Here is a 111,750-nt window from a genome sequence, read left to right as displayed (position 1 = left end):
CCAGCGGCGGGGCACCAGGCGCAAGCGCCGGCGATGGCGTGCTGTCCTCCCAGGCCAGCAGCTCCTGCAGCGGCTGCGGCGCATGCGCCACCACCTCGGGCACATCGCCCACCAGCGACGCAAAGGCCGGGTTGCTGCGCAGCAGCAGGCCGCGGTCGTCGAACAGCACCATGCCCACCGGGCTCAGGTCGAACCACTCGTCGAGTTCGCGCACCGAGCGGTCGGCCTGCTCGCGCGCCACCCGCTCGGCGGTGATGTCGTGCACCACCGACAGCCACAGCGGCTGGCCGGAGGAGCCGGTCAACGCACAGCGTGCCAGGCGGAACCAGCGTTCATGGCCGGCCGCGTCGATCAGCCGGCGCTCGATCATGGGCACCAACGCCGGCTCGGCGGTGTCCGGCTGCAGCTGCTGGCGAAAGTCGAAGCTGCGCTGGCGGTCCTGCTCGGGCTGCAGCAGCACGGGGTCGATGCCGAGCAGTTGCTCGCGCGAGAAGCCGGTGAAGTCCAGGTAGGCCTGGTTCACCGCCACCAGCTTGAACTGCGCGTCCTGCACCGTGGCCGGAAAGGGCGACTCCCAGAACAGGCGCAGCAGCTGACGCGATGCGACGGTGGGCACCCCCAGCGCCTGCAGCTCAGGCAGCGGCCCCAGCGTGCCGGTGTCGCGTGCGGGCTCCAGCCGCAAGGCCCACTGGCCCAGCTCCAGCACCTGCAGGCTCGCCTGCACCTGCCGGCCGTCAGCCAGGAACAGCGGCGCCACCGGCTGCTGCCCGGCGCCACTGCGTTCGAGCAGCAACCAGGCCATCAGCTGCGGCCCCAGCACCGGCTCCAGCTGGGCCAGGGTGAACCCGGGCTCGCAGGCCAGCAGCCGCATGGCGGCGCGGTTGCACAGCAGCACGGTGCTGCGCGCGTCGAACACCACCACGCCGTCGGAGGACGCGTCGATCAGCGCACGCAGGCTGATCGGCGGAACACTGGACGATGCAGGCGGCAGACGCGGTGGCGGCATCCCGCGAAGGTTAATCGAGCTGCGAGGCGTTCGCGAGCGCGCGCAGCTCGGCGCGGTTGATTTCCGTCACGCTCATCATCAGCGCGTCGGCGGCGGCGCGGATGTCGAACAGCGACTCCTGCTCCACCGCGAACACCACGTCGAAATACGGCTGGAAGGGGCCGGAGTTGTCCACCAGCGCCTGGTACACCCGCTCGGGCACGGGAATCGTCTTCAGCAGCTCGGCAAACGGCTGCTGCATCATCTTGTCGAGCAGGGAGAACACGCCGCAGATGAACATCTCGTTGCGCATCTCCTCGTCGGCCTGGGTGGAACGCGCCAGCTCTTCCATCAGCAGGCCGCGCCGCACCGCGGCATACATGACCGGCTTCATGTTCGCGTCCTTGCTGGCCGAAGCGAGCAGCAGCGCTAGCCAGCGCTTCAGGCGCTGGTAACCGAGCAGCATGAGCGCATGGCGGAAGGAGCTCACTTCCACGCGCAGGCCGAAGGCCGGCGAGTTGATGTAGCGCATCAGCTTGAAGGCCAGCGTCGGGTCCTGCTTGAGCGTGGCTTCCAGCCGGTCGCCAGGCTCTTCCTTGTCGACGCGGCGGATCAGCTCCACGATGGTCTGCATGTCCGGGCGCGACGCGTTGCGGGTCGACGAGGACTGGATCGCGTCGTCCACCGGCCAGCCCAGCACTGCCACGGCGCCGCGCTGGAAGGCCTGCTCCATCTGCTCCAGCGTGCGCACACCGGACTGCACATGCGAGATGGTGCGCGACACACCGGGCGCGGGCGGTGCGTCGCCGCGCCGCTCCTCGCTCAGGTCGATGATCGAATACTTGAAGCAGGGCAGCACCTCGCGCGGCAGTTCCTGCAGCGGGCGGCCCTTGATCAGCAGCGTGTTGCCTTGCGCATGCAGGCGGCGCAGCGCCTCGCTGTGGGTGGTGTCGCTGGCCATGAAGGCCGGCACCTCGATCCACAGGTTGGTGGAGAGCTTGGCCGCCAGCAGCTCATGCAGCAGGGTCTCGCTGACGATGTTCAAGGACACCTGCCCGCCGGCGCCGGGCCACACCTCGTTGAGCGTGGCCAGCAGGGACGCGGAGCTGAGCGCGAGGTCCGGCTTGGCCGGAAACAAGGTGAGCCGCGTGGCGATGACCGCGCGGTTGCGGTCGATCATCGGCGAGTAGCCGAGCACCACCTGGCCGAGGATGGGGTGTTCCGTCATTCGTTGTTCTCCCTGGCCGCCAAGGCGTTCACCCACTGATGTACTGGAACAGCGACATCCTCTGCACCATCGAGTAGGTTTTCAACGCCGCATCGTAGCCGCTTTGCTGGTTCTGGAACTCGGAAATGGCCTGCACCATGTCCAAGTCTTCCGCATTCGAGCGTTCTGTCTCACCGTACAGCTTCAGGTCGGTCAGCCGGCTCTGCGCGCCGTCGCTCAGGTTGAGGATTTCGCCCACCTGGCTGCGTAAAGCGCCCAGGCCGGACATCACCTGGTCCAGGTCGCGCAGGCTGCTGTTCACACCCTGCTGGATCTCGCCGCTCTTGCGCGAAGGTGTCTTCAGGTCGCCGACGGCGCGGTCGATCGCGTCGAACACGCTCAGGCTGGGCGTGGACGGCACGGTCTCGAACTGGTCGCCATCGGCCGGCTGGCCGGTGACGTTGAACGACATGCCGTCGATCTCGATCGCCTTGCCCGACTGGTAGGGCACGCCTGCCAGCGCGGTGGGGTTGCCGTCCTGCAGCACCGAATAGGTGGTGACACCGGCAGCCACGCTGAACTGCACCGTGTAGGTGGAGGCGGTGAGGTTGCCCGGCAGGGTGACACGGCCGCCGTCGATCCAGGCGTTGCCGGTGTTGCCGGCGACCGGCCGGGTTTCGAACACGCCGTTGCCGGTGCGTGCCTGCAGCCAGGCGCCTGCGCCATCGACCGTGAGCGGCAGCTGCTCGGGCAGCGCGACGTTGATGCGGCCGCTGATGCCGCGGTACTGCACCCCGCCGGGCGCGTCCACGAACGGCGGCTGGCTGGTGCCCTGGCCGCCAAAAAGGTAGCCGTTGGCGCCATCGCTGCGGTTGGCCACCCCCAGCAGCTGCGAGCGCAGGCCGGCGATCTTGTCGGCCAGGCTGGCTCGTTCGGTGTCGGTGAAGCTGGCATTGCCGGCCTGCACCAGGGTCTCGCGAATCTGCTGCAGCAGGTCGGACGCATCGCCGATCGCCGCCTCGCTCAGGGTCATGGCATTGCGGCTGGCATCCAGCGCACGCTGCGACGCCTCGCTGCGCGCCACGGTGGCCAGCGCACGCTCGGCCCGCGCGGCCGCCACCGGGTCGTCGCTGGCCGTCAGCACCCGCTTGCCGCTGGTCAGGCGCCGCTGGCTGTCGCTGAGCTCGGTCTGCCGCTTCTGCAGGCTGTCGACGGTGGCGTCGAAGGCGTTGTTGGTGGTAATGCGCATCAGGAACTCCCCGTTCAGCCACCCGCGGTCTGCAGGAGCGTGTCGAAAATCTGCTGGGCCACCTGCAGCACCTTGGCCGCGGCCTGGTAGCTCTGCTGGTACTGGATCAGGCGTGCGGCTTCTTCATCCAGGTTCACGCCGGCCTGGCCGGAACGGGCCTGTTCCGCCGTGGCCGCCACGCTGGCCGAGATGTCGGCGGCGTTGTTGCCGCTTTGCACCCGCACGCCCACGTCGGCCATGGCCGCGGCATAGGCCTCGGTCATGGTGTTGCCGCCGGTCAGCTGGCCCAGGCCGTCCAGCGACTGGCCAACGAAGCTCTGGTCGCGCAGGGCGGCCAGCGCCAGCGCGTTGCCGTTGTTCGTGGCCGGGTACAGGGTCTTGCCGATGCTGATCGCGTCGCCGTTCGCCGGCACGCCGTTGAGCTGCAGCTCGAAGCCGTTCAAGGCGATCGGCTGCCCCGCCGTCCAGGTGCCGGTGCCGCTGCTCACCAGCGCGTTGCTGGTGCGGTCGCGCAGCTCCCAAGCGTAGTCGCCGGTGGCGGAGGTGAAGCTCAGGTTGGCGGTGAGCTCCGGGTTCACGCTGCTGCCCACCACCGTGAGCGAGGCGACGCTGGCGGTGCCGGTGTTGGTGGCGGGCACGGTCGCCGTCACCGGAGAAGCGGCGGCCAGCGCGCGCGGGTCGTCCAGCACGCGGGCCATGCCGTTGGCCGCACGCGCCACCGGCTGCAGCAGGAAGCGCTCGTTGGGCCCCGGTGCGGGCGCGTTGACATCGATGCGCATGCCGTCCACCACGTCGCCGCTGGCGATGGTGCGGGTGAGGCCGTCGCTCAGGCGCGTGAGCACATAGGCACCGGCATTCGCCGGGTCGGCCTGCAGCTCGTAGTCGCTGGCCTGCAGCTGGGTGCCGTCGACGGTGGTGAGCGACACGCTGCTGATGAACTGGCCGCTCGCATCCTTGGCGTTGTTGGCGTTGGGCACCGATCGTGGCGCGCCCACGGCAAACACCGGTGCACCGCTGCCCGGCGGTGTGCGCAGGTCCAGGCCGAGCGATTGCTGTTCATTGAGCCGGGCGCTGAAGGCCGCGGCCATCTGGCCCAGCAGGTTGCGCGCGTCCACCAGGTCGCTGTTCTGGAAGCGCAGCAGGCCGCTGATGGCCCCCGCGCCCAGCAGGTCGAAGGGCAGGTCGCGCACCAGGCCGTTGTCGTTGATCGCGATCGCCGAACGGGCCGGGTCCGCCGGGTCGGGCGCCACTTGCAGGGAGGCGGCCTGGTTGCCCAGCACCAGGCGCTGGCCGCCCGCGATGAACACGCCCAGCGTGCCGTCCTCCGCACCGACGGTGCTCACCTGCACCAGCTCGGACAGCCTGGACACCAGGCGGTCGCGCTCGTCCAGCAGGTCGTTGGGTGCATGGCCGGAGCCACGTACCGCGGCGATCTTCTGGTTCACGTCCGCAATGCCGCGGGCCAGCTCATTGACCGTCTTGACCGAGTTCTTCAGGTCCTCGCCGACGCCGCGCTGGATGGCGTCCAGCTGGGTGGCCGACGCATTGAAGCGCGCCGCCAGTTCGCTGGCCCGCGACAGCACCACCTGGCGTGCGCCGATGTCCTGCGGATTGCTGGCCACGTCCACCATCGCATTGAGGAACTGGCCGGCCGAATAGCCGATGCCGGCCTCGCCCATCGGGAAGGCCCGCTCCAACTGGGCCAGCTGCTCTGCACGCGCCTTGTCCATCGAGGCAATGGACTTGGACACTGCCGCCTCGCGGCTGAGGAACTCGTCGTACGAACGCGTGACGGTGGAGACGTTGACGCCCTTGCCGAAGAAGCCGGCGCCGGTGTACTGGCCCTTGGCCGTCTCCAGCTCGACCTGCTGGCGCGAATACCCGGCGACGTTGGCGTTGGCAATGTTGTTGCCGGTGGCCTGCAAGGCGGCGTAGTTGGCCGCCATGGCCCGCACGCCGAGCGACATGACTGCGGAAACACCCATGGTTCAGGCCCTCTGGTTGGTGCCGATCAAGCGAGCGACCGCTGCAGCCGCAGCGTGGTGTTGATCACCCGCGTGAGCTTGTCGGCGTAGGCCGGATCGGTGGCATAGCCGGCGCGCTGCAAGCCCTGTGCAAAACCCCGGGCGCTGTCCGCATTGGCGATCACCCGCTCATAGCGCGGGTTGTTCTTCATCAGGCTGGCGTAGTCGGCAAACGAGGCCTCTGCGCTTTCATAGGCGCGGAACTTGGCCTTCACCTTGTGAGCCTGGCCGTTGATGTATTCGGTGGTGGTCACTTCGGCCACCGCGCCCTTCCAGCCCGGGCCGGCCTTGATGCCGAACAGGTTGTGCGACGGCGTGCCGTCCGCATGGCGGATGTCGCGCTTGCCCCAGCCGGTTTCGTGCGCGGCCTGTGCAATGAGGAAGCCGGCCGGAATGCCGGTCTGCGCTTCCACCGCGCGCGCGGCGTCCTGGTGCTGGGCCACGAAGCCCTGGGCCGCGCCCATGGCCTTGCGCACCTGCGGGGTGTCGGGGGTGCCAGCGCGCAAGGCCGTGGTGGCGGCCGCGCTGGCCGGCAGCTGCGGATTCGCGGGTACGCCCATCTGGCGCTCGAGCTGGCGCGCGATCACGTCGGCCAGCCCGCCGGGCAGGCCGCTGATCTGGTTGGACAGCTGGGTGTCCAGCAGCTCGCTGCCGAGCTTGGAGCCTTCGTTGTCCAGGAAGCCGGAAGGCATGGTGCTCTGGCGCATGCTCTTCATCAGCTCCTGCATGAACAGGCCTTCGAACTGCTTGGCCGCCTCGCGCACCGCGCTCCTGGGGTCGGCGCCGGCCTGGTTCTTCAGCTGGGCGACGGAGCGGCCGTCGGCACTCAGGGCCGGCTGCAGCGGGATGCGGTTGGGGATGACTGCCATGGCGTCGAGCCTCAGATCACTTCAAGCTCGGCATTGAGCGCGCCGGCACTCTTCATCGCCTGCAGGATGGCGAGCAGGTCCTGCGGCGTGGCACCCAGCGCGTTGAGCGCCTTCACCACGTCAGTCAGGCGCGTTCCGGCGGCCATCTGCACCAGCGAGCCACCCTGTTGCGCAATCGAGATGTCCGTTTTTTCGCTCACCACTGTCTGCCCGCCGGACAGGGCGCCCGGCTGGCTGACCACCGGGGTGGAGCTGATGGTGACCGACAGGTTGCCGTGCGCCACCGCGCAGGCGTTGAGCGTGACCGCCTGGTTCATCACCACCGAGCCGGTGCGGGCGTTGATCACCACCTTGGCGGCCGGTGCGGCCGCGTCGAACTGCAGGTTCTCGATGTCGGCCAGAAAGGCCACGCGCTGCGCCGGGTTGGCCGGCATGCGCAGCTGCACCACACGGCCGTCCACCGCCACCGCGGTGCCCTCGCCCTTGGCGCCGTTGATCACGCGCGCCACTTCGCGCGCGGTGTTGAAGTCCGAGGCATTGAGGTCGAGCTGGATCACGTCTCCCTGCTGCAGCGGCGTGGGCACGCTGCGCTCCACCGTGGCGCCCTGCGGGATGCGGCCGGCCGACAGCTGGTTGATCTGCACCTTGGAGCCGCCGGCCGACGCACCCGCGCCACCGATGACCACGTTGCCTTGCGCCAGGGCGTAGATCTGGCCATCGGCGCCCTTCAGCGGCGTGGCGATCAAGGTACCGCCGCGCAGGCTCTTGGCATTGCCGAGCGACGACACGGTGACGTCCAGCGGCTGGCCAGGTTGGGCGAAGGCGGGCAGCTGCGTGGTCACCATCACGGCGGCCACGTTGCGCAACTGCATGTTGGTGCCGGCCGGCACGGTGACGCCCATCTGCTGCAGCATCGCCTGGATGCTCTGCGTGGTGAAGGGTGTCTGCGTGGTCTGGTCGCCGGTGCCGTCCAGGCCCACGACCAGGCCATAGCCCACCAGCTGGTTGCTGCGCACGCCCTGCACCGCAGCCACTTCCTTGATGCGGGCGGCCGCCGCGCCCACCGGCCACCACAGGGCCGCGCTGGCTGCGATCACCGTGAGGATGACGAGCAGGCGGACGAAGCGGTCGATGGAGGATTTCATGGTGGCGGCATCAGGGTGTTCGGGCCTCGTGCATGCAGGAGGCTGTGGCCACCATTCTTGAATTCTTTAGATCGGCAGAACGCTCAAAAAGAAGCGGGCCAGCCAACCAATTCCCTGCGCCTCGGCCTGCTGGCCGCGGCCACGGTGCTCGATGCGCACATTGGCGATCTGGGCGCTGGCCACGCTGTTGCCGGGCTGGATGGCCCGCGGGTCCACCTGGCCGGAAAAACGCAGCACGTCCACGTTGTGGTTCACGCCGATCTGCTTTTCGCCGGCAATCAGCAGGTGGCCGTTGGGCAGCACGCCGGTGACCACTGCGGTGATGGTGCCGGAGAAGTCGTTGCTGTTCTCGGTGCTGCCCTTGCCGGAGAAGGCATTGCTGGAGGTGCCGTCGGCACTCGCGCGGGTGAGCGCCGATGGCTTCAGGAAGGGCAGCGCGGTGACGCCGGCGCTCACCGTGCCGCTCTTGTCCACCGTGCTGGTGGACTTCTGGCTGGCGCTCACCTTCTCCACGATCTGCACCGTGAGGGTGTCACCCACCAGGCGGGCGCGATGGTCCTCGAACAGCGGGCGGTACTGTGCGGCCTGGAAGATGGCGCCGTTGTTCACGGGGGCCGCGGCTTGAGCCTGCTGGGGCACGGCGGTGGTGGGCTCGGCCACGTCCACCTTGGGCGCGCCGATGTAGGCACAGCCGGCAAGATGCGGTAGGGCCGCGGCCAGAAGCCCAGCGAACACCACGGAACCGGCTTTGCCGGGCCGTCGGTGTTGCCCCCTTGAGGGGGTGGCGCCGAAGGCGCTGCGGGGGGGAGTCATCATCACAGTTGACCGAGGCGCTGCAGCATCTGGTCCGAGGTCTGGATTGCCTTGGAGTTCATCTCGTAGGCACGCTGCGTCTGGATCATGGACACCAGCTCCTCCACCACGTTGACGTTGGAGGTCTCGACGAAGCCTTGCTGCAATGAGCCCAGCCCATTCGCGCCTGGTGCCCCCGAGTTGGCGGTGCCGGAGGCGGTGGTCTCGGCAAACATGTTCTGGCCCTTGGGGTCCAGGCCGGCGGGATTGACGAAGCTGGCGATCTGGATCTGGCCGATGGACTGTGCAGTCGCCTGGCCCGGCAGGGTGACGCTCACCGTGCCGTCGTTGCCGATGGTGACGCTCTGCGCCTGTGCGGGGATCGTGATGCCCGGCTGCACGACATAGCCGTTGTTGGTCACCAGCTGGCCATTGCTGTCCACCTGGAACGAGCCGTCGCGGGTGTAGCCGGTGGTGCCATCGGGCAACTGGATCTGGAAGAAGCCGTTGCCCTTGATCGCGATGTCGAGGTTGTTGGTCGTCTGCTGCAGGTTGCCTTGCGAGTAGTTGCGCGAGGTAGCCACCGCGCGCGTGCCCAGGCCGAGCTGCAGGCCGGTGGGCAGCTGCGTCTGCTCGCTGGAATTGGCACCCGCCTGCCGCAGGTTCTGGTAGATCAGGTCCTCGAAGACCGCATGCGCCTTCTTGTAGCCGTTCGTCGAGACGTTGGCGAGGTTGTGCGAGATGGTGTCCAGCTGGGTCTGCTGGGCTTCCATCCCGGTCTTCGAAATCCACAACGAACGGATCATGGCGCTACTCCTTGTCGCTGTGACGGATGTTCGGCGGACTTGAGGGGGCGGGAGCGGGGGATAAAAGGGGTTTTGGGGGGGTTGTTCCTGTGCGAGTCCAATTCAGATCTGGCCAGACGACCGCAGATCGGGTGGGATGGACATGACCCGGTCCGTGCAGCGACACTGATCATCCTGGGCAGGTCAGGCCCGACAGCGCTCCCGCCTTTCGTCGAGTGCTGCGCCGTTGATCCAACAGCCCAAGCCCTCCAGCGAGCGGACATGCTCGGCAATCCGAACATGCCACTCATGTCGAACGTCAGAGCGCTCAAATGCAACGTGCCCTCCTGCTACTTTCGCTCCTGGCCAGCGTTGCGTTGGTCGTCAGCGGCTTGCTCGCCAATCCGAATGCCTCAACCTTGCGTGAGCTCGGATCAGGGCCATTCGCTCACCGTATCAAGATGGCGCTGCCTGTCGTCCTTCTATTTCTTGTTGCATGCTGGCCTTGGTTGCTCGCGCTTTTCAGGGCGTCTGCGAGGTCAGCCTTGCAGGGAGTAGTCTTTGCAATCGCTGCGCCTGTGTTCGCGCTCCTGTGTCGTGGCGCCATTGCAACCGCGCCTAGTGAGGGCGTAGGCTATGTGGTCATCATGTACTTTGTTGGTTGCTGGGTCGCGTACCCAATGCTTGGCTTGGCAAATCCCCGTGAATGAAAGCGCGCCCCAACCCTCCATCAAGCGGACATGCGCGGGCAGCCGAGTCGTGCCGTTTATGCCGACCGTTAGAGAACATGTGTGCGCTTCAGTGCATGTGTTGACAGTCGCGCTGGTCTCCCTCGGAGCCCTAACCTTCAGCGCTCTGGCGAGCGATGTGCTCGTCATGGAGCGAGTCACGGGACAGCAAGCGCTGGATCTTTCGCTGCGCGCGCCTGCTGCTGCTCTCACCGCTGCCGATACGGCGCCTCGCCCCAACGCCCTGGCCCGCTCCATCGCGGCGGCTGCCAGGAAGGACCTCATACGTTCAGGCGTCGAATCCTCCTTTGAAGCGGTACGCGAGTGCGTGCGCGACGATGAGCGAAGCGGCGGTTTGGGTCCGCTGAGCACAGAATTCGGTCGTCCGATTTCCAATACCAACCACTGCCGGCGCTACTGAAGCAAGCGCCTCCGCCGTTTCGGCCGGTACCGATATCCAACTCCATCGAGATCCCCATGTCGACCAGAACCGCTTCCTGCAGTTGCGGCCAGCTTCAGGCCCACGTCTCCACCGAGCCGCTGCGCGTGTCGGTGTGCCATTGCCTGGCCTGCCAGCGCCGGACAGGCAGTGTGTTCGGTGCACAAGCCCGGTTCGACAAGGCGGCCGTGTCCATCAGCGGCACGAGCAGCGAGTTCGTGCGCGTTGGAGACGAAGGTGGCAAGGCCACGTTCAGGTTCTGCCCGAACTGCGGCGCCACCGTCTACTACACGATGTCCGGCCGGGAGGATGCGGTGGCCATCCCGGTGGGCGCCTTCGCCGACCCCTCGTTCCCGGCACCCACTTTCTCGGTATACGAAGAGCGGATGCACAGCTGGGTCCGGATGCCCGACGGCATCGAGCACATGGGGTGAGCCGCACGGCCATGTGGAAGGAGCATGCACCATGGCGCTGTTGGTGATCAGCGCCCACGACAGCCACCCGCCCGAAGCCACGCTGGTCGACAGCGGGCTGGATGAGGCCAACAACGCGGCGGCACCTCTCCATGAGGTGCGCCCGCTCTCGTGTTTTGCGCGAGACGCCGTGGGCCAGGTCATGGGCGGGGCCGTGGGCCGCCGGTGGGGGCCTTGCTGCGAGCTGCAGCAGCTGTGGGTGGCGGCATCGCATCGCCGCCAAGGTGTCGGGCGCCAGCTCATCGAGGCGTTCGAAGCGCACGCCCTGTCCCATGGATGCTCGTCGTTCTACCTGGAGACGTTCAGCTTTCAGGCGCCGGCGCTGTACGAGTCCCTGGGCTACCGGGTCGCCTATGAGCACGCGGTCTACCCGCATGGCATCGTCAAGTACATCATGGTCAAGCGCTTGGGCACGGGTGGCGCCAATGCTGCACCCTCGTGAGAGGGAGGGCGCTTCTGTGCCCTGAGGCTTCACCGTGCATCGAGCGCTCTGCACGCCATCGTCCAAGTTGAGGATGCGCACCCGCCTCGCAACAAGCAGGCTGCGAACACACCAATTTCGGAGTGCGCGCGATGGACCTCAATCGACGTCGATTCATGTGCGTTTGCGGAGGCGCTCTGGCGCTTGGCGGGTGCGGCGGAGGGGAGGACGACACGCCATCACAGCAAACGGCAGAGGTCCACGGCTGCACGCTTTCGGCCGCTGCTGGCACCACCGCCCTGCCCGGATGCGGACAACCGCAGGCAAGCTCCGGCAATGCAGGGCTTGACCAGGCGTTCAGGCAGGAGTTCGACTACCAGCGTTCCTTCTGGAATCTTCCGTCCGTCTCCTTCGCGTTCCTGAGCGACTGTGACTCCCCGAACGCCTATGCCAACCCGAACAATATGGCCGTTCTTTTCGGGACGACGCTTGCAGCCCAGACCTATTCGAAGTACGGAACACCGTTGCCGCTCTGGCAGGTACTCGCCCACGAATTCGGGCACATGATGCAGTTCGTGTACGGAGCAAGTTGGCTCAACTCGGGCACGGCCGCACCTCGTGAGCTCGAGGCCGACATGTTCTCCGGCTTCTACCTGATCTATGCCAAGGCGTTCGTGAGCCCCGCCGAAATGCAGACCTCCTTGCAGCAGGCGTTCTCGATCGGGGACTATGCCTACAACAATCAGAACCACCACGGGACACCGCTGCAGCGCATGGCGGCGGTGGTGGCTGGCGGCAAGGTCGCGAACGAGTACTTCGCGGGTGCCATCCCGCAGACGGTCGACGCGATGCGCCAGCGGTTCTATCAGGAGCTGCGGCAGATAATCTCCTGGTGAACTCAGCCGGGCAAGCCGCCGCCCAAGCGCAACGTCAGCCCTATGAAGCTTCTCATCGCAGTTGCCCTCGTCGTTCTCACAGTCCATGCGCACGGCCGGGTCCATACCGCCTGAGCCGTTGGTCGTTCGACCGGCCGTGCCTGAGGACATCGCCTCCATGGTGCAGTGCGACGTGTTCGCACAGGCTCATGCGAGCCGCCGCAGCTTCATCGGCAACGCCACAGCGCAGGGCCAAGCCCTCGTCGCTGTCGCGGACGGCCGTGTGCTCGGCTTCCTCGTGCTCAACCATGCCTTCTTCGAGCAGGCATTTGTCGCGCTGATCGCGGTAACCGCAGGCCACCGACGCAAGGGGGTTGGCAGGGCGCTGCTGGCGGCGGCTGAAGCAGCCTGCCCGTCGCCCAAGTTGTTCAGCTCGACCAACACTTCCAACCTGGGTGCGCAGGCGCTGTTGTCCAAGGCGGGGTTCGTGCGCAGCGGCTTCATCGACAACCTTGACCCCGACGATCTTGAGCTTGTCTACTTCAAACGGGTTCGGTAGGTCAGAATCGGCACCCACCGGTCCATCGAGCCCATGCGCCGACGCAAGCCTCACGCCGCGGCCCGCGGTGATCGTCGAACCTGCCCGAGTTCCCACCGCCCGCACACATGTCAGCCGCACCGCATCAAGTCACGTCCGTCGCACTGCCGGCGCAGTCACGCATCGCCAATGCTTATGCATCGACGCACCTCGCCGACGCCTTCTCGATCGGGCTTCCAGCCGGCGCTGCGGCCAATCCCGAGCTGCTGGCCAGGTTCATCTTTTCCCAGCAGCCCCGGTGGGTGGGCGTCCTACTGTCGATCCGCGATGCCGTCGTCGGACGATTCGGCCTCAAGACCGCTCAGCAGCTCTCGTCACTCGGCGCGCACGACCAGGCCAACCGCGTCGGCATCTTCAGGATCTACGGCAGCACTCCGGCCGAGATCGTGCTTGGGGAAGACGACAAGCACCTGGACTTCAGGGTGTCCCTGCTGTGCTCCGGCGAGCCGTCGCCGCATTGCCCACGCCAGCTGACCCTGTCCACCGTGGTCCATTGCCACAACGGCTGGGGTCGCCTGTACATCCTGGCCATCGCGCCGTTCCATCGCCTGGTGGTTCGATCCAGCTTGCGTCGCGCAGCGCGGATCGGCTGGCCTTTGGCCGCCTGAACCTCGATCCAACTCCACCCGCTTTCGTTGCTTGTGCGAGCCACCACCGCGCCCATCGTGTCGAGCACATATCAGCAGCAACCCAGGGGCATCGCAATGAACACCGTAACCCGTCGCGGCTCCTGCCTTTGCGGTGCAGTTCGCTTTCGTGCCAGCTTGCCGTCCAAGTGGGTTGCGCACTGCCACTGCACCTATTGCCGTCGCGCTCATGGGGCGCCATTTGTCACGTGGGCCGGGTTCCCCAGCGAGCAGTTCGTTCTGGAACCGGATTCCGCGCCACCCACCTGGTATGAGTCGAGCCCCGGCGCCCAGCGCGCGTTCTGCGCGCGGTGCGGCAGCCCCATGTTCTTCCAGTCGACCCGGTGGCCGGGTGAGATGCACATTGCCCGTGCGCTGATCACAGACCCGCTTGACCGCGAGCCCAGCGCCCACGTGTTCTTCGAGGAGCATGTTCCCTGGCTCGACATCGCGGACAGCCTACCCAAGAAGACCAGCCAGCCCAGCCCACCGCAACCACCAACACCTGGCTCGGCGCGAGCGATCGATGTCTGACCCCTGCCAAGCGCGGAGCCACGTTGCCAGAGCATCGCTCCTGTCGTGCCTGAGCGCGTGTTTGACGGGCTGCGGTCCATCCTCCGCTTGTGAGGCCCAATGAAAACTGGAGGACAACCACATGAAAAATACTTTTGCAGGTAGGGCAGCGCTCGTGGCGGCGCTGCTTGCCGGCTGTGCCAGCCACGATGTGTCACTGGTCAGCCCGGGCGCGGCCCACAGCGGAGCGGCCGGTTCGGCCGAAGCGTCTGCGATTGCGCTGCAGCGCGCCGGTGCGCGGGAAGCGGCAGGCCGGCAGCAGGCGATCGCGGATCGAGAGCGGGCGGAGGCGGAGAGGGACCGCTCCCCGTTGGAGTGGATCATCGACAGCCTGTTTTATTCCTGGCTGGACTCGGCCAGCACCAGCAAGCGCTGACATGGCACGTCGGCCTGCGCCTTCTTCTGCCCCGGTGCTTCTCTCCGGCGGCAATCCGCAGATTCCCAAGGGCGAGGGCGATGCGCCCGTGCAGGCCTACATCGACGCGATGCCAGGATGGAAGCAAGAGGTCGGACGCCGTCTTGACGAAATGATCGTGGCCGCCGTGCCCCAGGTGCAAAAGGCGGTGAAGTGGAACTCGCCGTTCTATGGCGTCGAAGGCCAAGGCTGGTTCCTCAGCTTCCACTGCTTCACCAAGTACGTGAAGGTCACCTTCTTCAAGGGCGCTGCGCTGTCGCCGCTGCCGCCAGGCGCGTCGAAGCATGAGGACGTGCGCTACCTGGACATCCGGGAGAACGAGCCGTTCGACGAGGATCTGTTTGTACGCTGGTTGAAGCAAGCGAGCGAGCTACCGGGTTGGACCGGGTCCTGAGCGCCATGGCCCTCTCATTCAGTGGGCGCTTCAAAAGTGCGGCCGCCGCGTTTGGTGCGCTGCTGGGTGTGCTGGTCCTGCCCGCCTCTGCCCAGGAAAACGCACGTGCGATTGGCGCCGTTGTTGCGCCGCCCGAGCTGGTTGCCGCATACAGCTGTACCACCTACGCCGAAGCGGTGTGGCTCCCCAAGGTGCAGGCGCGTGCGATGACCATGGTGCGGGACGCCATCGACAAACGCGCCGCGCTGGCGCAGCTGCTCTCTCAATATGACGGTGTTGTGGAGCGGATGTGCCGAGACGCCACTGCCATCTTTCAATTGCACCGCAACGAGGTCCTCGATGCCTATGCACGCCAGCTGCCTGGCCACACCGCCGACGTCCGGCCCTTCATGGCATACCCTGGCGCCATGCGTTGGGCTGGCGAGAATGCCGCCTTCCTTGCCACGACCGTTCCGCTGGTGCAGTACCACGCGCTTGTGAAGGCGATCGCCCCCGCGCTCCTGGACCCTCCAGACACCGCACCGGACCCGGCGGCATTGGAAGAGGTCAACGAGACTTCACCGGGCATGCGAGCGAGCTGGTCCGCATGCACTTCAACGGCTTCGACGTGATGAGCGCGATCGGCCTGGCACCGATGTACCGCCAACACGACGCGGCCGTGAACGAGATGCTGCGTCAGCGCTAGGTTCGCGCGACACCCTGGTGGCGAAGTGCCGGCTTCGCCCGCCATTGCGGACACCGGCTGCCCGTCAGGTGCCACCATGTCGCCTCTGCTCAAGCTTGCCAAAGTGCTCTTCCTTGTCGCAGGTCGCGCGCTTCTGGTGCTTTGCATCGGCATACCCGTCCTGCTACTGGTGCTGCTGGCCGGCGTCTTTGGCTCGGGTGGCGGCAGCGGGGCGCTGCTTGTTTTCATCACTGCTGCGCTCGCGGGCCTGGGCTGGGCCTGTCTACCGCTGATTCACGCCAGCCGCGCGGGCGGCATGGCCTTCGCCTGCTGCTGGGTTGCACTGGCCGTGGCTCATATCGTCACCCAGCCCGACTCGTTGGCGGGCGAAGCCGTCGTCGCCTGGTCCGTCGCAAGCCTGTGGATGGCCATCAAGCTGAGATCCGATCCACCAAGCTACTTTCCCGAAAGCTGGAAACGCGGTTCCGCCTCGGGTGCGCCTGGCTAGGCTACCAAGCTGATGGCGTGGCGCAGGTTCAGCGTCGCGCCCCGGCCGCCTCTCAGCCCGACGACAGCAGCTTGGTGGAGGCCTGTTCGTTCTGCTCGGCCGTCTGCAGCATCTTCATCTGCGACTCGAACTGCCGGGCGGCGGCGATCATCGCGACCATGGTCTCCACCGGACTTACGTTGGAGCCTTCCAGCGCGCCGTCCTGCACGCGGGCGTTCGGGTCGGCCGGCAGCTCGCCGTCGGCCGCGCGGAACAGGCCGTCCTCGCCGCGCTGCAGCGGCGCTTCCGGCGTCACCAGCTTGAGCTTGCCCACCGGGGTGGACTTGCCCTGGGCGCTGCGGGCGCTGATGGTGCCGTCGCTGCCGATGCTCACCTCGCTGTTGGGTGGCACGGTGATCGGGCCGCCGTCGCCCAGCACCGGCAGGCCGCTGCGGGTGACCAGCGTGCCCTCGGCGCTGATGTCCAGCGAGCCGGCGCGGCTGTAGGCCTCGGTGCCGTCCAGGCCCTGCACGGCCAGCCAGGCACCGCCCTTCATGGCCACGTCCAGGCTGCGGCCGGTGGCCTGCACCGGGCCGGCGTCGGGGTTGTAGCCCACCGTCGATTCGAGGGCGTACACGCGGGTGCTGGCCCCGTCGCCACGCACGGGCACCGCGCGGAAGGCGGCCAACTCGGCGCGGAAGCCGGTGGTGGACACGTTGGCGAGGTTGTTCGCCAGCACGTCCTGCCGCTGCATGGTCGCCTTGGCGCCACTCATCGACAGATAGATCATGCGGTCCATATCGTCCTCTCGCTCGATGGCGCCGGGAGACCGGGCGCCGGGCCGCCCCAAGGCCGGTCGACAGCCCCCGCGGGGGGCACGTCGCCGCAGGCGGCGGGGCGCTCCATTACCTCAGGTTCACCAAGGTCTGCAGCACCTGGTCCTGCGTCTTGATGGTCTGCGCATTGGCCTGGTAGATGCGCTGGGCGGTGATCATGTTCACCAGCTCCGCGGTGAGGTCGATGTTGGCCTCCTCCAGCGCGCCGGACTGCAGCGAGCCCATGTTGCCTTCGCTCGGCACGCCGAGGATGGGGTCGCCCGACGCGAAGCTGCGCGCCCACGCGTTGCCACCCAGCGACTGCAGGCCCTGGGGGTTGCGGAAGTTGGCCAGCTCGATCTGCCCGGCCGGCTTGGACTGGCCGTTCGAATAGCGCGCCATCACGATGCCGTTGTCCTCGATCGCAATGCCCGACAGCTGGCCCGGCGCATAACCGTCCTGCCGCAGGTCGGTGACGCCGAAGGTGGCGCCGTATTGGGTGGCACCGGACAGGTCCAGCGTCACGCCGGTCAGCGCCAGGGTGTCGGCACCGGCGGCGTTCACGCCGGCGGGGATGTCGAAGCTCACCGGCGCGGCGGGCGAGAGCGGCGCACCGCCGGTGCTGGGGAAGGTGATGGTGGTCACCGGCAGCGCGTTGCCGCTGCCGTCGTCCAGCACCGAGCTGCCGTTGGCGGTGGCATACACGTTCCAGGTGTCGGTGGCCGACTTCTGGAAGTAGTAGGTCATCGCGATGTCCTGGCCCTTGGCGTCGAACACCGTGAGCGAGGTCGCGTTGTTGTAGGTGCGCGGGTCGGAGAAGTCGATCGTGCCGGCGGCCGGCGTGGTGGTGCCCACGCGTGAATCGAGGTTCATCTCGATCAGCATCTCGCTGGTGGGCGCCGGGTTGATGCCCGCGCTGGGCAGCTGCATGGCCGTGGCCTGGCCCGGCTGGATCACGCCGGTGCCGTCAGCCGGGTAGCCCATCAGCCGCTGCTTCTGGTTGTTGACGATGAAGCCGTCGCGGTCCACCTTGAACTGGCCATTGCGGGTGTAGACGGTCTGGTTGCCCTCGCGCACCTGGAAGAAGCCCGAGCCGTTGACCGCCAGGTCGAGCGCGTTCTCGGTGGTGGTGATGTTGCCTTGCGTGAACTGCTGCGACACCTTGGCCAGCTGCACGCCGATGCCCACCTGGCTGGCGCCGCCGCCATTGAGCGCGGCCGCGTACACGTCGGAAAACTCTGCGCGCGAGGCCTTGCTGCCGTAGGTGTTGGCGTTGGCAATGTTGTTGCCGATGATCTCGAGGCTCTTGCTGGTGGCGTTCAGACCCGACAGGCCTTGCTGGAAGCTCATGGTGATGTCCTTGTTGCTGCTTGGAGGGGCGCGGGGGTCGTGGGTCAGTGGACCGCGAGCACCTTGGAATACGGCACATCGCCGGTGCGCGCGAGTTCGAGGGTGAGGGTGTCGCCGTCGATGCCGGCGGATTCCACCGTGTCCAGCATCAGCGCGGTCGCGGGCACCTGCGCGGCACCCGAGGTGGCGCTCACGCGGAAGGTGAGGCCCGCGCTGTCGCTCACGCCGGCCTTGCTCCAGGTGAAGCTGTGGCGGCCGGCGGTCTCGGCGCCCAGCTCCATGGTGTCCACCACCTGGCCGGCCGGGCTGAGCACTTCGACCTTCACCCGGTCGGCGGCGCTGCTCAGGTTGAAGGCGCCTTCGCCGGTGCCGTTGCTCATCTGCAGGGCATTGCCTTCCAGCCACACTTCGCGGCCCACCAGGGACGCGGCCTGCAGCGCCTGCATCTGCACGAACTGGCCGTTCAGGCCCGAGACCGTGGTGTTGAGCTTCTCGATGCCGTTGACCGTGTTGATCTGCGCCATCTGGCTGGTGACCTGCGCGTTGTCCATCGGATTCAGCGGGTCCTGGTTCTGCATCTGCGCCACCAGCAGCTTGAGAAAGCGGTCGGCGCTGCCGGCGTCGTTCTGCGTCGCGGTGGTGGTGCCGCCGAGCAGCGTACTGGGGTTGGTGACGCTGGTGTTCAGCGTGGAGAGGTCGACTGCCATGCGGGCCTTTCGTTGGTCCTAGCGCCTTAGCCCTGGCCCATCTGCAGCGTCTTCTGCAGCAGGGTCTTGGCGGTGTTCATCACTTCGACGTTGTTCTGGTAGGAGCGTGAGGCCGAGATCATGTTGACCATTTCCTCCACCGGATTCACGTTGCTGTAGGTGACGTAGCCCTCGGCGTCCGCCTGGGGATGCTTGGGGTCGTGCACCCGGCGGCCGGGCGTGTTGTCTTCGCTGATCGTGCTCACGGTGACGCCGGCCGCGCCCACCTCGCCCATCAGCGTGGTCTGGAAGGTGACCTGGCGCGCCTTGTAGGCCTGGCCGTCGGGGCCGGCGACGGTGTCGGCGTTGGCGAGGTTGGAGGCCACCACGTTCAGGCGCTGGCTCTGCGCCGAAACGGCACTCCCAGAGACCTTGAAGATGTCGAACATGCTCATGTCAGCCTCTCTTATTGACCACGGATGGCGTCCAGCATCTGCCGCACGTCGTGGTTGATGAAGCGCAGCGCCGCTTCGTACTTCACCGAGTTGTCGGCGAACGCGGCGCGCTCGCGGTCCAGGTCCACGGTGTTGCGGTCAAGGCTGGTCTGGCTGGGAACGGCGTACACGAGGTTCGCTTCGGCGCGCGCGCCACCGGCCGGATGGATGTGCCCGGGCTGCGTGGCCATCGCGGTGCCGGCGCTGCCCAGGGCGGTGGTGGTCGTCGCCTCCTTCAGCGCCTGCGAAAAGCTCATGTCGCGCGCCACATAACCCGGCGTGTCGGCATTGGCGATGTTGCTGGCGATCAGGCGCTGGCGTTCCGAGCGCAGCACCAGCGCCTGCGTCTGGAAGTGCAGCGAGTCGGTCAAGCGGTTCGTCATGAAGCCAACCACGGTCCAAGCCCTTGACGGGCGATGTAAGGGATTGTGGAGAGCACCTCCTGAAACATAAGCGCGAATAACGCAGTCATTGGCCCGCAATTCGCGGCACTGTGGCCTGGGCCGGCCTTCTACAGTGGCACCGTGGATAAGAGTCTGCGCACCCTTCTCATCAGCGCCCTGTGGTGCTGGATCATCGGCGTCGTGCTGAGCACGGTGCTGGTGGTGGGTGCTGCCTCGGCGGCGGAGGGAGATGCATCCGCGCTGGCTGCCCCGCTCGCCCAGCAGGTCGAGCAGATGGCCCAGGCCGCCGGCCAGCGCGCCAGTGGCGGCCACGCGCGGGTGGAAGTCCTGATTGGCCAGCTCGACCCCCGGCTGCGCCTGGCGCCCTGCGAACGCATCGAGCCCTACCTGCCTGCCGGCAGCCCGGCCTGGGGCAAGACCCGCGTGGGCCTGCGCTGCCTGCAGGGGCCCAGCCGCTGGAATGTGTTCCTGCCCGTCACGGTGAAGGTGTTCGGCCGCGCCCTCGTGGTCGCCGGCCCCCTGCCCGCCGGCAGCACCCTGGCCGCAGCCGACCTGCGCGAGGCCGAGGTCGACCTGGCCGCCGCGCCCGGCACGGCGCTCACCCAGGCCGCGGGCGCGGTGGGCCGCACCCTCGCCCGCCCGCTGGCCGCCGGCGACACGCTGCGGCAGACGGATCTCAAGGCGCGCCAGTATTTCGCGGCCGGCGACACCGTGCAGGTGCTGGCCGTGGGCGCCGGCTACTCGGTCAGTGGTGCCGGCCAGGCGCTGTCGCCCGGCCTGGAAGGCCAGCCGGTGCGAGTGCGCACCGACTCCGGCCGCATCGTGAGCGGCATGGCGGTTGCGGAACATCGTGTGGAAATACCGCTCTGACCCGATATGCCCCGCCTGAAGCACCCCCAGCAGCCAGCCCCCCGAACGAGGGGAACATCGGTCGATCTCCGAAAAAAGCCTAAAGTCCGCCCCCAGCAGTCCGATACACCGACCATGTTGACCGGGCAAGGCCTTCTGGGCCGCGCCCTCTGGAGCACACCATGAAAATCGGCCATCTCGAAAACAAGCCCGCCGTGACCCCGGTCACCGCGGAGCGCAAGGGGGCTGCTGGCGCCACCACCACGGCAACCAGCACGGAGGGCCAGGCCACCGAAGCCAGCGCCCAGGTGGAGCTGTCCGCAGCCGCCGCGGCGCTGAATGTGGACGCCGGCTCTGCCGAGTTCGACAGCGACAAGGTGAACCGCATCACCCAGGCGATCCGTGAAGGCAAGTTCACCGTGAACCCGGAAGCGATCGCCGACAAGCTGATCGCCAACGCGCACGAACTGCTCAGCCGCACCTCGCATTGATCCACCTCGCGGGCGCCTTCCGGGCACCCGCGCCTGCTGTACCTGCCTTGCACAACGCGCCCATGCCGCCCCTGCCCTCATCGCCGGATGCTCCGTCACAGGGTGCGGAGCTTGAGAACTCGCTGGCCGCTGTCGAGCAGCGGCTGGCCGCGCTGGGCGAGGCGCTGCGCGAGCGCAATGCCGAGGCCATCGAGCTGCATGCCACCGAACTGCACCGCGCCCTGGCCGATGCGGTGAACCGGTTTGCGCAGGCGGCCCGCACGGGCGGCGTACCGCCGGTGCTGCGCCGCCGCCTGGCCAACGCGAGCGGGCAAGTCGCTGCCCAGCGCGAATCACTCGCGCGTGCCACCGCCGCGCTGGACCGGGCGATCGACGTGCTGATGCCGGCCCCGCCGGCCGGCGGTGTGTATTCGCCCCAAGGTGGCACCGAGCGCGCTTCGCTCGGCGGCGTGATCCAAGCCTAGGGCTGGAGCCCCCGGCCGCCGGGCGGCCGCCCCCCATGGGGATTCGATGCATGGCCGGGAAACCCGTCCACGCATCGCAGCCGCCTCCACGATTGCTCTCCCTGGCCTGCGGCCTGTCCCCGCGGGGAATGCGCCCTGCCAAGGCTACTTGGGGCGGGGGTAGGCCTTGAGCGCCTGCTTCATCTGCACGAGGGTCGCCGGTAGTCGGTGGCCTTCGCGCAGCCAGCGGGTGCGCTCTGCCTCCAGCTCGAAGTCGCCTTTGTCCTGCCTGTGGCGCAGCACCAGCGGGAGCTGGAAGGTGTCGTTCGACGGCGCGCGATACGGGTACAGCACCAGCAGGTCAGGCGCGCCGTCGCCGTCCACGTCGGCCAGGGTGAGCGCCGGCTCGCCGTCGCACGACCAGGGCTGCTGGGCATCGGTGGCCAACGCGTCCAGGGTCTGCAACCGGCCCTCGCGTTCGACCGCAAGCACACAGTGCGCCGGCTGACCTTCGGGCATCACCAGCAGCGACACGATCGCCGCCGAGCGTGCGCCCTCTCCCCGCCATCGAAAGCCCTGGTCACGGTGGAACTGCACCTGCAGCGGCTGGTTCATTTCATGCCGCACCTGGCTCTCAGCCCGCAGCGCCACGGCGTTGAACTCCCGTTCGGCCAGCGGGCTGAGGGAGGCGGCCTGCGCGGTGGTGCACAGCGAGGCCAGCAGCAAGAACATGCATCGGTTCATCGGCGCGATTTTCACGCGCCGGCGAACCGGGCGGGCGCGGGGTCAGTGCGCAAAGCGCTGGTAGGCCGCGGCGATCTTGGTGTCGTAGTGGTTCTGCGCATAGCCGGCGCCGTTGTAGGCCCGCGCAAAGGCGGCCCAGTCATGGTTCTTCAGCGCACGGTGCATCGAGGGGTTGGATTCGATGAAGCTCGCAAAGGCCTTGAGCTGCTCGCCCTCGCTGCGCTTCATCGCATTCACGAACGACTGCACGTCGTTGAATCCCGCCGCCTTGTGGTTGAAGCCCATGATCTGGAAGCGGCCCCACGAGGCCGACTGCATCGCCGCCTGCGGGTCGAGCTTGTAGGCCTGCTCGAACCGCTGCCACTGGTGCTCGCCGCCGGCGCCGTAGAGCGCGCGGTTCCAGTGCGGGCTGGAGATGTTGGGATGGGATGCGTTGTAGCGCCCGCCGGTCTTCTGCGCAAAGACGTGCGCCTCGAACAGGATCTTGGGTTTGCCCGAGGGCAGGAAGCCGCTGCCGGAGGCCTCCACCTCGGCCACCGCCTTGATGGCGGCGACGTCCACACCGAGCTGGCGCGCCACCGAGGCGTAGTCGCCCTCGGTGATGCCGCGCTGCGGCTGCGCACCGCCCGCAGCCGGGGCAGGCGCCGGCGCCGCAGCGTGCTCGCTGCCGGGCGGGCGGCGCACTGCCACCACCTCCCATTGCGCGGTGCTGTAGGTCGACTCCTTCACCTGGTTGCCCTGGTTGCCGCCCAGCAGGGTGACCTGGCCATTGCCGCCGCGCACAAAAAAGCCCACGTGGTTGCTGCTGGCTGGCGCGCCCTTCTGGTGAAGCACCACGACGTCGCCCTCGCGCGCCGCGCCCAGCCCGTTGACCTGGTTGCCCCAGTGGGCCCAGCTGATGGCCGCCGCGCTGTCGGTGCCCTCGTAGCCCGCCTTTTCCAGCGTCCAGTTCACGAAGGAAGAGCACCAGGGCGTTTCATCGTCCTTGGCGTGCAGCGTGGTGGTGTCGTGGTACTGCACGATGCGCGCGTTGTCGCGCGAGCCGGCGATCTCATGCTGGCCCATCTCGCCGCGCGCGATCGCCATCCAGCTGGCGTGGCCGGTGCCGCCACCACCGGGCTGGGGCGCCGGCGTGCCACCGCCCTGTCCGCCGCCATGCTGCACCGCGCTGCCACCGGGCAGGCGCAGGCGGTCGCCCACATGGATGAGGTTGGGGTTGGCGATGTGGTTCAGGCGCGCGAGCGTGGACACGTCGGTGTCGTAACGCGCGGCCAGCTCGGACAGCGTGTCCCCGCTGCGCACCACATGCACCTGCGGCGAAGCGCCGCCGGCGCCCGCGGCCGGCAGGTGGATCACGTCGCCCGCATAGATGCGGTCCGGGTCGTGGATCTGGGGGTTGGCGCGCAGCAGCGCCGCCACCGTGGTGCCATGGGCGGCGGCGATGCCGCTGAGGGTGTCGCCGTGGCGCACGTGGTAGACGCCGGCGTCGCTGTGCAGGCTGGTGGCCGCGGCAGCGCGGCTGGAGGAGACGGTGTTCAACATCGCACGTCACCCGGGCTGTGGAAGTGCCGTTACCGTAGCGCCGGCTGCCATGCCTGCCCAGCTGGGATGGTTCCCAGCTGGGAGGCTTACCAGCTGGGCTCCCTCACGCCGGTCGCCCACCCGGGGTGCCTCGCGTCGCCTCAGTGCGGCAGCAGGTGCCGGTGGCCCGCCGGCGGGGTGATGGCCGCAGCCGCATGCAACCGGCCGGATGCCTCCTCGCGCAGCTGCAGCTCCAGCGCCGCGGCCGGCAGCGGGCGCGACATGAAGTAGCCCTGGCCGTCGCGGCAGCCCAGGGCCCGCAACCGCTCGAACTGCCCTGCCGTCTCGATGCCCTCGGCCACCACCGACTTGCCCAGCGCGGTGGCCAGCGAGAGGATGGCCTTGACGATCGCCTGGTTGGAGGGGTTGTCCAGGTTGGCCACGAAGCTGCGGTCGATCTTCAGGCTGTGCAGCGGCAGGCGCGACAGGTGGGTGAGCGACGAGCACCCGGTGCCGAAGTCGTCCACGCTGAGCCGGAAGCCCAGCGCGTTCAGCTCGGTCAGCATGGGCAGCGCATCCTCCAGGCTGGCCATCAGGATGTTTTCGGTGAGCTCCAGCGTCAGGTGGCGCGGCTGCAGCTGCGCCGCGGCAATGGCACGGGTGACACGCTCGACGAAGCCCCTCTGCGCGATGTCGTTGCTGGACACATTCACATGCATCGTGAGCTCGTCGCCCGCCGGCAGCACCGCATGCAGGCGCTTGAGCTGGTGGCAGGCGGTGTGCAGCACCAGGTCGGTGACGCTGATGATGAGGCCGGACTCCTCCGCGATCGGGATGAAGGTGGCCGGGTCCACCCGCCCCAGGCGCGGATGGCGCCAGCGCGCCAGCGCTTCGAAGCCCAGCAGCGTGCCGGTGCCCAGGTGGTACACCGGCTGGTAGTCCACGGTCAGGTCCTGCTCCGCCAGCGCGGTGCGCAGCTCGGCCTCGATCAGCAGCCGTTGCGAGGCGCGCTCGCGCAGGCTGATGTCGAAGAGCGCATGGCGCGCCTTGCCGCCGGCCTTGGCCTGGTACATCGCGATGTCGGCATCGCGCAGCACCTCGTTCGGGTCGGTGTAGCCGAAGCTGCTGGTGGTGATGCCGATGCTGGCCGAGGTGCTGACCATCACGCCGTTGATCTGGATCGGCTGGGCCAGCAGGTGCTGCACCCGCACCGCCAGCGCCAGCGCCAGGTCCACCGAGCCACCGCCTTCGATCAGCACCGCGAACTCGTCGCCGCCCAGGCGCGCCACCGAATCGCCGGGCCGCACATGCACCAGCAGCAGGCGCGACACCTGCACCAGGAAGTCGTCGCCCGCGCTGTGGCCCAGGCTGTCATTGATGAGCTTGAAGCGGTCGAAGTCGAGGAACAGCAGCGCGAACTCCTGGCGCGGGTCGTCCGCGGCGCGGTGCAGCGCGGCGGCCAGCAGCTCCAGCAGGCGGCGCCGGTTGGGCAGGCCGGTGAGGCTGTCCTGGAAGGCGATGTCGCGCAGCTCCTGCACATGGCGGGTGGCCTGTTCCTGCTCGCGCGCCAGCGCCTCCATCTCGCTCTTGCGCATCGCCTCGGCCGCTTCCTGCTGGCGGAAGAACAGGTGCATGGTGGACAGCAGCAGCGCGATGATGGGCGCGCCCACCAGCAGCACCCCGCCGCCCGAATGCTGGAATGTCAGGTACACCAGCACCGCCACGCAGGCGCTCACGCCATAGGAGATGCCCACCCAGCCGAAGTTGCCGAACAGGTCCGACAGCATCAGGCCCTGGTTGCGCTTGAGCTTGGGCACCAGCGTCACCAGCAGGGTGTTGATGACGAAGTACACCAGCGCAAAGGCGGTGGTGTTGAGCAGGAGGCTCACCGCGCCGTTGGCGCCCACTTGCTCCAGGCCGCTGCGCGCCACGCCGAACAGGCTGCCCGCGCACAGCATGGCCACCGCTGCCATCGCGGGGCTGGCGATGCGGCTGCTCCAGCGCTTGGAGGTGCGCCAGGAGCCCACCAGCGCCTCGAAGGCCGAGGCCAGCGCAGCCGCGGCCGGCCCGTGCAGCAGCAGCAGGGTGAAGATGAAGATCTCCCCGGCCACGAAGGAGTTCTTGGAGCCCGGGATGCGCAGCGGGAAGAAGCCCGCCAGCATGGCCAGGCTCACGCCGGCGATCACCTGCGTGAGCTGGGTGCCATTGAGGCGGGCGGCCACGTCGTGCGCGGAAAAGGCGATGCCCAAACCGCCCAGCAGCACCATGGTGCACCAGAACACGGTGGCTTTCGTGTTGTAGTCGGGCAGCAGGGCCGCATGCAGGCGGCGCCAGGGCGACAGCGGTGGGCCGGCAGTCGCTTCGTCGATGGGCGCCATGTTCAAGGCTCCCCTTCCGGTGAGTCGAGTGCTTCGCCTTGCGTCACGCCCTCGCCCAGCACCAGGCCTTCGCTCAGCACCAGGCCCTCGCTGAGCACCAGCCCTTCACTGAGCACCAATCCTTCGCTCAGCACCAGGCCCTCGCTGAGCACCAGCCCTTCACTCAGCACCAGGCCTTCGCTGAGCACCAGCCCGGTGCCGGAGACGATGGAGGTGGACAGCGTGCCCATGGGAGCGAACAGGCCGGTGCCCGCCTTCAGCGAGCTGCTGCCCACCAGCCGGTCGCCGCGCACCACCCCGGCGGTCAGCAGCTGCTGGTTGGGCGGCGTGCCCTCGGTGAACCTGGCCACATAGGTCTCACCCGGCGTCGTCCACGAGGGCCCCCAGTACCACGGCTGCAGCCTCACCACCTTGTTGTTGGCCCAGGTCAGGCGCGGGTCGTACACCGGCTGGTACTGCGAGAACAGCACGTCGCCGCTCATCACATGGTTGCCGCCCAGGAACACGATGCGCGACCAGTTGAAGCTCTTGCCGCCCACGCTGGACACCGGCGCAGGCAGCGGCTGGCGCAGCATGCCGGCACCGGGCCAGAGCGCGCCATAGGCGATGGCGCTGGACACGTCCGGCCGGACCGCGCGGGCCAGCGACACGGCACCGGCCACGTTGACCATGCCGGCGCCCTGCTGCAGCAGGTTGGCCCCGGCCAGCGGCTGTGCGCTGTACTGCAGCATCGCCTTGACCAGCGGCGGGGTCAGGCCGGGGTTGGCCTGCAGCAGCAAGGCGGCCGCGCCGGACACCACCGGCGCAGCCACCGACGTGCCACTGAGCAGCATCAGCGTCTGGGCATACACCTGGCGGCTGGAGGCCTCCTTCAGCAGCGACGGGTTCTTGGTAGCGACGCGGTTCCAGGTGGGGTTGGACGGGCTGGCCTGCGTGGCGGCGGCGCCCACCAACCGGTTGCCCGGCGCCACCAGGTCGGGTTTGAGCAGGTTGTCCGGGCGGCGCACGCCCGCGCTGTCCACAGAGCCGCCGCGGGTGGGGCCGCGCGAGCTGAAGAAGTTGACGCTGTCGTCGCCTCGATCACTGGTGCCGTGGATGTTCGCGGAGCCCACCGTGATCACCGACGGGTCGTTGCCTGGCGCACCGATGGTGCCGTAGGCCTCGGTGCCCTTGACGTTCTTGCCGGCGTTGCCGGCCGAGACCACCACCACGATGCCGGCGGCCACTGCACTGCGCGCCGCCCGGCACAGCGGGTCGGTGCGCCAGGATTCGGTGGACGCGGCAGCCAGGCTGAGGTTGAGCACCCGGATGTTGTATTCACGGGCGTGGTAGATCACCCACTCGATGCCCTCGATCACATCGCTCAGCGTGCCCACGCCGTTGTCGTTGAGCACGCGCACGTCGTACAGGTCGGCATTGGGCGCCACGCCGGTGGAATCGGGCGCCTGGTAGAAGCCGCGCCCGGCCGCCACCGACGCCACATGGGTGCCGTGGCCATAAGGGTCCTGCAGCAGGTTGCTGTCGTTGGCGATGAGCGACTCGTAGGCGCGCTGCTCGGCGCTGCCCGGCGCGAGCGACACGCTGCCAGCGCTCACGCCGTCGCCCCACAGGCCGCCGCGGGCCTTGAGCATGTCCACGCTGCGCCGCACGCGCGACATGCCGTAGGCGTCGGCGAAGTTGCGGTGCGCCTTCATGATGCCGGAGTCCAGCACCGCAATGCCCACGCCGCTGCCGTCCAGGCCGCTGTACTGGGTGGGGAGCGGATAGCTGCGCACCTGCCCCGACGTGCTGCCGCTCACCGCCTCCAGCTGGCTGGAGGCCCGTGCCACGGTGCGGTTGGGTGAAATGCTGGCCACGTCGTCGCGCTCGGCCAGCGCGCGCAGGGCGCCAGCGCGCATCTGCACCGTCAGCCCGCCGATCACGCCGTGTTGCGACACCACCTTGCCGCCCAGGCGGCGCACCGCCTGCATCAGCTCGCGCAGGTCGGCATCCGGCTCGGCCACCACCACCGCCTCGACCTCGCGATGGCCCCCCACATTGCGGGACCAGCGCTGCAGCGGGATGCTGCGTGCGACCTCGTCGCGCAGGTCGCGCGCCATCTTGTGGCCGTGATCCGTGCCCTTGCCCGGCCCGGCCTGGGCCGGCACGGCGAGCACCAGCGCGAGCCCCAGCAGCACCATTCGGCCCAGTGGCCGCAGGACGCGTTCGATCAGCACGGTGAACCAGGCAGCACGGAACATCTGAACCCCCCGACACCGGCATCCGCGGGTCGAGGTGCGATTGAAACATCGCGGGGATGAAATGTGACTACACGTAACAGCTCTGGCCGGCTTCCGTGTGCAAAAAGTTACGACGCGGTTTCGGCCCGGCGCGTGTGTGAGTGGCCGCTACTTCGGTCAGCAGACCACCAGCGGGCAGGCATTGCGCCCGGCGTCCCTCACCTCGCCGTAGTAGCCCATGCCGATGCTGGTGCTGCCGGGCACGGGCTGGCCGTCCACCTCGAAGGGCGGCGCAGGGTCGTGACGATCTTGCGCGCGACGAACTGCGGTTCGTCGCCGGTGTTCAGGACTTCGAGGTCAGAACTTGAAGCCGATGCGCAGGCCGCCCCAATGGCGGCTGTTCACCACGATGGGGGCCGCCGCTTCCTTCAGGATCACGAAGGTGCCACCGCCCATGTCGCGCCGATAGGTCTGCAGCAGGAAGGGGCGCTGGTTGCGCGCCGAGGCCAGGCCGGTGCGGTCGTTGAAGATGCGGCGGTAGCGGCTGTTGGCGGTGTCCCACACCACGTCGCCGCGCTGGGGGTGCGAGTACTTCTTGTTGTGCATCGCCACATAGCCGTTGCGGTCCACCGCGATGCAGTAGGCCACCTTGTCCGACAGGCCGAGCACCCGCTCCTGCACCTGCGGGAACAGCCGGTCGGCCAGCTCGCAGTAGCGTGTGGTGTGCTGCGGCGGGTTGGTCTTGGGGATGGGTTTGTACTGTTCGTCGAACAGGTCGGCCAGCGTGATGGTGGAGGTGCGCAGCGCGTCCTCCAGCAGCCGGCTGATCTGTCCGGCGGCTTCCTGGGCAGCCGCGATGTAGGGCGAGTCCGCGGTTTCCACGCCGCAGCCGGCGATCTGCTCGATCAGCTCTTCCGACACCTTGAGGAAGCGGTCGCTGCAGGCCATGGCGGTGGTCAGGCCGCTCATCGCCTGCTGCACCTCGCGCTCCAGCTCGCGCGTGCGTTCGTTCAGGCGCCCGCAGGTGGCGCGGCTTTCTTCCGCCGCCTGGCTGATGCGGCGCACGTCTTCTTCCACGCTGGCAAAGGCCACGTGGATGGCGCCATGCGAGCCGGCGCCGTCGTGGCGCAGCTCGCGGCTGAAGGCATCCACGCGCGCGTCGAGCTCACCCACGGTGCGCATGATGGCCTTGGACGAGGTTTCCACCTTGCCGGCCAGGTCCTTCACCGCATCGGCCACCACGCCGAAACCGCGTCCGGCCTCGCCGGCGCGCTTGGCTTCCACCGAGGCGTTGAAGGCCACCAGGCGGGTCTGCAAGGCGATCTGGGTGATCTGCCCGGCGGCGTCGGACACCTGGTGCAAGGTGTCCACGATGCCCTGCACCTCGGCGCTCACGCCCTGCAGCGCGGCGCGCGCGCGGCCCACGGCCTCCAGGCTCTCGGTGGTGACGCCGGCGATCGCGCCCTGCGCGTTCTGCACATCCACCAGCTGCGCCGCCAGGGCCTTCATGGCCTCGGTCTGCGCCTGCACCACCTTCTGGGTGTCTTCCATCGCGCCGCGCACTTCGGCGGCGTCGTGGCCGATGTGCGATACCTGCGATGAGATGGCCCGCACGGCTTGCAGCGCCTCCTGGCCGCCCGATGGCTCGCGCAGGTCCGGCGAGGCAGGTGCAATGTCGCCACTCTGTTGGCGGCGGAACAGGCTCAGCATGGGTAGGTCTCCAGGATCACTAGCGCTTCGGTGCCTTATCGGCCTACCACTCGCGCAACTTGACCCGCAGGCGGGCGATCGACTGGCTGTGCAGCTGGCAAACCCGCGATTCGGTCACGCCCAGCACGGCCGCGATCTCCTTCAGGTTCATGTCGTGCTCGTAGTACATGCTCATCACGTACTGCTCGCGTTCGGGCAGGTGCTTGATCGCCTCCACCAGCGCCTCGCGCATGCGGCGGTCCTGCAGCACGCCCAGCGGGTTCACGTCCTCGTTGACGGTGACGTGGCGGTCCAGGTAGTCGTCGTCGCCGTCGTCGCCGGACATGTCTTCCAGGTACACGAGCTGGGTGCCGCGCACCTTGCCCAGCAGCTCCTGGTACTCGGTGAGGCTCAGGCCCATTTCCTTGGCGATCTCGCTTTCCTGCGGCGCGCGGCCGAGCTTCTGCTCCAGCTTGTGCACCGCGGCTTCGATGCTGCGCTGCTGGCGCCGGTTGCCCCGGCTCATCCAGTCGCTGCCGCGCAGCTCGTCGAGCATGGCGCCGCGGATGCGCTGGGTGGCGAAGGTCTCGAACTGCACGCCCTGGGCGGCATCGAAGCGCGAGAGCGCGTCGTTGAGGCCGATCATGCCGACCTGGATCAGGTCGTCCACTTCGACGTTGGCGGGCAGCTTGGCGATCATCTGGTGGGCCAGGCGCCGCACCAGGGGGCTGTACTGCTTGAGCAGCGAGTCGGAGTCGAGGCGGCCTTTGGCGGTGTACATGGAGGTCAGCTCCGGACTGTTCAGTTGCGGGTCATGGCCGCGGCGGGCCAGACGGGGGAATACGGATGGGCGGCGCGCAGCTCCGGCGCCTCGGCCGGGTCGTCCTCGCTGCCCAGCAGGGCATGCGCCAGGCGCAGCAGCTCGGCGGTGGGCACGTCGTCCACATCGGAAGCGGGGTCGATCACCGCGCTGTCGCGCAGCACCGCACCCAGGAAGCGGTCGGCGCAGCTGGACAGCTGCTCGGCGATGCGGTCACGGCGCGGCGACTGCGGGTCGGCCGACAGCAGCAGGTCATAGCTCATGAGGCCGTTGCGCACGGCGAGCAGCTTCATCGCACCGTAGGCGTGGGTCACGCTGGTGGGGTGGTCGGCGGCCATCAGCACCGGCCGCACCGCACGCCGGCTGAACAGGCGGCACAGGTCCGAGGCCGGTGCATGCATCACCACCACGTCGGCGCGCGGCAGGGCGTCAGCCACCGCCTGCAGGAAGGAGGCGCTGCTGCCGCGGGCATCCACATGGCGCAGCGGCAGGCCGCGTGCGGCGAGGTAGGCCACGTCCCTGGACAACGGCTCGATGCACACGGACAGGTCCACCACCGCCAGCTCGTTCGGCTCGGGGGCGTTTTCGCTCGCATCGACGACGATGCTCTTCAGGCCCAGGGTGGCGAAGGCGCTGGTCAGGCGCTCCAGCAGCACGCCGGAGAACGCAACGTGCGGGTTGCTGGCCACCGCCACGAAGCGCGGCCGCGAGGCAGCGAACATGCGGCGCAGGCCATCGGCCTGGTCTTGCGGCGGCGGGCGGCGGAAGGAAGCGTCGCGCATGGGTGTCGTGCGGTTCGTTTCGATGCGGGGTTCAGGCATTCAGCGCGCTGCTGGCGGCGGCGCGGCGCTGGCCGGCCACGGTGTGCAGGCCGGCGAACACCAGGTTCACGTCGCTGGAATCCATGCGGTAGGCGGTGGCGGCGTTGGCCCGCAGCGAGCGGTGCACCAGCGCATGCGATGACAGGCGGTGCCAGTCTTCCGGCACCCGCTGGCCGTTGGCCACGCCCAGCACCTTGAGCTTGTGGCGGATCAGCACGTCCAGGCAGGGGCCGAGCTTCACGGCCTCGTCCATCTTCGACACGATGACGCCGGCGGCCAGGCTGGCGCGCCAGGCGATCACCACGTCCTCGATCGTCTCGCCCTGCGCGGCGGCGTTCACCACCAGCAGCTTGTGGATGGAGCGGTGCGACAGCATCTCCAGCAGCTCGCGGGTGCGGGCATCGCGCTGGGCCATGCCGGCGGTGTCGATCAACACCATCTTCTTGGCCGACAGCAGGTCCAGCAGGTCTTCCAGCGAGGTGCGGTCGTGCGCGGTGTGCACCGGCACCCCGAGGATGCGGCCATAGGTGCGCAGCTGTTCGTGGGCAGCCACGCGGTAGGCGTCCAGCGTGATCAGGCCCAGGTGGTTGGCGCCATGTTTGGCGGCGAAGGCGGCGGCCAGCTTGGCGGTGCTGGTGGTCTTGCCCACGCCGGTGGAGCCGATCATCGCGAACACGCCGCCCTGGTCTTCCAGCGCCGCTTCGTGTTCGCCGGTGGTGAGGTTGCGCTCCAGCACGTTGGCGGCCCAGGCGCTTTCGTCGGCCACGTCCTGCGGCAGGCTTTCCACCAGCTTGCGGATCAGCGCGGGCGAGAAGCCGGTGTCCATCAGCTTCTGGGTCAGGCGGGCCTGCGCCGGGTGGCGCTGCAGCTTCTCCATGAAGGCCAGGGCGCCGAAACGCTCCTCGATCAGGCCCTTCATCGAACGCAGCTCGTTCATCATTTCCACCTGCTCGCGCCGGCTGCCGCTGTCCTGCGCATGCAGGGCGAGCGAGGGCACCGGTGCGTTGTGCTGCACGCGGATCTCGTCGCGCAGCACGGGCGGCGTGTGGCGCTCGGCGGCAGGGGCTGCGGCGGCCGCGGGTGCTTCGCGGCGCAGCGGGCGCACCGCGGCCAGGCGCACCGGCGGCTCGGCCGGCGCAGCCACCGGGGCCGCAGCCGCGGGTGCCGGTGCGGGCGCCGCAAAGGCCGCATCGGCCGGGAACATGCTTTCGGGCGCGAACTGCGACTCGGCCGCATCCGCGTTGTTGTTCAGCGTGGGCTCCTCGCGCAGCGAAGCCTGGCGGCGCTTGAGCATGCGCTCGCGCACATAGTCCTGGAACGACAGGGTGCTCATGGCCAGTTGCTCCACATCGCGTTCCACTGCGGTGTTGCCGGCAGCGGCCGCAGCGCGCGGCGCGGGTGCCTGGGCCGCGCGCTGCGGCGCGGCGGGCTTGGCCGGTGCCGGCAGGCTGGGGGCGGCGGTCCTGGCCGCGGCGGGCTTGGCGGCGCGGACCGTGGGGGCGCTGGCGGCCACACGCTCGATCTGCTGGATGCTGTCGGGTGCCATCGCGAGCACTTCCACGCCCTCGGGGCACGGTTTGGTCGACAGCACGACGGCGTCTTCGCCGAAAGCCTGCCGCACGAGGTTCAGCGCATCGCGCGAAGTGCGGCCGGTGAAGCGTTTGACGTTCATGCTGGGGACTCCGACAAATTCCTGGGAAGGCCACGCCATTGTTCCGAGCGGCCGTGTGGACTTAAGGCCGATAAGAGGGGCTTTCATGGCTGTGTTTCGAAACGCTTCTGCACGCCGGGCGAGCGGGATGATCCTCATGCGCCGGACCCCTGGCGTGTTGACACTGCGGCTGTGCGCGGCCGCCCGCGCTGAGGCGATTTGCCGATGACCCAGCCCTCGTTGATCGCATGTCTGCTGGCACTCACCTGCCTGGTACCCGGCGCCTGGGCGCGCAAGTTGGTGCTGGCGGCCACCGAGTACCCGCCCTACTACAGCGAGACCCTGCCCGACGGCGGCCCCGTGACGGAACTCACGGTGATGGCACTGCGGCGCGCCGGCTATGAGGTGGAGGTGCGTTTCCTGCCCTGGGCGCGCGCCCTGCGGCTGGGCCAGCAGGGTGAGGTGGACGGCCTGGTCGGTGTGTGGCGCTCACCCGACCGCGAAGCCGCCTTCCGCTTTTCACACCCGGTGGTGAGCAACCGCATCGTGTTGTGCCGCAAGGGCCATCACGGGCCGGCCCGCTTCACCGGCTTTGCTGCGCTGCGCCCGTACACGGTGGGGGTGGTGCGCGGATACGCCGACCCACCGGGGCTGGCGGCCGCGCAGGTGCGCACCGAGGCGGTGAACGACGACCTGCAGAACCTGCGCAAGCTGATGGTCGGCCACATCGACCTGGTGCTGATCGACAGCCGGGTGGCGCAGCACTTGGCGGACCGGCACCTTCTTGGCTTGGCGAGCGAGCTGGATTGCCTACGGCCGGCGGTGCAGGAGCATCCGCAATACCTGGCGGTGTCCCGGCGGGTGGCTGACGCGGCTTCCATCGTGGCGGCGTTCAACGAGCGGTTGAGGGGGCTTCGGGACTCCGGGGAGTTTGAGGAGATCGCTGCGCGATGGGGGCTTTGATTCTTTGTTTGCGCCTGCGGCGCTGGCTCGGTTTCTGGCCACTCGCGTGCAGCCCGCGGGTCGCGCCCCGCCGGCGGTCACTTTCTTCACTGGCATGAAGAAAGTAACCAAAGAAGGTGCCTCTGAAATACCAACATCCGATTTCGCTCGCTGACGCCGAATCGGGGGCCGGTTTTCGGGGGGCATGCTGACCATGCTGCACACCCGAGGCCACTTTGCAACGACCAGGCACACCGGCCCGACCTGTCACTCGACCCCTGTCCAGCCTCCGCATGCCACGTCCGAGCGAGCGAAGCGACGCGGCCGCACACGGAGGCTGGAAAGACGTCTAGCGCGCGGTGCACACAAGCCAAGGCACCCGTCATAAGTGGCCTCGGGTCTCTCGCGGCGTCAGTGAGCCCGCAGAGAACCGGGCCCCCTACCGGCGTGAGGGAGCGAAATCGGATGTTGGTCTTCCAGGCTCTCTTCTTTGGTTACTTTCTTCTGAGCCAGCAGAAGAAAGTGACCGCCGGCCGGGCGCGACCGGCGGGCTGCCGCCCCAGGCCAGAAACCTACCCAGCGCCGCAGGCGCAAGAACCAACCCAAAGGCCTCAGCCGCCGGCCCCAATAATTGACCCGATCCGAATCGAGTGAGTCTCCGGGATCTCGCTGTGAGCAATCACCCGCAACCTCGGCGCAGCCCGCTTCAACAACCGCGCCATCGGCGCCCGGATCATGTCCGGCACCAGCAGGCAAGCCGGCACCCCCATGTCCTCCTGCCGCTTGGCCGACTCCGCCGCCGACCGGGTGAGCGTGTCCGCCACCCCCGGATCCAGCGCCGCACCATGCGGTGAGTTCAGCGCCTGCGTCACCAGCCGCTCCAGGTCCGGGTCCATCGCGATGACGTCCAGCTCCTTGGTCGGCCCGTAGATCTGCTGCACGATGGCCGGGGCCAGGTGCACGCGGATGCGGCGCGCCAGCTCGTTGGCATCGGTCACGGTGGCCGCGTGTTCGGCCAGGCATTCCACGATGCTGCGCATGTCGCGGATGTGCACGCCCTCTTCCAGCAGCAGCTGCAGCACCTTCTGCACCGTGGCAATGCCGATCATCTTCGGCACCACGTCCTCGATCAGCTTGGGTGCGAGCTTGGTCACGTGCTCCACCAGGTTCTGGGTTTCCACCCGGCCCAGCAGCTTGGCGGCGTTCACCTGCATCAGGTGGCTCAGGTGGGTGGCCACCACCGTGGGGCAGTCCACCACGGTGAAGCCCGTCATCTGGGCGTTTTCCTTGTGGCGCTCCTCGATCCACACCGCCGGCAGGCCGAAGGCGGGGTCGGTGGTCTTGGTGCCGGGCAGCTGTTGTGTCGCCCCGCCCGGGTTGATGGCGAGGAACATGCCGGGGAAGGCTTCGCCCTCGCCCACCACCGCGCCGCGCAAGGTCACGCGGTACACGCTGGGCTTGAGCTCCAGGTTGTCGCGGATGTGCACCGGCGGCGGCAGGAAGCCCACGTCCTGCGCGAACTTCTTGCGCACGCCCTTGATGCGCGCCAGCAGGTCGCCCGAGCGGTTCTTGTCCACCAGCGTGATGAGGCGGTAGCCCACCTCCAGGCCCAGCGTGTCCACCGGCACCAGGTCGTCCCAGCTCGCTTCGGCATTAGCTTCCGGCACGCCGGTGGCGCCCGCCTTGGGCCGCGCCGCATCGGCCTTGGCCTTCTGCTCGATCTGGTGCAGCTTCCACGCGCCCCAGCCAATGCCGGCGGCCAGCAGCAGGAACACCAGGTGCGGCATGCCGGGGATCAGCCCCAGCAGGCCGATGATGCCCGCCGTGACGCTGAGGGCCTTGACCGAGCTGAACAGCTGCTTGCGGATCTGGCTGCCGACGTCCTGCTCCTTGCCCACGCGGGTGACCACCATGGCGGCCGCCACCGAGATCAGCAGCGCCGGGATCTGCGCCACCAGCGCGTCGCCCACCGCCAGCAGGATGTAGCTGGAGGCGGCGTCGCCGGCCGACAGGTCGTGCTGCGCCACGCCGACGATGAAGCCGCCCACCACGTTGATGAACAGGATGAGCATGCCGGCCACCGCATCGCCGCGCACGAACTTGCTGGCACCGTCCATGGAGCCGAAGAACTCGGCTTCCTCGCTCACCTCGGCACGGCGGCGCTTGGCTTCCTTCTCGTCGATCAGGCCGGCGTTCAGGTCGGCGTCGATCGACATCTGCTTGCCGGGCATCGCGTCGAGCGTGAAGCGCGCGGCCACTTCGGCGATGCGCTCCGCGCCCTTGGTGACCACGATGAAGTTGATCACCATCACCACCGCGAACACGATGATGCCGACGGCGAAGTTGCCGCCGATGAGGAAGTGGCCGAACGATTCGATCACCTTGCCGGCCGCGCCGGTGCCGGTGTGGCCCTGCAGCAGCACCACGCGGGTGGAGGCCACGTTCAGGCTCAGGCGCAGCAAGGTGGTGATCAGCAGCACCGACGGGAAGGACGCGAAGTCCAGCGGCCGGATCATGTGCGCGGCCACGAGCATCACCGTCAGCGCCATCGCGATGTTGAAGGTGAAGAACACGTCCAGCGCAAAGGATGGCAGCGGCAGCACCATCATCGCCAGGATCATCACGATGAACACCGGCGCCATCAGCGCCTTCATCGTGTCGCCGTTCTTGCCGAACAGCGCCTGTGCACGGGCCATCAACTCGTTCATGGCCCCGATTGTTCCGACCCGCCGCTACAACTTAAGCCGGATAAGCGGGCAAAAAGCCGGCGTGTTCGCCGCCGCCCTGTCAGCTGGTGGTGGACGCGCCGGCCGGTGCCAGCCAGCGCCGCAGCACCGCCGCCAGCTTGTCCACCGGGCAGGGCTTGGTGAGGAAGTCGTCCATGCCGGCGGCCAGCGCTTCCTCCAGGTTGCTGGCCAGGGCGTTGGCCGTCAGCGCAATGATCGGCAGGTGGGGCAGGCCACGCTGGCGCTCCTCCTCCCGCCAGCGCTGGGTGGCCTGGTAGCCCGAGATGGTGGGCAGCATGCAGTCCATCAGCACCAGGTCGTAGCTGCCTTCGCGCAGGCATTGCAGCGCCTCTTCGCCGTCACTGGCGATGCGGCTGGTGCAGCCCAGGCTGGCCAGCTGCGCCTCCACCACCAGCGCGTTGACGGCGTTGTCCTCCACCACCAGGACATGGCGCGCCCGGCTGCTGCCTTCGGCGCGCTCCACCGGCCGGGCCGGCGCCAGCGGCATGGCCCCGCTGTGGGCAAAGCGGAATTCCGGCACCGCGCCGGGCTCGGGCTCGGCCGGCAGCTCGTCGGCCACCGGCATGGGCAGCTCGCACCAGAAGCGCGTGCCCTGCCCGGGCCGGCTGTGGAAGTCGATGCGCCCGCCCATCAGGTGCACCAGCCGTTGGGAGATCGCCAGCCCCAGCCCGGTGCCGCCGAAGCGGCGCGCGGCAGAAGCGTCCACCTGTGCAAAGGGCTGGAACACCCGGTCGTGCGCCTCCGGCGGAATGCCCACGCCGGAGTCCTCCACCTGGAAACACAGGTGCCAGAGCCGGCCGTCGTCCGTGTGGCCCCCCAGGTGCATGCGCACGCGGCCGGCGTCGGAGAACTTGATCGCATTGCTGACCAGGTTGCCCAGCACCTGGCGCATGCGGTCCGCGTCGCCCATCACCGCCGGCGGCACCGCGTCGGACACCTCCAGCACCAGGCTCAGGCCCTTGCCCTGTGCATAGTTCACGAACAGGTCATGCACCTCGGCCATCAGCGCGCGGGGCGAGAACGGCGCGCTCTGCACCTGCAGCTCGTTGGCCTCGATCCTGGAGAGGTCGAGGATGTCGTTGATGATGCCCAGCAGGTTGCGTCCCGAGCGCAGCAGGGTCTCCGCCAGCGCCTGCTCGCGCTCGGCCAGCGGGGCGCGCACCAACAGGTCGGCGGTGCCGAGGATGCCGTTCATCGGCGTGCGGATCTCGTGGCTGACGATGGCGAGGAACTCCGACTTGGCGCGGTTGGCGGCTTCCGCCGCGGCCCGCAGCCGCTGCGCCTCGGCCAGGTGCTGCTCGCGCCGGCGCAGCATGCGCATCAGGGCCTCGAAGGTGGCCGCCACGAAGACCGACGCCGCCAGCGCGAAGCCGCAGACGCCGACCGCCTGGCCGCGCCAGGCCTGCAGGTACACCCGGTCGCGCAAGGCCACCACCACATGCAGCGGCGCCCCCTGCACCGGGTGGCCGGCCAGCAGCAGGTGGGGTTCGATGCCGGGCACGGCATCCCAGGGCGTGAAAGCCTCGGCGCCGGCCGGCGGCACGTTGCTCTCGCCCAGGAATCGGCCATACGGCCCGTCGCTGCGCAGGCGCCGGCCCAGCCCGTGTTCATCGTAGGGCGCCCGCGCCAGCACGGTGAGGTCGTCGCGCACCAGCGTCATCGCGGTGGCGTCTTCCTGCGGATCGCGCCGGTCCATGCGCAGCGACGCGTAGAAGCTGGAGAAGTACGCCGGCGACAGGGCCACCACCGCCACCCCGATCAGCCGGCCGTCGGCAGCCTCGATGCGGCGAGACACCTCGATCGGCCAGCCGGCACGCCAGCGCGCCTTGGCCGGTGCGCTCACGTGGCTGACGCCGGCCGGCACGTCGCGCAGGGCCAGAAAGCTTTCCCGCTCCGCCAGGCTCAGCGCCGGCACCGGAAAGCCATAGGACCAGTTCACCAGCCGGCCGTCGGCGTCCAGGATCGCGACACCGTCCAGGGCCTGGAAATTTTGCGCACGCGCGCGCAACAGCGCGTGTTCGGCCCGGGTGCCGAAGCGGCGGCGCAGCGCCAGGCTGTCCTGCAGGCCATCGGCCTGTGCCACGGCGGCCAGGCTGCTGACCACGAACTCCGCCGCTGAGAACACCTGCGTGGCGTGAGCCGCGAGCGCAAACGCATGGTCCTCCGTGCTGGCGCGCGCTGCTTCCACCGCCTGCACGCGCAGGCGCCAGGCCGCATACAGCGCCAGGCCGAGCACCGCCGCCACGATCAGCGCGCACAGCACGCCCGCGGCCCGGCTGACCGCTTGAGGGCCCCGCAGGAACGGCATGGCGATCTTCGACACTTGGCGTCGGCGTTGGCAAGACAAGGCGCCGAGCGCAGTGTCGGCCCCACCCGTTGCCAGCAAGTGCGGCTCCCACTGCCAGGCGCCAGCACCGAAGCGGGCTCGGCGCTTGCTATATCGCGCTAGCCGAGGAACCACCGCGCGAGGCACGCCGATGAAGCTGGGACCCGTGGAGCAGACCGTGAGCGCCATCCTCCAGCGGCTGCGGCCGCCGGCCGATGGCATGGCCACCCCACCGGCAGCGGCCACGCCCCTGGACATCGACCTCGGCCAGCTCGCCGCGGCGCCGCCGCCCGCAGACAACGACACCACGGCGGGCCGCCTGCCCTTCGACTCCCCCGCGTGGCGCACCCAGCCGGGCGTGCACTTCGTGGTCAGCCGGCGCTGATCAGGACCCGGCGGCGACCGACGCGGTTGCAGCGTCGGCCGGGCTCACTGCCTGGGCGCGGGGTCCCAGTGCTCGGCGATCTTGCCGTTTTCGATGCGGAACATGTCGAACCAGGTGGTGGTGTACTTGGTGGTGGCCAGGCTCTTGGGATCGCCCACCTCGCGCACAAAACTCAGGATCACCAGGTCACCCTCGGCCACCACGGCCACCAGCGGCGCTTTGATGCGTGGCTCGATCGGCCTGGGCTTGGCGAACTTGGAAAAGAACTCGACGAAGGCCGCCCGCCCGGTGGGCACGTTCGGGTTGTGCTGGATGTAGGACTCGGCAAGGTACTTCTCTGCCAGCTCCATGTGGCCGCCCTCGAACACCTCGCGCCAGAAGTCATACACCAGGCGCTTGTTGGCGGCGGCCTGAGGGTCGGCGCTGGCGAGCAGCGCCTGCTGGTCGGGCGCGGGGCGCACCGGCACCTGCGCGGCGGCGAGCAAGGACCAACAGCCACAAAGGATGCAAAGAAGGCGGCGCAACATCATGCTTACTTGCCAGCCGCGAGCTTGGTTTCCGCCACGCCTTTCTTGCCGACCTGTTCACTGACCAGGTGCAGCTTGTTGCGGGCCGACATCACGCCCATCTTCACCTCTTGCCACACGAACGCCAGGGTGCCGGGCTTGAGGTCCACGTCCAGCGTTTCGGTGTTTTCGGCCTTGGACGAGATGGTGTGCTTGCCGGGTGCCACTTCCTTGTAGAGGTAGGTGTTGGCACCGGTGTCGCCGATCGGCTTGCCGTCGATGGCCACTTCCATCTTGACCGCGGCCCCCATGGTCTCGTTGCGGTACACGTAGATGCCGGCCTTGTCGGCAGGCACCTGGAAGGTCTTCAGCGCCGCGTCCTGCTTGGGGTCGCCCATGGGCACGGAAGCACAGCCAGTCAGGGCCAAAGCGATCACGATGGGGGCAAGGATCTTCTTCATGGTTCCTCCAGTTCGGTAGGTTGTTGTGGGAAGGGGACGCCGATTGTCAGCGAGGCCGCGGCGCCGGCCACCGCCTGGTAGTGCGACACCACCGGGAACGGATCGTAGAAATGGTGCAGCAGCCGCTTCCATTGCTGGTAGCCGGCCGACTGCCGAAAGCCCACCTCATGCGCCTGCAGCGATTGCCAGCGCACCAGCAGGATGTAGTCGTGGGGCCGCTCGATGCAGCGCTGCAGTTCATGGCCGAGGTAACCCGGCATGGCGGCGATGATCCGCTGGGCTTCGAGGAAGGCGGCTTCGAAGGCCGCCTGCTGGCCGGGGCGCACCTGCAACGGCGCCACTTCGAGCACAGCGGCTGGCGCATCGGGCGGCTGCGTGGCGGCCGGCGTTGGAAAGTCCGGTGCCCCGGCCAGGCGGTCTGTCATTCGTGCGCTCCCTGCGTGGAAGCGCGATTGTGCCGTCGGGCGCGCTGCCGCCCGGCCCGGCGCAGGCTGCGCCGGCCAAGCTTCGCGGCTTCAGGCCGCCAGCCGCTGGTCGTGCCCCAGCTGGAACACCGCCACCGCCTGCACCAGCTGCTGCGCCTGCGCCTTCAGGCTTTCGGCAGCCGCGGCGCTCTGCTCCACCAGCGAGGCGTTCTGCTGGGTGGTCTCGTCCATGCGGCTGACCGCGGCGCCGACCTGCGCCACGCCGTCGCTCTGCTCGGCGCTCGCCACGCTGATCTCGCCCATGATGTCGGTGACGCGGCGGATCGCGTTCACCACGTCCTGCATGGTGGCGCCGGCCTGGTCGGCCAGGCTGCTGCCCTGCTCCACCCGCTCCACGCTGTCGTTGATCAGGCGCTTGATCTCGCGTGCGGCTTCGGCCGAGCGCTGCGCCAGCATGCGCACCTCGCCGGCCACGACCGCGAAGCCGCGGCCCTGTTCGCCGGCACGGGCCGCTTCCACCGCAGCGTTGAGCGCCAGGATGTTGGTCTGGAAGGCGATGCCGTCGATCACCCCGATGATGTCGGCGATCTTCTTCGCACTGTCGTTGATGCCCTTCATGGTGCCCACCACCTGCGACACCACATCGCCGCCGCGGGCAGCCACGCTGGAGGCGCCCTGCGCCAGCTGGTTGGCCTGCTGCGCATTGCTCGCGTTCTGCTGCACGGTGGCGCCCAGCTGCTCCATCGACGAGGCGGTCTGCTGCAGCGCCGAGGCCTGCATCTCGGTGCGCGCGCTCAGGTCGTTGTTGCCCTGCGCGATCTGCGTGCCGGCAGTGGCCACATGCTCGGCGTTGGCGCGCACGGCGGACACGGTGGCCGCCAGGCTGGCCTGCATGTCGCGCAGCGCTGCCATGAGGTGGCCCATCGGGCCCTTGTCATTCGGAATGTGGTTGGTGAGCCGGCCCTGCGCGATGGCGTGCGCCACCGAGGTGGCCTGGGCCACCGGGCCGGTGAGCACCTGCACGATCCAGCGCGCCAGCCAGGCCGCCGCCAGCAGCGCCAATGCGCAGGTGCCGATGACCAGCCAGCGCACCGTGGTGGCCGCAGCGTCCAGGCGCTGGTGCACCTGGGCCGCCGCCTGGCTCTGGAGGTCGATCTGGCCGGTGAGGGCCTTCACCAGCGCGGCGCCGGCTGGCGTGGTGTTGGCGCTGCGGTAGGCCTTCGCCTCGTCGTCCTTGCCCTCGATGCGCAGCGCGAACCACGCCGGCCGCACCTCGGCATAGCGGCGCACCTGCTCGCGCAGCTGGGCCAGCGCGCTGGCCTCCTCGGCGCTGAGCTGCGTGGCGGCGTAGACATCGAGCGCGTCGTTGACGGCCTGGAAGGTCTTGGCCTCGTCGGCCGCCGCCTTGCGCACGCCTGCTTCGTCGGCATGGGCGGCCAGGGCGAGCGAATAACGCAGCTGCCACAGCGCGCTGTTGGCCTTGCCCAGCTCACCCGAGCCGCGCGTGCTGGCATACAGCGACTGGAAGTCGCGCTGGGTCTTCCAGGTGAACCAGCCGGCCACTGCGCCGGCGGCGGCCACCAGAAGAATGATCAGGCCGAACGCGGCGAGCAGCCGCGCGTTGAGCGTGTGTTTCATGGTTTCCCTGGTGTTGAATTTGTCAGCGGGACTTCGGCCGCGCCGCGCACCGACTGGAGTGCAAATGCCCCAGGGCTGCACCCTCTTTTGGGGGTGCAGGCGTTCTTACGCGTCGTCGAGGTCCGCATCGGCCGCCGTGGCGGCCGCGGCCTTGGGATGGTGCGGGTCGAGTTCGTCCGGCACCTGCAGGGTGGGCAGCTCGCCCGGTGCCCTGGCGCGGCCCTGCAGTGCGGCACGCAGCTGGTACACATAAGCCAGCACCTGCGCCACCGCACCGAACAGCGCGGCCGGGATCTCGCGGTCGATCTCCGCATGGGCGTACAGGGCCCGTGCCAGCGGCGGCGCCTGCAGCACCGGCACCTTGGCCTCGCGCGCGACGTCGCGGATCTTCATCGCCAGCAGGTCGGCACCTTTGGCCACCACGCGCGGCGCGCCCATGGTCTTGTCGTCGTACTTCAGCGCCACCGCATAGTGGGTCGGGTTCATCACCACCAGGTCGGCCTGGGGCACGGCGGCGATCATGCGGCGCTTGACCAGCTCGCGCATGCGCGCGCGCACCTTGGCCTTGACCTCCACGTTGCCCTCGGTCTCCTTGTGCTCCTGCTTCACCTCTTGATGGCTCATCTTGAGCCTGTCCTTCCAGAGGTGGCGCTGCAAGGGCACATCGATCAGGGCAAACAGCGCCAGGGCGATCACGATCAGCGCCAGCCCGCCCTGCAGCGACTGCAGCACATGCGCAAACGCCTGCGGCAGCGGCAGCGCCAGCGCGTCGGTGAACACCGCCAGCTTCGCATTCAGGTACAGCGCACCGATGGTGCCCAGCACAACGGCCAGCAGCACCGCCTTCAAGGTGCCCAGCAGGTGCTGGCGCGACACCAGGTTCTGCACGCCCTTCAGCGGATTGAGCTTGCCGAACTGCGGCGCCAGCGGCTTCATGGTCCAGTTCCAGCCACCCGACAGCACACCCGAGGCCACCGCCACCGCGGCCATCACGCCGCCCAGCGGCAGCACCACCATCAGCATCTTGGCCACCAGCGGGCCGAGCCGGTCGGTCATCACGTCAGCACTTTGCAGGGCCTGTGCATCGAAGCGCAGCGCCTCGGCCATCAGGTCCCGCAGCCAGCCACCCAGGCGCGGGGCAAAAGCCACCAGCATGCCGCCGCAGGCCGCCACCGCGGCAAAGTGCGACAGGTCGCGCGAGCGCGGCACCTGGCCGTCGGCCCGCGCCTTGCGCAGCTTTTTCTCGGTCGGCGGTAAGTGGCGGTCGGCGTCGGCCATGGTGGATCAGGATTGTTCCCAGCGCACGCCGATGCGGTGGGTCAAAAAGCGTGGTGTTTCAGGCCAGCGGCAGGCTGCCGATGGCGTTGGAATCGGCCAGATAGACCCGGCCTTCGCGGATCAGGATCTCGACCTTGAGCGCGGCAGCATGGTCGAGTTGCTGCCACCAGCGCGGCAGCAGGGCCGCCGGCACCTCGGCATGCGAATGCGGCACATCCACCGCGCGCAGCTCGCGCAGCCGCTCCAGCGAGCGCTGCAGCAAGGGCACCGTGCCGCCACGCGGCGCCACGCGGGCGATCAGGCCGGCATGGTGCGGGTCGGGCCGCTTCTCCACGATGAAGCTGCCATGGCGGCAGGTGCGCACCTGCGCCAGCCAGAGCGAAAACGCCTCGCGGTCAGCGATGCTGCTGCCCACGAAATAGCACACCGGGGACTGCTCGAACTGCGCCACCGCTGCTTGCTGCACATCGGCATGGGCCTGCGCGGCCAGCAGCAACGCACGCTGTTGCGGGCGGAAGGCGGCCCACAGCGCCAGGTCCACCTGCGGGTTGAACACCAGTGCCTGGAAGCCGAAGTGCAGCGCGAACTTCAGCGCCGCATGGCCGCCCATGCTGCCGAAGTAGCAGCTCACGTCCTCGCGCGCAAAACGCGGCAGCACCCGGGCCTCGATGAGTGCGGCCACGTCGTCGAACACCGCGTCGCTGTACCAGTTGAGCTCCGGGTTGTTGATGAAAAGCAGGTGGTGGTCCTGCATCTGCCGCGCCAGGGCATTCACCTGGGTGTAGCCGTGATGGCTGTCCACGCACGAGAACACGATCAGCAGGCGCCGGGCAGCGGGGTCGGCGCATGGCACCCACAAGTGCGGGCGGCCGGCATCGCGCACTTCGGCCTGCACCATCAGCTGCCAGCTCGGGCTGGCGAGCCGTCGCTGCGCCAGCGCGGCATACGCCGGGTGGCCCGCGAGTTCGGTCCACAGGGCTTGCGCGGCCTGCAGCTGCTGTGTCTTGTGGGTGGTGCAGGGCACCCAGCTGCCGTCGGTGTACAGCCGCGCCAGCTGGTAGGCCGCCATCGGCCGCAGGTGCTCATGCGCGCCCTCGGCCAGCGCGCGCCACAGCGGCGCTTCGTCCTGCCAGCGCGTGGCCGTCCAGGCGGCGTCCTGCGGCAGGCCGGCCGATGCGGCGGCAGCACGCACCACCGCCTCATCGATGGCCAGCAGCAGCTGCTGCAGAACGGCGGCATCCTGCGCATCACCGATCGCAGCGCGGGCGGCAGCCAGCGCCACACCGGCGGCATGCGGATCGCCCTGGTCGATGGCTTCCAGCGCGCAACGGCGCTGCAAGGCCGCCACCGCCGCCGGTGCGAGCGTGGTGCCGCCGAGCAAGGCTGCCGCAGCGGCGGCCACGGGCTCGCCGGCGTCGGCTGCGGCGTACACCCCATCCAGCTGCGCCAGCGCGCGCCAGGCCGCCCTGGCCTCGGGTTGCACAGGTGTCGCAGGCTGTGGGAGCAGCGCGTCCAGCACCACGCAGCGCGAGCGCACCGCCGGCCGTTGCAGCGAGGCGATGAGCGCGGCGCGATAGGCGGGCTGGTGCAAGGCCGAGGGCCGCAACCACTGGACCTGCAGCGGCGCCTGGAGCGCCAGCGGCAAGCCGGCGCCATCGGCTTCCAGCCAGGCACGCAGCAGGGCCGGGCGCAGGCCCGCATGGGCACCGGCCTGCACACACGTGGCCAGCAGGCCCAGCGCCGCCTGCTCGCTGCCGGCCACCACGGCCAGCTCGAAGGCGATGCACAAGGCGGGCGCTGCGAGTGCGCCACCGTCCTGTGCCAGCGCCAGGCACAGCTGCTGTTCGGCCAGCACCTGCTGGTCCTGCGCCAGCGCACCCCAGCCCTGGCCCGCCACACGCGCGCGGATGGCCGCCAGCTGCAGGCTCGGCGTGGCGGCCCCATGGCGATCGAGCCAACGCAGTACAAACGCGGCATCGGGGCAGAACACCCGGTTGTCCGCGCCTTCGAGGTGCGCCCAGGCGATCTCTTCGACCGCGCCGCCGGCCGCGCCCAACCAGCGCAGCAGCGCGCGAAAGCGTCCATCGAACAGGGCGGTGGCCGCGTGCAGCACCTGGGCATCGAGCGCGCGCACGACGGCCGCGAGTGCGTCGTACAGCGCCACGCGGTCCAGCGGATGCAGTGCCGCCTCCACATGCACCAGCAGGTGGCGCAGCACGGCTTCAGTGGCGGGCCCCTGCGCCAGGGCGTTGAAGTGCGCGTCGAGGCGCTCGCAGCGGGCAAAGGCCGGCGCAGCGGCGCGCGGCACGGTGGCCACGGAAACAACGGCAGGGGAAGCGGCCACACAAGCCTCCAGCAATACCAACCGTGCCATGTTGGCAAAGCCAGGGGCCGGCGGTCGCCCGAAAAGCGCGGCCGCGCCCTGGAAGTTCAGGCGACCAGCGCCACCGCCAGGCTCACCATCACCATGCCCACCAGGACGTCCAGCACCCGCCACGCCACCGGCCGCGCGAACAGCGGTGCCAGCACCCGCGCGCCAAAGCCCAGCGCCACAAACCACAGCAGCGACGCGGTGGCGGCGCCGGCCGCAAAACCGGGGCGCTGGGCCGCGGGCTGCTGGGCCCCGACGGAGCCGAGCAGCACCACGGTGTCCAGGTACACATGCGGGTTCAGCAGCGACAGGGCCAGCACGGTGAGCAAGGCGCCGCGCCAGGAGCCGCGTGCCCCCTGCGGCGGCTGAACCGCCAGCTGGCCGCCGCGCCAGGCCTGGTGCCAGGCGCGCAGGCCATACGCCAGCAGGAAGGCCGCGCCGCCCCAGCGCGCCGCGCGCAGCGCCCAGGGCGAACCTTCGATCAGCGCGCCCAGCCCCGCGACACCCACCACGATGAGCAACACGTCCACCGCCACGCAGGCCGCCACGGTGAGCGCCACATGCTCGCGCCGCAGCCCCATGCGCAGCACGTGCGCGTTCTGCGCGCCGATGGCCATGATGAGGCCCGCGCCCAGCCCCAGGCCCTGCAGATACGACGTTGACACCATGGGCGCATTCTCGGCAGGCCGTGGCGGCCACCGAAGCGACATTCGCAACTCTGCGGTGTGATTAGCGGCGCTTCAGGCGCGCACGCTGAGGTGCGACCCGGTCGGTGGTGACGAGGTGTGCTGCCCGGGCGTGGTGGCCGGGTTGGTGTAGACCGGCGAGGCCGGGTCCGGGAGCGATGCGGTGCTCGCATGGCCCGCTGCCCCGCTGGCCGTTGCGGCAGCACCTGCGCCCTTGGCACCCGCGCTTGCATCCGGCGACGCCTGTGCGTCCTCGGTGGCCTGGGCGGCGTCGGCCGGTGACGGCTCGGCCGGCTTCATCAGTTCGGGCATGCATTGCATGCAAGCGCAGCCCAGTGGGTGGGTGCGCAGTTGCACCATCCACGGACTGTTGCTGCTTGGCGAAATGCTTGTCATGGCCCTCTCCCGCCGGACGGCGGACATGACAGGGCTATCGGTCGATATACGCCGTTTCTGGAGGGTTGTTCTGAAATCGGATGTATCCGGCGTGAAGCATGTCACGGGCCGGACGTGGCAACGGCGACCGCGCGGGCCGCCGTTGCGGGCACGCAGCTCAGAAGCCGAGGCTGGCGAGCAGGTCGTCGACCTCGCCCTGGTTCTGCACGACGTCGGTGCGGCCTTCGGGGTTGACCACGGGGCCGTGCAGCAAGGTCTCTTCCACCTTCTTGGCCTGCTCGGGCGGCGCGGCCTGCACCAGCAGCTTGACCAGGCTGTCCTCCAGGTCGGTGGCCAGCGACACCACCTTGGCCACCACCTGGCCGGTGAGGTCGTGGAAGTCCTGCGCCATCATGATGTCGGTGAGGTGCTGGTCGATGCGGGCGGTGGACTTTTCCACGTCGGCCACGAAGTTCAGCACCGCGCCCGAGGCCACGGCCTTCACCGGGTCGGCCACGATGGCCTGCGCCATGCGGCGGGTTTCGGCGGCGATGTGCTGGTGGTCCACCTTGGCCTGGTCCACCGAATTGAGCACCTTGTCGGCGGCCTCGCCGGTCTTCTTGGCGATGTAGGACAGACGACTGCGCGCATCCGGCAGGCCGTCGGCGGCCGCCTGCAGCTTGGGCATCACGCCCAGCTGGTTGAGCGTGTCATGCAGCTGGCGGGTGATGTGCCCCAGCTGCTGAAAGATCTCGGGCGAGGCCTGAGCGGCCATTTCCGGCGCCAGCGTGGCGAGGTCGTCCATCTTCATGTTGTGGTCCTTCCGGGGCTCAGGCGGGGGTCGCCAGCTTCTGCATGATCTTCTGCACCTTCTCTTCCAAGGTGGCCTTGGTGAAGGGCTTGACGATGTAGCCGGCTGCGCCACTCTGCGCCGCGAGCACGATGTCTTCCTTGCGCGCTTCGGCGGTGACCATCAGCACCGGCAGGTGCTTCAGGCTGTCGTCGGCCTTGATGGCCTTCAGCAGGTCGAAGCCGTTCATGTTGGGCATGTTGATGTCGCTGACCACGAAGTCGAACTTCTGGGCCTTGAGCATGTTCAGCGCGATCGCGCCGTCTTCGGCTTCGTCCGCGTTGTTGCAGCCCATTTCCTTCAGCAGGCCGCGCACGATGCGGCGCATGGTGGAAAAGTCGTCGACGATCAGGAATTTCAGGTCGGTGGGGTTCATGGCAGCAGCGTCCTTCTGGCTCAAGGCTTGCGCAGGTTATCGGTGAGTTGGGGTCGAACTTGAGGCACGATGTCCACCATTGCCGACGCCGCGGCAGCCGGGGCGGACGCAGCCTCGGCCGCCGTTTCCGCCGGGGTGTGGAAGAAGCGTTCTTCGGCTTCGCGGTTCATCACGATGATGCTGATGCGCCGGTTCACCGGGTTGAGCGGGTCGGCGCGGTCGAACAGGCTGCTGGAGGCCAGGCCCTGCACCCGCAGCACCCGGTCGTCGGGCAGGCCGCCGGCCAGCAGCTCGCGCCGCGAGGCATTGGCCCGGTCGGCCGACAGCTCCCAGTTGCTGTAGCCGCGCTCGCCGGCCGAAAACGGCTGCGCATCGGTGTGGCCTTCGAGCGTGAGCCGGTTCGGCACCTCGACCAGCACGTTGCCGATCTCGCGCAGCAGCTCGCGCATGTAGGGTTTGACGATGGCGCTGCCGGAATCGAACATCGGCCGGTTCAGCTCGTCCACGATCTGGATGCGCAGGCCGTCGGCCGTCATGTCCAGCCGGATCTGCGAGCTGATGGGCGCCAGCTTGGAGTTGGCGCGCACCTTCTGTTCGACCTTCTTCTTCAGGTCTTCCAGGCGCGCGATCTCGGCGCGGATCTGCTCGGCCTTCAGCGCCTTGATGTTCACGGCGGCGCGGTCGGCGGCCACCTCGCCGCGCTTGACCTGGCCGGTGGTGCGCGTCAGGTCCTGGCCGCCGCCCTTGACCACGTGGCTCGAATCGCCGGCGCCCGAGCCGCTGGACAGCAGCGCGATCTTCAGCGGCGAACTGAAGTAGTCCGCAATGCCCTTCTTGTCACCCTCAGTGGTGGAGCCCAGCAGCCACATCAGCAGGAAGAAGGCCATCATCGCCGTCACGAAGTCGGCATAGGCGATCTTCCAGGCGCCGCCATGGTGCGCATGGCCGCCCTTCTTGATCTTCTTGACGATGATCGGCTGGAGTTTCTTGCTGTCGCCTGCCATGGCCTATGCCGGTTTCTTGCCCTTGACGTGGCTTTCCAGCTCGATGAAGGTGGGCCGCTCGGTGGAATACAGCACCTTGCGTCCGAACTCCACCGCCACCTGGGGCGCATAACCCTGCATGCTGGCCAGCAGGGTGGTCTTGATGCACTGCAGCTCCTTGGAGCTTTCATCCACCTTCTGCTCCAGCAGGCCCGCCAGCGGCTCGAAGAAGCCGTAGCTCAGCAGGATGCCGAGGAAGGTGCCCACCAGCGCGGAGCCGATCATCGCGCCCAGCACCTGCGGCGGCTGGCCCACCGAGCCCATGGTGTTCACCACGCCCAGCACCGCGGCCACGATGCCGAAGGCTGGCAGGCCGCCGGCCAGGCGCTGCAGCGCGGCCACGGGCGCGTGCAATTCATGGTGGTGGGTGTCGATCTCGCTGTCCATCAGCGACTCGATCTCGTGCGCGTTGAGGTTGCCCGAGACCATCATGCGCAGGTAGTCGGTGATGAACTCCACCACATGGTGGTCGTTGCCGATGGTGTCGTACTTCTTGAACAGCGGCGACTCGTGCGGTTCCTCGACGTCCTTCTCGATGGACATCAGGCCTTCCTTGCGCGCCTTCTGCAGCACGTCATACATGAGCGCCATCAGCTCCATGTAGCGTGCCTTGGTGTACTTGCTGCCCTTGAAGCAGGCGCCCAGGCCCTTGCCCGCCGCCTTCAGCACCTTGGGCTGGTTGGTGGCGATGAAGGCGCCGAGCGCCGCGCCCATGATGGTGGTGATCTCGAACGGGAGCGCGTGCAGAACGACGCCGATGTTCCCGCCGTGGGCGATGAACACGCCGAACACGCAGACCATGGCGACGACCCAGCCGATGATGACGAACATGTGGTGGGGGGGGGGAAAGGGAGCTGTCTTGGGGCTTATCGGCCCCGGCAAAGTGGTCTTGAGTGTCCTGTGGACTTGGGTTGCGCGGTCGGCGCATCAGGGGCCGTTTGCACCGGCAGTTCTTTTCTCTGGGGGGGTGCGCCTGCGGCGCTGGCTGGGTTTGCGCTTTGCGGGAGAGCCCGCCGGTCGCGCCCGGCCGGCGGTTACTTCTCTTGCTGGCTCAAGAGAAGTAACCAAGAGAAGAGCCTTCGAATACCAACATCCGATCAGGTTCGCTGACACCGTATCGGGGCCCGGTTTTCGGGAAGCACGCTGACATTGCCGCAGACCCGAGGCCACTTCGCACCTGCCAGGCACATCGACCCGGCCTGTCACTGGACCACCAGCCAGCCTCCGCATGCCATGTCCGAGCGAGCGCAGCGAAGCGCCCGCACACGGAGGCTGGAAAGCGGTCCAGCGCGCGCTGCACACAAGCCAAGGCGCCCGTCACAAGTGGCCTCGGGTCTCTCGCGTCCGAGCGGTCCTCCAGAAAACCGGACCCCCTACCGGCGTGAGGGAGCGAAATCGGATGTTGGATTTCCAGGCTCTCTTCTTTGGTTACTTTCTTCTGAGCCAGCAGAAGAAAGTGACCGCCGGCCGGGCGCGACCGGCGGGCTCTCCCGCAAAGCGCAAACCCAGCCAGCGCCGCAGGCGCAAAGCACCGACCAAAAAAGAAAAACGGGCCACGAATGGCCCGTTGGAAAAGCACAGGGGTTGTGCCAGGAGGAGACAAGCAAGAACACTACAAACCTGAGCGTGTTATCGACACGCCCACAAGAAACTTAAGCCATCAGTGCAGGCAAAGCGAGCCAGCCGCCTTGCCTTTGCCGGCGCGAGCGGGCGGATTGCACATTCCGCACACAAAATGTTTGGCGATCTCGTGCGGATGGGTCACGAAGTGGCCGCCGCACTTGGAACACTTGGTCATCGTCAACATGCCGTTGTCGATGAACTTCACCAGGCGCCAGGCGCGGGTGACGGACAGCAGCGGCTCCAGGCTCTGGGCCTGGGTCTGCTCGATATAGAGCTGGTAGGCCTTGATGACGGTGTCGATCTCGTCGATCTCGGCGGCCTTGTTCAGGTATTCGTGGATGTTCAGGAACAGGCTGGCGTGGATGTTGGGCTGCCAGGTCATGAACCAGTCGGTGGAAAACGGCAGCTGGCCCTTGCTGGGGCTCTTGCCGCTGACTTCCTTGTACAGGCGCAGCAGGCGCTCATAGGAGAGGTCCGTCTCCGACTCCAGCACTTGCAGGCGGGCGCCCAGCTTGATGAGCGTGACGGCCCGGTCGATCTGCTTGGCTTCGGTGAGGATGCTCTTCTGGCGCATGGTGTGTCTCCTGTACTGCTTCTGGACTGTTCTTGAGGATCAGGCTGCTTCTTGATGGCGGCCGGCCATCAGGATGCTGGCATGCAGGCGGGACACGCTTTCGTTGGCGGCGCTCTTGCCGTGGCTGGTGAGCAGGCTCCACACGATGTCGTCGTCCATGCGGAAGCGGCACAGCAGCGTGTTGCCGGAGGCGATCTTCATCATCTGGGCGGGGGTGAGCATGCCGATCATGTTCGCCGTTTCTTCCGACACACCCAGCCGGTACAGCGCCTGGTCACGGTCCGCACGGATCAGGCTCTGGGCCAGCATCAGGTAGGACAGGTTGGCTTCGCGGATCTCGGCGAGGATCTGGTCGGTGTTCATGGGCTTGTTCCTTGTTGGCTCGTTGTTGCGTCGGCGTTGGCTGCGTTTCGGTTCAGCGTGGAACGGATTCTGAAGACAGCAACAGTCCGGAAACATCAGCCCATTTCCGTCGCTTGAGTCCATCTTTTTCGGTACCCCTTGTCAGGCAAATTCCTACATCGGGTCGGAAATGGCGGGTGATTCGTGCGTTGTTTCACGGCCGCGAAAGTGACGGCCGGTGGCCGGAGGTGACAGACCGTGACATTCATGGCACTTCCGGCTCCCACATCGGCGCGGCGGCGGCGGCCGGCAACTGGCCGCGTTTCGCTCGGTTTTTCAAGGCTTCGTGCACAAAGGCCCGTTCCTACACTGGCCCGCACCCTGCCCTTCGTGGGCGCTCGCCGCACGCCACCACCATGTCCTTGCCCAGCACTGCGCACCACACCGCGCCCGCCCTGCCCCTGGCCCTGCAGCCGCAGGCCGACACCCTGGCGGAGCTGCAGCAGCGCCTGGCCCAGGTGGAGGATTTCGGCGGCCAGATGAGCGCCGCGATCGACCAGCTGGTGGACGCCCTGCTGGAGGTCAAAGCGGCCCAGCAGGCGGTGGTCGCACCGGCGCCCGAGCTGGCCCAGATCACGGCCTTGCACACCAAGGTGAAGGAGCTGGAGCAGCAGCTCACCGTGGAGCGCAGCTGCCGCGACTTCGCCAACGTGTCGCGCATGCACCCCAAGGAGCGCTGCGTCGTCTTCGTGGGCACCACCTTCTTCGGCGACAACGTCAAGTACGCCTGGGCGGCCTTCCGCGAACGCGCCGCCGCGCTGGGCATCGCCTGCTGGTGGCTGCCGTACAACGCCGACCAGCAGCGCCTGGTCACCAGCCTGGGCGGTGACTGCCTGCCCGCCGCCTACACCGACTGGACGCCGGACCACCTGCATGTGGCGCTGTCCGCCGCCACGGTGGTGCTGACCGACCACTTCCTGAACCCCAACCCCTTCGCCGCAGCGCTGATGGCCGGCGCCCGCCAGGTGCAGCTGTGGCACGGCCTGTCCATCAAGGAAATCGGTTTCCGCAACCTGCCGCCCGGCCGAGCGCTCGGGCCGCACCTGGCCCGCGTGCTCAACACCTGCGGCCACTTCGCCAGCTTCGTGGGCACCAGCGCCGGCAATGAAGCCGACTGGCGCCGCTGGCTGGCCTTCGAGCGTTATGCGCCCATCGGCTACCCGCGCAACGACGTGCTGCACCGCGAGCCCGCCGGTGCCGACCTGGCCAACGTGGACCCGGTGGCCTACCAGCGCGCTGCCGACACCCTGGCCAAGGGCCGCCGCGTTTACGTGTACGCGCCCACCTTCCGCGACGCCAACCGCGGCAAGTGGCTGCTGAGCGCCGGGCTGGGCAATGTGGCGCAGGCGGTGGCCGCACGCGGTGACTGCCTGCTGGTCAACCTGCACCCGGTGGAAGCACCGCAGGTGCATGAACTCGCCGCCGCGCTGCCCACCGTCACCTTCGTGCAGCCGCGCACCGACATCTATCCGCTGCTGGCGCGCAGCAGCGCGCTGATCACCGACTACTCGTCACTGATCTTCGACTACCTGCATGTGGACCGGCCCATTCTGCTGTTCCGCCCCGACCACGAGAGCTATGTGCAGCATTCGCGCAAGCTGTTCGACGGCCGGTTGGCCGAGCTGCCCGGGCCGGTGCTGAGCGACGCACCGGCGCTGGCCCGTGAACTGGCCCGCACAGGCGCCAAGGACAGCTACCGCCACGCGCGCCAGCGTCTGGCCGCCAACACCTTCGACACCCTGGACGGCGAGTCCGCGCAGCGCGTGGCCGAGCTGATCGCCAGCGAAGTGGAACTGGCCCTCAGCCGCTGAATTCACCATGTGCGGCATCCTCTTCATCGCCCAGCACGACCCCACGCGCATCCCTGCGCGCCTGGCCGAACGCGCGCTGGACCGCCAGCGCTGGCGCGGGCCGGACGCCCAACGCCTGGTGACGCTGGACGAAGGCCGCATCCACCTGGGCCACAACCGCCTGGCGATCATGGACCCGACACCGCGCGCTGACCAGCCGATGGTGTCGCGCAACGGCCGCTACAGCATCGTCTTCAACGGCGAGATCTACAACTTCCGCGCGCTGCAGCAACGCCACGGCCTGCAGCTGCAGACCGGCAGCGACACCGAGGTGCTGCTGGAAGGTTTTGCGGCCCGCGGCGAAGCCTTCATCGACGAGCTCGAAGGCATGTTCGCCTTCGTCATCCACGACAGCCACAGCGGCCGCTGGCTGGCCGCGCGCGATGCGCTGGGCATCAAGCCGCTGTACCTGCACCGCAGCCGCGAGCTGGCGGTGCTGGCGTCGGAGCCGGCCACGGTGGCGGCGCTGGTGGGCGATGCGCCCGACCTGCAATCGCTGCAGGAGTGGAAGCTGCTGCGCCGCCCGGTGCCCGGCCGCTCCTTCTTTGCCGAGGTGCGCGAGGTGCTGCCCGGCCAGCTGGTGCGCAGCGCCGGCAGCCAGCGCCGCTTCTGGCGGCTGGAACAACACAACGACCGCTTCAGCGACAACGGCTTCGAAGAGCTGCTGCACAGCGTGGTGCGCGAGCACGAGACCAGCGACGTGCGCAACACCGCGCTGCTGTCCGGCGGCATCGACAGCGCGGTGATCGTGGCGATGTCGCAGGTGCAGCGCACCTATTCGGTGGGCCTGGCTGAAGCCAATGAATTCGACGCCGCTGCCGACACCGCGCAAGCACTGCAACGCGACCTGGTGCAGGTGACCCTGGGCGCCGACGCGCTGGTGCAGCGCTGGTGCGACCTGACGAAGCTGCGCGGCGAACCGCTGAGCCTGCCCAACGAAGCCCTGATCCACGCCGCCTGCAGCGCGATGGCACCGGATGAAAAAGTGGTGCTCACCGGCGAAGGCGCGGACGAGCTGATGTTCGGCTACGACGGCCTTTACCGCTGGGCCTTGCAGGCCCCGCGCTTTGACCCGAATGCGTTCCTGCAACGCTACGGCTACGCCGCCGACGTGGCGCCCACCGGCCGTTTCACCGACTGGCTGCTCGAACTGACCGAAGGCCGCAGTGCCATCGACGCGGTGGAAGACTTCTTCTTCAGCTTCCACCTGCCCGGCCTGCTGCGCCGCATGGACTTTGCCTCCATGGCCGCCAGCAAGGAAGCGCGCGTGCCCTTCGCCGACCGCCGCCTGGTGGACTACTGCTATCGCGCGCCGGCAGCGGAAAAGATCAGCGCCACCGAATCCAAGATCCCGCTGCGCCGCGCTCTCGCACGCCGCCAGCTCACCGGCCCGTTGAACCGCCGCAAGATCGGTTTTTCCACGCTGGCCCATCCCGCGGTACACCGCCACGACGAGTACCGCCGCTTCCAGACCCATGTGCTGAAGGAGCTGGCATGGTCATAGGCTACACAACCGGTGTGTTCGACCTGTTCCACATCGGCCACCTCAACATCCTGCGCAATGCCAAGTCCTTGTGTGACCGACTCATCGTCGGCGTGACGGTGGACGAGCTGGTGCAATACAAGAACAAGCGCGCGGTGATTCCCTTCGAGGAACGCATCGAAGTCGTGCGCGCCTGCCGCCACGTGGACCTGGCCGTGCCCCAGGACACCATGGACAAGCTGGACGCCTGGCAGCGCTACAAGTTCAACGTGATGTTCGTGGGCGACGACTGGTACCAGAACGACAAGTGGAAGCAGCTGGACGCTGCCTTTGCCGAACGCGAAGTGCGCATCCTCTATTTCCCCTATACCAAGACGACCTCGTCCACCCTCATCAACCAGACGTTGCAGCGCCTGCGCAATGAAGGATCTGCGGCGGTCGAGCCGGCGGAGGCTCTCACTCTTCCCGCCACGCTGGGCACCGCTTCGGCGTCGTTGAACGCGTGATGGAACACGCCGTCCTTCATCGGCTGGAGCACGATCGGGCCGCCGGGGTGCTCTGCTGCGCTCATGTCCCCCGGCGCCGGCCTGCGGCCGTCACCTCCTCCTTTACTTCGCTACGCAGAACACCCCACCGTCCCGATCCCCCACCACGGTGGCTGTTCGACGGTGGAAAAAAACAAATGCAACGAACCGAGGGCGGTGGGTATCCGACCCCGGGAAGTAAAGGAGGAGGCTTCGGCGAAGCCGGAGCCGGGGGACATGAGCGGGGTCGGGTACCCACCGCCCTCGCCCCACGCCACATGGAAGTGGGACACAGAACATGACCCAGCACCCCGATCTCGTCTCGGTGCTCATGCCCGCCTTCAAGCCTGAGCACTTCAAGCCCGCCCTCGAATCAGTGGTCAACCAGACCCACACCAACCTCGAAATCCTGGTGGGCGACAACTCCGGCGACCCTGCCATCCAGGCCGTGATCGATGAAGTAGGCGACCCGCGCGTTACTCGCATCCCCAACCATGCGGTCAGCGGAAAGAGCCCGCGCCTGAACCACATGATCCTGTGGCTGCGCGCGAAAGGCCGCTATGCGCGTTTTGTGTACGACGACGACCTTGTGTATGAGCGCTCGACCGAGGTGCTGCTGCACCAGCTGAAGACCGTGCCGCGTTGCGTGCTGGCCTGGCACCAGCGTGATGTGATCGACGAGCATGGCGCGCTGCGCTGGCGCCATGGTGTGCTGCCGGAAGACGGTAGCGCTGTGCTGGACCGCCGGCTGCTGCTGGACAACATGGCGAAGTTCCTCAACTTCGTGGGCGAACCCAGTTTCACCATGTTCGACCGCGAGGCGATCGCGCATTTCGATTTCAACCGCTACGCGCGGTTCGACATGGCGTTCCTCTGGGACATCGCCATGTACCTGGGCATCGCCGAGAACGGCCTGGCGGCCGGCGTGGGCGAATTCCTGGGTGGCTTCCGGCTGCACAGCGGGCAGGTGTCGTCCGCCGCCAATGTGTTCGGCGCGGTCGAATGGGAGCTGGTGTTCCGCGAGGAGCTGTGCAACGGCAACCTCAACGACGAGCAGTTCAACACCGTGCTGCCCAAGATCTTGGGGCTGTACCAGGCCAGCAAGGGCGAGCTGCCGGTGCTGGAAGGATTTCAAAGCCGCCTGGCGGTGGACGCCCACACCGGCCGCTTGCGCGAAACGATGCCGCAGTTCCGCGACGCCTACCGCAGCCTGCTGGCCGCGCGCCACTGAAAGAAGACAACCATGAGCCGCTTGGTCTACATCAGCCCCGATTCGAACACCCCCACCGGCGGCATCAAGGTGATCTACAAGCATGCCGAGCTGCTGGCCAGCCTCGGCGTGCCGGCGACGGTGATGCACTTTGCGCAGGGTTACCGCTGCGACTGGTTCAACCACCAGGCGCCCATCGCCTACATCGACCAGCTGCTCACCAGCGACATCGTGATGGTGCCGGAGATCATGACCATCCTCGGCACGCAGCTGCACAGCATCGGCGTGCGCTACTGCATGTTCGTGCAGAACGGCTACCTGGTGCTGCCCACGCGGCCGATCCAGGAGGTGTGGGAGTGCTACAAGAACGCGGTGGCCATTGTCTCGATCAGCGAGGACACCAGCGACTACCTGGCCAGCGTGTTCCCCGAGTTCGCGCACAAGATCGTGCGGGTGAAGTACTCGGTGGACACCGCCCGCTTCAAGCCCGAGGCCAAGCTCAACAAGGCCACCTTCATGCCGCGCAAGCTGCCGCACCATGCCAGCAACGTGGTGCCCTGGCTGGCCAAGGAGTTCCCGGGCTGGACCTTCCAACCCATCCACGGCATGAACGAGGACCAGGTGGCCGAGCACCTGCGCACCTCCCGCGTGTTCCTCGCGTTCAGCGATTTCGAAGGCTGCCCGGTCCCGCCGATCGAAGCGGCGCTCTGTGGCAACGTGGTGGTGGGTTACCCCGGCTGGGGCGGCCTGGAGTACTGGCATGCGCCCAACTTCCTGAAAGTGGAGATGGGGCACATGCGGCAGTTCGTCGATCAGTTCCGCCAGGCCGCTGCCATGTCGCTGCGGGCCGATGCACAGCTGGCGCTCGCGCCCGGCATGGCCGCCCTGGCGCATGACTATGGGCTGCAGGCGGAGAAGGCCTTGCTGCTGGCGGGCGTGCAGCGCGTGCACGCGCTCGCGGCGGCCACACCAGCCCGCCTGGCCGAGCCGGTGAAGCTCGCCGCCTGAGGCCGCGTCTTCACGGTGCAACCGTGCCCCGCACGGTGGCATCGCCACCGCGGCAGAATGGCGGCCCACCTCAGCCGCCGCCTTCTCCTCCATGAAATTCATCTCACTGCGCGTTCGCAACGCGCTGGTCATGCACGGCTACACCAGCGACAACAAGGAAGTGGTCGATGAAGTCACCGGCGAAGCCTTCGTCGACAAGCTGATCGCCGTCGAGCGCATCCAGTCGGTGTCCGAGAAGTACATCCTCGTGTCCTCCTCGCATGGGCGGGTGCTGTACTGGGAATACGAAGGCGATCTCGCCTCCGTCACCGCCCGGCTGGCCGGTGCCGGGCTGGTGGTGGCGTGACACGGCCACCGTCATCATCACCAGGAGCCCCCATGCCGCAGGTCATATCGCCCCAACAGGTTGCTGCATCGCTGCAGGAGTTGTGGTCGCCCCGCGTGATCGGCGAGGTGGACGACACCTTCATCAAGGTCGCCAAGGTGCAAGGCTCGCTCACCTGGCACAGCCACGACAACGAGGACGAGCTGTTCCTCGTGCTCAAGGGCCGGCTGCGCATCGAGATGGAGGCCGACACCGTGGAGCTGGGCGAGGGTGAGATGTTCGTCGTGCCCAAGGGCGTGCGCCACAACCCGGTGGCGGAGCAGGAATGCCAGATCCTGCTGATCGAGCGCAAGACCACGCTGCACACCGGCGACGTCGTGACGGAGAAGACGCGCTCATTGGCGGAGCAACTGCGACCGGTGTAAAGCGGGCTGCTAAGGCGCCGCGCAGTTTGGCTTCAGCGCCTGCGCCACGCAAAGGCCGCCAACCCGCCAAGAAGCAGCACCACCGTGGGCACCTCGGGCACAGCCGGCGCAAACGTCGGATAGATGAACCCGCTGCTCCCACCCAGGCTGTTGCCGGCATGCTCCATGAACACGCTGAGCCCGATGGAGGCGGCCCGGGTATAGGCCGTGGCCTGGGTGTCGATGAACATGTAGACCGACGAACTTCCAATCGGAACGGCGCTGGTCGAATTGAAGAAGAAATCCCAGGTCAGCACCGAGCCGGCCAAGCCAGCTCCGCGAGGCGCCTCGCCCCCGTCCAGATCGTTGCGCCAGCTGGCCACCTGGTCCACCGCTGGAATCCCTGTGATGGACATGACGTTGATCGGCAGGAACGAGTCGTTGTTGACGAAGATCCGCCAGTAGAAGTCGTAAGTGCCGTCGATGCTGTGCACCACGCGCGACTGCACCGCGCCGGTGACTCGGCCGGTGTCGACCACGGGATCGTCGCCGCGGCAGCACCAGTTCATGGTGCCGAGAAAGTCGAATGGCGTGGTGACGTCTTCGACAATGTCACCGGCCAGCCACGGCTCCTCCGCCACGGACGTGCCTGCAGCGAAGGTCGGCGATGGTTCGAAGCCAGCGGCCGAGGCGCAAGCAACCCACAAACCGACGAGGCAGGCCGCCAAGCGGGGCGGACCGAACCCTTGATGCATCGTGTACTCCCTGTTGGCACCGAATTCAATATAGGTGGCGGGTTCAGCCTTTGCAAAACGACTGCGGTGCGCATGCCCCACCGCAGTGCACCGTTCGCTGTGCACACGCGCCATTCCGGTGCCCCGGCCGGCATTTGGTGCGGCGGCGGCCGCTTGCGGCACCGCACACGGTACTGGCTGATGGCACAGACCTTGCGCTCAATCCGCCTGACCTGACTCGGTGCGCCGCGGCGCCACCGGTCCCAGGGTCCCGGCGCGCGCCGCAGTGCTGCCGGCATGCACGCCGATGTGCATCGATGCTGATGTTGCCGGGCCGCCCCTTCGTGGCAGCGCCCGCGAACCCGCTCCAAGGACACCTCCTCATGAACATCGTCGTCATCGGCCACGGCATGGTCGGCCACAAGTTTGTTGAATCCCTGCGCGAGGCGCTGCCGCAGGGTGCACGCGTGTGCGTGCTCGGTGAGGAGCCGCGGCCAGCTTACGACCGGGTGCACCTGTCGTCCTTCTTCTCCGGCACGTCGGCGGACGAACTCTCGCTGGTGCCGGCCGGCTTCTTCGATGACAACGGCCTCACGCTGCGGCTGAACACCCGCGTGGTGGCCATCGACCGCGCTGCCAAGACCGTCACCACCGCGGCCGGCGACACCCTGCCCTACGACAAGCTGGTGCTGGCCACCGGCTCCACGCCCTTCGTGCCGCCGGTGCCGGGCCGCGACCGCGCCGACTGCTTCGTCTACCGCACCATCGAAGACCTGGAGGCCATGCTCGAATGCGGCGCCCGCTCGCGCAGCGGCGTGGTCATCGGCGGCGGCCTGCTCGGGCTGGAATGCGCCAAGGCGCTCCGCGACATGCAGCTGCAGACGCATGTGGTGGAGTTCTCGCCGCGCCTGATGGCGTTGCAGGTGGACAGCGGCGGCGGCGAGATGCTGCGCCGCAAGATCGAGGCCCTGGGCGTTCAGGTGCACACCCAGAAGAACACGGTGCAGATCACCGATGGCGAGCAGGCGCGCCACCGCCTGGTGTTTGCCGATGGCAGCCAGCTGGAAACCGACATGCTGGTGTTCTCCGCCGGCATCCGCCCACGCGATGAGCTGGCGCGCCAGGCCGGCCTGACGCTGGGCGCACGCGGCGGCATCGCGATCGACGACCACTGCCTCACCAGCGACCCCCACATCTACGCCATCGGCGAATGCGCGGTATGGAACAGCCAGGTCTTCGGCCTGGTGGCGCCCGGCTACGACATGGCCCGCGTGGCCGCGCGCCACCTCGCCGGCGAGCCGGACGCGCAGTTCAAGGGCGCGGACATGAGCACCAAGCTCAAGCTGATGGGCGTGGACGTGGCCAGCGTGGGTGACGCGATGGGCCAGACCGCCGGCAGCCGCGCCTTCCAGTTCACCGACGAGCGCCGCCAGGTCTACAAGAAGATCGTGGTCTCCGAATGCGGCAAGAAGCTGCTGGGCGCGGTGCTGGTGGGCGATGCCGCCGAGTACGGCACCTTGCAGCAGATGATGCTCAACGGCCTGCCGCTGCCGGCATCGCCCGAGTTTCTGATCCTGCCGGCCAGCGACGGCAAGGCAGCGCCCGCCCTGGGGCCCGACGCGCTGCCCGCGGCCGCGCAGATCTGCTCCTGCAACAACGTGTCCAAGGGCCAACTCTGCGACGCGGTGGGCCGCGGCGTCACCACCATCGGCGAGCTCAAGGCCTGCACCAAGGCGGGCACCTCCTGCGGCGGCTGCGTGCCGCTGGTCACGCAGGTGATGAAGGCAGAGCTGAAGAAACAGGGGCTCGCCGTCAACAACCACCTGTGCGAGCACTTCCCGCACTCGCGCCAGGAACTGTTCCACCTGGTGAAGGTGGAACGCATCCGCACCTTCGGCGAGTTGATTTCCCGCCACGGCAAGGGCCTGGGCTGCGACATCTGCAAGCCGGTGGCCGCCAGCATCTTCGCCTCCTGCTGGAACGACTTTATCCTCAACCAGGACCATGCCGGCCTGCAGGACTCGAACGACTACTTCCTGGGCAACATCCAGAAGGACGGCACCTACTCGGTGGTGCCGCGCATGCCGGGCGGCGAGGTGACGCCCGACGGCCTGATGGCGGTGGCGCAGGTGGCCAAGAAATACGGCCTGTACACCAAGATCACCGGCGGCCAGCGGGTGGACCTGTTCGGCGCGCGGGTGGACCAGCTGCCCGCCATCTGGGACGAGCTCATCGCCGCCGGCTTCGAATCCGGCCACGCCTACGGCAAGTCGCTGCGCACGGTGAAGTCCTGCGTGGGCTCCACCTGGTGCCGCTACGGCGTGGGCGACAGTGTGGGCCTGGCGATCGAGCTGGAGAACCGCTACAAGGGCCTGCGCGCGCCGCACAAGATCAAGTTCGGCGTGTCCGGCTGCACCCGCGAATGCGCCGAGGCCCAGGGCAAGGACGTGGGCGTGATCGCCACCGACAAGGGCTGGAACCTCTACGTCTGCGGCAACGGCGGCATGAAGCCCCGCCATGCCGAGCTGCTGGCCTCCGACCTCAGCAAGCAGCAGCTCATCACCTACATCGACCGCTTCCTCATGTTCTACGTGCGCACCGCCGACCGGCTGCAGCGCACCAGCACCTGGCGCGAGAGCCTGGAAGGCGGGCTGGACTACCTGCGCGACGTGGTGGTGCACGACAAGCTCGGCCTCGCCCATGAGCTGGAGGCCGAGATGCAGCACGTGGTGGACACCTACGAATGCGAGTGGAAGAACGCGGTGACCAACCCCGAGGTGCGCAAGCGCTTCCGCCAGTTCGTCAACAGCGACCAGCCCGACGAGCACGTGGTGTTCGTGCAGGAGCGCGGGCAGATCCGCCCCGCCACACCCGATGAACGCGCGCCCGTGCGCACCCTGGACGACCAACCCGCCTGAAGGAGCAGCCCATGAACGCAGACGACATCCGCAGCTGGAGCCCCGTGTGCTCCATCGACGACATCCTGCCGGACACCGGCGTGTGCGCGCTGGTGAAGCAGCGCCATGTGGCGGTGTTCCGCGTGCAGGGCAGCGGGGACCGCCTCTTTGCCATCGACAACATCGACCCCAAGGCGGGTGCCAGCGTGCTGTCGCGCGGGCTGGTGGGCAGCGTGGGCGACCGTGTGGTGGTGGCCTCGCCGCTCTACAAGCACCACTTCGACCTGCGCAGCGGCGAATGCCTGGAGCTGCCCGAGCACTCGGTGGCGGCCTACCCGGTGCGCGTCGAGAACAACACCGTGCTCGTGGCCGTCTGAGGCCGCCGCACCGCCTCCTCCCCTTTCGTCTCACCAAGGAGCCTTCCATGGCCTACCTCGTGCCTTCCGAGTTCGTCAGCAAGATGGTCGATGCCGGCGAATCCAAGATCTACATGGCCACGCGCGACGTGTTGATCCGCGCCTACATGGCCGGCGCCATCCTGGCGCTGGCCGCCGTGTTCGCCGTGAGCATCAACGTGCAGACCGGCCAGCCGCTGCTGGGCGCGGTGCTGTTCCCGGTAGGCTTCTGCATGCTGTACTTGCTGGGCTTCGACCTGCTCACCGGCGTGTTCGTGCTCACGCCGCTGGCGCTGATCGACAAGCGCCCGGGCGTCACGCCCGGCGCGGTGCTCAAGCACTGGGGCCTGGTGTTCGTGGGCAACTTCGGTGGTGCCTTCACCGTGGCCGCGTTGATGGCCATCGTGTTCACCTTCGGCTTCAGCACCGACCCCGGCAAGGTGGGCATCGCGATCTCCCACATCGGGGAGGCGCGCACCCTGGGCTATGCGCAATACGGCGCGGCCGGCATGCTGACGCTCTTCATCCGCGGCATGCTGTGCAACTGGATGGTCTCCACCGGCGTGGTGGGTGCGATGATCTCCACCACCGTGGGCGGCAAGGTCATCGCGATGTGGATGCCCATCATGGTGTTCTTCTACATGACCTTCGAGCACTCGGTGGTGAACATGTTCCTGTTCCCCTTCGGCCTGCTCACCGGCGCCAACTTCTCGATGATGGACTACCTGATCTGGAACGAGATTCCCACCGTGCTGGGCAACCTGGTGGGTGGCTTGAGCTTCACCGGCCTGACGCTCTACGCCACCCACGCACGCACCGCGCCCAAGCGCGTGATCGCCTGATCCACGCCACGGTGGCGAGCGCACCGGCATGCCCCTGACCCTGCTCACCGGCCAGTGCTCCGACCGGGGCCGCCAGCCCGTGAACCAGGATTTCCACGGCATCCTCATTCCCGAAGGTCCGCTGCTGGCGAGCAAAGGCATCGCCATCGCGCTGGCCGACGGCATCGGCAGCAGCGCGGTGAGCCAGCTCGCCAGCCAGGCGGCCGTGCGCAGCCTGCTGGAGGACTACTACTGCACCTCCGATGCCTGGTCGGTCAAGACCTCGGTGGAACGGGTGCTGGTAGCGGCCAACTCCTGGCTGCATGCGCAGAACATGCAAGGGCCCGGCCGCTACGACCGTGACCGCGGCTGGGTGTGCACCCTCAGCGCGCTGGTCATCAAGTCACGCACCGCGCATCTTTTCCACGTCGGCGACGCGCGCATCTGCCAGGTGCACGGCGGCAAGGCGCTGGAGCCGCTGACGCAGGAGCATCGGGTGCAGGTGGGTGCCGGGCAGCACTACCTCGCACGCGCCCTGGGCGCCCAGGCCCAGCTGGAGCTGGACTACCGCAACCTGGCGCTCGAAGTGGGCGACACCTTCGTGCTGATGACCGACGGTGTGCACGAGCACCTGCCCGAGCCCGCCCTGCTCGCCGCATTGCAGGCGCATGGTGATGACCTCGACGCCGCCGCGCGCGCCATCGTCGACCAGGCGCTCGCGCACGGCGGCCCCGACAACGCCACCGTGCAGCTGGTGCGGGTGGCCGAGCTGCCCGAGCCGCAGGCGAACGAAGTGGCCCGCCTGGCCACGCAGCTGCCGCTGCCGCCCATCCTGCAGCCGCGCATGCTCTTCGACGGCTGGCGCATCGTGCGCGAGCTGCACGGCAGCAGCCGCAGCCACATCCACCTGGCCACCGACGAGGCCACCGGCGAGGTGGTGGTGCTCAAGACGCCCTCGATCGACCTGCGCAACGACCCGGCCTACCTGGAGCGTTTTCTGCTGGAGGAATGGGTCGCGCGCCGCATCGACCATCCGCATGTGCTGAAGCCGCGCGCGGTGGACCGGCCGCGCCAGTACCTGTATGTGGTGTTCGAGTACGTGGAGGGCTGCACCCTGGCGCAGTGGATGCTGGACCACCCCCACGCCGAGCTGGCCCGCGTGCGCGCCATCGTGGCCCAGGTAGGCACCGCCCTGCGCGCCTTCCACCGGCGCGAGATGCAGCATGGCGACCTGCGGCCCGAGAACATCCTGATCGACGCGACCGGCACGCCGAAGATCATCGACTTCGGCGCGGTGCGCGTGGCCGGCCTGGCGGAGCTGGCCCCCGATGCGCCGGCCGGCGTGCTGGGCAGCGTGGCCCACACGGCGCCGGAATGCCTGCTGGGGCAGGCGGGCACGGCGGTGTCTGACCAGTTCTCGCTCGCGGTCGTCACCTACCAGCTGCTCACCGGCCGCCTGCCTTATGGCCCCGAGGTGGCGCAATGCCGCAACGAGGCCGACGTGAAGCGGCTGCGTTACCGCAGCGCCGTGCCGGTGCGCCCCACGCTGCCCGAATGGGTGGACGACGCCTTGCAGAAAGCACTGCACCCGGATGCGGCGCAACGCCATGCCGACGTGGACGAGTTCGTGCACGCACTGCACCAGCCGCCGGCGGGCCGGATGCGCAGCACGCGCCAGCCGCTGATCGAACGCAGCCCGCTGGTCTTTTGGAAAGCCTTGTGTGCGGCGCTGGCCCTGGCCTGCATCGTGCTCATCGGCTTGTGGCGTCTCGAACGCAGCCCCGCAGCCAACGATGCGCCGGATCGCCGTCCATCCGCGGATGCCACATCAATGACACGGTGATCTCCGGCAGGGCCACCGGCAGCGCAAAACTCACCATGCCGGCCCGCAGCCCGGCGGTGTGCCGCTCCGGCACGCTGGCCACCAGGTCGGTGGCGCGGGCCAGGGCCAGCATCGGCGAGAAGCCGCCCACCTGGGCCACCACCTCACGCTGCAGGCCCAGCGCGGCCAGCGCTTCGTCCACCCGGCCCTTGTCGCGGTTGGCGCGCGCCAGCGCGATGTGGCGAGCCGCCGCATAACGCTTCGCGCTCACCTTGCCCGTGGCCAGCGGATGGCCGGCGCGCACCACGCCCACGAAGCGGTCGCGGAACAGCGCCTGCACCCGCACCTCCGGCCCCATCGCCTTGCCGATGACGCCGGTCTCCAGGTCCACCTCACCCTCGCGCAGCGGCGTGCTGTCCTTGTCCAGCTTGGGCAGGAAGCGCAGCCGCACACCGGGTGCCTGCTCGCCCACCAACGCCAATAGCGCCGGCCCGAAGGTCTCAACAAAACCATCGCTGGTGCGCAGCGTGAACGTGCGGGCCAGCTTCTGAAGGTCAAGCGACTTGGCCGGGCGCAACGCCGCTTCGGCGTCGTGCACGATCTGGCGCACCCGCTCGCGCAGCTCGATCGCGCGCGGTGAGGGCACCAGGCCACGCCCGGCCCGCACCAGCAGCGGGTCCCCCAGGGTGTCGCGCAGCCGGGCCAGCGCACGGCTCATCGCCGAGGGGCTGAGCCGCAGGCGGCGTGCGGCGCGCGCCACGCTGCCTTCGGCCAGCAGCACGTCCAGCGTGACAAGCAGGTTGAGGTCGGGGCGGGGCGTGTCTGGCATGGCGTTCTATGCACGGATGAAGTGCAAATGATGCGCCTTCCGCCATGGCTGCACAACGCCTATCGTTCAGACGGCTCCGCACCGGAGTCGCCCCACCGCAGGCCCCGCCATGAGCATGCCGACCACCGACTCCGCCACCGCCGCACCGGCCCGCCCGGCCCCGTCGGCCAAGGCCGCCCTCGCCGGCCTGGCGCTGTGCATGCTGCTGCCCTCGCTGGGCATCAGCATCGCCAACGTCGCCCTGCCGACCTTCGCCCTGCGCTTCGGCGCCCCGTTCCACCAGGTGCAGTGGGTGGTGATCGTGTACCTGCTGGCCAACACCGCGCTGGTGGTGGGCGCGGGGCGGCTGGGCGACCTGGTGGGCCGGCGCACGCTGCTGCTGGCCGGCATCGCGCTGTTCACCCTGGCATCGGTGCTGTGCGGCCTGGCGCCGGGCTTGGGATGGCTGATCGCGGCACGCGCCCTGCAAGGCGTGGGCGCGGCGGTGCTGATGGCGCTGGCGGTGGCCTTCGTCGGCGACACGGTGCCGCGGCACCAGACGGGCCGGGCCATGGGGCTGCTGGGCACCACCTCGGCGATCGGCACGGCGCTGGGGCCCTCGCTGGGCGGTGTGCTGATCGCGGGCCTGGGCTGGCCGGCCATCTTCTTCATCAACCTGCCGCTGGGGCTGCTGGCGTGGGCACTGGCCCGGCGCCACCTGCCGGCTGACCGCAGGGCCGGCACAGGCGGGGCCGCCGGCTTCGACACGCTGGGCACCTTGCTGCTGGCCGGCACGCTGGCCGCCTATGCGCTGGCGATGACGCTGGGCCGCGGCCGCTTCGGCGCGCTCAACGTGGCGCTGCTGCTCGCCGCAGCGCTCGGTGCCGCGCTCTTCGTGGCGGTGCAGGCCCGGGCTGCGCAACCGCTGATCCGCCTGGCCACCCTGCGCCACCGGGTGCTGCGCGCCGGGCTGGCAATGAGCGCGCTGGTGTCCACCGTGATGATGGCCACGCTGGTGGTCGGGCCCTTCTACCTGGCACGCGGCTTCGGCCTGGCCACCGCGGCGGTGGGCCTGGCCATGTCGGCCGGCCCGGTGGTGTCGGCGCTTGCCGGCGTGCCCGCCGGGCGCTGGGTCGATCGGCATGGTGCGCAGCGCATGGCGGCCGCCGGGCTGGCCGGCATGCTGCTCGGCTGCGTGGTGCTGTGCAGCGTGCCCATCGCCTGGGGCGTGGCCGGTTATGTGCTGCCGCTGGTGCTCACCACGGCGAGCTACGCCCTCTTCCAGGCCGCCAACAACACCGCGGTGATGGCGGACGTGGCCGCCGAGCAGCGCGGCGTGTTCTCGGGGCTGCTCACGCTGGCGCGCAACCTCGGGCTGGTGACCGGCGCATCGGTGATGGGCACTCTCTTCGCCCTGGCCGCAGGCACCGCGGACGTGGCCACGGCGCAAGCGGGCGCGGTGGCGCTGGGCGTGCGCGTCACCTTCGGCGTGGCGGCGGCGCTGCTGGTGCTGGCGCTGGCCATCGCACGCGCCGGCGCGGCAGGCCAGCGCATCGACGGCCGGCCGGGCTGAGCGTCAGCCACCGGCCGCCAGCACGATGCGCCCCTTGCCGGCGCGCTTGGCATGCAGCATCGCCTCGTCCGCCTTGGCGAGCAGGGCGGACGGGTCGGTGCCATCGTCGGGCACCAGCGCCACGCCCATGCTGGCGCCCACACGCACCAGGAGCCCGCCGGGCAACACCACCGGCGCGTGCAGCAGCTCCATCAGGCGCTGGACGATGGGGCGCCATCCCCCCGTTTGCTCCAGCCCGGTGATCAGCAACACGAACTCGTCACCGCCCACCCGCGCGGCGGTGTCGTTGCCGCGCAGGGCAGCCTGCAGGCGGCTGGCCAGCTCCGCGAGCAGCGCATCGCCGGCTTCATGCCCATGCATGTCGTTCACCTGCTTGAAGCCGTCCAGGTCCAGGTAGCACACCGCCGTGCGGGTGCCCGCCCGGACGGCCGCGGCAATCGCCTGGTGCAGGCGGTCGGCCAGCAGCAGGCGGTTGGGCAGCTGGGTGAGCGCATCGTGGAAGGCAATGTGCTCGATGCGCGCCTGCGCCTCCTTCATCGCGGTGATGTCCACCATCATCCAGAAGGACAGGCCGTCCGACAGGGCCACCCCGCTGAGGTCGATCCACAGCAGGTGCCCCTCCTTGTGCTGCAGCTGCAGCTGCGTGCGGTAGTTCTGGCCGGCGGCCAGTGCGGCATACGCCTCCCGGCCCAGCGCCTCGAAAGCGGCGTCGCTGGGGTACAGCAGGCGCGAGGAGCGGCCTTGCAGTTCGCCGGCGGCGTAGCCGAACATGCGCTCCAGCGCCCGGTTGGTCCACAGCGCGGTGCGATCGCGCAGCTTGGCCATGCCGACGATGTCGTTGTTCAGCATGGCGGTCTGCTCGGCCAGCAGCTGGCGCGCCTGCGCCGACGATGCCTCCAGCGACGCCAGCAGGCGCTTGCGTTCGGTGACGTCGCGTGCCGAGCCGAACACCATCAGCTCGCCGTCGATGTCCACCACGCTCAGCGCCAGCTCCACGTCGAGGATGCGGCCGTCGTCGCGCCGGTGCTGCACCTCCACCAGCTGGCGGTCACCGTTGCGGATCGTGGCCAGCCAGGCCGAGATGCGGGCCTCGCCCTGGTTGGCGTCCCAGCTGCTCACGTGGCGGCCGAGCAGCTGCTGGCTGGTGGAGCCCAGCATCTGCGCGAAGGAGTCGCTCATCGCCACCAGCCGCCCGGTGTGGTCGAGGATGTGGATGCCGTCGCTCGCCACCCGCAGCAGCGTCTGCACCCGGCGGGTCTGCGCGGCCAGGGCCCGCATGCTGTGCGACTGGCGCAGCCACGACAGGTACACCGAGTAGGTGGCCACGGCCGTGAGCAGCCAGGCCACCAGCGCCAGCAGGGCGACCTGCCGGGCCTGCGCGCGCCACGGTGCGAAGAAGCGCTCGTTTCCCAGGCCGGTGATCACCACGAAGGGCCAGCCGTCCACCTGCCGGAAGGCCGCGGTGCGCTCCACGCCGTCGGGGAGATTGCGGGACACGAAGGCACCATGGCTGATGTTGCGCGCCATCGCGGCGCGGAGTTCCGCCGACACTGAAGTGCTGCCGATGCTCAATGCGGCCGTGCTGCCCGGCGCATGGCGCGCCACCAGCCGCAGGTCGCTGGTGCGCAGCGTGATCGCATCCCGTTCCACCAGGTGGTAGCGGGCGAACAGGCGCTGGAAATGGTCCACTGCGAGGGTGGCGAACAACACGCCGTCGAAGCGGCCTTCCCATCGCACGGCGTGCACCAGCGCCACCACCCAGTTGCCTGACACACGTGACTTCACCGGCCCGCCGATCACCGCTGCGCCGTCCGCGCGTTGGCGCGCCTGAGCAAAGTAGTCGCGGTCGGAGATGTCCACCGGGGCACCGGCTGGCAGGTCGTTGCCCCAGCGCACCCGGCCTTGCGCGTCGGCCAGGCGCAGCCCTTCCACGCCGGGCAGCAGCTCGCGGTGGCGGGCCAGGATGCGGTTGACGGTGTCGTCGTCCAGGCGGCCCGCCTGGCGCCCGGCGTCGAGCTCGCCGAGCGCGGCGCGCAGCAGGTTGTCCACCCGCGACAGCTCGGACGCGACGTTCAGCTGGGCCACGGCGGCCAGGCCCTCCGCGGTGTCGCGCGCCTGCGTCTCATAGGCCCGCCGGCTGGCGGCCAGCACCAGGTACACCAGCAGCGCCAGCAGGCCGGCCACCGCCACGTTGACAAGGATCACCCCCAACGCAAAGCGCCGCTGCGCCTGGCGCCCCCTGTCCTTCGGAGCAAAGAGGTTGGTGAACGGCATGATCCCGGCCGGAGCCATCCCTGGCTGGGATTGTTCTCCAATGGGCCGGGCCGCTCTACGGGGTCACCCCTCCTGGCGCTGTCCGCCAAGTAGGGGCGGATGGGCCGCCACGTGATCTGCTGAGCGGTTTTTGCGCGCGGCCGACCGGCTGGGGTATCCGCTGCTGCACCATGTCCGGCGATCCGGACAACTGGGCGGGCGTTATGGCTGCGCGCAGGGGTCAACCCTCAGGCGCCGGCCTTCGCACCCGCCAGCAAGGCCTTCAAAGCGGCCCGCAACACCCCGGTGGCTTCGTCGGGGCTGAGCAGGCCGGCGCTGACAAAGGCACCGTTCACCAGCACCGCCAGCTGCGCGGCCAGTTGCTGTGGCCGGGGCACGCGCAGCCGCTTGGCGATGACGTGCAGGCGGCTGCGCAACGCCTGCATGTGCCGCCGCGCGACCTCGCGGGCCGGGTGGTCGTGCTCAGCGAACTCGGCGGCCACATTGATCTGCGGGCAGCCGCGGTAGTTGGAGCGGGCCAGGCGTTCGCCAATCCAGCACATGTGCGCGTCCAGCTCGCCGGCGGGGTCGTCGGCGAACTGCGCGGACACGCTGTCCCACTGGGCCCAGAAGTCCACGTCCTCCCGCTCCAGGAAGGCGACGATCAAGTCGTCCTTGGTGGGGAAGTAGCGGTAGAGGCTGGTCTTGGCCACCGCCGCCTCCAGCACCACCAGGTCGACACCGACCGCGCGCACGCCGCGCTCGTAGAAAAGGCGGGAGGCGGTGTCGAGGATGCGGTCGCGCACCTCGGCGGCCGGCTCGGTGGCCGGCGCACCTGTGGCGCGGGCCCGTGCCACGGCAGGGCGCTTGGCGGCCGGCCGGGAGCGGCTGATGGCCAAAGGATCGGGGCGAGTGCGGGAGCCGGCAGGAGTGCGCATGCTTGACACGATACAGACCTGTCTGTCACATTACAAGCACAGACAGGTCTGTATCACTCACCATAGGAAGGCTCGACATGAACTCCACCAGCAAATTCATCGCGGTGTACGGCGCCACCGGCCACACCGGCCGGTTTGTCGTGCAGGAAGCGCAGCGCCGCGGGTTGCCCGTGGTGGCGGTCGGGCGCAGCGCCGCACGGCTCGCCGAGGCCCTGCCCCCCATCGTGCCGCAGCGCACTGCCGATCTGGACGATCCCGCCAGCCTGGAACGCGCCTTCGCCGGCTGCGCGGTGGTGATCAACTGCGCCGGCCCGTTCCTGGACACCGCGGCGGCCGTGGCGCAGGCCGCGCTGCGTGCCGGCTGCCACTACATCGACGTCACGGCAGAGCAGGCCAGCGCCCTGGCGAGCTTCACCGAACTCGACGCACCGGCGCGCGCCGCCGGCAGGGCCGTGATCCCCGCCGCGGCCTTCTACGGCGGCCTCGCCGACCTGCTGGCCAGCGCCCTGGCCGCTGAGGGTGACATCGACGAGATCACGGTGGCGATCGCCCTGGACCGCTGGTGGCCCACCAGCGGCACGCGCAAGACGGGCGAGCGCAACACGGTGCCGCGGGTGGTGGTGCGGGATGGCCGCCTGGCGCCGCTTCAGCCTTCGGCCGACGTGGCCAACTGGGTGTTCTCCGCGCCGCTGGGGCCGCAGGCCATGACGCAGATGCCCTTCAGCGAAGTGATCACGCTGTCCCGCCACCTCAAGGCCCGCGAGATCCGCTCCCTGCTCAACCGCTCGGCGCTGGCCGACATCCGCGACGCGGCCACACCGGCGCCGACGGCCGCGGACGATAGCGGCCGCTCGGCGCAGCGCTTCGAGCTGGTGGTGCGCCTGGTGCAGCACGGCATCACCCGCACCGCCGGCGTGCGCGGGCAGGACATCTACGCCGTGACGGCACCCGTCGTCATCGAAGCCGCCCAGCGCCTGATGGCCCCCGCCTACCGGCGCAGCGGCGCGTTGGCGCTGGGTGAGGCGGTGGACGCGGTCGACATGCTGCGCTCGCTGGACGGGTCGGCGCTGGAGGTGTTTGGAGACGCATCGCCCGGCTGATTCGCCGGACATGCCGCGGTCCACGGGCCGGCTGCGGCGAGTCCCTCCTGGAGGTGCGCATCGCGCCGCAGCGCTAGGGGTGGAGTTCGATCCGCGCACTCGGCAACGCCTGGAGCCGCGGCTTCAGTTTGGCGTTCTTGCCGTCCAAGGTGCACACGATCAAGTGCACCGGCCACCCGCCCGTGTCCGCCAATCGGGACACGATTTCATGCGGCATCTCCAATCGAGGCGGCGCGGGCTCAAGCTCCAGGCCGAGGACGTAGGTGAGCACCGTGGCATCCGACGGAAGGATGCGCCGCGCGATGTAGGCGTGCGCAACGCCGGCATGGTTGGCTTGCACCAGTGCTTCCACCTTGGACCGCTGCTCGTCAGTCAATTCCGGATCGCTCAACTCATGGTCGACATTGAGCTCACGCAACTCCGGATGCACCGACTGTTCCCAGCGGTCCCGCTGGAGCCAGCGCTCCTGATAGGCATCCGCTCTCGCATCTTCGCGCTCCCGCAAGTACTCGAACGCCTTTTCACAAGCGGGTTTCACCGCGTCGGCATCCAACTCCATCGCACGCTCCAGGCACGCCAGGCCCATTTCGTCGCCCATGGACAGTCGCCACTCCCCCTCCAGATACGGGCCCAACACGCTGGCGGGATACGCCGCGGCAAACGAGGCCAGGTCGGCTTCGAAGTCCGACAGGGCTTCGAGATCCAACCGCAGGCGAAGACGCTCGGAATGCTGCTCTTGTGTTGGGCTGGTCATCCCGCAAAGCTCGGCGAGGCGGGCTCGCTGCTTCAGCACCGTCTCATGGCGTTGGCGCCAGGCATCACGAACATCGTCCCTCCACCGGGCCTGAACCCGGTCCCGAACGGGACTCAGCTGGGGCCCCAGCCAGGCTTGCGCGGCGCTCGGTCCGCCAGTCCAGACCGGTACCTCTTCCAGGTCGGCAGGCGCCGTGCACTGCAACGCTTTCAGGCGGTCCCGCAACGAGGGGTGCGTGTCTGCGACGCCGGCCTTGTGCGCCACGGCTCGCTTCAGCCATCGGCGCGCCTCCTCGGCGCAGACCTGGGTCGCCGCGCTGGCCCACTGAACCGCAATGTTGTCCGGAGGAGTCGGGCTCTCCAAGGTCTTGCGGAACGTTTGGCGAATGAACTTGCCGTAGTGCGCGCTGGTCACGTCAACCCGCTTCAATGCGCTGGCGGTCGCCTGGCTGCCAACCAGTTCGGCCGCCGCAGCGTCTGCCTGATACTCGTTGGCCCGCGCCAGAACGAAGGTGTATGCATTGAAGTACGGCGCGTACGATTCGACCAGCCTGCCCAGCGCCTTGCCGCCGAACCCTTGCCATTGGCGCGACACCCCGTGCACCGTGGCCCAGGTGATCCGCAGGCGGTAGACGAACGCCGCGAATCGTCCATGCGCACCGGAGAGGTGGCCGTATTCATGCGCGACCACCGCTGACGCCTCCGCGGGCGGCAGGCTTTCCAGCAACGGCAGGCCGAGGATCAGATAGTTCCGAGAGGGGCCGAAGAGCCCGAAAAGAGGCCGCTGGACCACTGCCGCGTTGAGGTCGTCGGTGACAAGCACATGGTGGAAACGCGGCCCTCTCATGCGGCTGCGGATCGCGTCGATGGCGTCGAACAGCGCCGGCACATCGGAGCGTCGCACTTCCACTCCTTCGGGCACCGGCAACCGGGTCAACAGCGCGGAAGTGGTCGACCTGATGAGAAGCCACACTGGAATCGCCAGGATCAGCAGGAACTTGGCGAGCCAAAGATAGGCGGCCCAGGCATGGAAGCCTCCAGACCACAGCGCAATCGGCACGGCGACGAGTGCAAGCAGCGTCACTCCGGCAGCCGCCATCATCAAGGCGATGATCCCGAAGCCCACCAGAACCAGCAGCAAGACCTTGATGCGGTAGGACACTGGCTTCTGATCGATGGCCACTTCGAGTTGGCCAACCATCTGCTCGAACGCCGGATATTCCATCGACCACTCCCCCCGTTACTTGTAGTTGCGGGAATTGTCGATCACACCGGATTGCGCGGGCCACACCGCAACAAAGGGGGTCACGCCGCGCAAGCGGCATCGCACCGCTTTCTGGAGAGGTGTGCCAAGCGCCCGACCATCCGGCCGTGCCGTGACGGTGCGATGACGGCGCGACGTCACTGGCGTGTCATCGCCGCGTCATGCCCAGGTCACCGCCCGCCGGCAGCATCGCGCCAACCCCCAGTCCCGCACGAGGCGCAGATGAACGAGTCGTTGGTGAACCATCCCTCCCTGCAGCAGCCGGCCGCGCGCGCAGGCACTCCACCATCTACCGCGACCCGTGCGCAGCCCGGTACGCTGGAAGTCGTGTGGGCCCGCCACGAGCACGAGGTGCAGGCCGCGCAGCGCTTGCGCCACCAGGTGTTCGCTGGCGAAATGGGCGCGCGGCTGCAGCCGCCACCCGGCACGCCGGACGGGCTGGACGCCGACCGCTTCGACGCGCATTGCGAACACCTGCTGGTGCGCACCGCGGAAACCGCTGCCGGGCCCAGCATGCTGGTGGGCACCTACCGGGTGATGATGCCGGCGGCCGCGCAGCGCCTGGGCGGCTACTACACCGAGGAGGAATTCGACCTGTCGTCGCTGGGCCGGCTGCGGCCCTACATGGCCGAACTGGGCCGCTCCTGCGTGCACCCGGACTGGCGGCGCGGCGCCGTGATCCTGCTCATGTGGAGCAAGCTGGCGGAGTTCATGCACGCCAACAACGTGGCGGCGGTGATCGGCTGCGCCAGCATCCCGATGGCCGACGGTGGCCACACCGCGGCCAGCGTGTGGCAGCAGCTGAAGGCATCCCATCTGGTGCCGCCGGCGGAGCGGGTGACCCCGCGCCTGCCGCTGCCGGTGGAGGCGCTGCGCAGCGACCTGGCGGTGGAGCCACCGGCGCTGGTGAAGGGCTACCTCAAGTGCGGCGCGCGCCTGCTGAGCGCACCGGCCTGGGACCCGGACTTCAACACCGCCGACCTGCCGTTGTTGCTGCGCGTGGCCGACCTGCCCGACACCTACCGCCGCCGATTCATGGGGGCGTAGCCTGCGGTCGCCGATACAGCTGGTGACCAGTGTCATCAAGCTGTCGCAATAGCTTCATAAATTGGCGCGATGACCAGCACCTCCGATCCGCGCCAGCCTGGCTTCATGGTGCCGCTATTGAATCGCGAGCGGTCGATCCTCGAGTTCAACCGCCGCGTGCTGGCGCAGGCCCTGCGCCCGGACGTGCCGCTGCTCGAGCGCCTGCGCTACGTGACCATCGTGTCGTCCAACCTGGACGAATTTTTCGAGGTGCGCTTCGCCGACTTCATGGAGGCCGCGCGCCAGCCCGGCACCGGCGTGTCGCCGGGGGACCTGCTCTCGGTGGCGCAGGCTGCCCATGAGCTGATCGACGAGCAGTACCAGGTGTTCAACGAACACGTGATGCCCACGCTGGCGCAGCAGGGCATCGTGGTGCTCAACCATTCGCAGCGCAACGCCGCCCAGCGCGCCTGGGTGGCGCAGTTCTTCGAGACGCAGGTGCGGCCGCTGCTGGTGCCGGTGGGGCTGGACCCGGCACATCCGTTTCCGCAGGTGGCCAACAAGTCACTCAACTTCATCGCCCGCCTGGATGGGCGCGATGCCTTCGGGCGCAAGAACAGCATCGCGATCGTGAAGGTGCCGCGCGTGCTGCCGCGGGTGATCCGCCTGCCCGACCACCTGACCCGCGGCATGCAGGGTTTTGTGTTGCTGTCCAGCGTGATCCGCGCGCACCTGGAGGAGCTGTTCGGAGGCCGCACCGTCACCTCCTTCTCGCAGTTCCGCGTCACCCGCGACTCCGACCTGGAGGTGGACGACGAGGAGGTGACCAACCTGCGCCAGGCGCTGCGCTCGGGCCTGACCACGCGCCACTTCGGCCAGGCCATCCGGCTGGAGGTGGTCAACACCTGCCCGCCCGACCTGGCCACCTTCCTGCTGCAGCAGTTCGCCCTGCCGGAGGCGGCGCTGTACCGCGTGAACGGGCCGGTGAACCTGGTGCGGCTGAACGAGCTGATCGACCAATCCCATGCGCCCGCGCTGCGCTTTCCGGCCTTCGAGCCGCGCTGGCCGGAGGGCCGGCTGCCCAAGCACAGCTCGGTGCTCAAGCGCCTGCGTGAAGGCGACCTGCTGCTGCACCATCCGTTCGAAAGCTTCGAGCCGGTGATCCAGTTCCTGCGCGAGGCGGTGAACGACCCGGACGTGCTGGCCATCAAGCAGACCATCTACCGCACCGGCACCGAGTCGGTGCTGATGGAGCTGCTGATCGAAGGCGCGCGGCGCGGCAAGGAAGTGATGGTGGTGGTGGAGCTGATGGCCCGCTTCGACGAAGAAGCCAACATCAACTGGGCCGAGCGGCTGGAGGCGGTGGGCGCCCAGGTGGTGTACGGCATCGTGGGCCTGAAGACACATGCCAAGCTGCTGCTGGTGACACGACGTGAAGGCAAGAAGCGAGGCGGCAGCAGCACCAGCCTGCGCCGCTACGTGCACCTGTCCACCGGCAACTACAACGCGAAGACGGCGCGCCTGTACACCGACATCGGCTACTTCACTGCCGACCCGGACATCACGGCCGACGCCGATGCGGTGTTCCACCAGCTGGCCAGCCTCACCACGGTGAAGCCGCCGCGCCACCTGCTCACCGCGCCGTTCGGCCTGCACAACAAGATGCTGGCGCACCTGGCCCAGGTGACCCAGGCGGCCCGCCACGGCGCGCCCGCCCGCGTGGTGGTGAAGTGCAACGCGCTCACCGACCGGGCGTTGATCGACGCCCTGGTGGGCGCGGCCCGGGCCGGCGCTTGGGTGGACCTGGTGGTGCGCGGCGCCTGCATGCTGGCGCCGGACGTGCCGGAGGTCACCGAGCGCATCCGCGTGCGCTCGGTGGTGGGCCGCTTCCTCGAGCACTCGCGCATCTTCTACTTCCGCTGGGGCGAGGACGACCGGCATGAAGCGCTGTACCTCTCCAGCGCCGACTGGATGAGCCGCAACATGCTCCGGCGCATCGAGCTCGCCTGGCCGGTGCGCGACCCCGCCCTGCGCCAGCGCGTGATCGACGAGTGCCTGGTGCCCTACCTGCACGACGAACGCGACACCTGGGAGCTGGCGGCCGATGGCTCGTATCGCCGCAAGTCCGAGGACGGCGTGAGCGCACAGCAGGCGCTGATGCAGCGGTTCAGCTGATCGGCGTTCATGCTGTTGCCTTGTGATGCGTCTTGCCGGTTGACCAGCCGCCAGACCGCGGCTTAATATCGCGCCCCTTCCCCAAGCCGACGACGTTACTCCGATGCGGATCTAAGCCTTTCCCCGAACGCCGACCCACGCCACCTGCTTCTTGTGGCGTGGCGCTTGCCGCTTCACGGAAAGCTTTCCATGTCATCGTTGTCGACCACGAGCCGCAGTGCGGCCGGGGTGCCTGCTCCTCATTCTGCAGGCCCGAATTCATCTCCTTCTTCCCTCTCCTTCCGTCTCCAGGACGTGCAATGGGCCCTGACCGATGGCCGGCCCTTGTGGCGCGAGCCGCTGTCGCTGTCGGTCTCAAGCGGGCGGCTGGGCATCGTCGGGCGCAATGGCGTCGGCAAGAGCGTGCTGGCGCGCATCCTGTGCGCACTGATGCTGCCCACCAGCGGCCTGGCGGAATGCATGGGCCGCGTGCACCTCGTGGCGCCGCCGCTGGCATTGCAGGACGACCGCACCGTGGCGCAAGCGATGGGCGTGGGCGAGACGCTGGCCGCCGTGGAGCGGCTGAACGCCGGCTGCGCCACCGCAGACGACCTGCTGCTCGCCGACCTGCAATGGGACTTGCCGGCCAGGGTGGCGCAGGCCCTGGCGGATGCGGGGCTGCCCGGCCTGGGCCCGCACGACACCATGGCCACCTTGAGCGGCGGCGAACGCATGCGCGTGGCGCTGGCTGGCGCCATGGCCGCCGAGGCCGACAGCATCGTGCTGGACGAGCCCAGCAACCACCTCGACGCCGACGCCCGCGCCTGGCTGCTGGCGTGGCTGCTGGCGTGCACCCGCACGGTGGTGGTCATCAGCCACGACCGCAAGCTGCTGCGCGCGGTGGACCGCATCGTGGAGCTGACGCCACGCGGGCTGGCCACCTACGGCGGCGACTACGGCTTGTATGTGGCGCAGCGCGACGGCCAGGCCGCAGCCGCGGAAGCGGCCCTGGCGCACGCACGCAATGAACGCGATGCGGCACTCGCCAAACTGCGGCGCGAGCACGACGCACTGCAGCGCCGGCACGCCCGAGGGCGGCGTCTGGCGCGCACGGCCAACCTGCCGGGCATGGTGATCAACGGCATGCGCGAGCGGGCGGAGGCCACCGGCGCCCGGGAGGCGCACCGGCATGCCGACAAACGCCAGTCGCTGGACACCGTGGTGCGCGCGGCAGCAGAGCGTGTGGTGCAGGTGCCGGCGATCTTCCTGGCGCTACCGGCCTGCCGGGTGCCTGAATCAAAGCTGGTGTTGCAGCTCGAATCACTGCGGCTCCCGCATGTGGATGTGCCCCCGCTCGATGTGACGCTCACAGGGCCGGTGCGCGTGGCCCTGACCGGGCCTAACGGCTGCGGCAAGAGCACGCTGCTGCGTGTGATGGCCGGCACGCTGGCGCCCAGGGCTGGGCAAGCGTTGACGGCGGTGCCGTTCTCCACGCTCGACCAGGACGACACCTTGCCACCCGACGTGTCACTGCTCGACCGCCTGCGCACCTTGAATTGCCCGCTACGCGCCAGCGAGCTGCGCACCCGGCTCGCACAACTGCGGCTGGACGCCCCGCGCGTGACCATGCCGATGGGCCACTTGAGCGCCGGTGAGCGGTTGAAGGCCGCGCTCGCCTGTGCGCTGTGGCGTGGTGAACCGGCGCGGCTGCTGCTGCTGGACGAGCCGACCAATCACCTGGACCTGGACACCACGCTGGTCTTGCAGCGGGCGCTGCAGGCGTATGAGGGCGCGGTGGTGGTGGCCTCGCACGATGAGGAATTCATCGGGGCTTTGAAGCCGACGCATCGGTGGGGGTGGGAGGAAGGCAGGCTGGTGATGCGGGTGGCGGGGTAGGTCTCGCAGGGGCTGGCACACGGCCATGGCGCAGGACGGGCGGGGTGGCTACAATTTTTCGGCGCCCCAAATGGGGGCGCGTTGCCCAGGCCGCGACGATGTCCATGGCGGATCCGGTCGGAAATGACACCAGCGAGGCGCTCGCCGGCTGGCAGGGCCTGCTGCAGTCGATCGTGGACCAGTCCCCCGCGGCGATCCACGTGAAGGACCGCCAAGGGCGCTACCTCCTGGTCAACCGCCGCTTCGAGGAGATGCATCGCCTGCGGGCCTGCGAGATCGTCGGTAAGACCGACGCCGCGCTCTTCCCGCCCGAGCAGGCCGCACGGCGGCGCATCCTCGACCAGGCCGTGCTCGCCCGCGGTTGCGCGCAAGAAGACGAAGAAGCGTCTGCGATCGAGGACGACCCGAGCACGTTCCTGACGGTCCGGTTTCCGCTGCTCGGCGCACAGGGGCGGGCCGCCGCCATCTGCGGCATGTCGACCGACATCACCGAGCGCAAGCGCGCCGAGGACGCGCTGCGCCGCAGCGAGGAGGAGTACCAGAGCACCGTCGAAGATGCGCTCGAAGGCATCTTCCGGGTCTCCTTGCAGGGGCAGATGCTGACGGCCAATCCGGCGTTCGCCCGGATGCTGGGCTACGAGTGGGTGGACGAACTGCTCGACCGCATGACCGACGTGCGCCGCCAACTCTACGTTCGGCCGCAGGAGCGCGACCTCATCATGTCGGCCTTGCTGGAGCGGGGCACCGTCGAGGGGTGCGAGCTGCAGTTGCGCCGCAAGGATGGCAGCTCGCTCTGGGTGGCCATCAGCACCCGGCTGGTCCGCGATGCCGGCGGCCAGCCCCTTCTTGTCGAGACCTTCGCCAGCGACATCAGCGAGCGCAAGCGGGTGGAGGCCGAGCTGAAGCGGCATCAGGACCACCTGGCCGACCTGGTCGCCGAACGGACCGCGGAGTTGACCCAGGCCAAGGAGCAGGCGGAGGTGGCCAACCACGCCAAGAGCGCCTTCCTGGCCAGCATGAGCCACGAACTGCGCACTCCCTTGAACGGCGTGCTCGGCTTCGCGCAGATCCTTCAGACCGATCCGAACCTGACCCAACGCCAGCGGCTGGGCCTGCAGACCATCCAGCGCAGCGGCGAGCATCTCCTGGCGCTCATCAACGACATCCTCGACCTGGCGAAGATCGAGGCGGGCAAGGTGGACCTCGTCGAGGCGCCGGTGCAACTCAGCGAGTTCCTTCGTGTCGTGGCGGACATCGTTCGCGTCAAGGCCGACGAGAAGAAGGTGCGCTTCCGCTGCGACACACCGGCCGACCTGCCGGCCGCCGTGCGAACCGACGAACGGCGCCTGCGCCAGGTGCTGCTCAATCTGCTGGGCAACGCGGTGAAATTCACCGACCAGGGGGAGATTCGCCTGCGCGTCACCCAGCTCGACAGGGGCAGCGGCACGGCGTTGCTGCGGTTCGAGGTGGAGGACACCGGGGTCGGCATCGACGCCGAGCATCTCGAGACGATCTTCCTGCCGTTCGAGCAGGTGGGCCAGGCCGCACGCCGCGCCAGCGGCACGGGTCTCGGCCTGGCGATCAGCCGCCAGCTGGTGCGCGCCATGGGGGGCGACATCCGCGTCCAAAGCCATGCGGCACAGGGCAGCCGCTTCTGGTTCGACATCCGCCTGTCCGTCGTCGGGCAGCAGCTGCCGGACGGTGCAGCGTACGCCGAGGTGGTGGGCTACGAGGGCCGCCGGCGCCGCGTGCTGGTCGCCGACGACGTCCCGGCCAACCGCGCGGTCCTCACCGATCTGCTGGGTTCGCTCGGCTTTGTGGTCGACGAAGCCGAGGACGGCGAAGCCTTGCTGGCACGCGCTCGCATGGCCTGCCCCGACCTCGTCATCGCAGACATTGTCATGCCCCGCCTGGATGGTGTGCAGGCCACGCAGCACCTGCGCCGCACGCCGTCACTCGAAGCGGTCCCCGTGCTGCTGGTGTCGGCGACGGTGTCGGCGTCGGACGCCGAGCGCCACGTCGCGGCGGGTGCGAACGCCTTCCTGCCCAAGCCGATCGACGTGCGGCAGCTGCTGCAACGCGTGGGTGACCTGATGGAGCTGCACTGGACGCATGCGCCTCCGGCGTGAGCGGCGGGTTCATGACATCGGGTTACATGAACTCGCGCAGTTCCTGATCACACCGGCACGCCGCCGCGATCTTCGCGGCCCAGGCCACCGCCGCCTCGCGCGAGGGCAATTCAAGGATGGTGTAGCCGCCCTCGATCCGCCGCGTTTGCGGGCTCGAAGCTCACCCCAAAGACTGCGATCGCGGCGCGGTGCCCCCGCCACGGCCTTGGCGCGTGCTTGAACGAACGCGGCCTTGACGTCATGAGGACGAGCGGCTACACCCATTCGCGGCAAGCCAAGCTGGCTCGCGAGCCGGCAAGACGAATCGTTGTCCATCCCACTGAAGGTCGCAAACAAATGGCGCTCGAATGCATCAACCCCCGGGATCTTCCCACTCCGCAAACCTACACCCAGGTCGTCGTAGCGACGGGCACCAGGCTGGTATTTGTCGCAGGCCAGGAACCCGAAGATGTACACGGAAAACTTGTTGGCCGCGGTGATTTTGCGGCCCAGGCGCGCCAAGTGTTCGGAAACCTCGGCCGAGCCCTTGCAGCCGCAGGTGCCGTTCCCCGGCATGTTGCCAAGATCACCATCTACGTTGTCGACTACAGGCGCGACGAGCACCTTCCGATCATCGAAGCGGCACGCGTGTCGCTGTTCGGGGATCACAAGCCGGCCGACACGCTGGTGGGTGTTGTGGCCCTGTCTCCCGACTATCTGATCGAGGTTGATGCGGTCGCGGTCGTGGATGGTTGATACGTGCGCCGTGCTACCAGCGTGCGGCTCAGTGCATCTCCACCAACCGCAGCTCCACCCCCTGCACCTTCTGCCAGTGCGCCGCCTCCTCGCGCAGCAGGTGCAGCGCCTTGGGGTCCGGCCCCACCACGCGCAGCTCCACCGCCTGCCCGGCCGGCGCCAGATGCCAGCCGCCGATGTCCACGTCATGCCGCCCATGCGCCGCAATCACCGCCAGCCGCAGGCACAGCAGCTGATGCGCGAATCCGGGTGACGCCAATTCCGCTTCCACCTTGCGCAGCCCGCCCCGCTGCCCCAGCACCAGCGCGCCGATGCGCCGCTGCTGGCTCTGCGAAAACCCTGCCGCGTCCGCATGCGTGAGCAGGTAGGCGCTGTGGCGGTGGTGGTCGTGGTGCGACACCAGCATGCCGATCTCGTGCAGCGCGGCGGCCCAGGCCAGCTCGCGGCGCGCCTCGCCGCCGGCCGGCGCTGAGCCCAGGCGATCGTGCAGCGCCAGCGCGGCGGCTTCCACGCGGCGCGCCTGCGCGATGTCCACGCCGAAGCGGTGTTGCAGCTCACGCACCGTGGTGTCGCGCATGTCCAGCGGGTGCTGGCTTTGTGCGGCGCGCAGGCGAGCATCCAGGTCGATGATCACGCCCTGCCGCAAGGCACCCTTGGCGGGCTGCAGCGCGCGGATGCCCAGCAGCGCGCACAAGGTGTACAGGATGGCCAGGCCGCCCGCGATCACCGGCCGGCGATCCTCGCGCAGGCCGGCGAAGGCCAGCTTGTCCACATGGCCGGCGGCCAGGCAGCGCTCGATGCACCAGGCCAGGGCCTGCGGGGTGATGCGCCCGTCCGTCACGCCTTCAGCGGCCAGCACCTGCGACACCGCGCCGGCGGTGCCCGACGAGCCCAGCGCCTCGCGCCAATGGCGCGCGCCGAAGGTGGCAATGGATTCCTCGATCTGCGCCCCAGCGGCCACCTGCGCGGCACGGAAGGCATCGGCCGTGAGCCGCCCGTCGGCAAAGTAGCGCATCGACAGCCCCACGCTGCCCACCGGGAACGACTCCACCGCCAGCGGCTTGCGCCCACGCCCGAGGATGAGCTCGGTGGAGCGCCCGCCGATGTCGATCACCAGCCGCGGCTTGGGTGACGGCTGCAGGTGCGCCACGCCGGCATAGATCAGGCGCGCTTCCTCCCGGCCGGAGATCACCTCGATCGGCTGCCCCAGCGCCTGCTGCCCGCGCTTCAGAAAGTCGTCGCGGTTGCTCGCCTCGCGCAGCGTCTGCGTGGCCACCGCCCGCACCTGCCAGGGCGCAAAGCCCACCAGCCGCTCGCGAAAGCGCGCCAGGCAGGCCAGGCCGCGCTGCGCCGCCTCCTCGCTGAGCTGCGCCTGCGGCCCCAGGCCGGCGCCCAGGCGCACGGTGTCCTTCACATAGTCGATGCGGCGGTAGCGGCCTTCTTCGAGCTGCCCGATCTCGAGCCGGAAGCTGTTGGAGCCGATGTCGATGGCGGCCAGCGGCACATGCGCGGCGGTGGGGGGCTTGTCCTGCATCGGGCGCATTGTGGCGTGGCTGCGTGTCACGGCAGGTCCATCGCGCGCGATGGCGGCCGCTGTCACACGGCGGTCATAGACGGCAGGTCCAATGCCGCAAAGAACATCGATCAAGACCTGTCTGTTGCAAGCCGGCCCCGCGCCGGCTTTTTCTTGGGAGGCAGGCGCCATTCAGACGACGTTGAGGGACGTGTGATGACACGAGGAACGAGGGCCGCACGGGCGGCCCGTGGCATGGCGGCCGGCCTGCTGGCCGCCGCTTGTGCAGGGCCCGCATGGGCCGACGTGCTGGGGGCGGGTGCGAGCTTCCCGTCGCTGGTGTACCAGCGCTGGGGCGAGACCTTCGCCCGAACCAGTGGCACCCCGGTGCGCTACACCGCCACCGGCTCCGGTGATGGTGTGAAGAAGATCAGCGCCCGGGTGGTCAGTTTCGGCGGCAGCGATTCGCCCCTGCCCGAGGAAGAGCTGAACAAGCGCCGCCTGGTGCAGATCCCGATGCTGGTGGGCGGCATCGTGGCGGTGGTCAACCTGCCGGGCATCGGCCCCAACCGCCTGCAACTGAGCGGCGACGTGCTGGCCCTCATCATGGCCGGCAAGCTGCAGCACTGGAACGATCCGCGCATCGCGGCCTTCAACCCGGGTACGGCGTTGCCGGCGCTGCCGATCCGGCGGGTGGTGCGCAACGAGAAATCCGGCACCACCGAGGGCTTCACCCGCTACCTGGCCGGCGTGTCGCCTGCGTTCGCGGCCGAGGTCGGCGTGCACCAGCTGCCCCAGTGGCCGGGCGAGGTGGCACGCGCGGACGGCAACGACGGCGTCGTGCGGCTGCTCAAGTCCACGCCCGGTGCGATCGCCTACGTGAGCCATGACCGGGCCGAGGGCGACCAGCTCGCCTCGGTCAAGCTGCGCAATGCCGCCGGCCGCTGGGTGGCCGCGGGCGAGGAAGGCTTCCGCGCCGCCATCCTGGAAAGTGATCTGTCCCGGCGCGGCGACGACATCGCCCCGCTGATGGATCGCCCGGGCCCCGCCACCTGGCCGATCACGATGACCAGCTTCGTGCTGGTGGACGCGGCTCCGGCGCAGGCCGAGCAGGCCGGCCCCGCGCTGCGCTTTCTCTACTGGTGCTTCATGCACGGCGACGAGCTCACCCGCGGCACCGGCTTCGCGCCGATACCGGTGAGCCTGCAGTCGCGGCTGGTGGCGCGCTTTGCCAAGGTCAAGGGCCAGGACGGCAAATTGCCGGCCTACCTGTCGATGTGACCTGGAGGCAAGAAGGGGCGGAACGTGGACCTGATCCTCTGGCGCCATGCGGAAGCGCGCCAAGCCGCCGACGGCGAGGACGATCTGGCTCGCCCGCTCACCCCCAAGGGCGAGCGCCAGGCCAGGCGCATGGCACATTGGCTCAACCAGGTGCTGCCAGCCACGGCCCGCATCCTGGTGAGCCCGGCCGTGCGCACCCAGCAGACCGCTCAGGCGCTGGACCGGCGCTTCAAGACCTGCGCCCCGCTGGCACCCGATGGCACGGTGGACAGCCTGCTTGATGCCGCACGCTGGCCGGACTCCCGCGAGCCGGTGCTGGTGGTAGGCCACCAGCCGGTGCTGGGCCTGGCGGCGCGCCGTCTGCTGATGGGCTCGGCCCAGGAGCCGCTGCGTATCAAGAAGGGCGGCGTGTGGTGGTTCCGCGTGCGCGACGAGGCCCAGGGGCCGCAGCTGACGCTGATCACCGTGCGCTCACCCGACCTGCACTGAAGAGGCGCCACGCAGCGGCGCCGCTCTACCTCAGGCTGCACGCTGCCGGCGGCGCACCCACCAGCCCAGCGGTGCCAGGCCGGCCAGCAGCAAGGCCAGCGACTGCGGCTCCGGTACGGCGCTGACGTTCAGGCCCTGCACCTGCAGGGTGGACACGCCGCCGAAGTCGCCCATGTCCACCACGCCGAAGCTCAGCGTGGTGGGCCCGGCGCTGAGCGCGACGCTGAAGCTCTGCAGGCCCGTCTGCCACAGCATGTCACCGCCCGCCGGGGTGTGCGCATCCAGGCTGGAGCCCAGCCAGATCACGCAGCCGTTGAGCACCAGGAAGGCCTGGTCGGCGAAGTCGGTGTCGCGGGTGGCCAGGTTCCACTGGAAGCTCAGGCGATCGCCGGCGGCCGACAGGAAGGTCTGCTGCGCCAGCGCACCTTCGTAAGCGAAGTGGCCATCGCGGTCCAGCGCGCCGGGCGCCAGGCCCGCGGCCACTTCCAGGCCATCGGCGCCACCCGCCGCCAACGCGCCCACGCCGGCGCGGTTGTAGGGCGCATCGGCGTCGTCGAGGTAGGCCGTGCTCAGGCGCAGCACCGCGGGTGTGCCGGTGCTGTCCACCGTGGCATCGCCCCAGGTGGTCCAGCCTGCCAGGCCGGCGCTGAAGTCGGCGTTGACGAGCCGGGCCTGTGCGGGCAGCGTGGCCAGGGCGGCAAGCGCGAGCGCGCCCGAACGGAAAAAAGATGAGGTCATGGGCATGCGATCGAAGTGGGTGTTCAGCGCAGGATGAAGTCGCGCGCCGGCTGCAGCGACGCAGCGGACACGCCTTGCAAGGTGAGCAGCGGCCGCGCCACGCCAGCGCCCGGGCCGTCGCTGTCGATCTGCACGCTCACACCGGCGCTGCCGTCCACCAGGCGCACGCGTGCGTCGGCAAAGGCGTCCGCGCCGGTGTAGCCGATGGACGCCAGCAGCGCACGCAGGTCGACCTGGTCCTTGCCGGGCACGAAGTCGCCCACCGTGTCGCCGGCATCGCGCATGGAGAGGTAGCGGTACACGTTGATGCCGCCACGGCCTGCGAGCAGGTCGGCGCCCGGGCCGCCGATCAGGATGTCGTCGCCCGCGGTGCCGGTGAGGCTGTCGCGGTTGGCGGTGCCCTCGATGGTGCGGAACAGGCTCAGGCCCACCACCACCGGGTCATGGTCGGAAGAGCGGTAGGGCGTGGGCATGTAGTTGTCGGGCGCGCAGGTGGCGCAGGCCGGCTGCTTGAACTCCAGGTTGTAGTCCAGCACCGCGGGCTCGTCGGCGTTGATGTGCCAGTCGGCGGCACGCACCGCCTTGGCGGCCAGCGATGCGGTGGCCAGGGCCTGGTCGAGCCGGCCGGCCGCGCCGTCGAAGACATAGGAGTAGCCGAAGGTGTTGTCGCGGCCCACCAGGTCCACGTAGCCCGCGCCCGTGAAGTCCACGATCGGGTCTTCCTTGGCATAGGCGTTGAAGTCACCCACCAGCAGCACGTCGTTGCTGTTGCTCGCGGCCTGCAGGCGGGCCACGAAGCTGCGCGTGGCAGCGGCCTGCTGCAGGCGCCGGTTGTTCCAGCAGCCTTGCAGGTCGCCCTGGTCGGCGTCCGGCCCGCTCGCACCGTCGCAGCCCTTGGACTTGAAGTGGTTCACCACCAGCGTGAAGCGCTCATGATTGGCCAGCTCGAAGGTCTGCGCGAGGGGTGGGCGGTTGTGCACGCTGGTGGTGTCGCTGGTGGATGCGCCCACGCGTGCGAGGCGGGCTGGCTTGTAGATCATGGCGACCTTGATGGCATCGGTGCCGGTGCCGCTGGCCGGGTCGGGCACCGCGGCGTAGGTGCCGGCGCCCAGCTGCGCGTTCAGCGCATCCACCAGGTTCTGCACGGCGGTGCTGCCGTTGTTCTGCATCTCCATCAGGCCCACCGCATCGGCGTTGATGGCGGCCAGCGCGCTCACGATCTTGGCGCGCTGGCGCTCGAACTCGGCACGGTTGTTCGCGCCACGGCAGTTGGAGGCCGACGTGCTGGTGTCCAGCGTGCAGCCCTGGCCCGTGCGGCCATCGGCCGTCTCGCCGTTGGTGAAGGTGGTGAAGAAGTTGAGCACGTTGAAGCTGGCCACCTTGAGGTTGCCGCCCACCGCCTCCGGTGTGGCCGTGCGCGGGTTGCTGCGCACGAACACCGGCACCACCGTGGGGTGGATCTTGTAGTCGCCCGGCTCTGCGTTGCTGGCGGTGGCCAGGCCGAAGTCGATGACGCCGGTGACGCTGGCCACCGTGTCGCCGGCGCGCAGCGTGTTGTCGACGCCAAGGTAGGGCATGGGGTTGGGGTTCTGCGCACTGCTGCCATCGTCCAGCAGGATGCGGCGGCGCGCGTTCTCGTTGGCGAGCGCCTGTGCATCGGGGCCCGGGCGATGGCGGTTCGTCGGCGTTTCCATGCGGCCACCGGCCGACAGCGTCACCTGGCCGAAGCGGCCGAGAAAGTAGTTCTGGCTCACGGTGAGCGGGCCGGCCAGCGTGACCAGCATGCCCTCGTAGCGCTCCAGGTCACCATCCATCGCTTCCGGCAGCGACACCACCACCGGCGCGATGCCGAAGCCGCTGCCCAGCACGGTGAGGCCGGAGACCGATGTGAGCTCGGTCACCGGACGCGCGGCGGTGTGCGCATTGCCGGCCGCGCCGGTGTTGAACTCGGTGACCTTGCCGCTCAGGCGCAGCTGCTGCCCGGCCTGCACCGTGGGCACGCTGCCGGTGAACACGAAGATACCGTCGGAGGTGAGCGGGTTGCCGTCGCCCGCCGGGTCCTGCAGGTAGAAGCCGTTGTTGATCACCTTGGTGACCACGCCGGTGGTGGTGACCACCTGGCTCACCAGCGGGCTGGTGGCACCGCTGCCCTGGATGGCGTGGATCGGCGTGTCGGCCGCCATGGCGGCGCAGGCCGCGAAAACGCACGCGCTCATGACCGCCAGCTGGCGGCCGAACCTTTGCATCTGCATCGTGATCCCTGTGTGTGTCTGCAAAGTGGCGCAGCGTGCCTGCGGGGGATGACAGCCGCATGTCAAGGGCGGGCGGGTGCATCGGTCACAAAACCGTCATCGCCCGGTCGCAACATCGCCTCATGGCCAGCCCCACCCCCTCCAGTTGTCCACAGCCGCGGTGAGTAAGCCTGTGTGCAACCGGTGGGCCGATGACCCAAGGCCTTGACACGACGCCACCCACCGCCCCGTTGCTGCACGATGGTGCAGGCATGAGCGCGGCCACTCCGTTCTGCGGCTCGCCCTACGGGGCCGACGAGCACGGCCTGATCTGCGGTTACCGTCTCGGCAGCCCGCCGGCGCAGGCGATTGGCTGCGTGGAAGCCATGGACTGGCTGGCCCAGCCGGGCGCTGCGGGCTTTGTCTGGCTGCACTTCAATCTCTCGCATGGTGGCACCCTGCCCTGGCTGCAGCGGCACGGCGGCATGCCACCCACCTTCTTCGAGTCACTGGCGCAGGTCAACCGCTCCACTCGCAGAGAGCGCGCTACAGCTGGCTGTCTCCTGCCCAATGTGGTCGCGGGGTTCAGCGCTGCAGCCGCTGCGGCAGCGTGATGCGGATGAACTCGGTGTTGTCCGACGCCAGCTCCCGCCCGCCGCCATACGGGAAGTTGTTGTCATTGATCACAAGCAAGGTGCGCGCGTCCAGCACCAGCACGTCCTCGATGGTCACGTAGGGCAGCGTGTACACCGTGCTGCCGTCGCCGTTCAGGTCGTCCGGGTCGGCCAGGTTCATCAGGTCGGCCAACTCCGTCTTGGCCACGGTGCCGCCGTTGGTCACGCCTGCGATGTCGATCAGGTAGAGCTTCTTGAAGGGCGGGGTGGGCGTGGTGGCGGTGCCGCCGTTGCGCTCGATCACGATGAAGCGGTGGTCGTCCACCGCCGTCATGTCGCCGATGTTCGTGCCGTCAGCCTCCAGCGGGTAGAACCAGGTGGTGCCGGTCCAGGCTTCGCTGGTCAGGTCGAACTCATTGATGCGCAGCAGCTTGGCCGGATCGCCGGCGACGCCCTTTTCCAGCAGCGCGTACAGGCGCGTGCCACTGGTGTTGATCGCCATGCCCTCGAAGCCGCCGGATCCCGGCAGGTTGGCCACTGCGGCGCCCGCGCGCACGTCCTTGTGCTCGGGCGCGTACACGCCCGGCAGCGGGATGGCCGCACGCAGCACGGTGCCATGGGTGTCGGTCTTCACCAGGTAGGGGCCGAACTCGTCGCCGAACCAGTAGTGGCCCTGCTTGTCGCGCCGGATGGATTCGATGTCCAGGTCGGCGCCGGTGAGCAGGCGGCCGGCGCGGATCTCCGGGGCCACCGCCGGCTTGGCCGGGTCACCGTAGTAGTGCTCGAGGTCGGCCTGGATCGGCAGGCCGAGCTGGTGCTGCGCGTCGTTCAGCGTGAGGCGGGTGCGTCGGCTGAAATCGGACGTGGGCCGCCCGGCCAGCCAGCCGGCCGGCGACACCGTGCCGCTGCCACCATGGCGGCTGCGGAAATCCACCTTCACGGTGTACACGCGCAGCAGCGCGTCAGCCGAATTGGCCTGCGCGCCGAAGCCGTTGTCGGTCATCACGCGGAAGGTGTCGGGCGCCGGGCCAGGCAGCACGCCCGAAAAACCCTGCACCGGCTGCTTGTCCACATAGGGCGGCAGGTGGGTGCCATAGGGGTTGGGGGCGGCGAACTGGCCCGAGGTGGGGCCGTCGGCAAAGGTGGCCGCGGGCAGCAGCGCCCAGCCGCTCAGCGTGGGCACCTTGTGCGGGTCGGCTTGCGCCTGCAGGCTGCACAGCAGCAGCGCGGCGCTGACCAGTGCGCCCCGCGCGTGGCGAGGGGAACGTCGGATCATGCGGATCTCCCGGTGTGGTTGTGGGTGGTCGAACCGCAGGATTGTTCGGGCCCGGGATGTCGCGCTCATGACGCATCCGGGCGCCGCACTTGCCACACCTGGCGCATGGACCGTCTGCCCGCCGACACCCGCCGCCTGCTCAAGCGCTACCAGCACGCTGGACACCAGCGGCAAGGACGGCACCCTGCGCGGTGTGTTCGGGCGCATGAGCCCGCTGGGCGTGCACACGGCGGCCTGGAAGGCGCCCACCGAGGACGAGAAGGCGCGCGATCCGCTCTGGCGCATCCACCAGCGAGTGCCGGCAGCCGGCGAGATCACGGTCTTCAACCGCAGCCACTACGAGGATGTGCTGGTGCCGGTGGTCAACGGCTGGATCGACGAGGCGCAGACGCGCCAGCGCTACACCCACATCAACGATTTCGAGCGCATGCTCACCGAGACCGGCACGGTGGTGGTGAAGTTCATGCTGCACATCTCGAAGGACAAGCAGCGCGAGCGCCTGCAGGCCCGCATCGACGACCCGGCCAAGCGCTGGAAATTCCAGCGCGATGACCTCACGGTGCGCGAGCACTGGGCCGAATACCAGCGCGCCTACGAGGCCGCCATCGCGGCCACCGGCACGACCTGGGCGCCATGGACCATCGTGGCGGCGGACTCCAAGACGCACCGCAACCTGATGATCGCCACGGTGATGAAGGACACGCTGCAGCAGCTGAAGCTGCGCTTCCCCGAAGGCGACGCGGCGGACGCCAAACTGAAGGTGACGTAGCGCCGGCGTGCGCGGCGCCGGTCCGCGTCAGGCCTTCTTCGCGCCCTTCTTGGCCTTCGGGCGGCCGGTCTTCACCGTAGGCACCTGCGCCAGCGCGGCCTTGAGCGCCGCATCGTCCAGCGCCGCCAGCGCCTTCAGGCCGGCGCGCAGCACCTCGCTCTTCTTCGCCGGCTGCGCCAGTGCCACCGAGCGCTGCTTCAGCTGCGCCAGCATGGCGTATTCGCTGGCGGGGATCGTGAAGCTGTCGCGCACCAGCTTGTCCTTCGCCGGCTTGGCGGCCGCCTTGGCATCAGCGCGGGCCTTGGGCATGGCAGGCGCCGCTGCCGCCTTGGCGGCGGGCTTCGCGATCGCCTTGCGCGGCACGGCGACCTTGACCGCCGGCTGCGCGACGGTGGCCTGCTTGGCCGCGGTGGTTGCACGCTTGGTGGTGCGGGTGGATGTGGCCATGGGAGTCCTCCTAATAAACGATATATACAGTTTATACGGTTTAATTGGATTCCCTGATGTGCACTCCGTCACGCCATGGTCACGGTCGGCCGCGATAGTGCCGCGCAGACCCACACCCAAGGAGCCCCCATGACCCGCCCAGCACTGCGACGCCTGTTGCAGGCCGCACTCCTGACCGCTGCCAGCTGCACCGCCGCCCATGCCACCACCGTGGCGCTGGCCGCCGACGGCGGCTGGAGCGCGTTCAACGTCAACGACCTGGACGCCACCAGCTTCGGCGTGGAATGGATTGACAACGCGAACAGCCTGTCGCCGGACTTCGGCAGCCCCTTGTCCTTCAGCTTCACGGTGGCCGCCGGCATGCAGGCCCGCCTGACCGTGGTGGACGCAGGCTTCGCAGGCGACACGTTCGCGGTGTTCGACCATGGCAGCAGCCTGGGCGCCACCTCCAGCGTGGCGTTGACGGACGCGGCCACCGCAGTCAACACCGGCACCGACTTCGACGCCGCATTGGCCAACACGCAGTTCAGCCGGGCGGTCTACACGCTGGGCGCAGGCGAGCACCTCATCAGCGGCAGCCTGCTGCAGTCGGTGCAACTCGGCGGCCAGCCGCTGAACGCCACCGTCGGCGGCGTGCGCCTGGAGGTGAGTGCAGTGCCCGAGCCGGCCACCTGGTTGAGCCTGCTGGCCGGCATGGGGCTGCTGGGCTTCACCGTCAGCCGCCGCTGCCGCCCCTGAGATCCACCTCGGAGCTTCTGATGACACTGCGTTCCCTCTCGATGGCGCTGGCCATCGCCGCTGCCGGCTCGCCCGCCTGCGCCCAGATTCCGGCCGCCCCGTTCAAGGTGAAGGTGATCGGCTTCAACGACTACCACGGCAACCTGCAGTCGCCCGGCACCTTCGGGCAGAGCACCACCGTGCCGCCCGCCCAGCGCCCGCCGGTGGGCGGCGCGGAGTACCTGGCGGCGCACGTGGCCCGCATGAAACGCGAGAACCCGCTCAACGTGGTCGTGGGTGCCGGCGACTTCATCGGCGCATCGCCGCTCATCTCCGCCCTGTTCTTCGACGAGCCGGCGGTGGAGACGCTCAACCACATCGGCGTGGAATTCAACGCCGTGGGCAACCATGAGTTCGACAAGGGCGCGGCCGAGCTGCGCCGGCTGCAGAACGGCGGCTGCAAGTTCACCAACGGCGCGCCCGACCCCAACAGCTGCAAGGGCGTGGGCTCCTCCGCGCCCGGCACCTTCGACGGCGCTAAATACAAGTGGCTGTCCGCCAACGTGGTGGAAGCCGCCACCGGCCGCACGCTGCTGCCGCCGTACGGCATCAAGACCTTCAACGGCGTGAAGGTGGCCTTCATCGGCATGACGCTCAAGGGCACGCCCAACATCGTGACACCCACCGGCGTGGCGGGCCTGAGCTTCCGCGACGAGGCCGACACCGTGAACGCGCTGGTGCCCAAGCTGCGCGCCCAGGGCATTGAGGCGATCGTGGTGCTGGTGCACCAGGGCGGCTTCCAGGCCAGCCCCACGGTGTCGGACATCAACGGCTGCGGCGGCGACTTGAAGAACGCCGATGCCAGCGACGGCGACCTGCGCGCGATCGTCAAGCGCCTGGACGACGCGGTGGACCTGGTGATCAGCGGCCACACCCATGCGGCCTACAACTGCTCGGCCAACACGGTGGACGTGAAGAACAGCGGCGGCACGGTCACCAGCACGCCGCGGCCCACCGGCCTGCCCAACAAGGTGGGCCGCCTGGTGCCGGCCACCAGCGCCAGTGCCTTCGGCCGTGTGCTCACCGACATCGACCTGACCATCGACCCGAAGACGCGCAACGTGATCGCGGTGTCGGCCACCAACCGCCTGGTGGACCGCACCGACCCGTCCGCCACCGCGCTGGTGAGCGCCGACCCGACGGTGAAGAACATCGTCGAGGGCTACAGCGCGCTGGTGTCGCCCTTGGCCAACCAGGTGATCGGCACCATCACCGCGCCGCTGCCCAACAGCGCGGCCGACAGCGGCGAAATGCCCGCCGGCGACCTGATTGCCGACGCCCAGCTGCAGGCCACGCAGCCGGCGTCGCTGGGCGGTGCGGTGGCTGCCTTCATGAACCCGGGCGGCGTACGCAACCCCGGCTTCGTCGGCCCGGCGTATCCCTACGACGTGACCTACGGCAACGCGTTCACGGTACAGCCCTTCGGCAACAGCCTGGTCACGATGACACTGACCGCGCAGCAGCTGAAGAACCTGCTGGAGCAGCAGTTCGCCGGGTGCCTGGAGCAGACCGGCACGCGCATCCTGCAGGTGAGCAACGGCGTGTCCTACAGCTACAGCGCCAGCGCGCCGCCGTGCGCCAAGATCGTGAACCTGAGCCTCACGCCAATGGACGTGACGGTCACGCCGCCGGTGGCCACCGGCTCGCCGGAGCTGGTGGTGGTGAACGGCGTGGTGCAGAACCCGACCAAGGCCTACCGCGTGACGGTGAACAATTTCCTGGCGACGGGCGGCGATGGGTTCACCGTGCTCAAGGGTGGTACCCAGCCGCTGGGCGGCGCGCAGGACATCGATGCGCTGGTGGCCTACCTCAGCAGTGGCTACCTGGCACCGAATACGGCGTACAACCCGGCTCACCCCTCGCTGCACATCCCGCGCATCCAGCGCCTGCCGTGAGCTTGCAGCGTCGCGCGTGCTTGGCCGCTCTGGCGGTCCTCACCTTGCGGCCAGCGCACGCCGCCGGACGCGAGCAGGTCATCGCTGCAGGCGAGCAGGCGTTGGCCGCGGGTGATGCCGATGCCGCGTTGCAGCTGTTCGAGCGTGCCGCCGGCTTCGGCCACCAGGCCGACACCGAGCTGCGCACGGTGCGTGCGTTGATGCAGCGCGGCGCCTATCGCCAGGCGCTGGCGCTGTGTGCCCACGTGGCCGGCGAACACCGCGATGAAGCCGGCCCGGCTGCGCTGCATGCGTGGCTGCTGGACGCCGGCGGCCAGCGCGAGGCGGCGCGCCGGGTGCTGGCGGAGGCGCCGCACGGGTCGCTGCTGGTGCAGACGCAGCGTGCGCTCACCGGTGAGCCCCGCATCGCATCGCCCGGCATGCTGGACTTGCCACATCGCATGGCACCAGTGGCGGTGCGGTCGGTGGATGCACCGCCCGATACGGGCTGCCGGGTGGTGTGCACCGCTGCCTTGATCGATGGCGGGGACCGGGCGCTGGCGCCGTGGTCCATGGTGGTCGGCGCTGGTCGCCTGTGGGTGAGGAACGGCCTCGGCATGGCACAGGGCGCAGTGTTGGAAAACGGGCTGGAGGGGCTGGGCCTGGCCTTGCTGCGCTTGAACGCCCCTTTGCCTCTTCCCCCGACGCCCGGCCTTGCGCCGCGAGACCCGTTTGCCGGCAGCCCGGGCGCGGTGGTGGCGTACACGGCCAGTGCAAGCGCCGAGCCGGCCTGGCCGGCCCTCGGCGCCGGCTTCCTTGGCCGCAGCACGGCGGCAACTGCTCTGCTGCGGCGCCTCGGCATTGCGGTGAACGGCCGCGTGGACGGCGCTCCGGTGCTCGACGCGCAAGGCCGCCTCTGCGGCGTTGTCCGCCACCCGGCAGGCGAAGAGGCTACCTGGGTCCCCCTGTCTGCACTGCGCAGCCGGTGGGCCGCCCTCCTGCCCCCGCCTGCGGTGCCGGCCCCCGCGCCCGCCATGGCGCTGGACCTGGCCTACGAGCACGCGCTGTTCCGTTCGCTTCAGCTCATCGTGAGCCCGGCCTGACGAGTGCGGCGACGACGCGTCACGCGGCCGTCACATGCCATGGCTAGGCTGTGGCCCCATTCATCATCATCCATGTCACCCGAGGAGATCGCCGTGTCCGTACGCCGTCTGGCAAGCGCCCTGTTGCCGTTCGCAGTTGCATTGATGGCGGGCTGCGCCACGACCCAGGCTGGGCCTGAGAAGATTGCGGACACCGCCGCCCACACCGCGCAGCTGAGCACGCTGAACCGCCTGCTGAACGAAGCCGGCATGGCAGACACCCTGCGCGGCGATGGCCCGTACACCCTCTTCGCCCCCAGCGACGACGCCTTCAAGGCCCTGCCGCCCGCCACGCTGCAGGCCCTGCAGGCCGACAAGGCGAAGTTGAAGGCGGTACTCGGCTACCACGTGGTGCCGGGCCGCATGGCGGCAGGCGACATCCGCGGCGGCAAGGCCAAGACCGCAGAAGGCAGCGAAATCACCTTGGCCACGGCCGGCACCTTCGTGACGGTGGAAGACGCGATCGTGACTCAGGCGGATGTGCCGGCCACCAACGGCGTGGTGCATGTGATTGACCGGGTGCTGATGCCGCCGAAGAAGTGACCGGCGCAAACGTCACCGCGCGGTGATGCAGCGGCAGTCTCCCGCTCAGCCCCGCCCGCCGGCAAACCAGCGCCGCATCAGTCTCTCGCGCTTCCGAGGGTCGAAGTTCACGCGCGAGGCATCCCCCTGCAGCGCCTCGACCAGCCGGCGATCCATCAGCGCGAACCACAGCGGCGGCAGGTACGCTGCGGGGAACATGCCGAAGTAGCCGGTGGGCAGCTGCGGCGCATCGTTGAAGTGGCGCAGCGACTGGTAGCGCCGGCCGGGATGGGCATGGTGGTCGGCGTGGCGCTGCAGGTGGAACAGCGCCCAGTTGGAGAACACGTGGTTGCTGTTCCACGAGTGGCGGGGTGTGCAGCGCTCCACCGTGCCATCGGCCGCATGGCGCCTCAGCAGGCCGTAGTGTTCGATGTAGTTGGCGGTGGTGAGCTGGAAGTTGGCCCAGAACGACGCCAGCAGCAGGAAGGGCAGCACGCGCCAGCCCAGCCACAGCACCAAGGCGCTCCACAACAGCGTGGTCAGCGCGCCGGCGAGCACGATGTCGTTGCGCAGCGACAGCACCGGCAGGCCACGCAGGCGCAAGCGCGCGGCTTCGAGCCGCCAGGCGCGCACGAAGCCACCGGGCATCTCGCGCGCCAGAAAGCGCCAGATCGACTCGCCCATGCGGGCGGAGGCGCAGTCCTGCGGCGTGGCCACATGGCGATGGTGCCCGCGGTTGTGCTCCACGCAGAAGTGGCCATAGCCGGTGGGCGCCAGGGCCACCAGCGCCAGCCGCTGCTCCAGGCGCGTGAGCTTGTGCCCCAGCTCGTGGCCCAGGTTGATGCCGAAACCACCCACCATGCCGGTGGTGAGCACCAGCGCCAGCCTGGCATGCCAGGGTAGCGGCCAGGTGGCTGCAAACCATGCCGCCAGCACGAACATCGCCCACAGCAGCGGCACCAGCGCATAGGTGACGCGGCGGTAGTAAGCGTCCTGTTCCAGCGCGGGCACGGCGGACTCCGGTGGGTTGCTGCGGTCGGCGCCCAACACCGTGTCCAGCAGCGGCCCCAGTCCATAGACCAACACCACAGGCGCCCAGAGCCAGCCCACACCGGCGCCAAGGCCCGCCACTGCGAGCGGCCCCATGCCCACCAGTAAAGGCACGGCAAGCGACAGCAGCCACGCCGGTCGCTTGAAGTCGCGATAGGCCTGCGGCGAAGGAACCGGCGGATCTGTGCTCATGCGCCGCAGTGTGTGGCCGCGCGACCCGCGCAAACACCGAAGCGGCCGCCAGGTGCCGGTCCTAAAGTGACAGCATGCTCGATGCGCCCATCCATCCCACCTACGTGCGCCTGCTGCGCGTGCTGCTGCGCCGCCTGGGCGCCGACGCCGACGCGCTGCTGCAGGCGGCCGGCATCGCACCGCAGCAGCTGGCGCACGACGCCGGCCCGCTGCCGCTGGACACCGTGTCGCAGCTGGCGCTTGCGAGCATGCGCATCACCGGCCGGCCCTGGCTCGGGCTGGAGCTGGGTGCGTCCATCGAGCCGAGCAGCCATGGCGCCCTGGGGCTGGCGGTCATCACCAGCCCGCAGCTGCGCGCCGCAGTGCGCACCATCGCCCGGCACGCCGGCACGCGCGCAGGCCTGCTGCGCTGGCAGCTCGATGAGCGCGGCCCCGGCGCCCGGCTCACCGTCACCCCGGCAGGGCCGATCGTCCAGGCGCAGGGTTTCATCGTGGACATGGTGCTCGCCTGCCTGGCCCGTGCACTGTCCGCGGTGGCCGGCCCGCTCACCGGGCTGCGGATCGCGGTTCCGGGGGCGCGGCCGCCATGGGTGGCGCAATACCGCGCGCTGGTCGATGCCGAGTTCGTGTTCGATGCGCCCGCCCTGGCGCTGGACTTTCCGGCGGCGCTGCTGGATACGCCCGGGCTGGCCGCCGACGCCGCCGCCCATGCGGCCGCCCAGCGCGAGTGCGAGGCGCAGGCCGCGGCGGCGCGGCAGGGCACGCCGACCACCGCCGCCCTGGTGGAGCGCCGGCTGCGCACGGTCAATGGCGGCGCCTACCCCAGCCAGCAGTCGCTCGCGCGCGAACTGGGCTGTTCGGTGCGCACGTTGATGCGCCGCCTGGCGCACGATGGCACCAGCTACCAGCAGCTGCTGGACCGCACGCGCCAGGACCGCGCATTGTGGTACCTGCAGCACACCCAGGCCAGCGTGGAAGACATTGCCCACGCCCTCGGTTACGAGGATGCCTCCAACTTCGGACGCACCTGCAGGCGCTGGTTCGGCCAGCCGCCCGGGCGCCTGCGCCAGGCCGTGCCAGCGCCACCGGCCTGAAGCGCACAGGGCCCAAAAAGCCCCCCAAACCCCCTTCGATTCCAGCCTTCCCCCGCCTGCCGCCCGCGGTGTACTAGCGGCATGACCGCGACCATCACCCTGGCGAACCAGCGGACCTTTCTCGCCGAGCGCGGCATCAGCGTGCTGGACGCCGCCCTGACCAGCCACCTGGTGCTGGAGCATGGCTGCCGCACCGGGCGCTGCGGTGGCTGCAAGGCGCAGGTCACCGCCGGCGAATCGGCCGTGCTGCGCGAGGAGGTGTCGCTCCAGCCCGACGAAGCGGCCGCCGGCTGGATCCTCACCTGCGCGCGCGAAGCCGTGTCCGACCTGGCGCTGGACATCGAGGACCTCGGCGCGCTGGCCACCATCGGCACCAAGACGCTGCCGTGCCGCATCGCCAGCCTGGAGCGCCTGGCGCCGGACGTGATGAAGGTCACGCTGCGCCTGCCGCCCAACGCCTGCTTCAACTTCCTGGCCGGCCAGTACATCGACATCACGGGACCCGGTGGCGTGAAGCGCAGCTACTCGATCGCGAGTGACGCGCGCCAGCCCGGCCAGATCGAGCTGCATGTGCGTGCGGTGGAAGGCGGCGCGATGAGCCGCTACTGGTTCCACGACGCCAAACCCAACGACCTGCTGCGTTTTCGCGGCCCGCTGGGCACCTTCTTCCTGCGCGACGTGGCGGGCCTGCACCTGGTGCTGCTGGCCACCGGCACCGGCATCGCGCCCATGCTGTCCATGCTGAGCGCCCTGCCGCACCTGGCCCTAGCCGAGCGCCCCGCCAGCGTGTCGCTCTACTGGGGCGGCCGCCAGCCGCAGGACCTGTACCTGGCCGATGTCGCCCAGCGCGCGCCCGGCCTGCGTTACGTGCCGGTGCTGTCACGGGGGGATGCCAGCTGGGCGGGCGAACGCGGCCATGTGCAGCAGGCCTTCCTGCGCTTCGCGCCCAACCTCGCCACCTGCGCGGTGTACGCCTGCGGCTCGCAAGCCATGACCGACTCGGCCCGCGCCACCCTCGTGGCTGCCGGCCTGCCGGCCAAACGCTTTCACGCTGACGCCTTCGTCAGCTCGAACTGAACTCTCACACAAGGAACGCGCCATGAAAGCCGTGATCCTGGCCGGTGGCCTGGGCACTCGCCTCAGCGAGGAGACCTCGGTGCGGCCCAAGCCGATGGTGGAAATCGGCGGCCGGCCGATCCTGTGGCACATCATGAAGATGTACTCCACGCATGGCGTGAACGACTTCGTGATCTGCTGCGGCTACAAGGGCTACGTGATCAAGGAGTTCTTCGCGAACTACTGCCTGCACACGTCAGATGTCACCTTCCACATGGCGGACAACCGCATGGAAGTGCACCGCCGCCGCAGCGAGCCCTGGCATGTGACCCTGGTGGACACCGGCGACGACTCCATGACCGGCGGGCGCCTGCGCCGCGTGGCCAAGTACGTGCGCGATGAGGAGGCCTTCTGCTTCACCTACGGCGACGGCGTGAGCGACGTGAACATCGCCGACAGCATCCAGTTCCACCAGCAGCACGGCAAGCTCGCCACCGTGACCGCCACCTACCCGCCCGGCCGTTTCGGCGCGCTGGAACTCAGCAACGGCCAGGTGCAGCGCTTCGTGGAAAAGCCGCGCGGCGACGGCGGCCTGATCAACGCAGGCTTCTTCGTGCTGAGCCCCAAGGTGCTGCCCTACATCGAAGGCGACAGCTCCATCTGGGAGCAGGCACCGCTGATGAACCTGGCCGCCGACGGCCAGCTGATGGCCTACGAGCACAAGGGCTTCTGGCAGCCGATGGACACGCTGCGCGACAAGCAGCACCTGGAGCAGCTGTGGGAGGCGAACAAGGCCCCCTGGAAAACCTGGGACTGCAATTCGTGAGCGGCGCCTTTGTGAACACTGCGTTCTGGCAAGGCAAGCGTGTCTTCGTCACCGGCCACACCGGCTTCAAGGGCAGCTGGCTCACCCTCTGGCTCAAGGCCATGGGCGCCGAGGTGGCGGGCTTCGCGCTGCAGGCGCCCACCACGCCCAGCCTTTTCGAGGCCACCCGGGTGCACGAAGGCATCCAGCACACCGTGGGCGACATCCGCGATGCGGGCGCGCTGCACACCGCGCTGGTGAGCTTCCGCCCCGAGATCGTGCTGCACCTGGCGGCCCAGCCGCTGGTGCGCGCCAGCTACGCCGACCCGGTGGGCACCTACGCCACCAACGTGATGGGCGTGGTCCACCTGCTGGAGGCCGTGCGCTGCGCCGGCACGGTGCGCGCGGTGGTGAACGTCACCACCGACAAGTGTTATGAAAACCGCGAGTGGCTGTGGGGCTACCGCGAAGACGAGCCCATGGGCGGGCACGATCCGTACAGCAGCAGCAAGGGCTGCGCCGAGCTCGTCACCTCGGCGTACCGCCGCTCCTTCCTGCACGGCAACGTGGCGCTGGCCACCGCCCGCGCCGGCAACGTGATCGGCGGGGGTGACTGGGCGGCCGACCGCCTGGTGCCCGACATGCTCAAGGCTTTCGAATCCGGCGCGCCGGTGGTCATCCGCAATCCGCTCGCCACCCGGCCCTGGCAGCATGTGCTGGAGCCGCTGTCAGGCTACCTGATGCTGGCCGAGCGCCTGCACGGCGACGGCCAGGCCTTCGCCGAAGGCTGGAACTTCGGCCCCGCCGACAGTGACGCCCAGCCCGTGGGCTGGATCGTGGAGCGCCTCACCGCGCTGTGGGGCGACGGCGCCCGCTGGCAGCTGGACGGCACGGCGCAGCCGCACGAAGCCCACCTGCTGAAGCTGGACTGCTCCAAGGCACGCCAGCGCCTGCACTGGCAACCGCGCTGGCCACTCGACACCACGCTGCAGCGCATCGTGCGCTGGCACCAGGCCTGGCTGGCGCGCGCCGACATGCGCACGCACTGCCTGCAAGAAATCAACGACTACGTTCAGGGAACAACGACATGAGCACCACCCCCGACAGCCTGCGCGCGCAGATCAGCCAGCTCGTGCAGCAGTACGCCGAGCTGGCGCTGGCGCCGCGCGCCTTCACGCCGGGTGAATCCACCGTGGCCGTGTCCGGCAAGGTGATCGGCGCGCCGGAGCTGCAGATGATGGTGGAGGCCTCGCTGGACGGCTGGCTCACCACCGGCCGTTTCAACGACGCGTTCGAGCAGCGCCTGGCCGCCTACCTGGGCGTGAAGCACCTGATCACGGTGAACTCGGGTTCGTCGGCCAACCTGGTGGCCTTCAGCACGCTCACCTCGCCGCGCCTGGGCGACCGCGCGATCAAGCCGGGCGACGAGGTGATCGGCGTGGCCGCGGGCTTCCCCACCACGGTGAACCCCATCCTGCAGTTCGGCGCGGTGCCGGTTTTCGTGGACGTGGAGCTGGGCACCTACAACATCGACGCGGCCAAGATCGAAGCCGCCATCACGCCGAAGACACGCGCGATCATGCTGGCGCACACGCTGGGCAATCCGTTCAATCTGGACGTCGTCACCGCGCTGTGCCGCAAATACGGCCTGTGGCTGATCGAGGACTGCTGCGACGCACTCGGCTCCACCTACGACGGCAGGATGGTCGGCACCTTCGGCGACATCGGCACGCTGAGCTTCTACCCCGCGCACCACATCACCATGGGTGAAGGCGGCGCGGTGTTCACCAACAACGCGGAGTTGAAGCTCATCGCCGAAAGCTTCCGCGACTGGGGCCGCGACTGCTACTGCCCGCCCGGCAAGGACAACACCTGCGGCAAGCGCCACTGCCAGAAGTTCGGCAGCCTGCCCGAAGGCTACGACCACAAGTACACCTACTCCCACCTGGGCTACAACCTCAAGATCACCGACATGCAGGCCGCCTGCGCGCTGGCACAGCTGGATCGGCTGGATGGTTTCGTGGCCGCGCGCAAGCGCCACTTCGCACTGCTGAAGGAGCGCCTGCAAAGCTGCGAGGAATTCCTGCTGCTGCCCGAGGCGACGCCCAAGAGCGATCCGTCGTGGTTCGGCTTCCCCATCACGCTGAAGCCGGCCGCCAACGTCAAACGCAACGACCTGGTGCAATACATCGAGCAGGCGAAGATCGGCACGCGGCTGCTGTTCGCCGGCAACCTGACGCGCCAGCCCTACATGCAGGGCCGCAACTACCGCGTGAGCGGCGAGCTGGTGAACACCGACCGCGTGATGAACGACACCTTCTGGCTCGGCGTTCACCCGGGCTTGACGGACGGCATGCTGGAGCACATGGTCTCCACCCTCGAAACCTTCTTCGGCCTGAACTTCTGATGAAAGACGCGGTGGAGTTGCTGCCGGGCGCGTTCTACGTGCCCCTGACGCGCTTGGCCGATGCGCGTGGCAGCTTCGTGAAGACGCATGCAGTGAGCGCGCTCGCCCGCATGGGCCTGCGCTTCGAGCTGCGCGAGGAGTTCTATTCCGTCTCCCACCAGGACGTGATCCGCGGCATGCACTTCCAGCGCCCGCCGCACGACCACGACAAGATCGTCTACTGCCCGCAGGGCCGTGTGCTGGACGTGCTGCTGGACTTGCGCCGCGGCGCAGGTTTTGGCCGCGCGATGGGCGTGACGCTGGACGCGCACGACCCGGCCATCATCTTCATTCCGCGCGGCGTCGCGCATGGTTTCAAGGCGCTGGAAGACGACACGCTGATGGTCTACAAGACCTCCAGCGAACACGCGCCCACCCACGACGCCGGCATCCGCTGGGACAGCTTCGGCTTCGACTGGAAGTGCGCCGCACCGGTGATGTCCGAACGCGACCGCGGCCATGCGGCGCTGAAGGACTTCGACACGCCGTTCTGATGCGCATCTTCCTCACCGGCGGCACCGGCTTCATCGGCTCGCACTTCATCGACCAGGCCCATGCCGCTGGCCACGAGGTGGTCGCACTGCGCCGCCCGGGCAGCCAGCCGCGCCTGCCGCTGGCAAAGGAACCGCATTGGGTGGACGGTGAACTCGATGGCGACCACACTGCTGCGCTGCAAGGTTGCGAGGTGCTGGTGCACCTGGCCTCGCACACGCCCAACCCGCCCTACGACACGCTGGAGCGTTGCCTGTACTGGAACGTTGTTGCGTCGGTCAAGCTGGCCGAGCAGGCACGCGCCGCCGGCATTTCGCGCTTCCTGGTCGCCGGCTCCTGTTTTGAGTACGGTCGGGCGGCAGAACGGTACGACGCCATTCCCGTGGACGCGCCGCTGGAGCCGGTGATCTCCTACCCGGTGTCCAAGGCCGCCGCCTCGGTGGCCTTCCTGGCGCTGGGCCGGCAGGCGGGTGTGCGCTTGCAGCTGTCGCGCATCTTCCAGGTGTATGGCGAAGGCGAACAGGCTACGCGGCTGTGGCCTTCGCTGCGCCGCGCCGCGCTGGCGGGTGAGGACTTTCCGATGAGCGCCGGGGAACAGTGGCGCGACTTCATCGCCGTGCAGGACGTGGCGGCGCACTTCGTGCAGTCGCTCACCTGCGAGCACATCGCGCCCGGCGAGCCGATCGTTCGGCACGTGGCCAGCGGCCGGCCGCAACGGCTGATCGACTTTGCACAACACTGGTGGCGCCACTGGGGCGCGACCGGCCGGCTGATCCCCGGCGCGGTGCCCTACCGGCCGGGCGAGGTGATGCGGCTGGTGCCGCAGGTGGACTGATTCGCCTTCGGGCCTCCGCGCCGCGGCGGCTCGGCTCGGCGCGGCTCGGCTCGCTTCCTGCTACAAGCGCAGCATGCCCTTTCTCACTGGTGTGCTGCGGCCAGGCGTCCTGGCTGCCCTGTCCCTGCTGCTGGCCGCGTGCCGCCCCACCCTGCCCACACCGGGCCTGCGTGAGCTGCCGCCACCACCGCCGCGCTGCACGCCAGCGGCCGGCGCACAGCCGCTCAGGCCGGTGGTTCCCGAGCCGGGGCAGGGCACGGAGCCGGTCGCCCGGCCGCAGGGCACCACGGCCGCCGCCATGGGCTACTTCGAACGGCTGCCGCCCGGGTATGCCGCCGACACCGCGCGCCGCTACCCGCTCGTCATCTTCCTGCATGGCGCGTTCGAAACCGGGCACTACCTGGCCAAGCTGGACGGCAGCGCGGTACCGGGTGTGCGGCAGCACGACCTCACCGCCTTGATCGACCCGCGCCGCGGCGGGGACACACCCTTCCTGGTGCTGTACCCGCAACGCTGCAGCTACGTGCCAGCCCCTGGGGAACTGCGCGAGTTCATCGACTATGCGATGGCGGCCTACCGGGTGGACCCGCGCCGCATCTATCTCGTGGGCCACAGCGCCGGCGCCGGCACGCTGTGGCTGGCACTGCCGCAGCTGGCGGACCGCGTCGCCGCGGCGGTCAGCCTCTCGGCCGTGGATGTCGGCGCCGACCTCTGCCCCGCGCGCGATGTGCCCGTGTGGGCCTTCCATGGAGCGGACGACCCTGCCGTGCCGCTGGCACACAGCCGGGAGCTGGTGCGGCGCATCAATGCCTGCTCACCACCGCCACGCCAGCCGGCGCGGCTGACCGTGCTGGAGCGCGCTGGCCACGACATCGACACGCAGGTGCTGCAAGCCCATCCACCGGCGGCACCGGGTGGCGAGGAAACCGACGTGTTGCGCTGGCTGCTGCAGCACACCCGCTGAGGGAGAGCATCGCCTGCCTCACTCCGCGCGCGCATCCTCCACCCGCCAGAACCGCCGCCGCGAGCGCAGCGCAAAGCGCACGCGGTACTGCGACATCGACATGCCCGTCTCGCGCTGGAAGAGGCGCCGGAACGCCGCCGCATCGGCATAACCGCAGGCTTCGGCGACACCCTGCACGCCGTGCAGCGTCACCTCCAGCAGCATCTTGGCGCGCTCGATTCGCAGGCCATGCAGGTAGGCCAGCGGCGTCATGCCGGTCACCTGCCCGAAGTGCCGCAGCAGGGTGCGTTCGCTCACCGCTGCAGCGGCCGCCACCGGCGCCAGGCGGTAGGGCTGGTCGATGTGGTCCTGCAGGTATTGCATCGCGCGGTACACCGGGCTGTCCGAGGTGCGGCTCAGCCAGCGCTTGGCGACGAGCGCCGGCGTGAGCTGCTGGCGTTGCGGCTGGTGCAGCAGCACCTGGGCCACGGCCTGCGCGAGATCCGGGTCGTGCACGTGGCCCAGCACGCGCAGCATGAACTCGCTCATCAGCGCCGGCGCCACGCAGCTGAAGCAGCGCCCCGCTGCGCTGAACGCCTCGTCGGCGCTCCAGTCGCAGTGCGGATACTGCCGCGCCATCCAGCTCTGGTAGGGCCAGGGCGCTGCGACGCGTGCACCATCGAGCAAGCCCAGCGCCGCCGGCAGCGCCACGCCGTTGGCGCAGGCGGCCAGCCAGCCGCCGTCGGTCATGTGGCGCTCCACCGTGCGCAAAGCGGCGGGCGAACGCGCCAGCACCTCACCCACATGCGGTGCATTGCGGGTGTTCAGGGCAGGAATCACCAGCACGGTTCGCGACGGCGGCACCCGCAGGCGGGACGGCTGCTCCAGGAACGGCAGCGACAAGTTGCGGCCGCTGCCGGTGAGCACCTGCCACACGATGCGCGGCGGTGCATCGGGCCGCTGCAGTTGCGCGATGCCGGCGGCCGCACGCACCACGTCCAGCGCGGAAAACACGGTGCCGGGCAGTGCCTCCGGCAGCCAGAGCAGGCGCAGCCGCAGCGGCGGGCGGTCATCACCACGGCGCGAAGCGCTCATGGCGAGATCGGCATTTCAAATGGCGGGATCGGCACGCGGCGATTGTGCCCTCGCCGCCTAGACTGCGGCGACCCCTGCCACACCACCGACCGACCATGACGCTCAAACCCCGCACCGCCTCGTTCGCTGCCGCGCTCTGCACCGCCCTGCCGCTGGCCGCCTTCGCCGCGCCCGATGCGCGCCTGCTGCAGCAGGCGCAGCAGGCCCAGCCGGCCGTCGTCAGCACGCTGAAGGAGCTGGTGCTCATCGAGTCCGGCAGCGCCAACGTGGCAGGCCTGCAGAAGATGGCCGACTACACCGAGCGGCGCCTGAAGGCCCTGGGGGCCCGCACCGAGCGCCTGGCCGTGAGCCGCGGGCCCGGCGGCGTGATGGTCAAGGGCAGCTTCAGCGGCACCGGCCAGGCGCGCGTGCTGCTCATCGCCCACATGGACACGGTGTACCCCGAGAACACGCTCGCCACCCAGCCGCTGCGCGAGGACGGCAACAAGCTCTACGGCCCCGGCATCGCGGACGACAAGGGCGGCATCGCGGTGATCCTGCATGCGCTGCAGCTGCTCATGGACGCGGGCTGGCGCAACTACGCGCAGCTCACCGTGCTGTTCAACCCTGACGAGGAGATCGGCTCCATCGGCTCGGGCGAAGCCATTGCCGCGCTGGCCGAGCAGCACGATGTGGTGTTGTCGTGCGAACCAACGGCTGCCAAGGCGGTGGCCCAGCAGGAGGCGCTGCTGCTGGGCGCCGCCGGCACGGCCACCGCCACCCTGGAGGTCAAGGGCCGCGCCTCGCATGCAGGCGCCGCGCCGGAGCTGGGTCGCAATGCGCTGGTGGAGCTGTCGTACCAGCTGCTGCAGACGCGCGACATCGCGAAGGCCGTGCCCGGCGCGCAGCTGAACTGGACCACCGCCAAGGCGGGCGAGGTGCGCAACCAGATTCCCGAGCAGGCCGTGGCCGGCGGCGACGTGCGCACCACCCAGCCGGACGCGGCCGCCAGGCTGCAGGCCGCGCTACAGGAAAAGGTGAACAGCAGCCACCTCGTGCCGGACACGCAGGCCAAGGTGACGATGGAGGTGGGCCGCCCGCCCTTCGTGGCCACCGACCGGGGCCGCGCCCTGGCGCAGCACGCCCAGTCCATCTACGCCGAGCTGGACGGCCGCCCGCTTGCGCTGGTGCCCTCCACCGGCGGCGCCACCGATGCGGGCTTTGCCGGCCGCTCGGGCAAGGCCGTGGTGGTGGAGAGTTTCGGCCTGGCCGGTTTTGGCTACCACGCGCGCGACGAGTACATCGAGCTCGACTCCATCGTGCCGCGCCTGTACCTGATGACGCGGCTGCTGCAGGACATCGGCAGCGGCAAGGCGGGGCGCTGATTCAACCCGGCGCAGCCCACCCGGGCTTCAAGGTTTGCGCCGCATGGCCCGGGGCGACACGGCACGGCCGGCCGGCACGCGCACACGGCGCAGGCCCTCCTGCGTCAGGCGGGCGGAGCCGACAGCGCCGTCGGCCAGGCTTTCGATCAGGAGGAGCCCCATGCGGTTGAGCAGCAGCAGGTGACCCTGCAGCGCGGCCGGCTCGCAGTGCGCCAGTGCTGCCAGCCGCTGCACCGCCATGTCGGCCGGGTGGCAGGCCGCCAGGTGGCGCATCAGGGCATGGGTGAGGTCGTCGCGCGGTGCCTTCAGAAAGGCACTTTGGGCATCATGGGCAAGCGGCTTGCCGGTCACGCGGTGGAGTCCACCCGCGGCCAGTGCTCCAGGCGCCGCTCCAGCACCCGAACGTAATGATGCGCGGTGAGGTAGGCATCACTGCGCTGACCGGCGGTTTCGCAGCGGGCGCGCTGCGCACGCGCGTCGGCGAGACGGCGTTTCAAGGCTTCCAGCGAGTCGTCCATCGTCCGTCACCTTTCGAGTTGTGCGGTCACCCTTCAACGCAGCAGGCAGGCACCGCGCCTACGCACAACTTTCCAGCCGGGCGCTGTGAAAAGCCCGCGATCATGGCACAGCACGCAGCCACTCCCCGAAACGGCGCACCGTGGCAAGCTGGCCCTTCCACTCCGGGTAGCGCAGGAAGTAGGCTTTTTCCGCCGTCCAGCTGCATGAGGACACTGCCAACAACTGGCGCGCCTGCAGCGCCCCGGCGGCCGCGTAGTCGGGCAGCAGCGCCACGCCCAGGCCCGCGATCGCGCCGTTGAGCGCCATGGACAGCAGGTCGTATTGCGGGCCGGCGTTCAGCTGGCCCGGCGGCATCGCGTCCCGCAGGCCAGCCGCCTGCAGCCAGGCGGCCCAGCCGTGCGGCACGCTGGCCTGGCGCACCAGGGGCGCCTGGCACAGCAGGCGCAGCAGCTCGGCGCGCCCCAGGCCACGGGCCCGGCAGGCGATGCCCAGCGACTTCAGCAGCGCCGGCGCGGCAAACGGTTTGGCCTGCAGCGCCAGCACCCGCTGTGCATGCAGCCCCGGCACGGCGCCCTCGCAGAACTCGATCGCCGCGTCGCCGGCGAAACGGCTGTAGTCCACCGGGCCGACGTGGGTGGACAGGCTGAGCGTGATGTCCGGATGGGCGGCCACGAAGCCGCTCAGGCGCGGCATCAGCCAGAAGGTGCCGAAGCTGGAGGCCACCGACAGCTTCAGCTCCCCGCCCCCGCCCTGGTGCTGCACGATGTTCTGCGTGGCGCGCTCGAGCTGGCGCAGGGCGGGCGACACCTCCGACCAGTAGGCCCGCCCGGCCACCGTGAGCTGCAGGCCGCCGCGCTGGCGCAGGAACAGCGGCACACCGAGCTGCGCTTCCAGCGCGAGGATCTGGTGGCTCACCGCGCCCTGGGTGAGGTGCACTTCGGCCGCAGCCTTGGTGAAGCTGGCGTGGCGCGCACTGGCGTCGAAGCAACGCAGGGCGGTGAGGGACGGCAAAGATGTCATCGCATTAGCTTTCTTCATGCCAGCCCCAGCACATTTCGATTGCGCCAGCAGGCTGCGGCGGGCAAATTTCCCCCATCTTTGGTGGATGCACAAGAGGCGGCATGAATCACTTCAATGGACGGGAGGAGCTGGACCGCCGCGCGGTGCTGGCAGCCTTGGGCGGCGTGGCAGCCGGCGTGGCGTGGCCGGGCCGCAGCTTGGCGGCGGCCTACCCCAGCCGGCCGGTGCGGCTGATCGTGCCGTCGGCCGCGGGCGGTTCGCCCGACGCGATCTGCCGCGTCCTGGCCGACGAGCTGCTGGCTGCGCTGGGCCAGGCGATCGTGGTGGACAACAAGCCTGGGGCCGGTGGCGCGATCGGCATGGGCGAGCTGGCGCGTGCGCAGCCCGACGGCTACACCCTGGGTTATGCCAACGTGGGCACGCTGGCGATCAACCGCTCGCTCTACAGCAAGCTGCCCTACGACCCCGATGCGCTCACCGGCATCGCCCTCACCGGCACGGTGCACAACGCGCTGGTGGTGAACCCCGCCCTGCCGGTGAAGACGGTGCAGGAGCTGATCGCCCACGCCAAGGCGCGGCCGGGCAAGCTCACCATGGGCTCGGCCGGCAACGGCACCACCGGCCACCTCGGCGGCGAGCTGTTCAAGGCAATGACCGGCACCTTCATGGTCCACGTGCCCTACCGCGGCAGCCCGGCCGCGCTGCAGGACCTGCTGGGAGGGCAGATCGACCTGATGTTCGACAACCTCGCCTCCATCGGCCCGCACATCCGCAACGGGCGGGTGCGGGCGCTGGGCGTCAGCGGCGCCCGGCGCTCGGCCTACTTTCCCGACCTGCCCACGATCAACGAAGCGGGCGTGAAGGGTTATGAAACCACCGCCTGGGGCGGGCTGGTCGGGCCACCCGGCCTGCCAGCGGCCATCGTGACGCTGCTCAACCAGACGATCAACCGCATCGTGGCCACGCCGGCAGTGCGCGAGAAGTACGCCCGCCTCGCGGTGGAGACCATGGCGTCGCCGCCGAACCTGATCATGACGATGGCGAAGGTGGAAACACCCCGCTGGGCGGATGTGGTGCGGCGCTCCGGTGCGAGGGTGGATTGAGCTTCGCCATCCGCCACGCCGAGGTCATCGACGGCACGGGCCGGCCGCGTTTTGCGGCCGACGTGCTGGTGGCTGACGGCACCATCGCGGCCTTGATGCCGCCGGGCAGCGCACGTGCCGACGACATCGTCGACGCACCAGGCCTGGTGTTGTGCCCCGGCTTCATCGACGCGCATTCGCACGACGACCTGCTGGTGCTGCAGTCGCCAGTGCCGCACCCCAAGCTCAGCCAGGGCGTGTGCACCGTGGTCACCGGCAACTGCGGCATCAGCCTGGCGCCTTTGCTCACCGACCACCCGCCCGCGCCGCTGGACCTGCTGGGCAGTTCCGCCGAGCGATTCGCCTGCTTCGCCGACTACCTGGCGCGGCTGGATGCCGAGCGGCCCAGCGTGAACGTGGCGCCGCTGATCGGCCACACCAGCCTGCGGGTGCGGCACGTGGCCGACCTGTCACGCCCGGCCAGCGCCCACGAAACGGCCACGATGCGGGCCGAGGTGCAACAGGCGCTGGACGCCGGCGCCTTTGGCCTGTCCACCGGCGTTTATTACCCGCCGGCGCGTGCCGCCGGCATCGAGGAGCTGCTCGCGGTGTGCGGCGCGCTGAAGGGGCGCGACGCGGTGCTGGCCATGCACATCCGCGACGAAGGCGACCACATCGACGCGGCGCTGAAGGAAGCACTGCAGGTGGGCGCAGCCAGCGGCGCCCGGCTGGTGCTGTCGCACCACAAGGTGGTGGGCCCGCGCAACCATGGCCGCACGCGCGAGACGCTGCGCATGATCGAAGCGGCGGCGCGTCTGCAGCCGGTGTGTTTCGACTGTTATCCGTACGAAGCGGCATCCACCATGCTGGATGCCGAACGGGCGGCGAGGGTGGGCGACGTGTTGATCACCTGGTCCACGCCGCACCCCGAACACAGCGGCCGCAAGCTGCGCGACATCGCGGCCGACTGGAGCGTGGACCTGAAGGCCGCCGCGCAGCGGCTGGTGCCGGGTGGTGCCATCTACTTTTCCATGGCGGCGGAGGATGTGGAGCGCGTGCTGGCTCACCCGTTGTGCATGGTCGGTTCGGACGGCCTTCCGCACGACCGTCATCCGCATCCCCGGTTGTGGGGCAGCTTCCCGCGCGTGCTGGGCCACTACAGCCGCGAGCGTGGGCTGATGACGCTGGAGACCGCCGTGCACAAGATGACAGGCTGGCCGGCACAGCGCTTTGGCCTCGTGGGGCGGGGCACCATTGCCGCCGGCCAAGCCGCCGACCTGGTGCTGCTGGATGCGGCCCGGGTGCGCGACACGGCGAGCTACGACGAGCCGCAGGCCGCCGCCGCCGGCATCGAGGCGGTGTGGGTCAACGGCCGGCTGGCGCTGCGCAATGGCGAGATCACCGACAGTCACGCAGGCGTTCGCCTGCGGCCTGCCCGATCACTGGCCGCCGGTGCCTGACACCTGCGATGCCATGCGGGTGCGGGCCTGTGTCGCCTCCCAGCGCTTGGCCGCTTCCACCACCTTGGCAAAGGCCTCGCCGTCCTGCAGCAGCGCTTCCTTGGTGTGCTTGTCCAGCGGCGCTTCCACGCCCGCCTGGTCACGCGGCATGCGGTCGTCGCGCACGGCCCTGAGCAGGCGCTGGATCTCGCCGGCGGCGTGCGCGGGTGTCTGCAGCAGCACCAGGCGCTTGCTCTTGTCCGGGTTGTTGGGCACGTGGCATTCGCTGCACTGGCCTTCGCGCAGGCGCAGTGCCAGCGTCTTGTAGGACGCGTCGAGCTGGTTCAGGTAGGGGTTGTCAGCGCGGAACAGGCCGTCGAACACCGTCACCTTGGGCTGGGTGCGGCCACG

The 111,750-nt window shown here is 69.0% G+C and carries 106 protein-coding genes and 1 pseudogene (2 of these 107 cut by a window edge); 53 read left to right on the top strand and 54 right to left on the bottom strand.

Annotated elements, in window-relative coordinates:
- The 8 genes from VPH43_RS11505 to flgG form a co-directional block, all read right to left on the bottom strand.
- Window positions 1-1,006: the 5' end (the start) of a PAS domain S-box protein gene (locus VPH43_RS11505; protein ID WP_328577832.1), read on the bottom strand. The gene continues 2,639 nt to the left of window position 1, outside the view; 1,006 of the gene's 3,645 nt are visible here — the first part of the coding sequence; it begins with the start codon at window positions 1,004-1,006; its stop codon lies off the left edge, out of view.
- A gap of 10 nt (window positions 1,007-1,016) precedes the next feature.
- The gene (locus tag VPH43_RS11500) at window positions 1,017-2,213 is read right to left on the bottom strand and encodes an EAL and HDOD domain-containing protein (RefSeq protein WP_328577831.1); all 1,197 of its coding nucleotides are present in this window, start codon (window positions 2,211-2,213) and stop codon (window positions 1,017-1,019) included.
- Window positions 2,214-2,241: 28 nt separating this feature from the next.
- Window positions 2,242-3,441 carry a flagellar hook-associated protein FlgL gene (gene flgL / locus VPH43_RS11495; RefSeq protein WP_328577830.1) on the bottom strand — a complete coding sequence of 400 codons (1,200 nt, stop codon included), beginning with the start codon at window positions 3,439-3,441 and terminating at the stop codon, window positions 2,242-2,244.
- Between the two features lie 14 nt (window positions 3,442-3,455).
- Window positions 3,456-5,426: a flagellar hook-associated protein FlgK gene (gene flgK / locus VPH43_RS11490; RefSeq protein ID WP_328577829.1), complete on the bottom strand. Its 1,971-nt coding sequence runs from the start codon at window positions 5,424-5,426 to the stop codon at window positions 3,456-3,458.
- 26 nt (window positions 5,427-5,452) lie between these two features.
- Window positions 5,453-6,334, bottom strand: coding sequence for a flagellar assembly peptidoglycan hydrolase FlgJ (gene flgJ / locus VPH43_RS11485; RefSeq protein ID WP_328577828.1), 882 nt, complete (start codon window positions 6,332-6,334; stop codon window positions 5,453-5,455).
- An 11-nt stretch (window positions 6,335-6,345) separates the two neighbouring features.
- Window positions 6,346-7,479, bottom strand: coding sequence for a flagellar basal body P-ring protein FlgI (locus tag VPH43_RS11480; protein WP_328577827.1), 1,134 nt, complete (start codon window positions 7,477-7,479; stop codon window positions 6,346-6,348).
- Window positions 7,480-7,545: 66 nt separating this feature from the next.
- Window positions 7,546-8,214, bottom strand: a complete 669-nt coding sequence (locus VPH43_RS11475; RefSeq protein WP_328577826.1) for a flagellar basal body L-ring protein FlgH — start codon at window positions 8,212-8,214, stop codon at window positions 7,546-7,548.
- Between the two features lie 80 nt (window positions 8,215-8,294).
- Complete coding sequence (flgG, locus tag VPH43_RS11470) at window positions 8,295-9,077, bottom strand: flagellar basal-body rod protein FlgG (protein ID WP_328577825.1); 783 nt, start codon at window positions 9,075-9,077, stop codon at window positions 8,295-8,297.
- Between the two features lie 789 nt (window positions 9,078-9,866).
- Here flgG and VPH43_RS11465 point away from each other — a divergent pair.
- The 11 genes from VPH43_RS11465 (at window position 9,867) to VPH43_RS11415 (ending at window position 15,770) form a co-directional block, all read left to right on the top strand.
- Window positions 9,867-10,205, top strand: coding sequence for a hypothetical protein (locus VPH43_RS11465; protein WP_328577824.1), 339 nt, complete (start codon window positions 9,867-9,869; stop codon window positions 10,203-10,205).
- Between the two features lie 56 nt (window positions 10,206-10,261).
- Window positions 10,262-10,657, top strand: a complete 396-nt coding sequence (locus VPH43_RS11460) for a GFA family protein (RefSeq protein ID WP_328577823.1) — start codon at window positions 10,262-10,264, stop codon at window positions 10,655-10,657.
- Window positions 10,658-10,688: 31 nt separating this feature from the next.
- Window positions 10,689-11,138, top strand: a complete 450-nt coding sequence (locus VPH43_RS11455; protein ID WP_328577822.1) for a GNAT family N-acetyltransferase — start codon at window positions 10,689-10,691, stop codon at window positions 11,136-11,138.
- Between the two features lie 131 nt (window positions 11,139-11,269).
- On the top strand, window positions 11,270-12,013 hold the full coding sequence (locus VPH43_RS11450) for an ImmA/IrrE family metallo-endopeptidase (RefSeq protein WP_328577821.1): 744 nt from the start codon (window positions 11,270-11,272) through the stop codon (window positions 12,011-12,013).
- Between the two features lie 136 nt (window positions 12,014-12,149).
- A complete protein-coding gene (locus VPH43_RS11445; protein WP_328577820.1) occupies window positions 12,150-12,551 on the top strand; it encodes a GNAT family N-acetyltransferase in 402 nt (133 codons plus the stop codon).
- Window positions 12,552-12,658: 107 nt separating this feature from the next.
- Complete coding sequence (locus tag VPH43_RS11440) at window positions 12,659-13,198, top strand: DUF2867 domain-containing protein (protein ID WP_328577819.1); 540 nt, start codon at window positions 12,659-12,661, stop codon at window positions 13,196-13,198.
- Between the two features lie 96 nt (window positions 13,199-13,294).
- Window positions 13,295-13,750, top strand: a complete 456-nt coding sequence (locus tag VPH43_RS11435) for a GFA family protein (protein WP_328577818.1) — start codon at window positions 13,295-13,297, stop codon at window positions 13,748-13,750.
- A gap of 154 nt (window positions 13,751-13,904) precedes the next feature.
- Window positions 13,905-14,165: a hypothetical protein gene (locus tag VPH43_RS11430; RefSeq protein ID WP_328577817.1), complete on the top strand. Its 261-nt coding sequence runs from the start codon at window positions 13,905-13,907 to the stop codon at window positions 14,163-14,165.
- Between the two features lies 1 nt (window position 14,166).
- A complete protein-coding gene (locus tag VPH43_RS11425) occupies window positions 14,167-14,598 on the top strand; it encodes a DUF1801 domain-containing protein (RefSeq protein ID WP_328577816.1) in 432 nt (143 codons plus the stop codon).
- A 5-nt stretch (window positions 14,599-14,603) separates the two neighbouring features.
- Complete coding sequence (locus VPH43_RS11420; protein ID WP_328577815.1) at window positions 14,604-15,209, top strand: hypothetical protein; 606 nt, start codon at window positions 14,604-14,606, stop codon at window positions 15,207-15,209.
- A gap of 150 nt (window positions 15,210-15,359) precedes the next feature.
- Window positions 15,360-15,770 (top strand): hypothetical protein, encoded by a 411-nt coding sequence (locus tag VPH43_RS11415; protein ID WP_328577814.1) that lies wholly within the window; start codon window positions 15,360-15,362, stop codon window positions 15,768-15,770.
- A gap of 52 nt (window positions 15,771-15,822) precedes the next feature.
- Here VPH43_RS11415 and flgF read toward each other — a convergent pair whose 3' ends face one another.
- The 5 genes from flgF to flgB form a co-directional block, all read right to left on the bottom strand.
- Window positions 15,823-16,548 carry a flagellar basal-body rod protein FlgF gene (gene flgF, locus VPH43_RS11410; protein ID WP_328577813.1) on the bottom strand — a complete coding sequence of 242 codons (726 nt, stop codon included), beginning with the start codon at window positions 16,546-16,548 and terminating at the stop codon, window positions 15,823-15,825.
- Between the two features lie 106 nt (window positions 16,549-16,654).
- On the bottom strand, window positions 16,655-17,914 hold the full coding sequence (gene flgE, locus VPH43_RS11405; protein ID WP_328577812.1) for a flagellar hook protein FlgE: 1,260 nt from the start codon (window positions 17,912-17,914) through the stop codon (window positions 16,655-16,657).
- 44 nt (window positions 17,915-17,958) lie between these two features.
- On the bottom strand, window positions 17,959-18,621 hold the full coding sequence (locus tag VPH43_RS11400) for a flagellar hook assembly protein FlgD (RefSeq protein ID WP_328577811.1): 663 nt from the start codon (window positions 18,619-18,621) through the stop codon (window positions 17,959-17,961).
- A gap of 26 nt (window positions 18,622-18,647) precedes the next feature.
- The gene (flgC, locus tag VPH43_RS11395) at window positions 18,648-19,055 is read right to left on the bottom strand and encodes a flagellar basal body rod protein FlgC (protein WP_328577810.1); all 408 of its coding nucleotides are present in this window, start codon (window positions 19,053-19,055) and stop codon (window positions 18,648-18,650) included.
- Window positions 19,056-19,066: 11 nt separating this feature from the next.
- On the bottom strand, window positions 19,067-19,477 hold the full coding sequence (flgB, locus tag VPH43_RS11390; RefSeq protein ID WP_328577809.1) for a flagellar basal body rod protein FlgB: 411 nt from the start codon (window positions 19,475-19,477) through the stop codon (window positions 19,067-19,069).
- Between the two features lie 141 nt (window positions 19,478-19,618).
- Between flgB and flgA the strand changes: the two genes are divergently transcribed.
- The 3 genes from flgA (at window position 19,619) to VPH43_RS11375 (ending at window position 21,302) form a co-directional block, all read left to right on the top strand.
- Window positions 19,619-20,368, top strand: a complete 750-nt coding sequence (gene flgA / locus VPH43_RS11385; RefSeq protein ID WP_328577808.1) for a flagellar basal body P-ring formation chaperone FlgA — start codon at window positions 19,619-19,621, stop codon at window positions 20,366-20,368.
- A 161-nt stretch (window positions 20,369-20,529) separates the two neighbouring features.
- Entirely contained in the window at window positions 20,530-20,838 is a 309-nt protein-coding gene (gene flgM / locus VPH43_RS11380; protein ID WP_328577807.1) for a flagellar biosynthesis anti-sigma factor FlgM, read from the top strand.
- A 62-nt stretch (window positions 20,839-20,900) separates the two neighbouring features.
- Window positions 20,901-21,302, top strand: coding sequence for a hypothetical protein (locus VPH43_RS11375; protein ID WP_328577806.1), 402 nt, complete (start codon window positions 20,901-20,903; stop codon window positions 21,300-21,302).
- A gap of 144 nt (window positions 21,303-21,446) precedes the next feature.
- Here the strand turns inward: VPH43_RS11375 and VPH43_RS11370 are convergent, their stop codons facing one another.
- The 8 genes from VPH43_RS11370 to flhF form a co-directional block, all read right to left on the bottom strand.
- Window positions 21,447-22,013, bottom strand: coding sequence for a hypothetical protein (locus tag VPH43_RS11370; RefSeq protein ID WP_328577805.1), 567 nt, complete (start codon window positions 22,011-22,013; stop codon window positions 21,447-21,449).
- A 54-nt stretch (window positions 22,014-22,067) separates the two neighbouring features.
- Window positions 22,068-23,567, bottom strand: a complete 1,500-nt coding sequence (locus VPH43_RS11365) for a TIGR02594 family protein (protein WP_328577804.1) — start codon at window positions 23,565-23,567, stop codon at window positions 22,068-22,070.
- A 140-nt stretch (window positions 23,568-23,707) separates the two neighbouring features.
- Window positions 23,708-25,924 carry a putative bifunctional diguanylate cyclase/phosphodiesterase gene (locus VPH43_RS11360; RefSeq protein WP_328577803.1) on the bottom strand — a complete coding sequence of 739 codons (2,217 nt, stop codon included), beginning with the start codon at window positions 25,922-25,924 and terminating at the stop codon, window positions 23,708-23,710.
- Window positions 25,925-25,926: 2 nt separating this feature from the next.
- Window positions 25,927-28,164 (bottom strand): S8 family serine peptidase, encoded by a 2,238-nt coding sequence (locus VPH43_RS11355; RefSeq protein WP_328577802.1) that lies wholly within the window; start codon window positions 28,162-28,164, stop codon window positions 25,927-25,929.
- 336 nt (window positions 28,165-28,500) lie between these two features.
- Window positions 28,501-29,853, bottom strand: coding sequence for a methyl-accepting chemotaxis protein (locus VPH43_RS11350; protein ID WP_328577801.1), 1,353 nt, complete (start codon window positions 29,851-29,853; stop codon window positions 28,501-28,503).
- Window positions 29,854-29,896: 43 nt separating this feature from the next.
- Window positions 29,897-30,613 (bottom strand): RNA polymerase sigma factor FliA, encoded by a 717-nt coding sequence (locus VPH43_RS11345; RefSeq protein ID WP_328577800.1) that lies wholly within the window; start codon window positions 30,611-30,613, stop codon window positions 29,897-29,899.
- A gap of 20 nt (window positions 30,614-30,633) precedes the next feature.
- On the bottom strand, window positions 30,634-31,473 hold the full coding sequence (locus VPH43_RS11340) for a flagellar biosynthesis protein (protein WP_328577799.1): 840 nt from the start codon (window positions 31,471-31,473) through the stop codon (window positions 30,634-30,636).
- Window positions 31,466-33,145, bottom strand: a complete 1,680-nt coding sequence (flhF, locus tag VPH43_RS11335; RefSeq protein WP_328577798.1) for a flagellar biosynthesis protein FlhF — start codon at window positions 33,143-33,145, stop codon at window positions 31,466-31,468. The genes VPH43_RS11340 and flhF overlap by 8 nt, the downstream gene beginning before the upstream one ends.
- 204 nt (window positions 33,146-33,349) lie before the next feature.
- Here flhF and VPH43_RS11330 point away from each other — a divergent pair, with 204 nt between their 5' ends.
- Window positions 33,350-34,087 carry a substrate-binding periplasmic protein gene (locus VPH43_RS11330; protein WP_328577797.1) on the top strand — a complete coding sequence of 246 codons (738 nt, stop codon included), beginning with the start codon at window positions 33,350-33,352 and terminating at the stop codon, window positions 34,085-34,087.
- Between the two features lie 590 nt (window positions 34,088-34,677).
- On the opposite strand, the gene flhA is transcribed toward VPH43_RS11330, so the two are convergent.
- Complete coding sequence (gene flhA, locus VPH43_RS11325; RefSeq protein ID WP_442909268.1) at window positions 34,678-36,762, bottom strand: flagellar biosynthesis protein FlhA; 2,085 nt, start codon at window positions 36,760-36,762, stop codon at window positions 34,678-34,680.
- Between the two features lie 91 nt (window positions 36,763-36,853).
- Entirely contained in the window at window positions 36,854-39,121 is a 2,268-nt protein-coding gene (locus VPH43_RS11320) for a hybrid sensor histidine kinase/response regulator (protein WP_328577795.1), read from the bottom strand.
- A gap of 169 nt (window positions 39,122-39,290) precedes the next feature.
- On the opposite strand from VPH43_RS11320, the gene VPH43_RS11315 reads away from it, so the two are divergent.
- The gene (locus tag VPH43_RS11315) at window positions 39,291-39,524 is read left to right on the top strand and encodes a hypothetical protein (protein ID WP_328577794.1); all 234 of its coding nucleotides are present in this window, start codon (window positions 39,291-39,293) and stop codon (window positions 39,522-39,524) included.
- 44 nt (window positions 39,525-39,568) lie between these two features.
- Here the strand turns inward: VPH43_RS11315 and VPH43_RS11310 are convergent, their stop codons facing one another.
- The 14 genes from VPH43_RS11310 to flhD all read right to left on the bottom strand — a co-directional run bounded on the left by VPH43_RS11310 (window position 39,569) and on the right by flhD (window position 52,093).
- Window positions 39,569-40,009, bottom strand: coding sequence for a nuclear transport factor 2 family protein (locus VPH43_RS11310; RefSeq protein WP_442909260.1), 441 nt, complete (start codon window positions 40,007-40,009; stop codon window positions 39,569-39,571).
- A gap of 47 nt (window positions 40,010-40,056) precedes the next feature.
- Complete coding sequence (locus VPH43_RS11305; RefSeq protein WP_328577792.1) at window positions 40,057-40,491, bottom strand: DUF2846 domain-containing protein; 435 nt, start codon at window positions 40,489-40,491, stop codon at window positions 40,057-40,059.
- Window positions 40,488-40,841 (bottom strand): antibiotic biosynthesis monooxygenase family protein, encoded by a 354-nt coding sequence (locus tag VPH43_RS11300; RefSeq protein WP_328577856.1) that lies wholly within the window; start codon window positions 40,839-40,841, stop codon window positions 40,488-40,490. Before VPH43_RS11300 ends, VPH43_RS11305 begins: the two co-directional genes overlap by 4 nt.
- A gap of 165 nt (window positions 40,842-41,006) precedes the next feature.
- Window positions 41,007-42,554, bottom strand: a complete 1,548-nt coding sequence (locus tag VPH43_RS11295) for a methyl-accepting chemotaxis protein (RefSeq protein WP_328577791.1) — start codon at window positions 42,552-42,554, stop codon at window positions 41,007-41,009.
- A 105-nt stretch (window positions 42,555-42,659) separates the two neighbouring features.
- Window positions 42,660-43,832, bottom strand: coding sequence for a flagellar biosynthesis protein FlhB (gene flhB, locus VPH43_RS11290; RefSeq protein ID WP_328577790.1), 1,173 nt, complete (start codon window positions 43,830-43,832; stop codon window positions 42,660-42,662).
- 58 nt (window positions 43,833-43,890) lie between these two features.
- A complete protein-coding gene (locus VPH43_RS11285) occupies window positions 43,891-46,176 on the bottom strand; it encodes a hypothetical protein (protein WP_328577789.1) in 2,286 nt (761 codons plus the stop codon).
- A gap of 86 nt (window positions 46,177-46,262) precedes the next feature.
- Complete coding sequence (locus tag VPH43_RS11280; RefSeq protein WP_328577788.1) at window positions 46,263-46,871, bottom strand: LysE/ArgO family amino acid transporter; 609 nt, start codon at window positions 46,869-46,871, stop codon at window positions 46,263-46,265.
- Between the two features lie 72 nt (window positions 46,872-46,943).
- Entirely contained in the window at window positions 46,944-47,201 is a 258-nt protein-coding gene (locus tag VPH43_RS11275) for a hypothetical protein (RefSeq protein WP_328577787.1), read from the bottom strand.
- A gap of 241 nt (window positions 47,202-47,442) precedes the next feature.
- Window positions 47,443-48,075, bottom strand: a complete 633-nt coding sequence (locus VPH43_RS11270; RefSeq protein ID WP_328577786.1) for a protein phosphatase CheZ — start codon at window positions 48,073-48,075, stop codon at window positions 47,443-47,445.
- Window positions 48,076-48,094: 19 nt separating this feature from the next.
- Window positions 48,095-48,490, bottom strand: a complete 396-nt coding sequence (gene cheY / locus VPH43_RS11265) for a chemotaxis response regulator CheY (RefSeq protein WP_328577785.1) — start codon at window positions 48,488-48,490, stop codon at window positions 48,095-48,097.
- A gap of 20 nt (window positions 48,491-48,510) precedes the next feature.
- Window positions 48,511-49,494 (bottom strand): flagellar motor protein MotB, encoded by a 984-nt coding sequence (motB, locus tag VPH43_RS11260; protein ID WP_328577784.1) that lies wholly within the window; start codon window positions 49,492-49,494, stop codon window positions 48,511-48,513.
- 3 nt (window positions 49,495-49,497) lie between these two features.
- Window positions 49,498-50,364 (bottom strand): flagellar motor stator protein MotA, encoded by an 867-nt coding sequence (gene motA / locus VPH43_RS11255; protein ID WP_328577783.1) that lies wholly within the window; start codon window positions 50,362-50,364, stop codon window positions 49,498-49,500.
- Window positions 50,365-51,193: 829 nt separating this feature from the next.
- The gene (flhC, locus tag VPH43_RS11250) at window positions 51,194-51,730 is read right to left on the bottom strand and encodes a flagellar transcriptional regulator FlhC (protein ID WP_328577782.1); all 537 of its coding nucleotides are present in this window, start codon (window positions 51,728-51,730) and stop codon (window positions 51,194-51,196) included.
- Window positions 51,731-51,769: 39 nt separating this feature from the next.
- Window positions 51,770-52,093 (bottom strand): flagellar transcriptional regulator FlhD, encoded by a 324-nt coding sequence (flhD, locus tag VPH43_RS11245; RefSeq protein WP_328577781.1) that lies wholly within the window; start codon window positions 52,091-52,093, stop codon window positions 51,770-51,772.
- A 395-nt stretch (window positions 52,094-52,488) separates the two neighbouring features.
- Here flhD and VPH43_RS11240 point away from each other — a divergent pair, with 395 nt between their 5' ends.
- The 7 genes from VPH43_RS11240 to VPH43_RS11210 all read left to right on the top strand — a co-directional run bounded on the left by VPH43_RS11240 (window position 52,489) and on the right by VPH43_RS11210 (window position 58,957).
- Window positions 52,489-53,943, top strand: a complete 1,455-nt coding sequence (locus VPH43_RS11240) for a CDP-glycerol glycerophosphotransferase family protein (protein ID WP_328577780.1) — start codon at window positions 52,489-52,491, stop codon at window positions 53,941-53,943.
- 7 nt (window positions 53,944-53,950) lie between these two features.
- Complete coding sequence (gene asnB / locus VPH43_RS11235; protein ID WP_328577779.1) at window positions 53,951-55,486, top strand: asparagine synthase (glutamine-hydrolyzing); 1,536 nt, start codon at window positions 53,951-53,953, stop codon at window positions 55,484-55,486.
- Entirely contained in the window at window positions 55,477-55,971 is a 495-nt protein-coding gene (locus VPH43_RS11230; RefSeq protein WP_328577778.1) for an adenylyltransferase/cytidyltransferase family protein, read from the top strand. The genes asnB and VPH43_RS11230 overlap by 10 nt, the downstream gene beginning before the upstream one ends.
- Before the next feature lie 316 nt (window positions 55,972-56,287).
- Window positions 56,288-57,220: a glycosyltransferase family 2 protein gene (locus VPH43_RS11225; RefSeq protein WP_328577777.1), complete on the top strand. Its 933-nt coding sequence runs from the start codon at window positions 56,288-56,290 to the stop codon at window positions 57,218-57,220.
- 12 nt (window positions 57,221-57,232) lie between these two features.
- Window positions 57,233-58,207: a hypothetical protein gene (locus tag VPH43_RS11220; protein ID WP_328577776.1), complete on the top strand. Its 975-nt coding sequence runs from the start codon at window positions 57,233-57,235 to the stop codon at window positions 58,205-58,207.
- 91 nt (window positions 58,208-58,298) lie between these two features.
- Window positions 58,299-58,553 carry a hypothetical protein gene (locus tag VPH43_RS11215; protein ID WP_328577775.1) on the top strand — a complete coding sequence of 85 codons (255 nt, stop codon included), beginning with the start codon at window positions 58,299-58,301 and terminating at the stop codon, window positions 58,551-58,553.
- Window positions 58,554-58,585: 32 nt separating this feature from the next.
- Complete coding sequence (locus VPH43_RS11210; RefSeq protein WP_328577774.1) at window positions 58,586-58,957, top strand: cupin domain-containing protein; 372 nt, start codon at window positions 58,586-58,588, stop codon at window positions 58,955-58,957.
- 32 nt (window positions 58,958-58,989) lie between these two features.
- Here the strand turns inward: VPH43_RS11210 and VPH43_RS11205 are convergent, their stop codons facing one another.
- A complete protein-coding gene (locus VPH43_RS11205; RefSeq protein WP_328577773.1) occupies window positions 58,990-59,805 on the bottom strand; it encodes a PEP-CTERM sorting domain-containing protein in 816 nt (271 codons plus the stop codon).
- Between the two features lie 248 nt (window positions 59,806-60,053).
- Between VPH43_RS11205 and nirB the strand changes: the two genes are divergently transcribed.
- Genes nirB through VPH43_RS11185 form a run of 4 tightly spaced genes read left to right on the top strand, consistent with a single transcriptional unit; the run spans window position 60,054 to window position 65,626 of the window.
- Window positions 60,054-62,588, top strand: coding sequence for a nitrite reductase large subunit NirB (nirB, locus tag VPH43_RS11200; RefSeq protein WP_328577772.1), 2,535 nt, complete (start codon window positions 60,054-60,056; stop codon window positions 62,586-62,588).
- A gap of 11 nt (window positions 62,589-62,599) precedes the next feature.
- Window positions 62,600-62,944, top strand: a complete 345-nt coding sequence (nirD, locus tag VPH43_RS11195; RefSeq protein ID WP_328577771.1) for a nitrite reductase small subunit NirD — start codon at window positions 62,600-62,602, stop codon at window positions 62,942-62,944.
- Window positions 62,945-62,991: 47 nt separating this feature from the next.
- On the top strand, window positions 62,992-63,804 hold the full coding sequence (locus tag VPH43_RS11190) for a formate/nitrite transporter family protein (protein WP_328577770.1): 813 nt from the start codon (window positions 62,992-62,994) through the stop codon (window positions 63,802-63,804).
- A 28-nt stretch (window positions 63,805-63,832) separates the two neighbouring features.
- Window positions 63,833-65,626: a bifunctional protein-serine/threonine kinase/phosphatase gene (locus VPH43_RS11185; RefSeq protein WP_328577769.1), complete on the top strand. Its 1,794-nt coding sequence runs from the start codon at window positions 63,833-63,835 to the stop codon at window positions 65,624-65,626.
- On the opposite strand, the gene VPH43_RS11180 is transcribed toward VPH43_RS11185, so the two are convergent.
- Entirely contained in the window at window positions 65,535-66,434 is a 900-nt protein-coding gene (locus VPH43_RS11180; protein WP_328577768.1) for a LysR family transcriptional regulator, read from the bottom strand. The two genes, VPH43_RS11185 and VPH43_RS11180, sit on opposite strands and share 92 nt — an antisense overlap.
- 109 nt (window positions 66,435-66,543) lie before the next feature.
- On the opposite strand from VPH43_RS11180, the gene VPH43_RS11175 reads away from it, so the two are divergent.
- Complete coding sequence (locus VPH43_RS11175; protein WP_442909259.1) at window positions 66,544-67,986, top strand: MFS transporter; 1,443 nt, start codon at window positions 66,544-66,546, stop codon at window positions 67,984-67,986.
- A 3-nt stretch (window positions 67,987-67,989) separates the two neighbouring features.
- On the opposite strand, the gene VPH43_RS11170 is transcribed toward VPH43_RS11175, so the two are convergent.
- Together VPH43_RS11170 and VPH43_RS11165 are read right to left on the bottom strand one after the other, a co-directional pair.
- The gene (locus VPH43_RS11170) at window positions 67,990-70,260 is read right to left on the bottom strand and encodes a bifunctional diguanylate cyclase/phosphodiesterase (RefSeq protein ID WP_328577767.1); all 2,271 of its coding nucleotides are present in this window, start codon (window positions 70,258-70,260) and stop codon (window positions 67,990-67,992) included.
- A 227-nt stretch (window positions 70,261-70,487) separates the two neighbouring features.
- Window positions 70,488-71,177, bottom strand: a complete 690-nt coding sequence (locus VPH43_RS11165; RefSeq protein WP_328577766.1) for a TetR/AcrR family transcriptional regulator — start codon at window positions 71,175-71,177, stop codon at window positions 70,488-70,490.
- A gap of 77 nt (window positions 71,178-71,254) precedes the next feature.
- On the opposite strand from VPH43_RS11165, the gene VPH43_RS11160 reads away from it, so the two are divergent.
- Window positions 71,255-72,277, top strand: coding sequence for a saccharopine dehydrogenase NADP-binding domain-containing protein (locus tag VPH43_RS11160; RefSeq protein ID WP_328577765.1), 1,023 nt, complete (start codon window positions 71,255-71,257; stop codon window positions 72,275-72,277).
- Between the two features lie 73 nt (window positions 72,278-72,350).
- Here the strand turns inward: VPH43_RS11160 and VPH43_RS11155 are convergent, their stop codons facing one another.
- Complete coding sequence (locus tag VPH43_RS11155) at window positions 72,351-74,255, bottom strand: M48 family metalloprotease (RefSeq protein ID WP_328577764.1); 1,905 nt, start codon at window positions 74,253-74,255, stop codon at window positions 72,351-72,353.
- A gap of 261 nt (window positions 74,256-74,516) precedes the next feature.
- On the opposite strand from VPH43_RS11155, the gene VPH43_RS11150 reads away from it, so the two are divergent.
- The 4 genes from VPH43_RS11150 (at window position 74,517) to VPH43_RS11135 (ending at window position 81,499) form a co-directional block, all read left to right on the top strand.
- Window positions 74,517-75,341: a GNAT family N-acetyltransferase gene (locus VPH43_RS11150; RefSeq protein ID WP_328577763.1), complete on the top strand. Its 825-nt coding sequence runs from the start codon at window positions 74,517-74,519 to the stop codon at window positions 75,339-75,341.
- A gap of 69 nt (window positions 75,342-75,410) precedes the next feature.
- Window positions 75,411-77,495 carry a polyphosphate kinase 1 gene (gene ppk1 / locus VPH43_RS11145; protein WP_328577762.1) on the top strand — a complete coding sequence of 695 codons (2,085 nt, stop codon included), beginning with the start codon at window positions 75,411-75,413 and terminating at the stop codon, window positions 77,493-77,495.
- A 294-nt stretch (window positions 77,496-77,789) separates the two neighbouring features.
- Window positions 77,790-79,370: an ATP-binding cassette domain-containing protein gene (locus VPH43_RS11140; protein WP_328577761.1), complete on the top strand. Its 1,581-nt coding sequence runs from the start codon at window positions 77,790-77,792 to the stop codon at window positions 79,368-79,370.
- 98 nt (window positions 79,371-79,468) lie between these two features.
- Complete coding sequence (locus VPH43_RS11135; protein ID WP_328577760.1) at window positions 79,469-81,499, top strand: PAS domain-containing hybrid sensor histidine kinase/response regulator; 2,031 nt, start codon at window positions 79,469-79,471, stop codon at window positions 81,497-81,499.
- 22 nt (window positions 81,500-81,521) lie between these two features.
- Here VPH43_RS11135 and VPH43_RS24640 read toward each other — a convergent pair.
- Window positions 81,522-81,629 (bottom strand): annotated as a pseudogene (locus VPH43_RS24640) (transcription initiation protein); the annotation flags it as partial.
- An 86-nt stretch (window positions 81,630-81,715) separates the two neighbouring features.
- On the opposite strand from VPH43_RS24640, the gene VPH43_RS11130 reads away from it, so the two are divergent.
- On the top strand, window positions 81,716-82,234 hold the full coding sequence (locus VPH43_RS11130; protein WP_328577759.1) for a RidA family protein: 519 nt from the start codon (window positions 81,716-81,718) through the stop codon (window positions 82,232-82,234).
- Window positions 82,235-82,262: 28 nt separating this feature from the next.
- Here the strand turns inward: VPH43_RS11130 and VPH43_RS11125 are convergent, their stop codons facing one another.
- Complete coding sequence (locus tag VPH43_RS11125; RefSeq protein WP_328577758.1) at window positions 82,263-83,768, bottom strand: Ppx/GppA phosphatase family protein; 1,506 nt, start codon at window positions 83,766-83,768, stop codon at window positions 82,263-82,265.
- A 195-nt stretch (window positions 83,769-83,963) separates the two neighbouring features.
- Here VPH43_RS11125 and pstS point away from each other — a divergent pair, with 195 nt between their 5' ends.
- Complete coding sequence (gene pstS / locus VPH43_RS11120; RefSeq protein ID WP_328577757.1) at window positions 83,964-85,028, top strand: phosphate ABC transporter substrate-binding protein PstS; 1,065 nt, start codon at window positions 83,964-83,966, stop codon at window positions 85,026-85,028.
- A gap of 24 nt (window positions 85,029-85,052) precedes the next feature.
- A complete protein-coding gene (gene sixA, locus VPH43_RS11115; RefSeq protein WP_328577756.1) occupies window positions 85,053-85,517 on the top strand; it encodes a phosphohistidine phosphatase SixA in 465 nt (154 codons plus the stop codon).
- A gap of 30 nt (window positions 85,518-85,547) precedes the next feature.
- Here sixA and VPH43_RS11110 read toward each other — a convergent pair whose 3' ends face one another.
- Window positions 85,548-86,255 carry a PEP-CTERM sorting domain-containing protein gene (locus tag VPH43_RS11110; RefSeq protein WP_328577755.1) on the bottom strand — a complete coding sequence of 236 codons (708 nt, stop codon included), beginning with the start codon at window positions 86,253-86,255 and terminating at the stop codon, window positions 85,548-85,550.
- A 23-nt stretch (window positions 86,256-86,278) separates the two neighbouring features.
- Window positions 86,279-88,471 (bottom strand): ExeM/NucH family extracellular endonuclease, encoded by a 2,193-nt coding sequence (locus VPH43_RS11105; protein WP_328577754.1) that lies wholly within the window; start codon window positions 88,469-88,471, stop codon window positions 86,279-86,281.
- 287 nt (window positions 88,472-88,758) lie between these two features.
- On the opposite strand from VPH43_RS11105, the gene VPH43_RS11100 reads away from it, so the two are divergent.
- The gene (locus VPH43_RS11100) at window positions 88,759-89,100 is read left to right on the top strand and encodes a hypothetical protein (RefSeq protein WP_328577753.1); all 342 of its coding nucleotides are present in this window, start codon (window positions 88,759-88,761) and stop codon (window positions 89,098-89,100) included.
- Here VPH43_RS11100 and VPH43_RS11095 read toward each other — a convergent pair.
- Window positions 89,072-90,376 (bottom strand): esterase-like activity of phytase family protein, encoded by a 1,305-nt coding sequence (locus tag VPH43_RS11095; RefSeq protein ID WP_328577752.1) that lies wholly within the window; start codon window positions 90,374-90,376, stop codon window positions 89,072-89,074. The two genes, VPH43_RS11100 and VPH43_RS11095, sit on opposite strands and share 29 nt — an antisense overlap.
- A gap of 67 nt (window positions 90,377-90,443) precedes the next feature.
- On the opposite strand from VPH43_RS11095, the gene VPH43_RS11090 reads away from it, so the two are divergent.
- Window positions 90,444-91,145 (top strand): PPK2 family polyphosphate kinase, encoded by a 702-nt coding sequence (locus tag VPH43_RS11090; RefSeq protein ID WP_328577751.1) that lies wholly within the window; start codon window positions 90,444-90,446, stop codon window positions 91,143-91,145.
- Window positions 91,146-91,172: 27 nt separating this feature from the next.
- On the opposite strand, the gene VPH43_RS11085 is transcribed toward VPH43_RS11090, so the two are convergent.
- On the bottom strand, window positions 91,173-91,592 hold the full coding sequence (locus VPH43_RS11085; protein WP_328577750.1) for a hypothetical protein: 420 nt from the start codon (window positions 91,590-91,592) through the stop codon (window positions 91,173-91,175).
- 129 nt (window positions 91,593-91,721) lie between these two features.
- On the opposite strand from VPH43_RS11085, the gene VPH43_RS11080 reads away from it, so the two are divergent.
- The 4 genes from VPH43_RS11080 (at window position 91,722) to VPH43_RS11065 (ending at window position 95,928) form a co-directional block, all read left to right on the top strand.
- Window positions 91,722-92,330: a PEP-CTERM sorting domain-containing protein gene (locus VPH43_RS11080; RefSeq protein WP_328577749.1), complete on the top strand. Its 609-nt coding sequence runs from the start codon at window positions 91,722-91,724 to the stop codon at window positions 92,328-92,330.
- 20 nt (window positions 92,331-92,350) lie between these two features.
- Window positions 92,351-94,264 (top strand): bifunctional metallophosphatase/5'-nucleotidase, encoded by a 1,914-nt coding sequence (locus VPH43_RS11075; RefSeq protein WP_328577748.1) that lies wholly within the window; start codon window positions 92,351-92,353, stop codon window positions 94,262-94,264.
- A 20-nt stretch (window positions 94,265-94,284) separates the two neighbouring features.
- Complete coding sequence (locus tag VPH43_RS11070; protein ID WP_328577747.1) at window positions 94,285-95,346, top strand: tetratricopeptide repeat protein; 1,062 nt, start codon at window positions 94,285-94,287, stop codon at window positions 95,344-95,346.
- 144 nt (window positions 95,347-95,490) lie between these two features.
- Complete coding sequence (locus VPH43_RS11065) at window positions 95,491-95,928, top strand: fasciclin domain-containing protein (protein WP_442909267.1); 438 nt, start codon at window positions 95,491-95,493, stop codon at window positions 95,926-95,928.
- 45 nt (window positions 95,929-95,973) lie between these two features.
- On the opposite strand, the gene VPH43_RS11060 is transcribed toward VPH43_RS11065, so the two are convergent.
- Window positions 95,974-97,149, bottom strand: coding sequence for an alkane 1-monooxygenase (locus tag VPH43_RS11060; protein ID WP_328577745.1), 1,176 nt, complete (start codon window positions 97,147-97,149; stop codon window positions 95,974-95,976).
- Between the two features lie 74 nt (window positions 97,150-97,223).
- Between VPH43_RS11060 and VPH43_RS11055 the strand changes: the two genes are divergently transcribed.
- The 8 genes from VPH43_RS11055 to VPH43_RS11020 all read left to right on the top strand — a co-directional run bounded on the left by VPH43_RS11055 (window position 97,224) and on the right by VPH43_RS11020 (window position 104,841).
- Window positions 97,224-98,243, top strand: coding sequence for an AraC family transcriptional regulator (locus VPH43_RS11055; RefSeq protein WP_328577744.1), 1,020 nt, complete (start codon window positions 97,224-97,226; stop codon window positions 98,241-98,243).
- 81 nt (window positions 98,244-98,324) lie between these two features.
- Window positions 98,325-99,320 carry an FAD-binding oxidoreductase gene (locus tag VPH43_RS11050; RefSeq protein WP_328577743.1) on the top strand — a complete coding sequence of 332 codons (996 nt, stop codon included), beginning with the start codon at window positions 98,325-98,327 and terminating at the stop codon, window positions 99,318-99,320.
- Between the two features lie 22 nt (window positions 99,321-99,342).
- Window positions 99,343-100,125, top strand: coding sequence for a glucose-1-phosphate cytidylyltransferase (gene rfbF / locus VPH43_RS11045; RefSeq protein WP_328577742.1), 783 nt, complete (start codon window positions 99,343-99,345; stop codon window positions 100,123-100,125).
- Entirely contained in the window at window positions 100,122-101,195 is a 1,074-nt protein-coding gene (rfbG, locus tag VPH43_RS11040) for a CDP-glucose 4,6-dehydratase (protein ID WP_328577741.1), read from the top strand. The genes rfbF and rfbG overlap by 4 nt, the downstream gene beginning before the upstream one ends.
- The gene (rfbH, locus tag VPH43_RS11035) at window positions 101,192-102,511 is read left to right on the top strand and encodes a lipopolysaccharide biosynthesis protein RfbH (protein ID WP_328577740.1); all 1,320 of its coding nucleotides are present in this window, start codon (window positions 101,192-101,194) and stop codon (window positions 102,509-102,511) included. The genes rfbG and rfbH overlap by 4 nt, the downstream gene beginning before the upstream one ends.
- The gene (locus tag VPH43_RS11030; protein WP_328577739.1) at window positions 102,511-103,044 is read left to right on the top strand and encodes a dTDP-4-dehydrorhamnose 3,5-epimerase family protein; all 534 of its coding nucleotides are present in this window, start codon (window positions 102,511-102,513) and stop codon (window positions 103,042-103,044) included. The genes rfbH and VPH43_RS11030 overlap by 1 nt, the downstream gene beginning before the upstream one ends.
- On the top strand, window positions 103,044-103,877 hold the full coding sequence (locus VPH43_RS11025; RefSeq protein ID WP_328577738.1) for an NAD-dependent epimerase/dehydratase family protein: 834 nt from the start codon (window positions 103,044-103,046) through the stop codon (window positions 103,875-103,877). Before VPH43_RS11030 ends, VPH43_RS11025 begins: the two co-directional genes overlap by 1 nt.
- A gap of 73 nt (window positions 103,878-103,950) precedes the next feature.
- On the top strand, window positions 103,951-104,841 hold the full coding sequence (locus VPH43_RS11020) for a hypothetical protein (protein WP_328577737.1): 891 nt from the start codon (window positions 103,951-103,953) through the stop codon (window positions 104,839-104,841).
- A gap of 18 nt (window positions 104,842-104,859) precedes the next feature.
- Here VPH43_RS11020 and VPH43_RS11015 read toward each other — a convergent pair whose 3' ends face one another.
- Entirely contained in the window at window positions 104,860-105,915 is a 1,056-nt protein-coding gene (locus tag VPH43_RS11015; protein ID WP_328577736.1) for a GlxA family transcriptional regulator, read from the bottom strand.
- 95 nt (window positions 105,916-106,010) lie between these two features.
- On the opposite strand from VPH43_RS11015, the gene VPH43_RS11010 reads away from it, so the two are divergent.
- Window positions 106,011-107,279, top strand: coding sequence for a glutamate carboxypeptidase (locus VPH43_RS11010; RefSeq protein ID WP_328577735.1), 1,269 nt, complete (start codon window positions 106,011-106,013; stop codon window positions 107,277-107,279).
- 27 nt (window positions 107,280-107,306) lie between these two features.
- Here the strand turns inward: VPH43_RS11010 and VPH43_RS11005 are convergent, their stop codons facing one another.
- The 3 genes from VPH43_RS11005 to VPH43_RS10995 all read right to left on the bottom strand — a co-directional run bounded on the left by VPH43_RS11005 (window position 107,307) and on the right by VPH43_RS10995 (window position 108,818).
- On the bottom strand, window positions 107,307-107,630 hold the full coding sequence (locus VPH43_RS11005; RefSeq protein WP_328577734.1) for a hypothetical protein: 324 nt from the start codon (window positions 107,628-107,630) through the stop codon (window positions 107,307-107,309).
- Complete coding sequence (locus VPH43_RS11000) at window positions 107,627-107,797, bottom strand: hypothetical protein (RefSeq protein WP_328577733.1); 171 nt, start codon at window positions 107,795-107,797, stop codon at window positions 107,627-107,629. The genes VPH43_RS11005 and VPH43_RS11000 overlap by 4 nt, the downstream gene beginning before the upstream one ends.
- Window positions 107,798-107,897: 100 nt before the next feature.
- Entirely contained in the window at window positions 107,898-108,818 is a 921-nt protein-coding gene (locus tag VPH43_RS10995; RefSeq protein ID WP_328577732.1) for a LysR family transcriptional regulator, read from the bottom strand.
- Between the two features lie 101 nt (window positions 108,819-108,919).
- On the opposite strand from VPH43_RS10995, the gene VPH43_RS10990 reads away from it, so the two are divergent.
- Window positions 108,920-109,921 (top strand): Bug family tripartite tricarboxylate transporter substrate binding protein, encoded by a 1,002-nt coding sequence (locus VPH43_RS10990; protein ID WP_328577731.1) that lies wholly within the window; start codon window positions 108,920-108,922, stop codon window positions 109,919-109,921.
- Window positions 109,918-111,360, top strand: coding sequence for an N-acyl-D-amino-acid deacylase family protein (locus tag VPH43_RS10985; RefSeq protein ID WP_328577730.1), 1,443 nt, complete (start codon window positions 109,918-109,920; stop codon window positions 111,358-111,360). The genes VPH43_RS10990 and VPH43_RS10985 overlap by 4 nt, the downstream gene beginning before the upstream one ends.
- Here VPH43_RS10985 and VPH43_RS10980 read toward each other — a convergent pair.
- A protein-coding gene (locus VPH43_RS10980; protein WP_328577729.1) for a hypothetical protein crosses the window boundary here: on the bottom strand, window positions 111,340-111,750 show its end. 639 nt of this gene lie beyond the right edge of the window; 411 of the gene's 1,050 nt are visible here — the last part of the coding sequence; its start codon lies beyond the right edge, outside the window — the gene reads right to left on this strand; it ends in the stop codon at window positions 111,340-111,342. The two genes, VPH43_RS10985 and VPH43_RS10980, sit on opposite strands and share 21 nt — an antisense overlap.

This window comes from Ideonella sp. BN130291 (genome assembly GCF_036231905.1).
In the GTDB taxonomy this organism is placed as follows: Bacteria; Pseudomonadota; Gammaproteobacteria; order Burkholderiales; family Burkholderiaceae_C; genus CAMLIZ01.
This window is presented reverse-complemented; position numbering and strand designations above follow the sequence as displayed.

Bases quoted from the DNA above. Each gene is read 5' to 3' on its own strand.
- VPH43_RS10995 (WP_328577732.1), bottom strand. From the start codon at position 108,818: ATGACATCTTTGCCGTCCCTCACCGCCCTGCGTTGCTTCGACGCCAGT.
- VPH43_RS11220 (WP_328577776.1), top strand. From the start codon at position 57,233: ATGAGCCGCTTGGTCTACATCAGCCCCGATTCGAACACCCCCACCGGC.
- VPH43_RS11055 (WP_328577744.1), top strand. From the start codon at position 97,224: ATGCTCGATGCGCCCATCCATCCCACCTACGTGCGCCTGCTGCGCGTG.
- VPH43_RS11205 (WP_328577773.1), bottom strand. From the start codon at position 59,805: ATGGCGCGTGTGCACAGCGAACGGTGCACTGCGGTGGGGCATGCGCAC.
- VPH43_RS11370 (WP_328577805.1), bottom strand. From the start codon at position 22,013: ATGTTCTTGCTGCTGGCCTCGCTGTGCACCACCGCGCAGGCCGCCTCC.
- rfbH (WP_328577740.1), top strand. From the start codon at position 101,192: ATGAGCACCACCCCCGACAGCCTGCGCGCGCAGATCAGCCAGCTCGTG.
- flgE (WP_328577812.1), bottom strand. From the start codon at position 17,914: ATGAGCTTCCAGCAAGGCCTGTCGGGTCTGAACGCCACCAGCAAGAGC.
- flgF (WP_328577813.1), bottom strand. From the start codon at position 16,548: ATGGACCGCATGATCTATCTGTCGATGAGTGGCGCCAAGGCGACCATG.
- VPH43_RS11125 (WP_328577758.1), bottom strand. From the start codon at position 83,768: ATGCAGGACAAGCCCCCCACCGCCGCGCATGTGCCGCTGGCCGCCATC.
- VPH43_RS11240 (WP_328577780.1), top strand. From the start codon at position 52,489: ATGTCCTTGCCCAGCACTGCGCACCACACCGCGCCCGCCCTGCCCCTG.
- flhB (WP_328577790.1), bottom strand. From the start codon at position 43,832: ATGGCCGACGCCGACCGCCACTTACCGCCGACCGAGAAAAAGCTGCGC.
- VPH43_RS11305 (WP_328577792.1), bottom strand. From the start codon at position 40,491: ATGAAGAAGATCCTTGCCCCCATCGTGATCGCTTTGGCCCTGACTGGC.
- VPH43_RS11500 (WP_328577831.1), bottom strand. From the start codon at position 2,213: ATGACGGAACACCCCATCCTCGGCCAGGTGGTGCTCGGCTACTCGCCG.
- flgC (WP_328577810.1), bottom strand. From the start codon at position 19,055: ATGAGCATGTTCGACATCTTCAAGGTCTCTGGGAGTGCCGTTTCGGCG.
- VPH43_RS11105 (WP_328577754.1), bottom strand. From the start codon at position 88,471: ATGAGCGCGTGCGTTTTCGCGGCCTGCGCCGCCATGGCGGCCGACACG.
- VPH43_RS11460 (WP_328577823.1), top strand. From the start codon at position 10,262: ATGTCGACCAGAACCGCTTCCTGCAGTTGCGGCCAGCTTCAGGCCCAC.
- VPH43_RS11215 (WP_328577775.1), top strand. From the start codon at position 58,299: ATGAAATTCATCTCACTGCGCGTTCGCAACGCGCTGGTCATGCACGGC.
- VPH43_RS11110 (WP_328577755.1), bottom strand. From the start codon at position 86,255: ATGACCTCATCTTTTTTCCGTTCGGGCGCGCTCGCGCTTGCCGCCCTG.
- VPH43_RS10990 (WP_328577731.1), top strand. From the start codon at position 108,920: ATGAATCACTTCAATGGACGGGAGGAGCTGGACCGCCGCGCGGTGCTG.
- VPH43_RS11315 (WP_328577794.1), top strand. From the start codon at position 39,291: ATGAAGCTGGGACCCGTGGAGCAGACCGTGAGCGCCATCCTCCAGCGG.
- VPH43_RS11075 (WP_328577748.1), top strand. From the start codon at position 92,351: ATGACACTGCGTTCCCTCTCGATGGCGCTGGCCATCGCCGCTGCCGGC.
- cheY (WP_328577785.1), bottom strand. From the start codon at position 48,490: ATGAACCCCACCGACCTGAAATTCCTGATCGTCGACGACTTTTCCACC.
- flhC (WP_328577782.1), bottom strand. From the start codon at position 51,730: ATGCGCCAGAAGAGCATCCTCACCGAAGCCAAGCAGATCGACCGGGCC.
- nirD (WP_328577771.1), top strand. From the start codon at position 62,600: ATGAACGCAGACGACATCCGCAGCTGGAGCCCCGTGTGCTCCATCGAC.
- VPH43_RS11275 (WP_328577787.1), bottom strand. From the start codon at position 47,201: ATGCCCGAACTGATGAAGCCGGCCGAGCCGTCACCGGCCGACGCCGCC.
- flgG (WP_328577825.1), bottom strand. From the start codon at position 9,077: ATGATCCGTTCGTTGTGGATTTCGAAGACCGGGATGGAAGCCCAGCAG.
- VPH43_RS11050 (WP_328577743.1), top strand. From the start codon at position 98,325: ATGACCGCGACCATCACCCTGGCGAACCAGCGGACCTTTCTCGCCGAG.
- VPH43_RS11190 (WP_328577770.1), top strand. From the start codon at position 62,992: ATGGCCTACCTCGTGCCTTCCGAGTTCGTCAGCAAGATGGTCGATGCC.
- VPH43_RS11345 (WP_328577800.1), bottom strand. From the start codon at position 30,613: ATGTACACCGCCAAAGGCCGCCTCGACTCCGACTCGCTGCTCAAGCAG.
- VPH43_RS11360 (WP_328577803.1), bottom strand. From the start codon at position 25,924: ATGGCGCCCATCGACGAAGCGACTGCCGGCCCACCGCTGTCGCCCTGG.
- VPH43_RS11025 (WP_328577738.1), top strand. From the start codon at position 103,044: ATGCGCATCTTCCTCACCGGCGGCACCGGCTTCATCGGCTCGCACTTC.
- VPH43_RS11015 (WP_328577736.1), bottom strand. From the start codon at position 105,915: ATGAGCGCTTCGCGCCGTGGTGATGACCGCCCGCCGCTGCGGCTGCGC.
- VPH43_RS11160 (WP_328577765.1), top strand. From the start codon at position 71,255: ATGAACTCCACCAGCAAATTCATCGCGGTGTACGGCGCCACCGGCCAC.
- VPH43_RS11175 (WP_442909259.1), top strand. From the start codon at position 66,544: ATGAGCATGCCGACCACCGACTCCGCCACCGCCGCACCGGCCCGCCCG.
- VPH43_RS11165 (WP_328577766.1), bottom strand. From the start codon at position 71,177: ATGCGCACTCCTGCCGGCTCCCGCACTCGCCCCGATCCTTTGGCCATC.
- VPH43_RS11435 (WP_328577818.1), top strand. From the start codon at position 13,295: ATGAACACCGTAACCCGTCGCGGCTCCTGCCTTTGCGGTGCAGTTCGC.
- VPH43_RS11210 (WP_328577774.1), top strand. From the start codon at position 58,586: ATGCCGCAGGTCATATCGCCCCAACAGGTTGCTGCATCGCTGCAGGAG.
- VPH43_RS11450 (WP_328577821.1), top strand. From the start codon at position 11,270: ATGGACCTCAATCGACGTCGATTCATGTGCGTTTGCGGAGGCGCTCTG.
- flgM (WP_328577807.1), top strand. From the start codon at position 20,530: ATGAAAATCGGCCATCTCGAAAACAAGCCCGCCGTGACCCCGGTCACC.
- flgJ (WP_328577828.1), bottom strand. From the start codon at position 6,334: ATGGCAGTCATCCCCAACCGCATCCCGCTGCAGCCGGCCCTGAGTGCC.
- VPH43_RS11150 (WP_328577763.1), top strand. From the start codon at position 74,517: ATGAACGAGTCGTTGGTGAACCATCCCTCCCTGCAGCAGCCGGCCGCG.
- VPH43_RS11365 (WP_328577804.1), bottom strand. From the start codon at position 23,567: ATGTTGAACACCGTCTCCTCCAGCCGCGCTGCCGCGGCCACCAGCCTG.
- VPH43_RS11480 (WP_328577827.1), bottom strand. From the start codon at position 7,479: ATGAAATCCTCCATCGACCGCTTCGTCCGCCTGCTCGTCATCCTCACG.
- VPH43_RS11020 (WP_328577737.1), top strand. From the start codon at position 103,951: ATGCCCTTTCTCACTGGTGTGCTGCGGCCAGGCGTCCTGGCTGCCCTG.
- flhF (WP_328577798.1), bottom strand. From the start codon at position 33,145: ATGAACGTCAAACGCTTCACCGGCCGCACTTCGCGCGATGCGCTGAAC.
- flhA (WP_442909268.1), bottom strand. From the start codon at position 36,762: ATGGCCCGTGCACAGGCGCTGTTCGGCAAGAACGGCGACACGATGAAG.
- pstS (WP_328577757.1), top strand. From the start codon at position 83,964: ATGACACGAGGAACGAGGGCCGCACGGGCGGCCCGTGGCATGGCGGCC.
- VPH43_RS11440 (WP_328577819.1), top strand. From the start codon at position 12,659: ATGTCAGCCGCACCGCATCAAGTCACGTCCGTCGCACTGCCGGCGCAG.
- flgB (WP_328577809.1), bottom strand. From the start codon at position 19,477: ATGACGAACCGCTTGACCGACTCGCTGCACTTCCAGACGCAGGCGCTG.
- motA (WP_328577783.1), bottom strand. From the start codon at position 50,364: ATGTTCGTCATCATCGGCTGGGTCGTCGCCATGGTCTGCGTGTTCGGC.
- asnB (WP_328577779.1), top strand. From the start codon at position 53,951: ATGTGCGGCATCCTCTTCATCGCCCAGCACGACCCCACGCGCATCCCT.
- VPH43_RS11350 (WP_328577801.1), bottom strand. From the start codon at position 29,853: ATGCTGAGCCTGTTCCGCCGCCAACAGAGTGGCGACATTGCACCTGCC.
- VPH43_RS11085 (WP_328577750.1), bottom strand. From the start codon at position 91,592: ATGGCCACATCCACCCGCACCACCAAGCGTGCAACCACCGCGGCCAAG.
- VPH43_RS11100 (WP_328577753.1), top strand. From the start codon at position 88,759: ATGAGCGCGGCCACTCCGTTCTGCGGCTCGCCCTACGGGGCCGACGAG.
- VPH43_RS11280 (WP_328577788.1), bottom strand. From the start codon at position 46,871: ATGGTGTCAACGTCGTATCTGCAGGGCCTGGGGCTGGGCGCGGGCCTC.
- VPH43_RS11155 (WP_328577764.1), bottom strand. From the start codon at position 74,255: ATGGAATATCCGGCGTTCGAGCAGATGGTTGGCCAACTCGAAGTGGCC.
- ppk1 (WP_328577762.1), top strand. From the start codon at position 75,411: ATGACCAGCACCTCCGATCCGCGCCAGCCTGGCTTCATGGTGCCGCTA.
- VPH43_RS11080 (WP_328577749.1), top strand. From the start codon at position 91,722: ATGACCCGCCCAGCACTGCGACGCCTGTTGCAGGCCGCACTCCTGACC.
- VPH43_RS11090 (WP_328577751.1), top strand. From the start codon at position 90,444: ATGACGCATCCGGGCGCCGCACTTGCCACACCTGGCGCATGGACCGTC.
- VPH43_RS11095 (WP_328577752.1), bottom strand. From the start codon at position 90,376: ATGATCCGACGTTCCCCTCGCCACGCGCGGGGCGCACTGGTCAGCGCC.
- VPH43_RS11340 (WP_328577799.1), bottom strand. From the start codon at position 31,473: ATGCCTGAACCCCGCATCGAAACGAACCGCACGACACCCATGCGCGAC.
- VPH43_RS11060 (WP_328577745.1), bottom strand. From the start codon at position 97,149: ATGAGCACAGATCCGCCGGTTCCTTCGCCGCAGGCCTATCGCGACTTC.
- VPH43_RS11415 (WP_328577814.1), top strand. From the start codon at position 15,360: ATGTCGCCTCTGCTCAAGCTTGCCAAAGTGCTCTTCCTTGTCGCAGGT.
- motB (WP_328577784.1), bottom strand. From the start codon at position 49,494: ATGGCAGGCGACAGCAAGAAACTCCAGCCGATCATCGTCAAGAAGATC.
- VPH43_RS11170 (WP_328577767.1), bottom strand. From the start codon at position 70,260: ATGCCGTTCACCAACCTCTTTGCTCCGAAGGACAGGGGGCGCCAGGCG.
- VPH43_RS11330 (WP_328577797.1), top strand. From the start codon at position 33,350: ATGACCCAGCCCTCGTTGATCGCATGTCTGCTGGCACTCACCTGCCTG.
- flgL (WP_328577830.1), bottom strand. From the start codon at position 3,441: ATGCGCATTACCACCAACAACGCCTTCGACGCCACCGTCGACAGCCTG.
- VPH43_RS11180 (WP_328577768.1), bottom strand. From the start codon at position 66,434: ATGCCAGACACGCCCCGCCCCGACCTCAACCTGCTTGTCACGCTGGAC.
- nirB (WP_328577772.1), top strand. From the start codon at position 60,054: ATGAACATCGTCGTCATCGGCCACGGCATGGTCGGCCACAAGTTTGTT.
- rfbF (WP_328577742.1), top strand. From the start codon at position 99,343: ATGAAAGCCGTGATCCTGGCCGGTGGCCTGGGCACTCGCCTCAGCGAG.
- VPH43_RS11420 (WP_328577815.1), top strand. From the start codon at position 14,604: ATGGCCCTCTCATTCAGTGGGCGCTTCAAAAGTGCGGCCGCCGCGTTT.
- VPH43_RS11010 (WP_328577735.1), top strand. From the start codon at position 106,011: ATGACGCTCAAACCCCGCACCGCCTCGTTCGCTGCCGCGCTCTGCACC.
- VPH43_RS11455 (WP_328577822.1), top strand. From the start codon at position 10,689: ATGGCGCTGTTGGTGATCAGCGCCCACGACAGCCACCCGCCCGAAGCC.
- VPH43_RS11355 (WP_328577802.1), bottom strand. From the start codon at position 28,164: ATGTTCCGTGCTGCCTGGTTCACCGTGCTGATCGAACGCGTCCTGCGG.
- flgK (WP_328577829.1), bottom strand. From the start codon at position 5,426: ATGGGTGTTTCCGCAGTCATGTCGCTCGGCGTGCGGGCCATGGCGGCC.
- VPH43_RS11225 (WP_328577777.1), top strand. From the start codon at position 56,288: ATGACCCAGCACCCCGATCTCGTCTCGGTGCTCATGCCCGCCTTCAAG.
- VPH43_RS11000 (WP_328577733.1), bottom strand. From the start codon at position 107,797: ATGGACGACTCGCTGGAAGCCTTGAAACGCCGTCTCGCCGACGCGCGT.
- VPH43_RS11425 (WP_328577816.1), top strand. From the start codon at position 14,167: ATGGCACGTCGGCCTGCGCCTTCTTCTGCCCCGGTGCTTCTCTCCGGC.
- VPH43_RS11320 (WP_328577795.1), bottom strand. From the start codon at position 39,121: ATGCCGTTCCTGCGGGGCCCTCAAGCGGTCAGCCGGGCCGCGGGCGTG.
- VPH43_RS11400 (WP_328577811.1), bottom strand. From the start codon at position 18,621: ATGGCAGTCGACCTCTCCACGCTGAACACCAGCGTCACCAACCCCAGT.
- VPH43_RS11030 (WP_328577739.1), top strand. From the start codon at position 102,511: ATGAAAGACGCGGTGGAGTTGCTGCCGGGCGCGTTCTACGTGCCCCTG.
- VPH43_RS11295 (WP_328577791.1), bottom strand. From the start codon at position 42,554: ATGAAACACACGCTCAACGCGCGGCTGCTCGCCGCGTTCGGCCTGATC.
- VPH43_RS11185 (WP_328577769.1), top strand. From the start codon at position 63,833: ATGCCCCTGACCCTGCTCACCGGCCAGTGCTCCGACCGGGGCCGCCAG.
- VPH43_RS11135 (WP_328577760.1), top strand. From the start codon at position 79,469: ATGTCCATGGCGGATCCGGTCGGAAATGACACCAGCGAGGCGCTCGCC.
- VPH43_RS11065 (WP_442909267.1), top strand. From the start codon at position 95,491: ATGGCGGGCTGCGCCACGACCCAGGCTGGGCCTGAGAAGATTGCGGAC.
- flhD (WP_328577781.1), bottom strand. From the start codon at position 52,093: ATGAACACCGACCAGATCCTCGCCGAGATCCGCGAAGCCAACCTGTCC.
- VPH43_RS11230 (WP_328577778.1), top strand. From the start codon at position 55,477: ATGGTCATAGGCTACACAACCGGTGTGTTCGACCTGTTCCACATCGGC.
- VPH43_RS11375 (WP_328577806.1), top strand. From the start codon at position 20,901: ATGCCGCCCCTGCCCTCATCGCCGGATGCTCCGTCACAGGGTGCGGAG.
- VPH43_RS11270 (WP_328577786.1), bottom strand. From the start codon at position 48,075: ATGAAGATGGACGACCTCGCCACGCTGGCGCCGGAAATGGCCGCTCAG.